Genomic DNA, 113,023 nt, shown 5'->3' with positions numbered 1-113,023 from the left:
CCAGCAATCCTGCCTGCGCGTCTACACGGCAGGCGAGCAGCCGCAAGCTACCATGGTAATCAACGGCACCTCGGAATGCCCCGCGCGCGACGTCCTCACACCTTCACCGCCAGCGGGCCGTTAAAGGCCTGCATGATGAGCGAAGCGGGCTGGCCGTGGGCGATGAGCTTGCCCATGGCGTTCATGTATTGCGTGATGTGCCTGAAGTATTTTTTGTAGCTGGGGCACAAGTAGTTCAGGCCGGGCTGGCCATCCTGCGTGTGCATGAAGCGGTTCTTGGGACATTCGCCATGACAGGCGAATTTGTACAGGCATTGCTGGCAGTCGTCCGGCAACGCCGCCTTGGCGCGGCCGAACGCCTGCTGCTGCGGCGACGCCGCCAGCGTGGCGACATCGGTGTCGCGCAGATTGCCCAGCAGGTGCTCTGGATACATGAAGTGGTCGCACGAGAACACGTCGCCGTTGTGTTCGACGATGAGCGCGCGGCCGCAGTTTTCGGCAAACAGGCAGACCGTCGACGGCAAGCCCAGGAATGACGTCAGCGCCCACTCGAAGTTCATGACGTAGATGCTGCCGACGTCGTTACGCACCCACTGGTTGAAAATCGCGATCAGGAAGTCGCCGTACTGCTCCGCGCCGACACTGTGCGGCGTTACCGCTTGCACCGGCCGTGAACGGCTCACCTGCCCTGGCCGCGCAAAGGTCAGGCCGATGGCGTGCTCGTTCTGGTCGGGCGCCCGCTCCACCACGGGATTGAACTGCACATGCGTGATGCCTTCGCGCCGGATGAAGCGGTAGACTTCATCGGGATGGCTGGCAACCGCGTTGGTCACCGTCACCAGCACGTTGAACGTGATGCGGTATTTGCGCAGCAGCGCCAGCCCGCGCATCACGGCGTCAAAGGTCGGGCGGCCCTGCTTGTCGACGCGTGCGCTGTCGTGCAACTCGCGCGGGCCGTCGATGCTGAGGCCAACCATGAAGCCGGCGTCCGCCAGAAAAGCACACCATTCGTCATCCAGCAGCGTGCCATTGGTTTGCAGCGCGTTGCGGATCGCCTTGCCACCCGCCAGCTCCTGCTGGATGGCCACCGCGCGCTGGTAGAACGCCAGTCCGCGCAGCATCGGTTCGCCGCCCTGCCAGGTGAACAGCACTTCCGGTCCCGCTTCGCGCTGGATGTTCTGCGCGATATACGCCCGCAGCACCTCGTCGCTCATCGAGAACCGCGTGCGGTCCGGGTACAGGTTTTCCTTCTCCAGATAGAAGCAGTAGCTGCAATCCAGATTGCACAGCGGGCCGATGGGTTTGGCCATCAGGTGGATGCCGGCCTCGCTCATTTTTTGAACGTGACCAGGGTTTTCAGCACGCGCTGGTTGACGTTGGCCACCACGCGGTCCACCAGCGGCGCCTTGTAGTCAATCGTGACTTTGTCCAACTTGCCGGTGAATGCGTACGGCGTCTTGTACTTGTCGCTGACCGGCGTGCGCAGGTCGCGGCCGATGTCGAAGCCTTCGTCGTAGGACAGGTAAGCCACGCCATATTTCACGGGCGCCTTGCCCTTGCCGATCAGTTTGTCGCCCTGGAACAGCTGCACCTCGGCGCCCGACCACAGGCCCGGCGCGAACTGCACCGTCACCTGCGACTTGCCGGGCTTGAGCGGCTGCTCGGACGAGACCAGCGCCGCTTCATAGCCGTTGGTCTGCGCATAATGCAGCTTGCCATTCTGGATGAAGATGCTGGAGCCGCCAAAGCGTCCGCCATTGGCGACCAGTACGCCTTCCGCGCCGCTGGCGGGAATTTCCACGTCGACCGTCAGGCGGTAGTACGGACCGTTCAATGCGGGTGCGGTCAGCGAGAACAGGTGGCCGATGTCCGGCGTCAGCTCGATGTGGTCCTGGTCGCGGTAGATGCTGCGGTTGCGGGCGAAGTCCTGGAACAGCGTGTCCTTGAGCGGGAACACGTTGTACTTCTTGCCTTCGCTGTCGAACAGCGCTTGCAGCGTTTTCAGCTTGTCCGGTTTTTTGGCGGCCAGGTCATTGATCTCGGTGGGATCGTCCTTGAGGTTGTACAGCTCCCACACGTCTTTTTCAAACGCGGTGCCGGGCTTGTGCAGCGTGGCCGCCTTCCAGCCATCGTGATAGATCGAGCGGGTGCCGTTGATCTCGTAGTACTGCGTGAGGTGGCGCGACGGCGCCTGCGCATCGCTGACCGAGTAGGCCAGGCTGGTACCCTCGATATTGTCCTGTTTGACGCCACCCACCTGCGCCGGCGGCGTGATGTGCGACAGTTCCAGCGTGGTCGGCAGCAGGTCGATCACATGGCCGTACTGCGCGCGGATGCCGCCCTTGTCCTGAATGCCGCGCGGGTAGGACAGGATCAGCGGATTACGCGTGCCGCCTTCCGAATTCGCATCCTGCTTCCACTGGCGGAACGGCACGTTAGTGGCTTGCGCCCAGCCCAGCGGGTAGTTGGGCGACGAGTACTCGGTGCCGATCTTGTCGATATTGGCCAGCTGCTTGTCGATATCGTTTTCCGGATACAGCACGGCAGCCAGGCCGTTGGTGGTGCCGCTGTCCGTGCCCTCCTTGCTGGCGCCGTTGTCGCCGATGACCACGGCGATGATGGTGTTGTCGAACTGGCCGGTCTGCTTGAGGTGATTGACCAGGCGGCCAATCTCCGCATCGGTATAGCTCAGGAAGCCGGCATAGGTTTCAAAATAGCGCGCGTACAGGCGCTTCTCTTTCGCGCTGAGTGCGGCCCATGCCTTCACATTGGGATGACGCGCCGGCAGCACCGTCTGTTGCGGGATCAGGCCCAGCTTCTTCTGGTTGGCGAAGACCTGTGCGCGGTAGCTGTCCCAGCCCGCATCGAACTTGCCCTTGTATTTCTCGATCCACTGCTTGCTGACCTGGTGCGGTGCATGCGTGGCGCCGGGCGCGAAATAGAGGAAGAACGGTTTTTTCTGCTGGTCGATGTAGCTGATGGCTTTGTCGGTGAGCAGCTCGTTCAGGTGACGGCCTTGCGGATCGTCGTCCAGTGCCCGTGTGCCTTCCACCAGTTGCGGATGCCACTGGTCGGTCTCGCCGTACAGGAAGCCGTAGTACTGCTCGAAGCCCTTGCCGGTCGGCCAGCGGTTGAACGGTCCTTTCGGTCCCGCCTCCTCGACCGGCGCGAGATGCCATTTGCCCACCGCATACGTGCTGTAGCCGCTTTCTTTCAGGATCTCCGCCACGGTAGCCTTGCTGGCCGGGATGCGCGCGCTGTAGCCGGGCTGGTCGTTGGCAGTTTCCGGGAACAGGCCCAAGCCCACGCTGTGGTGGTTGCGGCCGGTGAGCAGGGCTGCGCGCGTGGGCGAGCTGATCGCCGTCGTGTGGAAATTGGTATAGCGCAGCCCCTGTTTCGCCAGCGCGTCCAGATTGGGCGTTTCCACCAGTCCACCGAAGACCGAACTGGCGCCGAAGCCCACGTCGTCCAGCAAAATCCAGATCACATTCGGGGCGCCCTGCTCGGTTTTGGCGCGGGCCGGCTGGGTAGCGGCGGCCTGGGCGGCAAGGGCGTCGGCGCTGGGCGCCAGAGCGGCAGCAAGCGCGCCAGCCGTCAAAACGCCATGTTGCGGTATTCTCTGCATGCTAACTCTCCAATAATGTAACGACAGCGTGACATTAACTGGATGCCATATCTCCGCAAACGAATGAATTCGGTTTTACTTATGACGTTTACGCAAGACCCTCCCCCTGTTGCGCCAGCCGGCCGGCCCACCCGCGATGCGTCGGAACAGCTGCTCAACCGCATCATGGATGCCGCCCGCGCCGAGTTCCTGGCCAAGGGCGGCATTCAAGGGGCCAGCATGGAAGGCATCGCTGCAGCTGCCGGCTGCTCCAAGCTGACCCTGTACCGCCGCTTCGGCAGCAAGGAAGAATTGTTCATGGCGCTCGTGAAAGCGCGTGCGCCCGACTACGCCAGCCAATTCCACCTCGACCTCCACCAGCCGCCCGCGCAGGTGCTATATGAGCTGGGCTTGATCATTGCAGCGTTCTTTTTCAAGCCAGAGCATTTAAAATTCATCCGCCTGGTGGTGGCCGAGATGCCGCGCGTGCCCGGATTAGCCGAACTGATCCAGGCCGAAGGCGACCGTTTCCGCGAGCCCGTCAGGAAATGCCTGGAAGCGCTAAAATCGTCGGGTCAGGGAACATTTGACGATTCCACGCTGGCCGCCATCCAGTTCATTAATTTGTGCGTGCTGGGCCACTTCTACCTGCTGGCGGGCTACAGCTCGGAGCAGGTATCGCCCGAGCGCCAGGAGGTTTTGGTCCGGTCCGCCGTGACGCTGTTTGTGTCCACCCATTTCCGAGCTTGAAAAGAAACGCCATGAACACATTGTTTGATACCGCTCCCGATTTCAGCCAGCCCATCGCCGTGCTGAAACATTGCCACGACCGCATCCGCAAGCAGCTGCAGACGCTGCAAAACCTGCTGAGCCATCTGCCCAAGCACGGCGCCGACGACGACGCGCAAAAGGCCGCGCAAGCGGTGCTGAAATACTTCGACAAGGCGGCCCATCTGCACCACGAAGATGAGGAAAATAATCTGATCCCGATGCTGCACGCCACCGCGCGCGACGCCGATGCCGCGCTGCTGGCCGAGCTGGTGCCGGGCATTCTGGCGGGTCACCAGCAAATGGATAGAGACTGGTCTATAATCAAATCGCAACTTGAGCAAATAGCCAACGGCAGCAGTTCTGCCCTGTCCGCCAGCGATGTCGCGCGCTTCTGCGACACCTACGCGGCGCACATGGTGGTGGAAGAAGGCAATATCGCGCCGATGGCCAAGCGCCTGTTCAGCGCCGAGCAAATGGCGCAACTGGGCAGCGCCATGCAGGTACGCCGCGGCATCACGCCCGACCTGCCCGTGAGCCAGGTGCCCGAACAACAGGCGCAGCCGGTCAACAACACTGTGGCCGACGGCGTGGTACTCGCAGACCTGCGGCTCGACTATGGCCGCGCCAGTCTGACCGAACACGATGTGCTGGACGATCCGATCGCCCAGTTTGGCAAGTGGTTTGAGGAAGCCATGCATGCGAAGGTCAATGAACCGAACGCGATGAGCGTGGCCACGGTGGACGCGGACGGCAAGCCGAGTTCGCGCATCGTGCTCATCAAGCAATACGATCACCGGGGCTTCACCTGGTACACCAATTACGAGAGCCAGAAAGGCCAGCAGCTGCGCGCCAACCCGCACGCGGCCTTGCTGTTCTTCTGGAGTGAACTTGAACGGCAAGTCCGCATCGAAGGGAAGGTGGTGCAAACCGCCGCCGAGGAAAGCGACAAGTATTTTTACAGCCGGCCGGTGAAGAGCCAGATCGCAGCGATTGCGTCACAGCAGAGCGCGCCGATCGCCGGCCGGGAACAGATGGAAGCCAATTACGATGCGGCCGCAGCAGTGAGCGGCGAGCATCCGGTGCGGCCGGCGCACTGGGGCGGTTATCGCCTCGATCCGGTGCGCATCGAGTTCTGGCAGGGACGCCGTTCGCGCTTCCATGACCGGATCGTGTACGTGAAACAGGCTGATGGCAGCTGGGTGAAGGAGCGCCTGCAACCGTAAGCGTTGCGCCTCCCATCCGGAATCGGACCATCGCTTGCGGTGGTCTTTTTTTATTCTGAACTGCGGGAGGTTATCTTGTTCGTACAGAATCAGCTCAGCAACTGGGTTTCCGGTATCCGCCAGCAATTGACGATACCGTTGCGTATCGAATTGTGGAACGGCCAGCAGGTCGATTTTTCCAGCGAGGCGCCGCGCGTCACCATTCGCTTGCCCAATGTGTCGGCCGCGCGCTACCTGCTGACGCCGTCGCTGTCCAATCTCGGCACCGCGTATGTGGAAGGCGCCATCGAGGTCAAGGGCAAGGCCAAGGACATGATCGCCGTGGTCAATGCGCTGGCGCGCAGCACGCTCAAAGCCGAGGGCAAGTTCTCGCGGCTGGTCCGCACCATCAGCCACAGCAAGCAGAAGGACGCCGAGGCCATCCAGTACCACTACGATGTGTCCAACGAGTTCTACCAGCAGTTCCTCGATCCGAATATGGTCTACTCGTGCGCCTACTTTGAAAACGGCGACGAAGACCTGGCCACGGCGCAGATCAAAAAGATCGACCACATTCTGCGCAAGATCGATTTGCGGCCTGGCCAGACCCTGCTGGATATCGGCTGCGGCTGGGGCGCGCTGGTGATGCGCGCGGCCCGGCAGTTCAATGCGCGCTGCGTCGGCATCACGCTGTCGGAAAACCAGTTTGCGCTGGCCACGGAGCGCGTGCGCGCGGCCGGACTGGACCATCTGGTGGAAATCCGGCTGCAGGATTACCGCGATGTGCAGGGCCAGTTCGACCGCATCACCAGCGTCGGCATGTTCGAGCATGTGGGCACCCGGCATCTGCCGGAATACTTCGGCATCATCCACCGCCTGCTGGCGCCCGAGGGCGTGGTGATGAACCACGGCATTACCACCACGGATACCGACAACGGTGAAACACCGTATGGCGGTGGCGAGTTCATCGAAAAATATGTGTTCCCCCACGGCGAACTGGCGCACATCGGCAATGTGCTCAAGGCCATGCAGCAAGGCGCGCTGGAGGTATTCGATGTGGAAAACCTGCGCAAGCACTACGCGCGCACGTGCTCGATCTGGACCGACAACTTTGAGGCGCAGGCCGAACGCGTACGCACGCTGGCGGGCGACAAGCGCTACCGCATCTGGCATGTGTACCTGGCCGGTTGCAGCTATGGTTTCGAGCAGGACTGGATCAGTCTGTACCAGATCGTCGCGCGCAAGGCGGGCCAGCGTACGGCCGGGCTGCCGTGGTCACGCCAGCATATGTACCCGCTACGAACGCAGCCGGTTTGAGTAGGTCTTCCTGAATTTTTCCACCTTGGGCGCCACCACAAACGCACAGTAGCCCTGCAAGGGATGCTGGCGGAAATAGTCCTGGTGGTAGTCCTCGGCCTTGTAGAAAGTCTGGAACGGCGACAGTTCGGTGACGATGGGCGCATCCCAGACATGCGCCATTTCGGCAATCACCTGGCGCGCCATGGCTTCCTGCTGGGGCGACTGGTAATAGATCGCCGAACGGTACTGGGTGCCGACGTCATTGCCCTGGCGGTTCAGCGTGGTGGGATCGTGGATGGTGAAGAAGATTTCCAGCAGGTCGCGGTAACTGATGACGGCCGGATCGAATTGCAGTTTCACCACTTCCGCATGGCCGGTGTCCCCGGCGCACACCTGCTCGTAGCTCGGGTGTTCGGTCTGGCCGCCCGTGTAGCCGGACTCGACCGATGAGACGCCTTTGACCTCCAGGTACACCGCCTCGGTGCACCAGAAGCAGCCGCCGCCCAGTATCGCCGTTTCCGTATTGCCAGCCATGACTCCCCCTTGCGTAGAAGACTCACCCATAATGCCCACTGTAACGCAATCCAGGGCGATCTGGTAGGACGTTACAAATCTTTGGCATAATGGCTTACCATGAATACCAACTCACCCCGCGCCGAGGAGCGCAGCTTCGATACCGCCCACTTCCGCCAGGCCCTGGGCCAGTTTGCGACCGGCGTGACCATCATCACGACACGGCTGGCGGACGGCACTTTTCGCGGTTTGACGGCCAGCTCCTTCAATTCGGTCTCGCTCGACCCGCCGCTGGTATTGTGGAGCCTGTCCAACGGCGCCAACAGCATGCCGATTTTCACCGGCAACTCGCATTACGTCATCAATGTGCTCAATGCCGAGCAAGCCCATCTGGCCAAGCGCTTTGCCACGCGCGGCATCGACCCGTGGGAAGGCGTGGAATACGAGCTGTCGCGCACCGGCCAGCCCATCCTGAAAGGGGCGTCGGCGTGGTTTGAATGCCATAACCGTAGCCGCTATCCTGAGGGCGACCATGTGATTTTCGTGGGCGAAGTGGAATTCTGTGAATTTTCACCGTGCCCGCCGCTGATCTTCCATAGCGGCCAGTTCGGCAGCCTCGGGTAAAAAACGGAAATTGGTGTCGCCATTTGAAAAGCCGGCACCCGGGCGTCGGCATAGAATGCTGGCAGCATTCATCACCATAATGAGAGACTATCTATGAGCCAAGCCCGCGCCCAATTCCACTGGGATGACCCTCTGCTGCTGGACCAGCAACTGACCGAAGAAGAGCGCATGGTGCGTGACGCCGCTGCCGCTTACTGCCAGGACAAGCTGCAACCGCGTATTCTTGAAGCCTTCCGCCATGAGCAGATGGATACCTCCATCTTCCGCGAAATGGGCGAAGTGGGCCTGCTGGGTCCGACCATTCCTGAGCAGTACGGTGGTCCTGGCATGAACTATGTGGCCTATGGCCTGATCGCGCGTGAAGTGGAGCGTGTCGATTCCGGCTACCGCTCGATGATGAGCGTGCAGTCCTCGCTGGTGATGGTGCCTATCTATGAATTCGGCACCGAAGCGCAGAAACAGAAATACCTGCCGAAACTGGCGACCGGCGAGTGGATCGGCTGCTTCGGCCTGACCGAACCGAACCACGGCTCCGACCCGGGCTCGATGATTACCCGCGCCAAGAAAGTCCCAGGCGGCTACGCGCTGACCGGCGCCAAAATGTGGATCACCAATTCGCCGGTGGCGGATGTGTTCGTGGTCTGGGCCAAGGACGATGAAGGCGCGATCCGCGGCTTCGTGCTGGAACAAGGCATGGCTGGCCTGAGTGCCCCGGCGATCCACGGCAAGTTCGGCCTGCGCGCTTCGATCACCGGCGAAATCGTCATGGACAATGTGTTCTGCCCTGAAGAAAACGCCTTCCCGGATGTGCGCGGCCTCAAAGGCCCGTTCACCTGCCTGAACTCGGCCCGCTACGGTATCGCCTGGGGCGCGCTGGGCGCAGCGGAATCGTGCTGGCACACCGCGCGTCAATACGTGATGGACCGTACCCAGTTTGGCCGTCCGCTGGCCGCCAACCAGCTGATCCAGAAGAAGCTGGCCGACATGCAGACCGAAATCACGCTGGGCCTGCAGGGCTGTTTGCAGCTGGGCCGCATGAAGGATGCGGGCACGGCAGCAGTGGAAATTACCTCGATGATGAAGCGTAACTCGTGCGGCAAGTCGCTGGACGTGGCACGCGTGGCGCGCGATATGCTGGGCGGGAATGGTATTTCGGATGAGTTCGGCATCATCCGCCACATGGTGAATCTGGAAGTGGTGAATACCTACGAAGGTACGCACGATATCCATGCGCTGATCCTGGGCCGCGCCCAGACTGGCATCCAGGCGTTCCAGTAAGCGTCCACCGCACGGCGGACGTCAAAACCGTCAGCACTGAGCGCGCTCAGGCTGACGGTTTTTTACTTTTTTACCAGCCCTTGAAGGCGTAGCCGATGCTGACGTTGACCGCCAGCGGGTCCAGACGCACTTCCTGGACCTGGCCGGTCGAGTAGTGCGCAGTCGTCTTCAGCTTGGTCTTGATGACCGACGCATCCACGAACCACTTGTCATTGATCTTCACCGTGCCGCCGATCTGGAAGCTGGCGGCGACCTTGTCGTCCAGCTTGAAGGTCGCGCCCGGGCCGCCGGTGTTCAGTACGGCGGTCAGCTGGCCCGAACCACGTTCCTTCTGGAACATGGCGTAGGTAATGCCCAGGCCCACGTAAGGACGGAACACCGAATTGGCCGGCAGGAAGCGGTACTGGATGAACGCGGTGGGCGGCAGCACTTCCGCCGTGGCCAGCTTGCCCGTGCCCTGAATCGCGCCGGCGCCGGACAGTTCGTGCTTGTACGGCAGGCCCAGATCCAGCTCGGCCGAGATATTGTCGGTGATCATGTAGCCGATCGCGAAGCGCGGCTTGGTGTCCGAGCCGACGTCGGTCTTGGTGCCTGGCAGCGCCGGCGCCGACACATCGCCGGAATCGACTTTTGGCGTGATCTTGTTGATCCCCAGCGTCCCCAGCCAAGTACCTTTTTCCTGTTGTGCCGATGCCGCCGAAGCGACCGTCAGGGCGGCGGCCAGCGCCAGCAGTTTTACTGTGTTCTTCATCTCGTCTCCAGAATGTATGTGTTAGTCCGGCCGCCGCGCGCCTCGGCGCGCAGCGGCCTGCGACGACTGAATTACAGCCAGCCCTTGGTCACCATGGCCTTGGCCACATAGCGGGCCAGCAGCAGGTTGTTGTATGGCGTTGGATGCACGTCGTCCGCGAACGCCCAGTGGCTGATGTCACCCGACTTCAGATTGGCGGCGGTACACACCAGCGAGCTGCCCAGCGGGTTTTTCGCCGGGCTCAGGTCGCAGGCGGTTTCGGTCACGTTGGTCAGGCCGTAGGGCGCTGGGTTGGTGGCCTGGTCGTGGCTGACGGTAAACACGTCCACCAGCAGCGCTTTGGCTTCGCCAGCCAGGCCGTTGGACAGCGCCGTGTTATACGCGGTCACCATGGCGTTGATCAGTGCCTGGGTGCCGGCATCCTTGCCGCGGCCGGCAGGCGTGGTGGCGATGTCCGGCAGGTTGTTGACCACCACATAGTTGGCGCCGTTGGCGATCAGCTGGTTTTTCACGAGTGCCACCGTTTCCACACCGGCCTGGCCCATGGCGGCAACCAGCTCCGGACCGTGGGCGGCAGCGTAGTCAGCGCCCGCTTTGGTGGCCGCAGTGGTGGCGTCGGCGGTGGCCTTGGCGATCATCGCGGTGGACGCGGCCACCACACCCGTGTTACCTGGTTGTACCGCCGCAGCACCGACGGCCGCGTTGACGATATCGCTCTGGGCGGCGCCGCTTGCGGTTGCGGTCTGCACCGCAGCAGTAATGGCAGCAGCAGCGGTTTGCGGATTGGTTGCCCCCGAAGCCAGTTGCGGGATCAGGCTGGCAAAGAAGGCCGGTCCTATGGCGGCCTTGCCGGCGGCGGTGGCGGCGGTGCTCAGCGCGCCCAGCTGGAACAGCGCATCGTTACCACCGGCCATCACCAGCACCACTTCGTCGCCCTTGAACTTGCCGCCGACTGCTTTCAGATGGTTGGCGATCTGGGTCACCACCGGATAGGTCAGTGCACCCAGCGCAACGCCGGTCAGTTTGTTGTTCGGGCCGACCGGGTTGGTCACGCGCGAGCCGCCCATGGCATAGCCGTAGCAGCCGGCGTGCGCGGTGGCCGGCACCGAGAATCCTTTGCTGGCATCGCCATCCAGACCGGTGACGGCAGCGCAAGGTGCAGGCAGGCCCAGTTGGGCAGCCAGCAGCTCGGTCCAGTTCTTGCCGGTCAGTGCAGGATTGATGGCCGTATTGTCGCCGTTGATGGTCAATTTGCCGCCCTTCAGCGCGGCAACAGTGCCCACCGCATAGGTGCCGACGTCAGACAGACTGTCGCCGAACGTTACCTGGGCGCTGTATTTGACTTTAACTGATTGATCGCCTGGAGCGGGATCGGTGCCGCCACAGCCCGCAAGGACGGCCAGAGCCATTGCAGCAAGTGCAAGTTTTGTATGACGCATGTTGTCTCCTAAGTATATTTTTTGGTCTTAATGCGAACGGCCGTGCTATTCACATCCAATTAATATGCCAGTGTTGACAACGCTTGTATAGAGTAGCGCCACTAAAAACAGGGGGTTGTGAGCAAAAAAGAACGCCTGCTCGGCATTTTTCTGCTTTCCCCCTGCCAAATCACCGTGATGGTGCAGCGTCAAAGAAGTTGCGGGTTTCGCGCAAGCAGAACGGCGCCACCAACCCTGCATGGTAAGCGTCCCTTACTGCCTGGTCGGCGGCGGTCGTGCTGCCGGTCTGGTTCTGCACCACGCTGCGCAGCAACGACTTGGCGGCGGCAAACTCCATACGGGTGGTGCGGTATGGTCCGAGCAGCGCGTTGTCGTCCACATTCAGCACCGTGAGGTTAAGGCTGGCCACCTTCTGCGCCCGGAAGTAGGCCTCGGTGTAGGTGGTATTAGCGTAAGGCACCAGCGGGTCGGCATCGCCCCCGCACAGGAACATCGGTACGTTCGGCGTGTAGGTTCGCAGATCGTTCTTGACCAGCCATTTGCGCAGCGGCTGGGTTGGTGCGCAGCTCAGCGGCGTGGTGCTGCTGGCGTTGCATGGATTGGCCTTGAGGTCGGCCAGATAGGCGTCGCGGTAGCTGGTCTTGACCAGGTGATCCGGACCGAAGGCGCTGGCATAGCCGCTGGTCTGCGGCAGCGAGGCCGTGTCGAACAGCACGTCGTTGGGCAGCTTGCCGGCTTGCACCAGGTCGCCCAGGCTTTGCGTGCCCGGCAGCAGCGTGTCGATGCCGGTGGCGTATTTGGGTTCATAGATGTCGCTGGTGCTGGTGTACAGCGCCGCACCGGCGCGCTGGCCCGCATTGATGAGCATGGGCAGGAAACCGGCCGAACCCACCGACGGCGCACCGCCAAAGATGGTGTCGCCGAACAGGGACAAGGCATACGAGCCGGACAGCGGCGCCGCCGCCGTCACCGCAAACTCCGACGCCAGCTGGGTCTGCATGGTGCGCTGGGTGGCCATGGCAACAAAGCCGCCCTGCGAGTAGCCGCTCACCATCAGGCGCGACGACGCGCTGGTGTTGATGCTGCCAAACACGCTGCGCGCGGCGCGCAGCGCATCGATCATGTCGGCCGATTGCTGCGCGGCGTCCAGGTAAGGATGGTAGCCAGCGGTGGAGCCCGCATAACCCACGTAATTCGGCGCCACCACGATGTAGCCCTGTGCCGCAAACAGGGCGGCAATCAGCAGCGGCTCGGTCGCCGCCAGGTTGCTCATATCCGTACTCTTCTGGACCGAGGTGCCGTGGGCGTACAGCATCACGGGACGCGCGCCCTGGCACACCGGATTCGCACCCGACGGCACAAAGATCGCCGTCGCCGCCTGGGTATCGGCGCCGGCGGAATCGATGGTGTGGTATTTGAGGGTGTAGGTGGTGATGCCGCAGTTAGGGTTGCCGGTGACCGCCGTGCCAAAGCCCAGGCCCAAGCTGGTACCGTTGTCGATATAGGTTTTCAGCGTCGCGGCATCTACGGTATTGGCCGACACGCCGGCACTGGCGGTGAACGGCACCACGGTGGCACTGCCGATCACCTGGCCGCGCAGCGACGTCGGCGGCGCAACCACCACGCTGCCGGTGCCAGGCTGAGCGCCGGAACCACCGCCACCGCCGCCGCAGGAGGCCAACAACATCGCCAGAGGAATCAAAGCCAAACGAGAGTTGCGCATATCGTATCCTTGCAAGAAGGCCGGGCGAATTTTTCGGCCGGCAACCATTTCATCTTAGCAGGAAAGCAACCCGCGAACGACACCGCCCACAGCAACAATATGCGCCTATTTTTGCAGCATGGCATCGATGATGCCGGCGGACCCAAACACGGAGCGGCGCAGGCGGTCATTCACCCCCATCCAGTCGCCATCCTGCGGTGGCGTTTCGACCAGGATCAGGTCCGAGCCCGTCTGGTCCATGTCGCGCAGTGCAGCGTACAGGCCGTAGGCATAGCCCACCGGTTCGGCAGGGAGTTTGCGTTGTGCCGACACCAGCGCCGGTAAGGCGTGGCTGATCACCGCGACCTTGATGCCCTTGGCTTGCAAATTGCCCAGCGCGGTACGCAGCGCATCTGCCGCCAGCATGGTGACGGGCGTACGCGGCGCGTAGTGCGACTCCAGCGTACCGGAGGCACGCGGCGCGGCCTGATCGGGCGCCGCTGGCAACATGCCGATCACATCGGCAATCTGCTGCGCCGTGATATGGCCGGGACGCAGCAGCACCGGGCCGTGCGTGGCCAGGCGCGACATGTCGACAATGGTGGATTCGATGCCGACCTGGCTCGGGCCGCCTTCCAGCACCACGCTGAGCATGGATGCCGAGCAGGCGTCATCGCCGTTGAGCGCGCCGTCGTCATGCGCGTCGAGCCCGAACTCGTCACGCACGTGCTGGGCGGTGGTCGGGCTGACGTTGCCAAACTTGTTGGCCGATGGCGCCGCCACACCGCCCTTGCCGCCTTTGAAGGCGCTCAGCAGTGCGATGGCGACCGGGTGCGACGGGCAGCGAATGCCAACCGAATCCTGGCCGGCGGAAACCGCATCCGGAATCTGCGGGTGGCGTTTGAGAATCAGCGTCAGCGGGCCAGGCCAGAAAGCCTGCACCAGCTTGCGCGCTTCTTCCGGCACATCGGTGACCCAGTAATCCAGATCGGCGCCGGGCGCGACGTGCACGATCACCGGGTGGTCGTGCGGACGGCCCTTGGCTTCGTAGATGCGGGCCACGGCGGCCGGGTTTTCCGCATCCGCGCCGAGGCCGTAGACGGTCTCGGTCGGGAAAGCGACCAGACCGCCCTCTTCCAGCACGGCGGCCGCGTCAGCGATGGCGGCCTGATCGGCGACGGTGGCGGATGGCTGCTTCACGCTGCAATCCCCAGCACGGCACACGCGGCGTTGAGCTGCTGCTGCGCTTGTTCCAGGGTCGGCGCGATAAACGTCAGGTGGCCCATCTTGCGAGCGCGACGCGGATCATCCTTGCCGTACAGGTGCAGATTGGCGCCTGGCAGCGCGAGGATTTCATGCCACGCCGGTTCGCGCGCATCGTCACGATCGCCCTCGAACCAGACGTCGCCCAGAATGTTCAGCATGACGGCCGCCGAATGCTGGCGCACATCGCCCAGCGGCAGGCGCGCCATGGCGCGCACTTGCTGCTCGAACTGGCTGGTGACGCAGGCGTCGATGGTGTAGTGGCCGCTGTTATGCGGACGCGGCGCCATCTCGTTGACCACCAGCGAACCGTCGGTCAGTACGAAGAATTCAATGCACAGCACGCCGACATAACCCAGCTCGGCCACGATGGCTTGCGCCGCCTTCTGCGCCTTGAGAGCGCTCTCTTCCGAGACATTCGGGCCGGGCACGGTGGTGGTGAACAGGATGCCGTCACGATGGACGTTTTCCGCGATCGGGTAGACCACGGATTCGCCATCATGGCCGCGCGCGGTCAGCACCGAGACTTCATACGCCAGCGGCAGCATCTTCTCCAGCAGGCAGGTGACCTTGCCCATGGATTCAAACGCCGCTTGCACATCTGCACGCGATTTGACACGGACCTGGCCTTTGCCGTCGTAACCCATGCGCACCGTTTTCAGGATGCCGGGCAGCAGATCGTCGCTGATGGCGTCGATATCTTCCTGCGCAGCGATCACCTTGTGCGGCGCCGGCAGTACGCCCGACTTGGGCGCGCAGCTGACGAAGAAACGTTTCTCGGCCACGCGGTCCTGCGCAACCGACACGCCATGGCCATCCGGCGCCACAAACACGGTTTGCGCCAGACGCGACAGGCTGTCGGCCGGGACATTTTCAAACTCGGTGGTCACGGCAGCGCATTGCGCGGCCAGTGCGTCGAGGCCGGCAGCGTCGCTGTAGTCGGCATTGACCAGACGCTGCGCGACCTGGCCGGCCGGGCAGTCTTGCGACGGCTCCAGCACGGCAACCTGATACCCCATGGCTTGTGCAGCCTGGGCAAACATGCGGCCCAGCTGGCCGCCGCCCATCACGCCCAGCCAGGCTGGCGGATTAGCAGCGGGCAGGATGGGCTTTAACTTCGATTCACTCATTACGCATTACTCGTCATTCCAGGGGCAGTTTCATGGCCTTGGCGGCCTCGGTTTGCGCAACGCGGAAAGCTTCCAGCTTGTCAGCCAGGGCGGCGTCGGTCGATGCGATCATCGCCACCGCCGTCAGCGCCGCATTGGCAGCGCCCGCTTCGCCGATGGCAAAGGTGGACACTGGCACGCCTTTCGGCATCTGCAGGATCGACAGCATGGAGTCTTCGCCGCGCAGGTATTTGGACGGCACAGGCACGCCCAGCACCGGCACGATGGTCATGGCTGCCACCATGCCCGGCAGGTGCGCGGCACCGCCGGCGCCGGCAATGATGGCGCGCAGGCCGCGCGCACGGGCGCTCTTGGCATAGGCATACATCTCGTCCGGCATGCGGTGGGCCGAGATCACTTGCGCTTCAAACGGCACGCCGAACTGCTTGAGGATGCTGACCGCGTTTTGCATCACGTCCCAGTCCGAGGACGAGCCCATGATGACGCCGACCAATGGCTTGTTCTGATCGCTCATGGTTCAGACCTTCAGCTTTTCGCCGGTCAGGCGTTCGATGGCTTCGAAGTACTTGGCCTGGGTTTTTTCGATGACGTCCGCAGGCAGTGCTGGCGCTGGTGCGGTCTTGCCCCAGTCGGTCAGGGTTTCCAGGTAGTCGCGCACGAACTGCTTGTCGAACGACGGCGGCGAGATGCCAACGGCGTAGGAGTCGGCAGGCCAGAAGCGCGACGAGTCGGCGGTCAGCACTTCATCCATCAGGTGCATGACACCGTTGTCGTCCAGGCCGAATTCAAACTTGGTATCGGCAATGATGATGCCGCGCGAAGCAGCGTATTCCGACGCTTCGGTGTACAGCTTGATGGCGACATCGCGCATTTTGGCAGCCAGTTCGGCGCCGATACGGCTTTCCATGTCGGCAAAGCTGATGTTCTCGTCATGCTCGCCCAGGTCGGCCTTGGCGGCTGGCGTGAAGATCGGCTGTGGCAGTTTTTCCGCTTGCTGCAGGCCTTCTGGCAGCTGGATGCCGCAGATCGAGCCGGTAGCCTGGTAGTCTTTCCAGCCCGAGCCGATGATGTAGCCACGCACCACGGCTTCCACCATGATCGGTTTCAGACGCTTGGCCACGACAGCGCGGCCTTTGACCTGATCCACTTCGTCCGCTGCCACCACGGACTCCGGCGCCACGCCGGTCAGGTGGTTAGGCACGATGTGGCCCAGCTTCTCGAACCAGAAGTCGGTCATCTGGTTCAGTACCTTGCCCTTGCCGGGAATCGGTTCATTCATGACAACATCAAAAGCCGACAGGCGGTCGGAGGTGACAATGAGGATTTTGTCATCGCCGACAGCGTAGTTGTCGCGGACTTTGCCGTGGCCGAGGAGTGGCAGGGACTTGATGGAAGACTGGTAGAGGCTGTTCATAGCAGGGGAATGTAATGAAAAAGCGAAAACCGGCGATGGAGGAAGCCTCGATCACCGGTCGAAAGAGTCGGATTGGTCCAGAAGAACCAATCCGTTCCAAAACAGAATTTTACTTCACAATCTGGGACAACTCGCCAGCTTTGTAGCGTTCCGCCATTTTTTCCAGCGGAATTTGCTTGATTTTCGACGCCTGGCCTTCGCAGCCGAACGCCTGGAAGCGCGCGCGTACCACTTGCTCGGCAGCCAGACGGGCTGGCTTCAGGAAGTCGCGCGGGTCGAATTTCGACGGGTTCTGGAACATATACTGACGCACGGCGGCGGTCATGGCCAGACGGATGTCGGTGTCGATATTGATCTTGCGAACGCCGTGACGGATGCCTTCCTGGATTTCTTCGACTGGCACGCCATAGGTTTCTTTCATGTCACCGCCGAATTCGCGGATGATGGCCAGCAGTTCCTGCGGCACCGACGACGAACCGTGCATCACCAGGTGGGTGTTCGGGATGCGCGCGTGGATTTCCTTGATGCGGTCGATTGCCAGGATGTCGCCGGTCGGCTTGCGGGTGAACTTGTAGGCGCCGTGCGAGGTGCCGATAGCGATGGCCAGCGCGTCGCACTGGGTTTTCTGCACGAAGTCGGCAGCCTGGGCAACGTCGGTCAGCAGCTGTTCGCGGGTCATGGTGCCGTCGGCGCCGTGGCCGTCTTCCTTGTCGCCCTTCATGGTTTCCAGCGAACCGAGCACGCCCAGTTCCGCTTCCACGGTGACGCCGATCGCGTGCGAGAATTTCACCACTTCGCGCGATACTTCGACGTTGTATTCGTAGGAAGCCACCGATTTGCCGTCGGCTTCCAGCGAACCGTCCATCATCACCGAGCTGAAGCCCGAGCGGATTGCCGCCATGCAGACTGCTGGCGACTGGCCGTGGTCCTGGTGCATGACGACCGGGATGTGCGGGTAAGCTTCGATGGCGGCGTCGATCAGGTGGCGCAGGAACGCTTCGCCAGCGTACTTGCGGGCGCCAGCGGACGCTTGCATGATGACCGGCGCATTCAGCGCATCGGCGGCAGCCATGATGGCCTGCACTTGTTCCAGATTGTTGACGTTGAAAGCAGGAATGCCATAGCCGTTTTCAGCGGCGTGGTCCAGCAGTTGACGCATGGATACGAGGGACATGGTAATACTCCAAACAATAAAAAAACCTGGTTGCCGGGAGCACAGCCACGCCCTCCTCAGGGCGCGACGCTCGACCGGTCTTACTTAACTAAACTCGCCGACGCGGACGATCTTGAGGGCGTTGGTACCGCCCACCTGGCCCATCGGGGAACCCCAGGTGACGACGATCATGTCGCCCTTCTTGACCACACCATGCTCTACCAGCAGCTCTTCCGCCTTCTTCAGCACCACGGCGCTACCGCCTTCCTGCTGCAGATTGTAGGCCTTGACGTTGCGGTACAGCGCCACTTTACGCAGAGTAGTGGTTGACGGCGTCAGCGCATAAATCGGTGTATCGATGTTGTGGCGGCTCATCCAGAGTGCGGTCGAACCGGACTCGGTCAACGCCACAATCGCCTTTACCGCCAGGTGGTGCGCGGTGAACAGCGCGCCGTAGGCGATGGACTGGTCGATACGGGTGAAGGTCGCGTTCAGGAAGTCGGCGTCGAGCTTGTTGTACTCGGACTGCTCGGCTTCCACGCAGATCGCGGCCATCATTTCTACAGTTTCAATCGGGTAGCGGCCCGAGGCGGTTTCAGCCGACGTCATCACGGCATCGGTACCGTCCAGCACGGCATTGGCCACGTCCGAGACTTCCGCGCGGGTCGGCACCGCATTGAAGATCATCGACTCCATCATTTGGGTCGCGGTGATCGCCAGCTTGTTCGACTCGCGCGCCATGCGGATCATGCGCTTTTGCAGCGCCGGTACTGCAGCGTTACCTACTTCCACCGCCAGGTCGCCACGCGCGACCATGATGCCGTCCGAGGCGTCGAGGATCTCCTGCAGCACAGGGATCGCTTCGGCACGCTCGATCTTGGCAATCATCAGCGGCTTGTGGCCGAATGGCTCGCCGGCGATATTGGCCAGCTGGCGCGCCATTTCCATATCGGTTGCGCTTTTCGGGAACGAGATCGCCAGGTAATCAGCCTGGAAACTCATTGCCGTCTTGATGTCTTCCATGTCCTTGGCGGTCAGCGCCGGTGCGGTCAGGCCGCCACCCAGACGGTTGATGCCCTTGTTATTGGACAGTTCGCCGCCGATCTTGACGACGGTGTAAATCTCGCTGCCCACCACTTTTTCCACCACCAGCACGATCAGACCATCGTTCAGCAGCAACTGGTCGTCCGGGCGCACGTCTTGCGGCAGTGCCTTGTAGTCCAGGCCCACGCGGTCCTGGGTGCCCAGTTCGCCGTTTTCGCCCCACTTGGCGTCCAGGATGAACTTGTCGCCCTTGGCCAGTTCGATCTTACCACTCTCAAATTTGCCAACGCGGATTTTCGGGCCCTGCATGTCCGCCATGATCGCCACTTCGCGGCCGCACTCGGCAGCTGCCTCGCGCACCAGACGCGCGCGGTCGATATGATCCTGCGCTTTGCCGTGCGAGAAGTTCAGGCGCACGACATCCACACCCCCACGTATCATTTTGACCAGTACGTTGAAGTCGGTAGAAGCTGGGCCGATCGTGGCGACAATTTTGGTGCTACGAGACATAGTATTCCTTAGCGGTAGGTCATGCGAACAGTCTCCGCGGGTAGCGAAGACCAGGAAAGCTGCACTTTATTACAGAGAAGACATCAAATCTGTAGATTTGCTACAAATTTGATGCCCTTCTCAGGCATTACCTGGATTCTACTGTTAATTTGCTACAAAGCACGACCGTGCTATTCACTACCCCTTATTTTGCTGCGCGCTGGGTCAGGATCTCGACGGCTGGCAGGGTTTTGCCTTCCAGGAATTCCAGGAAAGCGCCGCCGCCGGTGGAGATGTAGCCTACCTGATCGGTAATGTCGTACTTGGCGATTGCCGCCAGGGTGTCGCCACCGCCAGCGATCGAGAACGCTTTCGACTGGGCGATTGCCAGCGCCAGCGTTTTGGTGCCTTCGCCGAACTGGTCGAATTCGAACACGCCGACCGGGCCGTTCCATACGATGGTGCCGGCGGCGCCGATCTGCTCAGCCAGCTGGGCGGCGGTTTTAGGACCGATGTCCAGGATCATGTCGTCATCGGCCACGTCTTTCACGTCCTTGATGGTGGCCACGGCGGTCGGCGAGAATTCCTTGGCGCACACCACATCGACCGGAATCGGCACTTGCGCGCCGCGCTTGGCCATGATGTCGATGATGGCTTTGGCTTCGTCAACCAGATCATTTTCCACCAGCGACTTGCCGATGTTCAGGCCCACGGCCTTCATGAAGGTGTTGGCAATGCCGCCACCAACGATCAGGTTGTCCACCTTGTCAGCCAGCGCTTTCAGGATCGACAATTTGGAGGAAACTTTCGAACCGGCGACGATGGCCAGCAGCGGACGGGCTGGGGCGCCCAGCGCCTTGCCCAGCGCGTCCAGCTCGGCGGCCAGCAGCGGGCCAGCAGCGGCCACTGGGGCAAACTTGGCGATACCGTGGGTCGAGGCTTCGGCGCGGTGTGCGGTACCGAAGGCGTCATTGATGTAGATGTCGCACAGTTTGGCCATTTTCTGTGCCAGTTCGTCGGCGTTCTTCTTTTCGCCTTTGTTGACGCGGACATTTTCCAGTAATACCACTTGGCCCGATTGCAGGTCTTCCAGACCGGCGCCATCGACCCAGTTCTGCTTCAGTTCAACCGTTTGGCCCAGCAGCTCGGACAGGCGTTGGGCGACGGGCGCCAGGCTGTCTTCCGGCTTGAATTCGCCTTCAGTCGGACGGCCCAGGTGGGACGTGACCATGACCTTGGCGCCAGCGGCCACCGCTGCCTTAATGGCAGGCACCGAAGCGCGGATGCGCGTATCTTCGGTGATATTGCCGGCATCATCCTGCGGAACGTTCAGGTCGGCGCGGATGAAAACGCGCTTGCCTTGCAGGGCATTTTGATCGATGAGGTCTTGCAGACGGATGAAGTTCAGAACAGCGGACATGGCTACCCAAGGTCGAGTTGTTGGAAGAGCGCTATTTTACCGCAAGCCGAAGGTGATTTTTCTGTTATTAAGTTACAGGAAACAGACGTAATACTGTAAAGAAAGCCATGCCAAAGACGATAGTTTCCAGCATATTGCGACGCAGCAAATAATAAATCGTGGCAACAATACCAGAGACGAGTTTGAGGTTGCCCGCATCCAGCACGGCATGGCCGTCGGCTGCCAGGATCAGATCAGGCGCCACGATGGCGGCCAGGGCGCAGGCCGGCGCGAAACGCAGCATTTCCTGCACGCGTTTGGGAATCGTGATGTGATGGCCGATCAGCCAGAAAGAGCTGCGGGTGCAGGCCGTGGCCAGCGCCAGCACAAAAATCACCAGCCAGATTTCCCAGTCAGCCACGTTTGCTTCTCCATTTGTCAGCGGTTTCTTCAATGACCATGGCGGTCAGCATGCCGACCAGGACGGCAACCAGCAGCCCCAGCTTGTACGGCAGGTCATGTGCCAGCACCGAGACGGCGCCCGCCACCAGCACGCCACACAGCGCGGGGCGGCCCACCATCAGCGGGATCATCACGCAAATGATCGCCAGCGTGCCGGCAAAACTCAGGCCCCACTCGGCCGGCACGGTACTGCCAAGGAAGATGCCGGCAATTGAGCCAACCTGCCACGAAATCCAGTTTGGATATAGCAGGCCTTTCAAATACGACAACTTGCCGACCTGTGGCGCTTCGGACGGGTATTTTTGCAGGAACAGCGCGACCGTCATGTCGCCGGCGACGTAGCCCAGCATCAGGCGCTGCCGCCATGGCAGGTGGGAAAAGTGCGGCGCCAGCAGCGCCGAGAAAATCACAAAACGTAAGTTGACGACCAAAGCGGTCAGGAAGATGACCCAAACGGGAGCATTGGAGGCAATCAGGGGCAAGGCGGCCAGCTGGGCGGAACCGGCAAACACCATCAGCGTCATGCCCAGCGCCTGCGGGATCGCCAGCCCGGACTTGACCATCGCAATCCCCACCACCAGGCCCCAGGCGCCAATGCCAAACAGTGACGGCATGCCGGTTTTCACGCCTTCGCGCCAGGAGGGTTCGTGAGGTGCCGAGACGCAGGCCAGGGTGGCAGTGCTGCTTGATTCAGTCATGGATCGCTTGTGGCATTCCTGCCACACGGGCGGCAGGGGCAGGGTTGTAGAGGCGCTATTTTACCGACGATTTTTGCTCAGTGCGCGAATCCGTTAAAATCGTGGTTTTCTCTCAGCCATCCGGAGCCACAAGAAATGACCAATCCACACACCGCCGCTGTTGAACTCGATGGCAAAGACCTGCCGGCGCACTGCCCCAACCCAGCCATGCCGCTGTGGTCGTCGCACCCGCGCGTGTTCCTGGAATTCATCCACGGCGAAGCCAAGTGCCCATACTGCGGCACCGCTTACCGCCTGAAGCCAGGCACGGTTGTCGGCCACCACTAACCCCAACCAGCGCCCACCATGCCAGCCAAGAAAGAGCACAACGGTAGCGCCGCTGAAACCGAAGCGGCTTTCTACGACGCCCTGAACCGCGCTGACCTGGAAGCGCTGATGGCCCTGTGGGCCGATGACGATGAGATCGTCTGCGTGCATCCGGGCGGCCAACGCCTGATCGGCCACGCGGCGATCCGCGCCTCCTGGGCCGCCATCCTTGAACACGGCGGCCTGCACATCCTGCCGTCGCAGCTGCACGAAACCCATACCCTGATGAGCTCGGTCCACACCGTGGTGGAAGGCTCGACTGCCGGAACCAGCGATCCGGCGCATCTGCTGGCGACCAATGTGTACGCGAAAACGCCAAAAGGCTGGCGCATCGTGCTGCACCATGTGTCCGTTGCGCCGGGGGCGGCGCCGGTCGATACGCGCGCACAAATCCTGCATTAGTTGTCGCCGTGAAGTACACCGCACCGTTCTGGCTGCCTAGCGGCCACCTGCAAACCATTTATCCGGCCATTGCGATCCGCAAGCCGCCGGTGGCGTTCCGGCGCGAACGCTGGGATACGCCCGACGGTGACTTCATCGATGTGGATTTTGTCGACGGCCAGCCAGGCCAGCCATTCGTGGTGCTGTTCCATGGCCTGGAAGGCTCGTCGGACAGCCATTACGCGCGCGCGCTGATGGCGGACATCCAGGCACGCGGCTGGTCCGGCGCCGTGCCGCATTTCCGCGGCTGCTCGGGCGAAGCCAACCGCGCGCCACGTTTCTACCATTCCGGCGACGCCGCAGAAATCAACTGGATCATCCGCCGCCTGCACCAACGCCGCGCGGGAGACAGCGGCAAGTTCTACGCCACCGGCGTCTCGCTGGGCGGCAACGCGCTGCTGCGCTGGCTCGGTGAATCCCAGCACCAGGCCGATTTTGTGGATGCGGCATGCGCTGTCTCGGCGCCACTGGATCTGGCGCAAGGCGGCGCCTCGCTGTCGAGCGGTTTCAACATGCTGTACACGCGCATGTTCCTGCAAACCCTGAAACCAAAGTGCGTAGCCAAACTACAACAGTTTCCCGGCCTGTTCGATGTGGATGCCTTGCACGCGGCACGCGACCTGTATGCATTTGACAACGTGGTCACCGCGCCGTTGCACGGTTACCGCGACACGGACGATTATTGGCACCGCGCCAGCGCCAAACACGTGCTCGACGATATTACCGTTCCTACGCTGGTGCTGAACGCAAAGAATGATCCTTTCCTGCCCGGCCGTCACCTGCCGCAGCGTGCGTCATCGCGCGTGGTATTGGACTATCCTGAACACGGCGGCCATGTCGGCTTTGCCGTCGGTGGACTGCCGGGCCGCATCAACTGGCTGCCGACCAAGCTGCTTCACTTCCTCGAACAACATGGATGACATCGTCAAACAGGCGTTGGCCAAGTGGCCCAACGTGCCCCACTGCTATGGCTGGCTGGCGCTCGACGCGCGCGGCAACTGGCGCATGCGCGATGAGCGCGCCCAGCACTTCAATCTGCCTGGCGACAAGCTGAGCAACGCCGCGCTGGTCGGCTTCATCACGCGCAACTATGCGGTCGATGAGCGCGGCTGCTGGTATTTCCAGAACGGGCCGCAGCGCGTGTACGTACAGCTGGAAGCAACGCCGTACATCGTCCGCACCGATCCGGCTGCGGGCTGGATGCTGCACACCGGCGCCGCGCTGGACGCCATTGATGCCGCGTTCCTCACCGACACCGGCGCGCTGATCCTGCGCAGCGGCGCGGTAGTCGCGCAACTCGATGACCGCGACTTCGCGCAAGTGCTGCCGCAGTTGCACATGAACGGCGCCGCAGTGGCGGATGAAGTGCTGCTGGACTGGATGGAAGGCCGCAGCGCAGGCGAGCTGACGCTGCAAAGCGTGCCGGTAGAGCGCATCGCCGCCGATGGGCTGGCGGCGCGCTTCGGTTTCGTCAGCGAGCCATCAGCCTCGGCGATGTGAGGTCGTTATCGTTCTGCTTGCGCAGACGATCAAACGGATTGGTGGACTGGTTGAACATATTGTTATAGCGGTCAAACGGGCTGGCGTCCTTGTCCGGCCCTGACTTGAATTCGGCCTTAAAGGCTGGACGCGTTTCCGCCATATCCTTCTTGCCCTTGTCGCCCATCTCTTCGCGGCGACGCGCTTGCCACTCGCGTTCACGCGCATCGATCAGCGACTGATCGTAGAACGACGCATCGGGCGCCTTGCGCGCCAAGTTCAGCTGGTCCAGCGCCGACAGCACACCGCCCTGCAACGCGTAGGACTCCGCCAGCGCGATGTGCTGCAAGGCCAGCTTGCCCTGCTTGGCATACACCTGCGCCAGCAGATCGTAGGCTTCAATGTCTTCACGATACAGCTGCGCCTGGTCACGCAGGTAGACAGCGGCTTCCTCCAGCTGACCTGCCGCCAGCATCGCCTCGCCGTACTGGTGTGCGATACCGCGCGACAGCGGGAATTTCAGATGCGCCGCCTCGGCTTCCTTGACGGCCTTGGCCAACACTTCCTTGTTGTCCGGCTGCGCCAGCTTGATCTCGATCGAGGTGGCGGCAAAGATAGTCTCCGCCCGGCCACGCGGTGCGGAAGACAGGCCGATCTTGGGTGCCGGCGCATTCACGGTCGCGTAGGCTTGGTCCAGCCAGCTCTGCGCGGCGGCCGTGTCGCCCTGCTTCATGCTCAGGAAGGCCAGACCATATTGGCCGGCCGCCTTCTGCTGCCAGCTCTCCTGCAGAATCTGCGACTGGAAGAACATCCTGGCCTCGTTATAGCCACTGGCACTCTGGTCTTGCAGCACGCGGGCGCGCGAGCGCACCAGATAAAAGTCCAGGCTGTCGACCCGCTGCTTGTACGGCTGCTCGCGGATGCGCGCCTGGATGTCGGCGATACGTTCGGAAGTCAGCGGGTGGGTCAGCAACCACGAAGGCACCAGGTCGCTATAGGCCTTGGTCGCATTCTGCATCTGCTGGAAGAAGGCCACCATGCCCGAGGTATCAAACCCCGCTTCGCCCATGATCTGGAACCCGATGCGGTCTGCCTCGCGCTCCGCATCGCGGCCAAAATTGAGTTGTCGCTGAATCGCAATCCCCTGGCCGCCGAGGAACACGCCCATCGCCGCATCGCCGCCCTGGCGCGAAGCCAGCGCCGCCAGAATCATGGCCGCCAGTGGGATCAGCGCATCCTGCTTCTGCTGGCCGATAGACCGGGCGATGTGCCGCTGCACCACGTGGCCGATCTCGTGGCCCAGCACCGAAGCCAGTTCGGACTCGTTCTGCGCCGCCAGCAGCAGCGCCGAGTGCACCGCGATAAAGCCACCCGGCAGCGCAAACGCATTCAGCTGCGGGTCACGCACCACAAAGAAAAAGTAATCGTACTTGGCCTCGCCGCGCGCCCCGGGACGGGCGTCCACCAGCGTATTGCCGAAGTTGTTCATGTATTCGAGGATGGGGCCATCATCAAGATAATCGCGGTCGCGGCGGATATCGCGCATAATCTCCTCACCCAGCTTGCGTTCCATGAGTGGGGAAAGATCCTGGTTTTCGGTACCGCCCAGCGAAGGCAGATTCGGAATCTTGGCCGGCGCGAGCGCGGTCTGCGCCATGGCCATCGGCATGGCGACCAGCAGGGCGGCGGCAACCGCGCGCAGGCGGCCAGAGTAAGAGGAGCGTTTTACATTCACGATGATATGATACCCGCAACTTGGGTGCGAAAGCTTAGCACCAGATTATGACTCATTTTACGTTGCCATCATGACCACCGAACACCTGACCCACTTTGACGCCACCGGACAAGCCCACATGGTCGACGTCGGCGCCAAGGCGGAGACCCACCGCATCGCCCTGGCCACCGGCTCGATCCGCATGAAACCGGAGACGCTGGCCATCATCATGAGCGGCACGGCCAAGAAAGGTGACGTGCTCGGCATCGCCCGCATCGCTGCCATCATGGCCTCCAAGCGCACCAGCGACCTGATCCCCCTGTGCCATCCCCTGGCCCTGACGCGCGTCGCGGTGGAGTTCGAAACCGACGAGGCCAACGCCAGCGTCCACTGCAAGGCCCAGGTCGAGACCTACGGCAAGACCGGCGTCGAAATGGAAGCACTCACTGCGGTGCAAGTCGGCCTGCTGACGGTGTATGACATGTGCAAGGCCGTCGACCGCGGCATGGTCATGTCCAACATCCGCGTCACCGAAAAGCACGGCGGCAAGTCGGGCGACTGGAGTGCAACCAGCTAGCAAGGTGTTGTATTGTCTGATTGTTACCCAAACTTGGCGGGTATATAATTAGTGTCGCTGGAACAATTTTTTGACGGTGTTGTCACCGTAGCCGTTTTGCGCACATAAGAAAGAGTTTGCATGAGCAGCAACCCTCCGCCAAGCGAAGCCAAGACTCAGGAGTACGAGTTCGAGCAAATGAACCTGCAAGTAGGCGGCAGGATACAGTTCATCACTCACCGGACGATCAAACCTATCCAGCACTTCTCGACCCTGATCGGCTGGGTCAAGGATGAGTACATGATCGTCAAAGTGCCGTTTGAAAATGGCGCGCCGATTTCCCTCAATGAAGGCGACAAGCTCACGATCCGCGTGTTCTCGGGCGTGAACGTGTGCTCGTTCTCGTGCGTGGTGCAACGCGTGTTCCCGCGTCCGCTGTTTTATGTGCACCTGAGCTTCCCGGTGTCGATCCAGGGCACCAGCCTGCGGGCGGCAATGCGGGTCAAGGTGGATATTCCGGCGCAGATTACGACCCCGGCCGGCGCGACCTCGGTGTTCCTGGTCAACCTGAGCGTGTCCGGCGCGCTTATCGAATCGCCCAAGCAGCTGCCGGATGGCGACGGCCAGGTTGGCCTGTCGTTTTATCTGATCGCCCAGCCCGGCAACCGCCAGGTACGCATCAATCCCAATGCGACGGTGCGCAATATCAACGTGGTCAAGCCCGCGTCGGGCGACAAGCCGGAAGTGTTCACCTACGGCCTGCAGTTCGTTGACCTCGACCCGGTGCATTACACCATGCTGCAAAACCTGACTTACGAAGCCCTCATAGCGGACCGCCAGAAGATCGTTTAACGTAAAAAAGCCCGGCAGTTGCCGGGCTTTTGCATTCAGGCCAGCCTGCTATCAAGGCACGCTGTTTTTGGTGATGGCCGCCGCCGCCGCTGTATTGGTGACCGTGGTCGTGATGGTCCAGGTAATGGCCGAAGCGCCAGCGGCCACTTTCGGCGCGAAGGTGATGGTTTTGCCGTCCATGCCGGAACCAACACCGGAGGCCAGGGTGGCGGTGATCACGCCGTTGGCGGCGGTGGTGGCGCTGGCGACTTCCTTGGTTGCCGTAAAGGTATTGTCAGCAGGGACGCCGTTTTGACCCGACGAGCAGCCGCTGGCATCGCCGCCCGCTTCCTGGGCGCACAGCGCCACGGCGGTTTTGAGCGAATCCACGGCCGACATCGCGTTGGCGGCCTTGGCCTTGGCCGTGTAATCACTGTAGGCAGGAATCGCGACCGCAGCCAGGATACCGATAATCGCCACAACGATCATCAGCTCGATCAGGGTAAAGCCGGCCTGCGCCTGCTTTTTCATCATTTTCATGGATTTCATTTTGCGACTCCTCACGGTTAAACACATTGTTGGGTGCTACACCCTGCTTAGTGCAATTGGTGTGCCACCCGGTTTTTGCTCAAAATTTCAGCAAAATATGCCGTGAAGTGCCGTTTTTTGTCAGTCTGGAGCGCCGCATTTTGTCAGCACAGGCTGGGCTGACAATTTTTGTCAGGCGATGCGGAAGGCCATTTCGGTGCCGCTGAGGTCGATGACATCGCCATCGCTGAGCCGCTCCGGTGTGTGCAGATCCAAGGCCGTGCCATTGAGCAGCGGCGCCAGCGCGCCTTCGGTGTGGGTCATGGTATAAAACGCGGGATGGCGCTGGATCACCACCACCTGCACGCCGGCGCGGCCCAATGTGGTCTGCGGTTTGGTCAACGCCACATGCTTGCCCGCGTTGTTGCCGTTTAAGACAGAAATCTCCGCCAGCACGGGTTGTGCGGCGGCCAGCGGCCGGATGCCATCGGCCACAAACTGCAATTCCAGCTTGGCCATCTTGATCACATCCTGGTGTTGCAGGAAATGCTTGCCGATGCGGTGGCCGTTCACAAACGTACCGTTGGTGCTGTGCAGGTCTTCCAGGAAGGAATCGTCTAGGATGGTGGTGATGGCTGCATGCGCGGCGCTGATGGCGGGATGGGCCAGGACGATGTCATTGCGCGGGTGACGGCCCAGCGTCATCCGTTCCTTGCTCAGTTGTATTTGCTGCTCGACTTGCCCGTTGCGCGAGATGATGAGCTTCGCCAATCTGATCTCCGGAAAATAAAAGGGGAGCCCGCAGGCTCCCCTTTATTATTCCACAATCAAGCGGCTGTTAATTACAGCATGGCTTTCAGCAGACGTGCCATTTCCGATGGATTCTTGGTGGCTTTGATGCCGCACTCTTCCATGATGTCCAGCTTGGCTTGCGCGGTGTCAGCGCCGCCCGAGATCAGCGCGCCGGCGTGGCCCATGCGCTTGCCTGGAGGAGCGGTAACGCCGGCGATGAAGCCAACCACCGGTTTCTTCATGTTGTCTTTGACCCAACGTGCAGCATTGGCTTCGTCCGGACCGCCGATTTCGCCGATCATGATGACCGCGTCGGTATCAGGATCTTCGTTGAACATGCGCATCACGTCGATGTGCTTCAGACCGTTGATTGGGTCGCCGCCGATACCAACTGCCGACGATTGGCCCAGGCCCAGTGCGGTCAGCTGACCCACTGCTTCATAGGTCAGGGTGCCCGAACGCGATACCACGCCGATACGACCCTTACGGTGGATGTGACCTGGCATGATGCCGATCTTGATTTCGTCAGGGGTGATCAGGCCTGGGCAGTTAGGGCCCAGCAGCAGGGTTTTCGAACCGGCTTTGGCCATGCGATCCTTCAGTGCCATCATGTCGCGGACTGGGATGCCTTCGGTAATGCAAATGGCCAGTTCCAGTTCAGCTTCAACGGCTTCCCAGATGGCGGCAGCGGCGCCTGCTGGCGGCACGTAGATCACCGACACGGTGGCGCCGGTGTTCGACGCGGCTTCTTTGACCGAACCGAAAATTGGAATGCCTTCGAAGTCTTCGCCGGCTTTCTTCGGATTCACGCCTGCTACGAAGGCGTTTTTGCCGTTCGCGTATTCGCGGCACATACGGGTGTGGAACTGACCGGTTTTGCCGGTGATACCCTGGGTGATGACTTTGGTGTCTTTGTTGATCAGAATAGACATATCGGTTCCTTAATTATTTACCAGCAGCGGCTGCAACAACGCTCTTAGCTGCATCTTCCATGGTGTCAGCGGCGATGATCGGCAGGCCGGAGTCAGCCAGCATTTTCTTGCCCAGATCTTCGTTGGTGCCCTTCATGCGGACCACCAGCGGTACTTGCAGCGAAACCGCTTTCGATGCGGTGATCACGCCTTCGGCGATCACGTCGCAGCGCATGATGCCGCCGAAGATGTTGACCAGGATGGCTTTCAGGCCTGGGTTTTTCAACATGATCTTGAACGCTTCGGTGACTTTCTCAGCCGTTGCGCCGCCGCCCACGTCCAGGAAGTTGGCTGGCTCGCCGCCGAACAGTTTGATGGTGTCCATGGTGGCCATGGCCAGGCCGGCGCCGTTCACCAGGCAGCCGATGTTGCCGTCCAGGGAGATGTAGGCCAGGTCGAATTTCGAGGCTTCGACTTCAGCTGGATCTTCTTCGTCCAGATCGCGGTAAGCGACGATTTCTGGTTGACGGAACAGTGCGTTGGCGTCGAAGTTGAACTTGGCGTCCAGTGCAATGATCTTGCCCGAACCGGTCACGATCAGCGGGTTGATTTCGGCCAGCGACGAATCGGTTTCCCAGTAGGCTTTGTACAGGCCTTGCAGGTTGGTCACGGCGTCAGCGATCGAACCTTCTGGTACGCCGATTTTTGCGGCGATGCCAGCAGCTTCAGCGTCGGTCAGGCCAACGGCTGGATCGATAGCGATCGAGTGGATTTTTTCTGGGTGGGACTCAGCAACCTCTTCGATGTCCATGCCGCCTTCCGACGAGGCCATCAGCACAACGCGCTGGGTCACGCGGTCGGTAACCAGCGATACGTACAGTTCTTGTTTGATGTCCGCGCCTTCTTCGATCAGCAGGCGGCGTACTTTTTGACCTTCAGGACCAGTCTGATGGGTGATCAGCTGCATGCCCATGATTTGGTCAGCGTATTCTTTGACTTGTTCCAGCGACTTGGCAACTTTAACGCCGCCGCCTTTACCACGGCCACCGGCGTGGATCTGTGCTTTCACAACCCAGACCGGGCCGCCCAAGGTTTCAGCAGCTTTAACTGCTTCTTCAACGGTCAGGCACGGAATGCCGCGCGGTACCGTCACTCCGTATTTTCGGAGGATTTCTTTGCCTTGATACTCATGGATTTTCATGCTGGCTTCCCTTCTGATGCTGATGTGTAAAAATCGGTTGATTGATTGTTAAGCAGATGATTGCTACGCGCTACCCGGTGCTGCTTTGTCCACCCAGCGCGGGTAAAACAGTGCCACTGCGCCGGCAATGCGGTGCAGGACATGGAATCTGGTGATGCGAAACGGTGTTTGCTGCAGAGGGGTGCCGCCAATATCCCGCACGCCATCCTTGCTCAGGAAAGCACGCGCGCGCGTACTCAGCGCAGGTTGGGTAATTGGAGTTAACAAGGACATAAGATTGATACCGCTCTCGCGGCATAAATTAGTTAGCAGCCTGGCGCATTTCTCTTATTAAAAACGCACGTTGCCGCAGCTTCTACGGACAACCACCGCACCCGCGGTGCTGCAAAAACCCGCAAAGTGTAGCACACCACGGACCGAAGGGAAATTACTCGTCGAGGTCAGCGCCTTTGATGACCTTTTGCACCACACGCTGCGAAAAGCCGCGCTGCAGCAGGAAGCGGATGTGTTTATTGCGGACCAGGGGATCGGTGGCGACCACGCCAAACTTGCGCTGCCAGATCTCCTGCGCGCGTGCCAGTTCGGTGTCAGCCAGAGTGGATTTGAGTTCTTGCAGGGCCTCACCGTTGACGCCATGGCTTTGCAGCTCGGCGACGATGCGGCTGTTGCCGTAGCGGGAAGCACGGCGATGGATCAGCGATTCGGAAAAGCGTTCCTGCGACAGCCAGTTATTCTTTTCCAGAAAATCGAGAAGGGCTTCGACATCGTCGCCCTCCTCGGCATGGCGGGCCAGCTTGCGGGCCAGCTCCAGCCGGCTGTGCTCACGCAGGGAAAGAAAGCGCAGAGCACGCGCTTTCAAGCTCAGTTGTGGCGCAGCCATGATGCGATATTAAGCAGCGTCGGCTTCAGGCTTGGCCGGCTTCAGCTTGACCACGGTGTTGTCGGTGGCCAGGGGTGGCAGCGCGCGTACGCCCAGCGATTCACGCACCTTGTTTTCAATTTCCCATGCCAGTTCCGGACGCTCTTGCAGGAAGGCGCGGGCATTGTCCTTGCCCTGGCCGACGCGCTCGCCGTTATAGCTGTACCACGAGCCCGACTTCTCAACGATCTTGGCTTCCACGCCCAGGTCCAGGATCTCGCCTTCACGCGAGGTGCCGGCGCCGTACAGGATGTCGAAGTGCGCTTCCTTGAACGGTGGCGCAATCTTGTTCTTGACGACCTTGACCTTGGTTTCGTTACCGATCACTTCGTCGCCCGATTTGATCGAGCCGGTGCGGCGGATGTCCAGACGCACGGAGGCGTAGAACTTCAGCGCGTTACCACCGGTGGTGGTTTCTGGCGAGCCGAACATCACACCGATCTTCATACGGATCTGGTTGATGAAGATGACCAGCGTGTTGGTGCGGTTGATCGAGCCGGTCAGCTTGCGCAGCGCTTGCGACATCAGACGCGCTTGCAGGCCTGGCAGCGAATCACCCATGTCGCCTTCAATCTCGGCGCGTGGGGTCAGTGCCGCCACCGAGTCGACCACCACCAGGTCAACCGAGCCCGAACGTACCAGGGCATCGCAGATTTCCAGCGCCTGTTCGCCGGTGTCCGGCTGCGAGATCAGCAGCTCGTGCAGGTTCACGCCCAGCTTCTGTGCATAACCCACGTCCAGCGCGTGTTCAGCGTCGATGAAGGCGCAGGTGCCGCCCAGTTTCTGCATCTCGGCGATGGTTTGCAGGGTCAGCGTGGTTTTACCCGACGATTCCGGGCCGTAGATTTCCACCACACGGCCGCGCGGCAGGCCGCCGACGCCCAGCGCCACGTCCAGGCCCAGCGAGCCGGTCGAGACCACTTGTACTTCTTCGATAGGAGCACTGGCGTCCATACGCATGACGGAGCCTTTGCCGAACTGCTTCTCGATCTGGGCCAGCGCCGCTGCCAGCGCCTTGGCTTTTTCAGATGCAGGTACTACGCCTTTTTTCTCGTCCATAATGTGCTTTCAGCCAGTGGGGTTGTTCAATACAGGTAGCACTGTATAAAAAAACAGTGCTTAATGCAAGCGGGATTTTGGGTATTTCTTTGAGATTGCACAAAAACTCGCCAAAATAGGGTCTTGTGCAGCTGGAGTGTTTTTCAATGCGTATTTTACTTGCCGAAGACGATAGTGTGCTGGCCGACGGGCTGACCAGATCCCTGCGCCAGTCCGGTTACGCCATCGACTGCGTCAGAAACGGCCAGGAGGCCGACACCGCGCTGTCGACCCAGGAATTCGATTTGCTGATCCTGGACCTGGGCCTGCCCAAGCTGTCCGGCCTGGAAGTGCTGCGCCGCCTGCGCTCGCGCGGCTCGCTGCTGCCGGTGCTGATCCTGACCGCCGCCGATTCCATCGAACAGCGCGTCAACGGCCTCGACCTCGGCGCCGATGATTATATGGCCAAACCGTTTGCGCTGTCGGAACTGGAGGCACGCGTGCGCGCCCTGACCCGCCGTGGCGCCGGCGGCGGCGCCACCGTCATCAAGCACGGCCCGCTGAATTATGACCAGGTCGGCCGCAGCGCTTACATCAATGAGCAGATGCTGGACCTGTCGGCGCGCGAACTGGGCCTGCTGGAAATCCTGCTGGCGCGCACCGGCCGGCTGGTGTCGAAGGAACAGCTGGTCGACCACCTGTGCGAATGGGGCGAGGAAGTCAGCAACAACGCCATCGAAGTGTATGTGCACCGCCTGCGCAAGAAGATCGAAGTGGGCGGCATCCGCATCGCCACGGTGCGCGGCCTCGGCTACTGCCTGGAGAAATTCAACGAAGCCGCACGCGCCAGCGCGGAAGCCGGGGACAGCCACAAGTGAACCCGTCGCAGGAAGCCGCCGAACCGGAGTACCAGCCGCCGCCCCCTGAGGCGGACGAAGACATACAACACTCCCTGTTCGGCGAAATCCTCGACTGGATGCTGGCGCCGCTGCTGCTGCTGTGGCCCATGAGTATCGCCATCACCTACCTGGTGGCCAAGTCCATCGCCAACCAGCCGTTCGACCATGCGCTGGAAGACAGCGTCACCGTGCTGACGCAGCAGGTGCGTTCGGTAGACGGCAAGGTCATCAAGAGCCTGTCCGGTTCCGCGCGCGACATCCTGCGCGCCGACGACATCGACAACGTCTACTTCCAGATTCAGGGGCCGCGCGGCGACCATATCGACGGCGACCGCGACCTGCCGCAACCCGTGCTGGATGACGAGGACAAGACCAGCTCCGGCGGCGTGCGCTTCCGCAACGACAGCATGCACGGCACGCCGGTCCGCATCGCGTTTGCCTACGTCCAGCTGGAGCGCAGCGATGGCGGTACGCCACCATTGGCGCTGGTGCAGGTGGCGGAAACGCTGGAGAAGCGCGCGCAACTGGCCAACGCCATCATCAAAGGCGTGATCCTGCCGCAGTTCATCGTGTTGCCGGTAGTGCTGGCCCTGGTGTGGTTTGCGCTGGCGCGCGGCCTGTCGCCGCTGGCCCAGCTGCAGGAGCGCATCCGCGCGCGCAGTCCGGAAGACCTGAGCCCCATCGCGCCGCGCCAGGTGCCGGAGGAAATCACGCCGCTGGTGCGCTCGCTCAACGAGATGCTGTCGCGGCTGTCGCTGACCATCGACATGCAGAAACGCTTCATTGCCGACGCCGCCCACCAGATGCGTACCCCGCTGGCCGGCATGCGGATGCAGTCCGAGCTGGCGCTGCGCCAGACCGACAAGCAGGAAATCCACCGTTCGCTGGAACAGCTGGCCAAGAGTTCGGAAGCGGCCACGCGCCTGGTCAACCAGCTGCTGGCCCTGGCGCGCGCCGAAAACCAGCAGCCGGCCGGTAGCGCCATGGTAGCGCTGGACCTGGGCGATCTGGCGCGCACGGTGGTGCAGGACTGGGTGCAGGCCTCGTTCGCGCACCAGATCGACCTGGGCTTTGAGGCGCCGCCGCAGCCGTTGACCATCACCGGCAACCCGACCATGCTGCGCGAGCTGCTGTCCAACCTCATCGACAACGCGCTGCGCTACACGCCGTCCGGCGGCAGCGTCACCGTGCGCGTGCGCAGCGACGAGCGGGAACACGGCTATCTGGAAGTCGAGGATACCGGCCCCGGCATCGCGCCGGCCGAGCGCGGGCGCGTGTTCGAACGTTTCTACCGCATCCTCGGCAATACTGCGGAAGGCAGCGGCCTGGGCCTGGCCATCGTGCGCGAGATCGCCCAGCAGCACGGCGCCGAAGTCGATATTTTCAGCAATCCGCGCGCCACCCAGCCCCGGCTGCCGGGCGCCCTGTTCCGCTTGACGTTCCCGCTGCCGCCCGCCGCCACGCAAGAAGACGAAGAATCGCCGTACTATGGATAAACCCACCCCGCCCGCGCGGCTGACACGCGCACAACACTGGCAACGCACCCGCCGCCTGACCGGCCTGCTGCTGCTGCTGTGGATGCTTACCGGTTTTTGCGCGGCGTTCTTCGCGCGCGAACTGGCCGGGCTCAGCGTATTCGGCTGGCCGTTGTCCTTTTACCTGGCGGCGCAAGGCGCCTCACTGGTGTCTCTCGGCATCCTGGGTTTCTACGCCTGGCGCATGCGCAAGCTGGACCAGGCCGCCCGTGCCCAGGAGACGCGCGCTTGAAGCAGCAACGCACTTTCTTCCAGCGCCTGCGCTACTACTACAGCCTGTTTGCCGCCGGCTTTGGCTGCTTCCTGATCGCGCTGGCGGCGCTGGAACAGGAAGGCATGCCGCGCGTGTGGATCGGCTATCTGTTCATGTTTGCCACCATCGTGCTGTATGCGCTGATCGGCGTCATCAGCCGCACCTCGAATGTGCTGGAATACTATGTGGCGGGACGGCGCGTGCCGGCCATGTTCAACGGCATGGCCACGGCGGCCGACTGGATCTCGGCCGCCAGTTTCATCAGCCTGGCCGGCGGCCTGTACCTGCACGGCTTCGACGGCCTGGCCTACGTCATGGGCTGGACCGGCGGCTACTGCCTGGTGCAGCTACTCATCGCGCCCTACCTGCGCAAGTTCGCCCAGTACACGATTCCCGACTTCCTGGCCGAGCGCTACGGTGGCGCCGACCAGGCCGAGCATGGCGGCCGCGGCGTGCGCATCCTTGCCGTGATCGCCACCATCATCGTCTCCTTTACCTATGTGGTGGCGCAGATTTATGCGGTGGGCCTGATCGCCTCGCGCTTCACCGGCGTCGATTTTTCGGTCGGCATCTTCCTCGGCCTGGCCAGTATCCTCGTGTGTTCCTTCCTGGGCGGCATGCGCGCCATCACCTGGACCCAGGTGGCGCAGTACATCATCATCCTGGTGGCCTTCCTGATCCCCGCCATCTGGCTGTCGGCCAAGCACAGCGACAATCCGATTCCGCAGGTCGCCTATGGCAAGCTGCTGCCCAAGCTCAGCGCGCGCGAGCACGTGCTGCAGCAAGACCCCAAGGAAGCCGAAGTGCGTGCCATCTACCGCCAGCGCGCGGCGGATTACGCTGCATGGCTGCGCAGCTTGCCGACGTCATGGGAGACCGGCCGCATCGCGGCGCAGCGCAAGCTCGACCAGATCAAGGCCCGCAATGCCTCGCTGCTGGAGATCCGCAATGCCGAGCGCGAGCTGGTGGCCTATCCCAAAAACGCCGATGAGGCGGAACGCCTGTGGACCGAAGCGCGCGAACAGAATCTGCAGCACGCCGAACCGATCACACCGCACGCTACGCCCTACCCGGGCGACAAGGAAACCTCGGACATCAAGCGCAACAACTTTCTGGCGCTGGTGTTTTGCCTGATGCTGGGCACGGCCGCGCTGCCGCACATCCTGATGCGCTCCTACACCACGCCGTCCGTGCACGAGACGCGCGTGTCGGTGTTCTGGACGCTGTTCTTCATCCTCCTGATTTACCTGACCATCCCGGCGCTGGCGGTACTGGTCAAATACGATATCTACAGCTCGCTGGTGGGCACCGACTACGCCCACCTGCCCAACTGGGTGTCGTACTGGGCCAACGTCGACAAGCTCAATCCGCTGTTCAGCATCAGCGACGTCAACCACGACGGCGTGGTGCAACTGGCGGAAATCACCATTGACGCCGACGTGCTGGTGCTGGCCACGCCGGAAATCGCCGGCCTGCCGTATGTGATCTCCGGGCTGGTGGCCGCCGGCGGCCTGGCGGCGGCGCTGTCAACGGCGGACGGCCTGCTGCTGGCGATCTCCAACGCGCTGTCGCACGACGTCTACTACAAGCTGGTGGACCGCAGCGCCTCGACCCAGAAGCGCGTGACCATCTCCAAGCTGCTGTTGCTGGCCGTGGCCTTCATTGCGGCCTATGCCGCCTCGACCAAGCCGGGCGACATCCTGTCGCTGGTGGGCGCCGCATTCTCGCTGGCCGGCTCGACGCTGTTCCCGGCGCTGGTGCTGGGCGTGTTCTGGAAGCGCGCCAACCACCAGGGCGCGATCGCCGGCATGACCGTGGGGTTTTTAGTATGTATCTACTACATGCTGCATACCAATCCGATCCTGGGCGGCAGCATGGCCAGCCTGTGGTTCCACATCGCCCCTATCTCGGCCGGCATTTTTGGCGTACCGGCAGGCTTGCTGACCATCGTGGCGGTCAGTCTGCTGACGCCGGCGCCGGGGCGGCAGAGCGCCGCGCTGGTCGACTACATCCGCGCGCCGGAACAATAATATACATTTACGCTGTGGCGGATTTGATAACTTGCTGCTATTGTGCACCAATTACCAATTTCGCAACCAGGCATATGCGCTTCTCTTCCCTCCTGCGCGCCATGGCATTGGCCGGCGCCTTCATTGGCGCCCCGGTGCTGGCCGCAGACAGCAGCAAACCACTGCCAGCCATCGGCGACTTTTTCAACAATCCTGAGTTCAGCGATGCCGTGCTGTCCCCGAGCGGCAAATACCTGGCTGTGCGGCTGGGCAACAAGAGCAAGCGCGACATGCTGGGCGTGGTGGAGCTGGGCACCAACGCTGTCAAGGTGGTCGGCAATTTCTCCGATGCCGATATCGGCCGCTATGCCTGGGTCAACGACCAGCGCCTGGTGTTTACCGCTACCGACAAGGACCTGGCGCCAGGCGATATGCGCTACGCGCCGGGCCTGTATGCGATCAACCGCGACGGCACCGGCTTCCGCCAGCTGGCCATGCGCAATGGCAAAGCCTTCGTCACCAATGGTTCGACGCTGGGCACGCGCGAGCTGCTGCCATGGCACACCTATCTGCTGGGACAGGACGGCGCCCAGGATTCGGATTTCATCTATGTGCAGGACCGCGACATCAGCGGTCCCGGCGAACTGAACCACGTTGACCTGCTGCGCCTGAACACCGTGACCGGGCGGACCTCGGTCTCGGTCAAACGTCCCGGCGCCAGCCACTACTGGCTGCTCGATCACAAAGGCGAGCCACGCCTGACCATCACCGCGGACAAAGGCAGCAGCAGCGTCTACTACCGCGATCCCGCCACCAATGAATGGCGCAAGCTGACCGACTTCGAACGCTTCACCGGCAGCGGCGGCACCTTCCGTCCCCTGGCGTTCGGCCCGGACGGCACGTTGTACGTACTCAGCCGCGAACCCAAGGGCGATACGACAGCCGTGTTCACGTATGACCTCAATACCGCCAAGCTGTCGAGCAAGCCGCTGGTCAAGCTGGACGGCTACGACTTCCACGGCCAGCTCATCATGGGCAAGGACAAGCTGCTGGGCGTGCAGCACCTGACCGACGCCATGGGCACCACCTGGCTGGACCCGGACATGAAGGCCATGCAGGCCAAGATCGACGCCATGCTGCCCAACACCATCAACCTGCTGACGTTGCCGACCCATCCGGAATCGCCGTGGATCATGGTGACCGCGTTTGCCGACATCTGGCCCAAGCGCATCATGCTGTACAACAGCGAGACGCAGAAGCTGACCATGGTCGGCGAATCCTATCCCGGCATCAACCCGAACCAGATGGCGCACAAGGAACTGGTGCGCTACAAATCGCGCGATGGCCTGACCATTCCCGCCTGGCTGACCTTGCCGCAAGGCCCGGGCAAGCAACTGCCGATGGTGGTGCTGGTGCATGGCGGCCCGTGGGTGCGCGGCGGCAGCTGGAACTGGGACCCGGACGCGCAATTCCTGGCCTCGCGCGGTTACGCCGTGCTGGAGCCGGAATTCCGCGGCAGCACCGGCTACGGCAGCCGCCTGTTCCGTGCCGGCTGGAAGCAATGGGGCCTCAAGATGCAGGACGACGTGGCCGACGCCACGCGCTGGGCGATCGACAAAGGCTATGCCGACAGCAAGCGCATCTGCATTGCCGGCGCCAGCTACGGCGGCTACGCCACGCTGATGGGCCTGATCAACGACCCCGACCTGTACAAATGCGGTGTCGAATGGGCCGGCGTCACCGACATCAACCTGATGTATGACGGCAGCTGGTTCTACACCTCCGACATGTCGGAAGACTGGAAACAGTACGGCATGCCGCAAATGATCGGCGACCAGGTCAAGGACGCCGCCCAGCTCAAAGCCACCTCGCCGCTGGAGCAGGCATCGCGCATCAAACAGCCGCTGCTGATGGCCTACGGCACCGCCGACATGCGCGTGCCGCTGCCGCACGGCACCAAGTTCTACAAGGCCGTCAAACAGACCAACCCCAACGTCGAATGGATCGAATACGACGAGGAAGGCCATGGCTGGAAACTGCCGAAAAACCGTATCGACTTCTGGGGCCGGGTCGAGAAATTCCTGGATAAAAATATCGGAGCAAGCGCGCAGTGAAATTGCATCGTATCTTGAGCGCCAGCGTCCTGCTGGCTGCCAGCGCCTGGCCGCTGCGTGTCGTCACCGCAGCCGAACTGCCGCCCGCCAGCGCTTTCTTTGAAAACAGCCGCTTCAGCAGCCCCAAACTGTCGCCGAACGGCCGCTACCTGGCGGCGCGCGTCTCCACGCCCGGCGAGCGGGACCGCCTGTCAGTAATTAAGCTGGACGATATGAGCGTCAAAGTGGCAGCCATGTTTGGCGACGCCGACATTGCTTACTTCCAGTGGGTGAATGACAACCGCCTGGTCTTCAATGGCGCCGACCGCCGCATGACCTATAGCGATGACCTGCATGCCGCCGGCCTGTTTGCCGTCAACCGCGACGGCAGCAACTACCGCCAGCTGAGCAAGACCGACTACCGCCAGGGCGATGAGGCAGCCACCGGCAGCAAGATGAAGGAAAAGCTGCTGGACTGGAACCATTACCTGCTGGGCCAGCCTGGTCGCCAAGACAGCGATGAGGTCTATATCTACAAGGCGCAATTCAGCAACAACTACAGCGAAGTCAAAAACCATACGCTGCTGCGCCTGAACACCGTCACCGGCCACGCCGTACCCGTGAACAGCCCGGGCCAGGCCAGCAACTGGCTGCTCGACCAGCAAGGCGAGCCGCGCCTGGCCATCAACGATCTGGGCAAGCAGCACGTGGTGTATCTGCGCGAGGGCGACAGCTGGACCAAACTCATGGAGTCCGAGCCCTATATCGGCCACGCATTCGAGCCGGTGGGCTTTGGCCCGGATGGCGCGCTGTATGTGGCGGCCCGCAAGGACAGCGATAAAACCGCGCTGTACCGCTACGACGTGGCCAAGCGGCAGCTAGCCGCCGAACCGCTTGTCGGCCTCGACAACTACGACTATATGTCCGATCTGGAAGATGCGAACGGCGACGACCTGATCGTCCGCGACAACCAACTGGTGGGCATCGGCTACAGCGCCGACGTGCGTGGCGTCGCCTGGCTGGATGCCAAGGGCAAGGCGCTGCAGGAGCAGATTGATCGTCTGCTGCCGGGCCTGGTCAACGTCATCACGCTGCCACGCCGTGCAGAAACGCCGTGGGTGCTGGTCAGCAGCTATTCCGACGTGCAGCCGCTGGTCTACCTGATGTACAACAGCGAGACCGGCAAGCTGGTCAAGGTAGGTGGGCAACACAACGCCATCCGTGCCGATCAGATGGGCCGCCAGGAGCTGGTGAACTACAAGGCGCGCGATGGCCTCAGTATTCCGGCGCTCATCACCTGGCCGCGTGGCACGGACAAGAAGAAGCTGCCGCTGGTGATGCTGGTGCATGGCGGCCCGTATGTACATGGCAGCGACTGGGGCTGGAATGCCGATGCCCAGTTCCTCGCATCGCGCGGCTACATGGTGATCGAGCCGGCCTACCGCGGCACCGTGGGCTATGGCTGGAAGCACTTCAAGGCCGGTTGGAAGCAATGGGGCCTGAAGATGCAGGACGACATTGCCGACGGCGCGCGCTGGGCGGCCGCGCAAGGCTATGCCGACAGCAAGCGCATCTGCATTGCCGGCGCCAGCTATGGCGGCTATGCCACCCTGATGGGCCTGGTGAATGACGGCGACTTGTACAAATGCGGCGTCAACTGGGCCGGCGTCACCGACATCAAACTCATGTACACCGGCAGCTGGAGCGGCATTTCCGACATGAGCGACCGCTGGCTGAGCTACGGCGCGCCAATGCTGATCGGCGACCCGGAACGCGATGCGGCGCAACTGAACGCCACCTCACCGCTGCTGCAAGCCGCGCGCATCAAACAGCCTCTGCTGCTGGCCTACGGCGGCGACGACCACCGTGTACCGCTGTACCATGGCGAAAAGTTTTTAAGTGCGATCAAGCCCAGCAATCCTGGCGTGGAGTGGATCGTGTACGAAAAAGAAGGTCACGGCTGGCGCTTGCCGCAGAATCGCATCGATTTCTGGAACCGCGTCGAACAATTCCTCAACAAGCACATCGGAGCCGCACAGTGACCGCCGGCCGCCAATTGCTGGCAGCGCTGCTGTTGGCGGTGGGCGCGCATGCCCATGCCGCGCCGCCGCCGATTGCCGCCTTCTTCGATAACTCGCCGTTCAACGGCGCCATGCTGTCGCCAAACGGCCGCTACCTGGCCGCTTTCATCGGCGCCAACGACAAGCGCGATGGCCTGGCCGTGGTCGACCTGAACGACCTCAGCGCCAAAATGGTGGCGCAGTTCAGCGATACCGACATCGGCCGCGCGCAGTGGGTCAACAACGAGCGCCTGCTGTTCAGCACGGTCGACAAGAGCGCTGGCCGGCGCGATGTGCGTTACGCGCCGGGCCTGTTTGCAGTGGACCGCGACGGCAAGCATTTCCGCCAGCTGGCGCTGCGCCGCAACCCGTTCCTGCGCAGCGGCGACGACACCCGCGAGCTGCTGCCATGGCACACCTTCATGCTGCAGCAAGCCGGTGCGCAGTCAAGCGACTTCATGTACGTGGCCGACCTGGGCATCGTTGGCGCCGGCATTGTGCAGTCGGAAGATCTGCTGCGCCTGAACACCCGCACCGGCGTTGCCACGCCGGTGGCGCATCCTGGCGTCAGCAAGGGGTGGCTGCTGGACCAGCATGGCGAGCCGCGCATCATGAAAACGCTGGACAAGAATATCGAGCAAGTGCTGTACCTCGATCCTGCGACAAAACAGTGGCGCACGCTGGCCAGCTTTGACGCCTACACCGGTGAAGGCAACGGCTTCGAACCGCTGGCATTCGGCCCCGACGGCGTGCTGTACGTGGTCAGCAACCACGGCCGCGACACGCGCGCACTGTTCCGCTATGACCTGGCCAACAACCAGTTGCCGGCGCAGCACCTGGTGGACCTGGACGGGTTTGATTTCCACGGCAATCTCATCATCAGCCAGGACAAGCTGCTTGGCGTGCGCGTGCACAGCGATGCCGAAGGCACATACTGGTTCGACGCCGGCATGAAGGCCATGCAGGAAAAAGTCGACGCCAAGCTGCCTGGCACCGTCAACCTGATTACGCCGCCGACGCGGCCGGAAACCCCGTGGGTGCTGGTGGAATCGTATTCCGACAAGCAGCCGCGCCGCTACCTGGTCTATAACGCGGAAAACGGCCGCATGAGCGAAGTCGGCCGCAGCGCGCCGCAGATCCAGGCCGCCGAGATGGGACCGCGCGAGCTGTACTACTACAAGGCGCGCGATGGCCTGAAAATCCCCGTGTGGCTGACGCTGCCGCCGGGCGGCCAGCACAAGAACCTGCCGATGGTGGTGCTGGTGCATGGCGGCCCGTGGATACGCGGCGGCAGCTGGAACTGGAATGCGGACGCCGAATTCCTGGCCTCGCGCGGCTATGCGGTGCTGGAACCGGAATTCCGCGGCAGTACCGGCTACGGCACCCAGCACTTTCTGGCCGGCTGGAAGGAATGGGGCTTGAAGATGCAGGACGATATCGCCGATGGCGCACGCTGGGCGATCCAGCAGGGCTATGCAGACGGCAACCGCATCTGCATCGCCGGCGCCAGCTACGGCGGCTATGCCACGCTGATGGGCCTGGCCAAGGACCCTGACCTGTACAAATGCGGCATCAACTGGGTCGGCGTCACCGACATCAACCTGATGTACGACAGCGGCTGGTTTTACAGTTCCGACCTGTCGGACGGGTGGAAGCAGTACGGCATGCCGCAACTGATCGGCGACCGCGTCAAGGACGCCGAACAACTCAACGCCACCTCGCCGCTATTGCAGGCATCGCGCATCAAACAGCCGCTGCTGCTGGCGTACGGCGGCGCCGATGTGCGCGTGCCGATCAACCACGGTCTCAAGTTTTACGATGCGGTCAGGCGCAGCAACCCGAACGTGGAATGGGTGGAGTACAACGAAGAAGGCCACGGCTGGGCGCTGCCGCAGAACCGTATCGATTTCTGGGGCCGTGTGGAGCGTTTTCTCGACAAGAATATCGGCGCGCACTGAAGTTCGCGTTATAGTGTTTCCCGCAACACGCCTGTTCAACGGATCACGGAGGAGCGAGCATGTCGTCGGGAAAAATTCTGGTCGCACAGGGAGGCGGGCCGACCGCTGTCATCAACCAGTCGCTGGCGGGCGTGGTGCTGGAGGCGCGCCGCTTCCGCGACGTGACGCGGGTGTACGGTGCGCTGCATGGCGTACGCGGCATCATCAACGAGGACCTGGTCGACCTCACGCGCGAGACCAGCCACAACCTTGAGCAGGTCGCGGCCACGCCCTCCTCCGCGCTGGGCTCGACGCGCGACAAGCCGGATCTGGCGTATTGCGCTGAAATCTTCAAGGTGCTCAAGGCGCACCAGATCGAACAGTTCTACTACATCGGCGGCAATGATTCGTCCGATACCGTGCGTATCGTCAGCGAGCAGGCGCAGGCTGGTGGCTATCCGCTGCGCTGCATGCATATCCCCAAAACCATCGACAACGACCTGGTCGGCAATGACCACACGCCGGGCTTCCCCTCGGCCGCGCGCTTTGTGGCGCAGGCGTTTGCCGGCGCCAATCTGGACAACGCCGCGCTGCCCGGCGTGTACGTGGGCGTGGTGATGGGCCGGCATGCCGGTTTCCTCACCGCTGCCGCCGCGCTGGGCAAGAAATTCCCGGATGATGGCCCGCACCTGATCTACCTGCCCGAACGGGTATTTTCGCTGGACCAGTTCCTGGCCGATGTGAAGGCGGTGTACGCACGCTATGGCCGCTGCGTGATCGCCGTCTCGGAAGGCATCCACGACGCCAGCGGCGAGCCGATCGCCACGCTGCTGGCCAAGGAAGTCGAACGCGATGCACACGGCAATGTGCAGCTCTCCGGCACCGGCGCGCTGGCTGATCTGCTGTGCGACGAGATCAAGGCCAAGCTCGGCATCAAGCGCGTGCGCGGCGATACGTTTGGCTATTTGCAGCGCTCGTTCATCGGCTGCGTCTCGGACGTCGATCAGCGCGAGGCGCGCGAGGTCGGCGAGAAAGCCGTGCAGTTTGCCATGTGGGGCGGCCGCGATGGCTCGGTGGCCATCAAGCGCACCGGCTTCTACTCGGTCGATTATGAACTGCTGTCACTGACCGACGTGGCCGGCAAGACGCGTGTGATGGAGGATGAATTCATCAGCGCCAGCGGTACCGACGTCACCGACGCCTTCCGCATGTATTTGCGCCCCCTGCTCGGCTCCGGCATGCCCGACGCCTTCCGCCTGCGCCCCGCCCCGGTAGAAAAAATCCTCAAGCGCTAAGCCGCATCCTCGCGCGGCGGAAACACGAAAGGTCGAACCGCACCAGGCTCGACCTTTTTTCTTGCTTGCATCAAGCTGTGCGCTAACTGGATTTGCAGCCAGGATTCAGCCGACCGGTCAAAAGCCAGCTCCAGTCTAACGGCCATTTCCGCTGTCAAATCTATCTCTTCAGCCAGCAGCCCATGAATGGTCTGCAATGGCAATCCCAAACGTTCTGACAATGCTTCAGCACTAAGTTTATAAGGTTCGACATAGGACAGGGCGAGGTATTCACCGGGGTGCATAGTAATCATATTTACTCCTGTGCCGATCAAATAATCCTGATTCATCCTAGGAGCAAATCCTTCCCTAGTCAACACTGCCAGGCAAGCCCATGAGCTTCCAAACCAGAGACATTGTGCACAAAGGCATGCAGCGCTTCTGGCAATCCAACGGTACGGATAGACGAGGCATTTCCGCATCCTGGAGCAATTCTTTGCGCGCCATTTTGCTACATCTAAACTCGGCGCATAGTCTGGATGACATTCGAGGTGGTTTAGGCGTTTCTAAAAACGTAAAGCAATTAACTGGACACGTCTGTCGTTACAGCATTGAAATCAATGCCAACTGGCGCGTCACTTTTGATTGCGTCCGGCCGTCCACCGGAGTTGTCAGCAATATCGATATTGAAGACTTGCACCGTCATGGCGGTGCGAAACGCCGGAGATAATTTACTGTGCTTTACAGCGTCTTGACTGCAGCTAACAGCCGGCCGGCCGACAATCGATGCCTCACTTACAGGAGGTTTTGATGAAGTTGATTAAACGTTGGATGTTGATGGCCATCCTGGCCGGTGGTGCGCTCGGCGCTTCGGCGCAGAATGGTCCGCCACCGGATGGGCCGCCGCCCGAAGCAGTGGCGGCTTGCAAGGGCAAGGCGGAAGGCGCCAAGGTGCAGTTCACGGGCCGTCACGGCGAAACGGTCAGCGGCACTTGCCGCAAGGCTGGTGTAGTGCTGGCGGCAATGCCGGAAGGCGGTCCGCCGCCACCGCCCGACCACCAATAAAAAAAGCGGACCATCAAGGTCCGCTTTCTGATGCAGCCGTCGCCAGTTACACGACGATGGTCTGGTGCTCGTCGCCCACGCGGGCGCGGATTTTACCGATGGTGTAGACGGTTTCGCCAGCCGCTTCCAGCTGCGCCTTGGCCGCAGCGGCGTTGTCTGCCGATACGATCACGGTCATGCCGATGCCGCAGTTGAATACGCGGTGCATTTCTGCGTCGGCCACGCCGCCGTGCTGCTGCAGCCATTGGAACAGTGGTGGCAGCGTCCACGATTTCGCGTCCAGCTCAGCCACCAGGCCAGGTTGCAGTACGCGCGGGATGTTTTCCACCAGACCGCCGCCGGTGATGTGCACCATGCCTTTGACTTCGATCGATTCCATCAGCGCCAGCAGCGGCTTGACGTAGATGCGGGTTGGCGCCATCAGCACGTCGGCCAGTGGACGGCCGTGGAAGTCGCCGTTCAGGTCCGGTTTCGATACTTCAATGATCTTGCGCACCAGCGAGTAGCCGTTCGAGTGCACGCCCGACGAGGCCAGGCCCAGCACCACGTCGCCCGGCGCGATCTTGGTGCCGTCGATGATTTTCGATTTCTCGACCGCGCCCACCGCGAAACCGGCCAGGTCGTACTCGCCGTCCGGGTACATCGATGGCATTTCAGCGGTTTCGCCGCCGATCAGCGCGCAGCCGGCCTGTTCGCAACCCTGGGCCACGCCCTTGATGACGTTGGACGCAGTGGCCACATCCAGTTTGCCGCAGGCGAAGTAGTCGAGGAAGAACAGCGGCTCGGCGCCCTGCACCAGGATGTCGTTGACGCTCATGGCGACCAGGTCGATCCCCACGGTGTCGTGACGGTTCAGTTCAAACGCCAGTTTCAGTTTGGTCCCCACGCCATCGGTGCCGGAGACCAGTACAGGCTCTTTGTACTTTTTGCTAATCTCGAACATCGCACCGAAACCGCCCAAGCCGGCCAGCACGCCTTCGCGCATGGTGCGCTTGGCATAAGGCTTGATCGCTTCGACTAAAGCATCACCCGCGTCGATATCGACGCCGGCGTCACGGTAGGACAGGGAAACATTAGAAGTTTGGCTCATGGTGTATTTCGCAGCGGAGGCGGTAAAATAGAAGGCGGAGACCTGTTTTCGTGATGTTTACTCAACTAAAACACCCGAAAAAGCGCAAAAATCGGCGCCCAAACCAAGTCGATCCGCTATTTTATCAAAATTGCCCCGTCCAACCGCCTTTTTATTAACCATCGAATTCATCCTCCATGCCATTTCCCCTCACGGTAGAGCAAAAGCAAACGGCATTCTGGTTGGCGGTCTGGGCGGCGTTTTTCTTCCTGCTGGTGACGCTGGGACCGGTATTGACGCCCTTCCTGGCGGCCGCCATCTTCGCTTATGCACTCAATCCGGGCGTGGACCGGCTGGACCGCCTGCGCTTCGGCCGCCGCATCACCATGCCGCGCGCGCTGTCGGTGCTGATCGTGGTGACGCTGTTCTTTGCCGCCATCACCATGCTGGTGCTGATCGTGGTGCCGGTGCTGCAAAAGGAAATCCCGCTGCTGCAGGCGCAGATTCCCGCCTTCCTGGCCAAGGCCAATGATGTGCTGGCGCCGAAACTGCAGGAGCTGGGCGTCAAGGTGCGCCTGGACAGCGCCGGCATCAAGCAGCTGGCCTCGGAACAGATGGCCGCCAGCGGCGACGCCATCTGGAGCGCGGTGCTGAACTCGGCCCGCGTCGGCGGCACCGCCGTGCTGGGCTGGATCGCCACCGTGGTGCTGATCCCGGTGGTGCTGTTCTACCTGCTGCTGGACTGGCACGCCATGCTGGCGCGCATCGCCGGCTGCGTGCCGCGCCGCTACATCGCCGCCACCATGGGCATGGCGCAGGAAGTCGACGTCCTGCTGGCCCAGTACCTGCGCGGCCAGCTGCTGGTGATGCTGGTGCTGGCCGTGTACTACTCGGTGGCGCTGGCGATTGCCGGGTTCGACGTCGCCCTGCCGGTCGGCATCATCACCGGCCTGCTGGTGTTCATTCCCTACCTGGGCTTTGGCCTGGGGCTGGTGCTGGCGCTGATTTCGGCCGTGCTGCAGTTTTCCGACTGGAGCGGCCTGATTGCGGTGGCCATCATCTACGGCTGCGGCCAGGTGCTGGAAGGCTTCTTCCTGACGCCGCGCCTGGTGGGCGAGCGCATCGGCCTCAATCCGCTGGCCGTGATCTTTGCCTTGCTGGCCTTTGGCCAGCTGTTCGGCTTTGTCGGCGTGCTGCTGGCTTTGCCCGCTTCGGCGGTGCTCATGGTGGCCTTCAAACACCTTAGACGCCACTATCTGAGCAGCAGCTTTTATAATGCGTAACGTGAAACAAAAAATAGTTATGCAAAAGACCACAAGGCGAACGCCATGAAACAGCTGGTGCTCGATTTAGGCGCCGAGCCAACGCACAGCCTCGCATCGTTCGAGGTGGGACAGAATGCCGAAGCGGCAGCGCTGATGATGCAATTCGCCTCGCGCACCTCGCGCGAGCATTTCGCCTACCTGTGGGGCGCGGTCGGCGTCGGCAAATCGCACCTGTTGAAAGCCTTGGCCAGTACCGGTAGCGAGGCCGATCAGCTGCGCGCGCGCTATATTTCGCCGTTCTCGATCGAATCCGAATTCGTCTATTCGCCGGAGGTGGACCTGTACCTGCTGGACGATTGCGAGAAGCTGTCGCCGCTGGCGCAGATCGACGCCTTCGCGCTGTTCAACGAAATCCGCGCCAACAACGCCTGGATGGTCTGCAGCGGCAACGTCGCGCCGGCCGTGCTGCCGGTGCGCGAGGACCTGCGCACGCGCATGGGCTGGGGCCTGATTTACCAGATCCACGGCCTCACCGACGATGAAAAGATCGCCGCCCTGGCCGCCGCCGCGACCGCCCGCGGCTTGACGCTGTCGGCGGGCGTGATACCCTACCTGCTGTCGCACTTCCAGCGTGACATGCGGTCGCTGTCCTCCATGCTCGACTCGCTGGACCAATATTCCCTTGAAACCCAACGCCCGATCACTCTGCCGCTGCTGCGCGAGTGGCTGCAGGCGGAAGCGAAAGAATGATGAATCTCGCCCTTTTTGACCTCGACCACACGCTGCTGCCGATCGACTCCGACTACGAATGGGGCCAGTTCCTGGTCCGCACCGGCGCCGTCGACGCAGTGGAATTCGACCGCCGCAACAAGGAGTTCTTCGCCCAATACCAGGCCGGCACGCTCGATCCGGTAGAATACCTGGAGTTCTCGCTCGGCACACTGGCCAGCTTCCCGCGCGCCAGGCTGGACGAAATGCAGGCCCAGTACATGGCGGAAGTGGTGACCCCGGCGATCCGCCCGGCAGCGCGCGCGCTGCTGCAAAAGCACGTGGACGCCGGCGACCTGGTGGCCATCGTCACCGCCACCAACCACTTCGTCACCGCGCCGATCGCCAAGGCGCTGGGCGTGGAACACCTGATCGCCGCCATGCCGGAAGTCGACGCCGACGGCAACCTGACCGGCAAGCTGGTTGGCACGCCAACGCAAGGACCGGGCAAAATCGTCCACACCAAGGCCTGGCTGGAAAAAATGGGAAAGACGCTGGAAGACTTTGGCACCGTCCACTTCTACAGCGATTCGCATAACGACCTGCCGCTGATGTCGATTGTCAGCCATCCGGTGGCGACCAACCCCAATGAAAAACTGAAAACGCACGCCGCCGCGCAAGGCTGGCCTTTAATTGACCTATTCAATGATTAAGAAACTGATCCGCAAAATCCTGGGTACCAAGGATAAGAGCAGCAAGGGCGGACGCAATACCCTCGTCGTGCTCGGCCCCGAGGCCCACGGCATCGACCCGCGCCTGCTGTCGAACAATGCCGTCCGCGTCACCAGCACCCTGCAGGAAGCCGGCTATGAAGCCTTCGTGGTGGGCGGCGCCGTGCGCGACCTGCTGCTGGGCGTGAAGCCGAAAGACTTCGACATCGCCACCAACGCCACGCCGGAGCAGGTGAAACGCCTGTTCCGCCGCGCCTTCATCATCGGCAAGCGCTTCCAGATCGTGCACGTGATGTTCGGCCAGGACCTGCTGGAAGTGACCACCTTCCGTGGCACCACCTCGGCCAACGCGCCGAAAGATGAACATGGCCGCGTTTTGCGCGACAACACCTTCGGCTCGCAGGCGGAAGACGCGGAGCGCCGCGACTTCACCATCAACGCCATGTACTACAACCCGGCCAACCAGCAGGTGCTGGACTACCACGGCGGTATCGAAGACATCCGCGCCAGGACGCTGCGCATCATCGGCCAGCCGGAAGCGCGCTACCGCGAAGACCCGGTACGCATGCTGCGCGTGGTGCGCTTTGCCGCCAAGCTGAAATTCTCGATCGAGCCGGAAACCGGTGCACCGATCAAGGTCATGGCGCCGCTCATCAACAACGTGCCCGCCGCGCGCGTGTTCGACGAAATGCTCAAGCTGCTCATGAGCGGCCACGCGCTGGCCTGCCTGCAGCAGCTGCGCAAGGAAGGCCTGCACCACGGCCTGCTGCCGCTGCTGGACGTGGTGCTGGAACAGCCATTGGGCGTCAAGTTCGTGACCTTGGCGCTGGACTCGACCGACGCCCGCATCCACGCCGGCAAGACCGTGTCGCCAGGCTTCCTGTTTGCGTCGCTGCTGTGGCACCAGGTGCTGGAGAAGTGGACCGCCTACCGCGCAGCGGGCGAGCAGACCATCCCGGCCCTGCATCTGGCGGCTGACGACGTGCTGGATTCGCAGACCGAGAAGCTGGCCTTGCAGCGCAAGATCGGCTCCGACATGCGCGACATCTGGGCCATGCAGCCGCGCTTCGAACGCCGCACCGGCAAGGCGCCGCACAAGCTGCTGGAACACCTGCGCTTCCGCGCCGGCTACGACTTCCTGCTGCTGCGCTGCGCGTCCGGCGAGATCGACGCCGAAGTGGGCGAATGGTGGACAGCCTTCTACGAGGGCGACGAAATCACCCGCGAAGAGCTGCTCAACTCGGCCAGCCAGCCGAACCGCGAAGGTGCTGCCGGCGGTGGCGCCAAGCGCAAGCGCGGCCCGCGCCGTGGCGGCCGTAACCGCAACCGTGGTGAAGAAGGCGGCGCCGACAACGCGGGCGCCGACGCCGGCCGTGACAGCGCCGACTGAGCTGCACCACCATCATGAACTCCGTGATTAGCGCCGGTCTGGGACCGGCCACACTGAAGGACGATCAGGCGCCATTTGGCTTCACCATCGCCTACATCGGCATCGGCGCCAACCTGGGCGATGCACGCGCCAACGTGCTGGACGCACTGGCGCGCCTGCAACGCCAGCCCGGCTGCACGCTGATGGCGTCTTCCAGCCTGTATCGCACCGCGCCGATTGACTCCTCCGGCGACGACTACATCAACGCCGTCGCCCGCATCGCCACCACGCTGGATGCAGAAGCGCTGCTGCAGGCGCTGCAAGGCATCGAGCAGGCGCATGGCCGCGAACGGCCTTACCGCAACGCCCCGCGCACGCTGGACCTGGACCTGCTGCTGTATGGCGACGCCGAGATCCACAGCCCCACGCTGACCGTACCGCATCCACGCATGACCGAACGCGCGTTTGTGCTGGTGCCGCTGCTGGAGCTGGCGCCCGCCATCCACATCCCCGGCAAGGGCGCCGCTGCGCAATACGCCGCCGGCGTGGCCGATCAAGGCATAGAGTCTCTCGTCTAACTTTCTGCAAGCGATAGCAATCAGGACTACACTATCGCGGTCTGAGCTCATCATCTAAAGGATTTACCATGTCTGGTTATTTGCAAGGAAACGAACTGGCCGCGGGCCAACAGCCTGCTTCCGCCACCGCACCTGCACCGGCCAAAGCGGTCGTGAACAAAGCCGTCACCGTGAACACCCTGGCCACGCTGCGCGGCGCCGGTGAAAAAATCACCATGCTGACCTGCTACGACGCCAGCTTCGCCTCACTGATGGACCGCTGCGGCGTCGAGATCCTGCTGATCGGCGATTCGCTGGGCATGGTCTGCGCTGGTCATCAATCGACGCTGCCGGTCACCGTCAACGACATCGCCTACCACACCGCTTCCGTCGCGCGCGGCACCAAGTCGGCGATGATCGTTGCCGACCTGCCGTTCGGCGCCTACGGCACGCCGGAAACCGCCTATGCCAACGCCGTGCAGGTCATGCAGGCGGGCGCGCACATGATCAAGATCGAAGGCGGCGCATGGCTGGCCGACACCGTCAAATTCCTGACCGACCGCGCCGTGCCGGTCTGCGCCCACCTGGGCCTGACGCCGCAATCCGTGCACCAGCTGGGCGGTTACAAGGTACAAGGCAAAACCACCGAAAGCGCCGACCTGCTGAAAGAAGACGCGCTGAAACTGCAAGCCGCCGGCGCATCGCTGGTGGTGCTGGAGGCGATTCCTTCGGCGCTGGGCAAAGAAGTGACCGACCTGCTGGCGATTCCAACCATCGGCATCGGCGCCGGCCCGGACTGCTCCGGCCAGGTGCTGGTGATGCACGACCTGCTGGGCGTCTTCCCGGGCCGCAAAGCACGCTTCGTGAAAAACTTCATGGAAGGCCAGACCAGCATCGACGCCGCGTTCAGCGCCTACGTCACCGCCGTCAAAGACGGCAGCTTCCCATCGCTGGAACACTGCTTCTAAACCAAGTTCGGGGTCAGTGCCGACATTCGGACATTTCTTTTATGGAATGTCCGAATGTCGGCACTGACCCCGAATTTCTATAGGGCTGTCAGGCAGTCGTTGAATGCGTCCAGAAGTTGAGTTATGTCGGCGTTGGTCGTCTCTGGACAAACCAGTAGCATGTTGTGGAAGGGTGTGATCAGCAGGCCGCGGTTGAGCAGGTAGAGGTGGATCACTTGTTCCAGTTCGCCGTCCATGGCGGCGTGGGCTTCGGTGCCGCTGCGTGGCGCTGTGGCGCTGAACTGGAATTCGGTGCGGGCGCCGATTTGCGTGACGCACCATGGTAGCTGGTGGCTTGCGACTACTGCACGCAAACCGTCTGCCAGTTGGCCCGCCAGCGCGAACATGTGCTGGTAGGCTTGCTCGGTCATCACCTCTTCCAGGTTCGCGCGCATTGCCGCCATGGCGAACATGTTGGCGCTCAGTGTGGTGCCAACGCCGGAGTGGCCCGGCGGGGCGCTGCGTTTGGCGTGTTCTACACGACGCGCCAGTTCTTCCGTGAATCCATACACTGCGCAAGGGACGCCGCCGCCGATTGGCTTGCCGACGACCAGCACATCTGGCTGCATGTTGTGCGCGCGGGCGTAACCGCCTGTGCCGCTGCTGATGGTGTGCGTTTCGTCGATCACCAGCAACGTGCCATGGCGCTTGATGAGCTGCTGCGCAGCTTCCCAGTAGCCCAGCTGCGGCAACACCATGCCGATGTTGGTCATCACCGGTTCGGCCAATACGCAAGCGATGTCGCCCTGCGCCAGTGCTGCCTCCAGCGCTGGTAGATCGTTGAACTCCACGACTACCGTGTGGTCGGTCAACTTGTGTACCTGGCCAAGCAGGCTATCGCGCTGCGTCGGCACACCGTCGACCAAGTCGACAAACACGTCATCCACAGTGCCGTGATAGCAGCCGTTGAAAACCAGGACTTTGCTGCGCCCCGTTGCGGCACGCAGCCAGCGTAGTACGAATCGGTTGGCGTCGGACGCGGATAAGGCGAACTGCCAATATGGCAGGCCAAAACGCCGCGACAATTCGGCCGCGACTGGCCCGGCATCTTCTGACGGCAGCATCGCCGTGTAGCCGCGCGCTGACTGGCGGGCGATGGCGCGCGCCACCGGCTGCGGCGCGTGGCCGAACATGGCGCCCGTGTCACCCAGGCAGAAGTCGACATACTCATGGCCATCCGCATCGCGGAAGCGGGCGCCCGAAGCGTCGCGGACGGTGAGCGGGAATGGCGTCGACCAATCGTTCATCCAGTGCATAGGCACGCCAAACAGCAGGTTCCGCGCGGCCTCTTCGGCCAACCGTGCCGATTCGGGATTGCGGGCGACATAGCTGGCCCGCTCCGCCGCAGCAAGCGCCTGCACGCGTTGCCAGTTCAGGCCTGTGCGCGTGCTCATACCAGCAGCATCAAGTGCTCGCGCTCCCACGAGCTGATTACGCGGCTGTAGGTGGCGAATTCCAGTTCCTTCACCTCGCAGAACGCCTGCACAAACAGCTCGCCCAGCATTTCGCTCAATGGCTTGCATTCGCGCAGACGCTGGATGGCATCTTCCAGATTGCGTGGCAGCTGGTCGTGCACGTGCTCCGCACTGCCTGAAGTCGGCGCAGATGGTTTGAGACCCTGTGTCATGCCGAGGTAGCCGCAGGCCAGCGTGGCGGCCATCGCCAGATAGGGGTTCACGTCCACGCTTGGTACGCGGTTTTCTACGCGCCGATTAATCGGCGCGGAATTCGGCACGCGTATGCCGCACGTGCGATTGTCATAGCCCCAATGCACATTGGTCGGCGCCGACATGAAGCGCGACAGGCGACGGTAGGAATTCACATGCGGCGCAAACAGCAGCGTGGCAGGTGCAATATACTTTTCCAGCCCGGCGATATAGTTGAAGAACAAATCGCTGGCGTCGCCGTCCTTGCGCGAGAAGATGTTATCGCCGCTGGTCGTATCGAGCACGCTCTGATGGATGTGCATTGCGCTGCCCGGCTCCGTCTCCATTGGCTTGGCCATGAAAGTGGCAAAGATCCCGTGCCGCAGCGCCGTCTCGCGCACGGCGCGCTTGAACAGGAACACGCGGTCGGCAAGTTCCAGCGCCTCGCCGTGCGTGAAGTTAATCTCCATTTGCCCCGCACCCGCTTCATGGATCAGCGTCTCCACGCCGAGGTCATGCTGCTTGCAGAACGTCGATAGCTCGAGGAAGAAGGGGTCGAAGTCATTCACCGCATCAATCGAATAGGACTGCCGTCCCGATTCTGTTTTGCCGCTGCGGCCCATGGGTGGCGCCAGCGGCTCGTGCGGATTGCTGCTGCGGGCGACCAGATAAAACTCCATCTCCGGCGCCACATCCGGTTGCCAGCCTCGATCCTCGTACATCTTGAGCACTCTGCGCAGTACGGCGCGCGGCGACAGGCCTACCGGTGAGCCATCGAAATTCTGGCAATCGTGGATCACCAGTGCGACGTTCTCCGCTGCCCATGGCACCTGCCGCAGCGTTGCCAGATCAGGAACGCAGATCATATCGGGGTCCGTCGCGCCAACGTAGGGCAGGTTGTTCGGCTGTTCGCCGTTGACGGTGTTCAGCAACACACTTTTTGGCAAGCGCATTTCGCCTTCGCGGAGGAACAGATCCTTGGGCAGGATCTTTCCGCGCGCGATGCCAGTCATGTCCGCGATAACGCACTCCACTTCGTGGATGTTGCGCTCGCGTAGAAAGTCCTTCATGGCCTGGCTCATCGCATCCCCCTCAGAAGCGGTTTAGATAGCGCCCGGTTTCCCAGGCGCTGACGTGCTGACTGTACTCTATCCATTCAGCGCTTTTCAGCGCGGTGAATTCATTGACAATATTCGCGCCAAGCGCCTCGGTCAACACGCTGTCCGCCTTTAGCGCCGCAGCTGCCGCGCCCAGGTTTTGCGGCAGCAGTTGCAAACCCAACCCGGCACGCTGCGCATCGTTCATCTCGTAGACGTCATGATTAACCGGATCACCAGGATCAAGTTGACGGTCTATGCCATCCAGTCCGGCCGCAATCACACCTGCAAGCGCGAGGTAAGGATTGGCGGAACTGTCAGGCAGGCGCCACTCGATGCGCTGATGCACGGTGCGCGCCACTACCGTGCGATTATTGTCGCCATAGCCGATGAACGCCGGCGCCCAGCTTGTGCCGGACAACGACTGCCCGCACATCAGGCGCTTGTATGAATTGACGGTGGGTGCACACAGCGCCGTCAGCGCGGGCGCATGATGCAGCAGACCTGCGAGGAACTGATAGCCCAGCGGCGAGAATCCCAGATCACGGCCCTGCAGCTCCGCACCATCCGCCGCACCGTGAGCGAATATCTGCCTGCCATTCGCGTCAGCGAGCGACAAATGGAAATGCAGCCCGCTGCCGGGGCGCTCGGCAAATGGCTTGGGCATCATGGAAAACAGCATGCCCTCTTCTTCCGCAATGTGATGCGCGGCCATCTTGAACAGCATGAAGTTGTCCGCCGCGCGTAGTGCATCGGCGTAGTGATAATTGACTTCAAACTGGCCCGTCGCGTCTTCATGGTCAATCTGATAGACGCCAAGGCCACACTCATTCAGGGAGGTCGTGAGCTTGTCGAGGAAGGTGCGTTGACGCAGCAAGCTCCTGGTATCGTAGGATGGCTTCTCCAGCGCGTCACCAGCTTCGGCGTCGTAGCCACCTGCACTTTTTTGCAGCAGGAAGAACTCTGGTTCCAGGCCAGCATTCAGCGTCCAGCCACGGGCTGCCAATCGCGCTACCTGTTTGCGCAGGACTTGACGCGGGCAAGCATCAAACTGTTCGCCCGCCACATGACCATCCAGCACCACACGTGCATAACCGGGTAGCCACGGCATGGACTGCAAGGTGGTCAGGTCCGCGCGTCCATAGTATTCCGAGCGCGGACCATTGCGCGGCAAGCCGGTTCCCCAGATCGATGGCCCCGAAAATCCAGCCCCCGGCATGGCGATATCGCCCAGCTGCACCAGTGGCACCAGCTTGCCTTTCGCCGCGCCGTGAATATCCGTAAATTGCGCAAAGACGTAACGCACGCCTTGCGCCGCCAGCTCCGCTTGCAGTTCCGCTATCCTATTTGTATCCATGTAGTCTTCAATTCTGTGTACTTGTCAAAGGCGTGCAGCGACTTGTCGCGGCCATTGCCAGATTGCTTGTAGCCGCCAAAAGGCACGGTAATATCGTCACTGTCATACTGGTTGACGTGCACCGTCCCTGCACGCAGCGCACGCGCTGTCTGTATCGCCTTGCTCATATCCGACGTCCACACGGCAGCATGCAGACCGTAGCTGGTGGCATTCGCCTGCCGTACCGCCTCACGCACATCGCTGAAACTCAACACCGACAGCACCGGTCCGAAGATTTCTTCACGCGCGATAGTCATGCTGCTGTCCACCTGATCGAACAACGTCGGTTCGATGTAGAAGCCGCCCGTCCCGGTACGCGCCTGCTTGCCGCCTGCGAGCAGCTTGGCGCCATCCGCATGGCCGGATTCAATATAGCCCAACACCGTCTTGAGCTGCGTGGCATCTACGATCGCACCCATGATCGTGTTCTCGTCTAGCGGATCACCCGGTTCAAAGGCTGGCACCATGGCAAGCGCCTTCTCCATGAAGCGCTCTTTGATGGAAGCCTCCACAAACAGGCGTGAAGGCGCATTGCAGCTCTCGCCCTGATTAAAGAAGATCGAACCGATGGCCGATTCCACCGCAGCGTCGAGATCCGGACAATCCGCGCAAACGATGTTGGCCGATTTGCCGCCCAGCTCCGTCCAGGCCCGCTTGAGATTCGACTGCCCCGCCATCTGCATGATCTGCTTGCCCACACGCGTGGAACCGGTAAAGCCGATACAGTCCACATCCATATGCAGCGCCAGCGCCGATCCAGCCTCCGCACCGTAACCCGGCAGCACATTGAACACACCGGGCGGAATGCCTGCCTCCAGTGCAATCTCCGCCAGGCGCAATGCCGTCAACGGAGATTTCTCCGAAGGCTTGAGTATCACGCTATTGCCCGCTGCAAGCGCAGGTGCGATCTTCCACGACGCCATCAGCATGGGGTAGTTCCACGGTACGATGGCTGCCACCACGCCGACTGGTTCGCGCGTAATCAGCGCCAGACTGTTGGCGGGCGTCGGTGCGATCTCGTCGTAGATCTTGTCAATCGCCTCGCCATACCAGCGGATGCAGTTGGCAGCGCCGCCAACATCCACCGTCTGGCTGTACTTGATGGGTTTCCCCATGTCCAGCGTCTCGAGCAGCGCCAGCTCCTGGCCGTACTTCTGCATCAGGTCCGCAAACTTGATCAGCACACGTTTGCGCTGCGCAGGCGACTTGCCCGCCCAGCGGCGGTCTTCAAACGCCGCGCGCGCCGCTGCGACAGCCGCATCCACGTCAGTGCCATCGCAGCGTGCCACCATGCCCAGCTTGCGGCCATCGATAGGCGACAGATTCTCGAACTGCTGTCCGGACTTTGCCCACACACGTTCGCCGTTGATGAAAGCGCGGCCATCTGCCTGGACTGCGGCAGCCTTGTCATGCCAGTTAATCGTCATCGTATTCTCCTTATACCCAGCCGCGCTCTTTCAGATCCGCGTAAGTCAGATCAAGGCAATGGCGTATCAGCGCCAGCATTTCGTCGATCTGCGCCGTGGTCAGCACCAGTGGTGGCGCGATAATCATGCGGTCGCCGACGGCGCGCATGATCATGCCATTGCCGAACATGTAGCCACGGCAGATCATGCCGACCGCCTGCGATTCATCGAAGGCCACGTTGTCGTGTACCGTCGCGCCTTTGCTACGCACCAGGTTCAAGCCGGCCACAAAGCCGCAGCTGTTCGCGTAACCTACCAGCGGATGGTCTGCCAGCTCCACAAAGCGCTTCTTCAGATAGGGTCCGGTGTCGTTGGCTACGCGGTCGATCAGTTTTTCATCTTCAATGATGCGGATATTTTCCAGCGCCGCAGCGCAAGCCACCGGGTGGCCGGAATACGTGAAGCCGTGATTGAACTCGCCGCCCTGCTCGATGAGCACCTTGGCCACGCGGTCGCCAACCAGCACGCCGCCCAGCGGCACATAACCGGAGGTGACGCCCTTGGCGAACGTAATCAGGTCCGGCTTGATGCCAAACAGCTCGGACGCGAACCAGCGGCCCACACGGCCAAAGCCGCAAATCACTTCGTCCGCAATCAGCAGGATGCCGTACTTGTCGCAGATACGCTGTATCTCAGGCCAGTAAGTCGACGGTGGAATAATCACGCCGCCCGCGCCTTGAATCGGCTCGCCGATAAACGCCGCCACCTTCTCCGGCCCTACCTCCAGTATCTTCTTCTCCAGCCAGGAAGCAGCCTCGATGCCGAAAGCTTCCTCCGTCATGCCTTTGCCCGACTCCAGATAGTTAGGCTGTTCAATATGCACGATACCCGGTATCGGCAAGCCGCCCTGTTCATGCATGCCTGACATGCCACCCAGCGAAGCACCGGCCATGGTACTGCCGTGATAAGCGTTGTGGCGGCTGATGATGGTGTGGCGCTCCTTGTGGCCCAGCACATCCCAATAACGGCGCACCATGCGCACGTTGGTGTCGTTGGCTTCCGAGCCGGAACCGGTAAAATACACATGATTGAACTGCGGTGGCGAAATCTGCGCCAGCTTGGCTGCCAGTTCCACCGCCGGCAGGTTGGTGGTGTTGAAGAAGCTGTTATAAAACGGCAGTGTCTCCATCTGCTTGTACACCGCCTGCGAAATGCTGGTGCGGCCATAGCCCACATTCACACACCACAGCCCCGACATGCCGTCGATGATTTTCTTGCCGTTCGAATCCCACAGATAAATGCCTTCGCCGCGCACCATCACGCGCGCGCCCTTCTCGCCCAAGGCCTTGTGATCGGTGAAGGGATGGATGTAGTGCGCCGTATCGAGCTTCTGGATAGCGCTGGTATCGTAGTTAGTCATAGACTGGCTCCTTAAACGTGCAGCAGCAGGTGCTCGCGCTCCCACGGACTGATGACGGTCATGAATTCCTGATGTTCCAGATCCTTGATGGCGGCGTAGACGTCAATAAACCGCTCGCCCAACACCGTGCGCAGGCGGTCTTCTGCGCGCAGCGACTGCAGCGCTTCCGGCAAGCCTTGCGGCAGCTCGATCTTCAGGTCATAGGCGCTATCAGTGGTCATCGGCGTAGGATCAATCTGATCGATCATGCCAAGGTAGCCACAGGCCAGCGTGACCGCGAGTGCCAGATACGGATTGGCATCCGCGCCGATAATACGGTTCTCCACGCGGCGATCCTGCACGCCGGACTCCGGCACACGGAAGCCCACCGTACGGTTATCCATGCCCCACTGAATATTGATCGGCGCCGCCGTGTGGCGCACGATGCGGCGATAGGAATTTACATATGGCGCCACAATCGCCATCGCCGACGGCATGTAGCGCTGCAAACCGCCGATGTAGTGCTTGAACAGCGGCGAGGCCGAGCCATCATCTGCGCTGAAGATGTTCTTGCCGGTCTTGCTGTCCACCACACTCTGGTGGACGTGCATCGCCGATCCCGGCTCGCCAGCCATCGGCTTGGCCATGAAGGTCGCGTACATATCGTGCTTGAGCGCTGCTTCGCGCAAGGTGCGCTTGAAGAAGAACACCTTGTCCGCAAGGCCCAGCGGCTCGCCGTGCAGGAAGTTAATCTCCATCTGGCCTGCGCCAATTTCGTGAATCAGCGTATCGACGTCCAGATTCATCAGGTCGCAATAGTCGTAGATGTCTTCAAACAGCGGATCGAATTCATTCACCGCGTCGATGCTGTAGACCTGGCGGCTGGTTTCAGCACGGCCGCTACGGCCAATAGGCGGTTTCAGAGGCAGGTCAGGATCGCTGTTCTTGGCGGTCAGGTAGAACTCCAGTTCCGGCGCCACGACTGGCTTCCAGCCTTTGTCCGCATACAGTTTGAGCACGCGGCGCAGCACGGAGCGCGGCGCAAAGTCGACCAGGCGACCGTCTGCAAAGTAGCAGTCATGGATCACCTGTGCGGTCGGATCGGTGGCCCATGGCACCATCGTGATGGTGGTCGGATCGGCCTTCAGAATCATGTCGCGGTCGGTACTGGAGATGGCGCGGTCGTAGCCCGCATCTTCCGTTGGATAGTTACCGGTCACGGTCATGCCCAGCACCGCCTCAGGAATACGCATGCCGCGCTCCTGTGTAAATTTACCGCGAGGGAGGATCTTCCCGCGTGCCACGCCAGTCAGGTCGGGCACCAGGCATTCAATTTCCGTGACGTGCTTCTCGTTCAGCCACAGGTCCATATCGGTGTAAGTAAAATTTTCTCGAATTGCCATTTGCTTCTCTCATTAGTTTTTATCGGGTGGCCTTGTAGGCGCGGCAGGCGTCGCCAAAGGCTCTGAATAATTTGACGGAGTCCGGGTTCTCGGAAAAGCGCCACTCTGGATGCCACTGTACCGCGAGCGAAAATCCTTTGGCGTCCGCCACACGGTAGGCTTCGACCAGGCCATCATCAGCATGTGCTTCGGCCACGAGGCCAGGCGCCAGCCGGTGGATGCCTTGCCCGTGCAGCGAATTGACCATGATCTCGGCGGCTCCGCCCAGTAACTGCGTCATGCGCCCGCCAGGATCCAGCAGCACGCGGTGCGATGGTGCGTATTGCTGGTCCAGTGTATGCTCCTTGTGCTCACGGTGATCGGCCATGCCAGGCACTGCATGCACCGCCTGGTGCAGCGAACCGCCCAGGGCCACATTCACTTCCTGAAAGCCGCGGCAAATCGCCAGCATCGGAATACCGCGCTTGATGGCAGCGCGTATCAGCGGCAGTGTTGTGGCATCGCGGGCCGCATCTTGCGGCAGCGAAGGATCAAGTACGTCCTCGCCATATAAGCTGGCATGGACATTGGATGGAGAGCCGGTCAGCATGATGCCATCGGCCAGCGCCAGTAGCGCTTCAAAGTCAGTGTTTGCGCCCAATGCGGGCACGATCAGCGGCGTGCAGTGCGCGCCGTCTGCCACCGCCGCCACATATTTAAGCTGCGCGGTGTGATACGGATGTGCGCCAATCCGATTGACGCACGCAGGAACCAAAACGATAGGGCTACGCATAGGAGCTTTCATCTATTTGATTTGACTCAATAATATGCTTTTTTTGGTATTATTGTTAGCACCACTTTTTGATCTTTGATAGAACCACTTTCCAGATGTCCCCAACTTCCGACCTGCTTGCGCACGCACTGGCGCAAACCAGTTTCCATCCTCGCCTATCGCAGCAACGCCGTCTTTATGAGGCAGCAAAGGATGCGATCCATCAGCAGCAGCTGGGGGCGGGCAGCAAGCTGCCGTCCAGCCGCGATCTCGCGCGTGATCTGGGCATCGCACGCAATACCGTCATCGCCGCGTTTGAACAACTGGCAGCTGAAGGCTATGTCACCAGCGCACAAGGCAGTGGCACCTATGTGGCGGATTTGCAAGCACATAGCGCGTCCATGCGCGGCACTGGGGTGCAACCCAAAGGCCGGACGTCGGCACGCGCAGCGCCACGTGCTGCGCTGCTGTCAAAGCGCGGACAGGAATTGACCAGCTACGCGGCCGGCCCGCAATTCGAGATACAGCCTTTTGCAGCGGGCGATCCTGACTTTTCCACGTTCCCGTTCAAGCTGTGGCAACGGCTGCAAAACCGCGTCTGGCGCGAAGCCCGCAACGACCTGCTGGACTATGGCCAGTCCGGCGGTCATCTGCCACTGCGTCAGGCAATTACTGAATACCTGCGCATCTCACGCTCGGTCAAGGTGGAAGTCGAACAGGTGATGATTACGGGCGGCACGCAGCAATCGCTGGACCTGTGCGCGCAACTGCTGGCCGATGCGGGCGACACCGCCTGGGTCGAGAATCCATGCTACTGGGGTGCGCGCCGCGTGTTTCAGGCGCGCGAACTGAAACTGCGGCCGATCACGGTGGATGGCGACGGCATGGCGCTGAATGCATCCGACCTCGCCACCAAGCCGCGCCTGATCTACGTCACGCCATCGCACCAGTATCCAACGGGAGCGGTGATGAGCCTCGCACGCCGCCGCGAGCTGCTGGATGTCGCCTTGCGCAAGGACGCGTGGATACTGGAGGACGATTACGACAGCGAATTCCGCTACACCGGCCGGCCGCTGGCCGCGCTGCAAGGCCTGGATAACGATGACCGCGTGCTTTACATGGGCACCTTCTCCAAGGTGCTCTACCCCGGCATCAAGGTCGGTTATCTCGTGGTGCCGCCGGCCTTGATTCCGGCCTTCCGCAGCGCGCTGTATGACTTGCAGCGTCCCGGTCAACTGACCGTGCAGGCCACGCTTACGGACTTCATCACGCTGGGCCACTTCACCGCCCATGTGCGCAAGATCCGCCAGACCTACGGCGCGCGCCGTGAACTGCTGCGCCGTTTACTGGCGCAGCGGCTGCCACAAGGCGTCACCATCTCCAAAGAAGAATCGGGCCTGCATCTTGTGATTGAACTGCCGGACCAGGTTGACGACGTCGCCCTGGCTCAGCGTGCGGCCGCAGAGGAGATTTCCGTCAAGGCGCTGTCCACGTATTACATGAAGCCTCCGGTGCGGCGCGGCCTGCTGGTCGGCTACGCCTACTGTACGCCGGAACAGATCACCGACTACGGCCGCCAGCTGGGCACCATCATCGCAGCGGAGGTGCAAGCATGAAGAATATGCCATGGCGTGATTTCAGCGCACTCGTTGCCAGCATTGGCGTCGTCGGCCTCGGCTTGGGCGCGACCATTCCGCTCACCGCACTGACGCTGGACCAGCGCGGTATCGGCTCCGGCATCATCGGCATCATGACGGCGATCAGCGCGTTCGGCATTCTGGCCGCCGCGCCTTTCGTCTCGCGCTGGGTGGCAGTACATGGGCCGCGCGGCTGCATGATAGGCGCAATCATCATGGCTGCGCAGTCCACCGCGCTGATGGAAGCCACCGACAGCCTGCTGGCATGGGGCGTATTGCGTTTTATATTTGGCGCCTGCATGGGCGTGCTGTTCACCATCGGCGAGGCCTGGGTCAACAACCTGGCGCCAGTGGAGTCGCGCGGTCGCGTGGTGGCGATGTACACCACAGCCTTCACGCTGTTCCAGCTGATCGGCCCCGCCATGGTGGCGGGCCTGAGCGGCAGCGTACCGCTGCCATTTGCATCGTGTGGCGTGCTGTTCCTGCTTGCCCTGCCAGGCATGCTGCTGATTAGCGGCGGCGCGCAAGGCCACGAAGACGAACCACAGGTTGCCTGGCATCGCATCCTGCCGCGCATGTGGATGATCGCCATTGGCGCCGCCTTCTTCGCCATGTTCGACACGGTGGCACTCAGCCTGTTGCCGCTGTACGCCATGCGCCACGGCATAGCGACCGAACTGGCGGTGCTGTCGGCCACCGTGGTGCTGGTCGGCGACACGGCCCTGCAATTCGCCTTCGGCTGGCTGGCCGACCATGTGGGCCGCCGCAAGGTGCACATCGGCTGCGGTATCGCCGTCTGCGTACTGCTGCCCATACTGCCTTTCGCTGCGGGTACGCCATGGCTGTGGTGGACGCTGCTGCTGGTGCTGGGCGCCGTGGCTGGCGCGATCTATATGCTGTCGCTGGTGGCCTGCGGCGAGCGCTTCGACGGCCAATCGCTGGTCGCGGCCAGCGCGGTGGTCAACGCCAGCTGGGGCATTACCAGCGCCGGCGGACCTTTGGTGACGGGAGTGCTCATGCAAACGGCGGGGATCAATGCGCTGCCCGCCGTTCTGTGGTGTGGCGCCGCAATCTTCATTGCCAGCGCCTTCTGGGAATATCGCCAGGGTTACAAGGATTAACCCTTGGCGGCGTTGGCGATCTGCTTCTGGCGCAGACGCTCGGCGCGGGCGATGTACAGGCTGGAAGCGATCACGCCAATCGACACGACCAGAATGGTCAGCGCCGCCACCGCGTTCACACGTGGATCGAGGCCCAGGCGCGCGCGCGAGAAAATCACGATCGGCATGGTCGACGAGCCAGGGCCGGACAGGAAAGCCGACAGCACCACGTCATCCAGCGACAGCGTGAACGTCAGCAGCCAGGCGGAGCCCAGCGCCTGTTTGATATTCGGCAGCGTCACCAGGAAGAACACCTGGAACGGACGGCAGCCCAGATCCATCGCCGCTTCTTCCAGAGACTTGTTCATCTCCTGCAAACGCGATTGCACCACCACAGTTGCATAGGCCATGCCGAGCAGTGTGTGGCCCAGCCAGATCGTGACCAGGCCGCGCTCCGGGAAGCCGAACATCTTCTGCACCGACACCAGCATCAGCAACAGCGACAGGCCGATAATCACCTCGGGCATCACCAGCGGCGCGCTCACCATGCCGGTGAACAGCGTGCGGCCGGCGAAGCGCTGGTAGCGGTCCAGCACAAAGGCGGCAAAGGTACCGAGGATCACCGAGCCGCAAGCCGTCAGCAGCGCAATGCGCAGCGACAGGCCAAAACCGCTGATGATTTCCTGGTCGCTCAGCAGCGCCGTGTACCACTGCGTCGAGAAACCGCTCCACACCATGTCCTGGCGCGAGCTATTAAACGAGAACACCACCAGCACCACAATCGGTATGTACAGGAACAGATAGCCCAGCGACAGCCAGCCGCGCCCAAACCAGCGTTGCAGGAAGTTGGTCATTTACGGCCTCCCTGCTCTGCCTGATATTTGTTGAAGATCGCCATTGGTACAAGAATCAGCAGGATCACCACCACCGTCACCGAAGACGCCAGCGGCCAATCGTTATTGGTAAAGAATTCGTCCCACAGCTGGCGGCCGATCATCAGCGTCTCAGGGCCGCCCAGCAGTTCCGGAATCACGTACTCGCCCACGGCGGGAATGAACACCAGCATGGTGCCGGCGATGATGCCCGACTTCGACAGTGGCACGGTGATGCGCCAGAAAGTCTGCCACGGCGTCGCGCCCAGGTCGGCCGCCGCCTCCAGGAAGCGTAGATCCATCTTCACCAGGTTGGCGTACAGCGGCAGGATCATGAACGGCAGGTACGCATACACCATGCCGATAACCAGCGAGAACTGCGTGTTCATCAGGTGCAGCGGTTCGGTGATGACGCCAATATCGATCAGGAAGCTGTTGAGGATACCGTTGTTGGCCAGGATGCCCTTCCACGCGTAGATACGTAGCAGGAAGGAAGTCCAGAACGGCATCATCACCATCATCAGCAGCACCGGACGTAGCGTCGGCTTGGCGCGCGCCATGAAGTAGGCGAACGGATAGCCGATGATCAGGCACAGCGCCGCAGTAATGGCCGCGAACTTGATGGAGTTCAGATACGTCAGCGCATACAGCTCATCTTCTGCGATGAACAGGTAATTGGCGATTTTGACTTTCAGCGTCAGCACGCCATCGGCCACGGTCATCAGCGTGCCGAAAGGATTGCCACCATTGCTATCCAGATCGGTGAAGCTGATACGTAGCACAATCAGGAACGGGACCAGGAAGGCAAACGACAGCCACACGAAAGGCACGCCGATCACCAGGCTGCGGCCCGGATTCTTGAACAGGTTCTTGAGGAAGTTCATCACGGCCTGCCTTAGCGGGTCAGCACGACGACATCGGCGCCGTCCCACCATGCATACACGCGCTGATCGCGCTTGAGTGCCGATTCATCGTGGCGCGCCGCATTGGTGCGCGAAACCTTGAGCACCATGCCGCTGTCCAGCGTGATGTGATAGCTGGTCTCGTTGCCGAAGTAAGCGATGCCACTGACCAGACCCTGCACGCAGTTATAGCCGTGTTCCACCGCTTTGGCGCGCTGCTCCTGCGTTGGCGCTTCGGTTTGCAGCGCGATCTTCTCGGGACGCACCGCCACCGATACCGGCATACCCATGGTGCCGGTAATGCCGTGGGTGACGTAATGCCGGCCTTCCGGCGTATCGATGATGACGTGGTCCGCTTCATCGACGGCGACGCTGCCGTTGAACAGATTGACGCTGCCGATAAAGTCGGCAACGAAGCGGCAATTCGGCGTTTCGTAGATCTCGTCCGGCGCACCAACCTGCAAAATGCGGCCAGCGCTCATCACAGCGATGCGGGTGGCCATGCTCATGGCCTCGTCCTGGTCGTGGGTCACCATCACGCAGGTCACGCCCACTTCTTCGATGATGCTGACCAGTTCCATCTGCGTGCGCTCGCGCAGCTTCTTATCCAGAGCGCCCAGCGGCTCGTCCAGCAGCAGCAACTGCGGACGCTTGGCCAGCGAACGCGCCAGCGCCACGCGCTGCTGCTGGCCGCCCGACAGCTGGTGCGGTTTGCGCTTGGCGTAGTCGGTCAGCTGCACCAGCGACAGCATCTTTTCCACGCGCGAGGCGATTTCGTCCTTCGGCAGGCCGTCACGGCGCAGGCCAAAGGCGATGTTGTCCCAGACCGACAGGTGCGGGAACAGCGCATACGACTGGAACATCATGTTAATAGGGCGCTGGTATGGCGGTACGCTGACGATGTCCTGGCCGGCCAGCGTAATGCTGCCAGAGGTAGGCGTCTCAAAGCCCGCCAGCATGCGTAACAGCGTCGACTTGCCGCAGCCCGAGCTGCCCAGCAGTGCGAAGATTTCGCCCTTGTTGATCGCGACCGAGACGTCATTGACGGCACGGACGCCGTCGAATTCCTTAACCAGGTTGCGGATCAGGAGGAAAGGTTCAGCAGCTCGCTCTATGGTCATGTTATTAAAAAAGTAAAATAATATTTGCCGAACCGGTGATTATAAAGGCAGCGCTCAAACATGCAGCAATAAGTGTTCCCGCTCCCACGGGCTGATGACGGTCATGAACTCCTGGTGTTCCAGTTCCTTGATCGCGGTGTAGACGTCGATAAAGCGCTCGCCCAGCACATTACGCAGCCGGTCCTCCTGCCGCAACAGCGTGAGCGCCTGCGGCAGGCCTTGCGGCAGTTCGTATAAATGGTCGTAGGCGCTGCCGTTGTACATGGGCGTCGGCTCCAGCTGGTCGACCAGGCCCAGATAGCCGCATGCCAGCGTCACCGCCATCGCCAGATAGGGATTGGCGTCGGCGCCGATGATGCGGTTTTCCACGCGCCGCTGCTCCACACCGGAGATTGGAATGCGGAAGCCCACGGTGCGGTTATCCATGCCCCACTGGATGTTGATTGGCGCCGCCGTATGGCGCACGATGCGGCGATACGAGTTCACATACGGCGCCAGTATCGCCATCGCGGCTGGCGTATAGCGCTGCAGACCGCCGATGTAGTGGCGGAAGTGTGGCGACGGTGAGCCATCCGGCAAGTTGAAGATGTTACGGCCCGTGGTGGCATCGCTCACGCTTTGATGCACGTGCATGGCCGATCCGGGTTCTCCCGCCATCGGCTTGGCCATGAAGGTGGCGTACATATGATGCTTGAGTGCCGCCTCGCGCAAGGTGCGCTTGAAGTAGAACACATTGTCGGCCAGCGCCATTGCATCGCCGTGCTGGAAGTTAAGGCCCATCTGGCCCGCGCCGGTTTCGTGGATCAGCGTGTCCACGTCGAGATTCATGAGCGCGCAGTAGTCGTAGATATCTTCAAACAGCGGATCGAATTCATTGACGGCGTCAATGCTGTAGACCTGGCGCGTGGTTTCGGAGCGGCCGCTGCGGCCTATCGGTGCTTTCAGCGGCAGATCGGGGTCGATGTTTTTTTCGGTGAGATAGAACTCCAGCTCCGGCCCCACCACCGGCGTCCAGCCTTTGTCCGCATACAGTTTCAGCACACGGCGCAGCACGGAGCGCGGCGCGAAGTCCACCAGCGTGCCGTCGGCGAAATAGCAATCGTGGATGACCTGCGCGGTGGGGTCGATGGCCCACGGCACGGTGGTAATGCTGCCGGGGTCCGCGCGCAGGATCATGTCGCGGTCCGTGTTGGAGATGGCGCGGTCGTAGGCCGGATCTTCAGTTGGGTAGTTGCCGGTGACGGTCATGCCCAGCACCGCTTCCGGTATGCGCATGCCGCGGTCCTGCGTAAATTTGGCGCGCGGCAGAATCTTACCGCGTGCAACGCCTGTCAAATCAGGCACCAGGCATTCGATTTCAGTGACTCGATTATCGTTGAGCCACTGGTCCATATCAGCATCGGAGAAGTTTTCACGGATAGACATGCGCGCGCTCTTTTTCTGTGATCCAGCGATCGACAGGCCTAGCTTACCATAATCACAACCTTATTTCTGCTGCCTCCGTGCGGGTTTGTACCAGTATCTTCTTGATCTCCGGGACGCACGAACCGCAATTTCCGCCTGCTTTCAGGCAGGCTGTCACCTCCGGCACCGTCTTTAGATCCTTTTCGCGGATGGCGTTGCAGATGGTGTTGCGGCCGACGCCAAAGCAGGAGCACACGGTAGGCCCGGTATCCGCGCCCTTCTCAACCGGCATGCCGACCAGCAGGCCAACGCGATCGATCTCACTCAGTTGTTCTTTGACGAACAGGCTGGCCAGCCAGGCACGCGATGGCATGTCCTGGCGCGGCGACATGAAAATACATTGTTCGATGCGGTCGTTCACCATGTGCACGGCACGGTACACGCCAGCGGTCTTGTCCTCGTACTCCAGCCAGTCGGCATCAGGATCACCGACGCCCAACAGGCCGCGCGCCCAACCGCTGTAGTCCTTGACGCTGTTGCGGCCCGCGAGTTCGTAGCGCGCGAACTCGCGGCCCTGAATGCGCGTCCAGTGGGCGATGCTGTCTAGATTGATCGCGTCGCGACTCAGGATGAAGCCATGCCAGTTGACGCGGAACTGCTCCACGCGCACCGGCGTGTGTTTGAATTCCGGCTCGCCAGAAACGGGATCGACGACGGGATTCACCAGCGCACCCACGCGGGCGTCAGACGCGTTCTGCCCGTTCCAGTGGATCGGAATGAATACACTGCCGCGCGGGATGCCACCGCCATGCTGCACGCGCGCCACCATGGCGCCCCATTCAGAGGTGATGCGCGCCAGTTCGCCTTCGCGCACGCCGCTCAGGAGCGCGTCTTGCGGATGCATGTCGACAAAGGATTCAGCGATATGGTCGGCCAGCGTGGCGGACTTTCCAGTGCGGGTCATGGTGTGCCATTGGTCGCGCACACGGCCCGTGTTCAGCGACAGCGGGTAGTCCTCGCTGACGGCATGTTTCGGCAGGCGCGGCACGGTGGCGATGAAGCGTGCCTTGCCATCCGCATGGGCGAACACATGATCTTCGAACAGGCGCACATCCACTTGCAGCTCGCCGTTGGCGGTGCGGCGCACCGGCCACTGCGTCGGCTCCAGTTCATCGTACTGCCGTTGATTCAGGCCGCCAAGGCCTGACATATCGAAAGCGCGCGGTACATCGCTAACCGTGTTGCGGAAACCGCTCAGGCGCGCATGTTCGTCAAACACGCCGTGCTGGCCGCAGAAATCAAAGCCGCTGTAGCCCATGCGCTGCGCGAACAGCGACAGGATTTTCCAGTCCGGCAGTGCTTCGCCCGGCGCGGGCAGAAAGGCGCGCTGGCGCGAGATGCGGCGTTCGGAATTGGTCACCGTGCCATCCTTCTCGCCCCAGCCCAGCGCCGGCAGCAGGACGTCGACATAGGCCGTGGTATCAGTGTCCTGCATGATATCGCTGAAAATCACCAGCTCGCACCTGTCGAGCGCGCGGCGCACCTGGTCAGCGTCGGGCAGGCTGACGACGGGATTGGTGGCGATGACCCAGACCGATTTGACCTTGCCGTCCTCAATCGCCTTGAACAGATCAACCGCTTTCAGGCCGCCCTTGTCTGCCATCGCTGGTGACTCCCAGAAGGTCTGCACGACGTCGCGATGATCGGCGCGCTCCAGATCCATGTGCGCCGCCAGCATGTTGGCCAGCCCGCCGACTTCACGGCCGCCCATGGCGTTCGGCTGGCCAGTGATGGAGAACGGTCCCATGCCAGGCCTGCCGATACGGCCACCAATCAGGTGACAGTTGATGATGGCGTTGGCTTTATCCGTGCCTGCCGACGACTGGTTCACACCCATCGAATACGCGGTGATGGTTTTGCGCGTGGCGGCAAACAGTTCGTAGAACTCCATCAGTACCGGCAGCTCGATGCGGCAGATCTTTGCCACCACGGCCGGATCGGCGCAGTCTGCGTAGGCGACGTCGAGCGCTGTTTCGAAGCCGTTGGTATGCTGCTCGACGAAGCGCGGATCGACAGCACCGATGCGCGACAGATAACTCAGCAAGCCATTGAACAGCCACACGTCGGTACCGGCATTGACGGGCAGGTGAAGATCCGCCAGCTCGCAGGTCGCGGTGCGGCGTGGATCGACAACCACCAGCTTCATTTCCGGCCGTGCTTCCCTGGCTTTCATGATGCGCTGGAACAGGATCGGGTGGCACCATGCAGTGTTGGAGCCGACCAGCACGACCAGATCGGCCAGCTCCAGATCATCGTAGCAGACCGGCACCAGGTCTTCGCCAAACGCGCGCTTGTAGCCCGCCACGGCGGACGACATGCACAGGCGCGAGTTGGTGTCGATATTGGCGCTGCCGACGTAGCCCTTCATGAGCTTATTGGCGACGTAATAGTCCTCGGTGAGCAGCTGGCCGGAAACGTACAGAGCGACCGCATCGGGGCCATGTTCGGCGATGATGCGCCGCCATTCGCCAGCGACTTTGTCCAGCGCTTCATCCCACGAGACGCGGCGCAGGCCATCGGCCTCGCGCAGCTGTGGGTACAGCAGACGGCCTTCCAGGCCGACCGTCTCGCCCAGTGCCGAGCCTTTGACGCACAGGCGTCCCTTGTTCGCCGGATGCAGCTTGTCGCCTGCCATGGCGAAGCTGCCATCGTCCTTGGGCGTGGCTTGCACGCCGCAGCCCACGCCGCAGTAGGCACAGGTGGTACGGACAGCCAGGTGGTCGGTAGACAGGGTCAAGATGCTTCTCACTTTGATTCTAGGCAGCCCGGGTGGACAGGGCTTCGCCAAATAACAGGGTCTGCCGGATTGGCGTGATGTCGCTGCGGTTCTGGATCAGGTTGAAGTACCAGGGTCCGTCCTTGACATCGCCATACAGCACGGCCCCAGTGACGCGGTTATCTTTCAGTACCAGTCGCTTGTAGACACCGCGGCGGGCGTCGCGCAGCACCAGGTCTTCGCTGCCCTCGCCACCGATAAAGTCGCCGACCGAGTACAGCTCCACGCCCGTTACCTTCAAGCGGGTCGGCGAGGTCGATTGCACATAGCGGCGAACGCCGACACCGGCGAGGTGCGCGCCGCATACGCGGGCCTGGTCCCAGATTGGCGCCACAAGGCCAAAGGTGGCGCTGCGGTGCTGCACGCATTCGCCGACCGCGTAGACGCGCGGATCGTAGGTTTGCAGCGTGTCGTCAACCACAATCGCGCGCTCGCAGTGCAGACCAGCGGATTTGGCCAGTTCAATGTTCGGGCGTACGCCCGCAGTCATGACGACCAGGTCCGCAGGAATCTCCGTGCCATCCTTGAAGCGCACACCGGTTACGCGGTCCGTGCCAAGGATTTCTTCCGTCTGCGCGCCCATCATGAACCTGAGCCCCTTGGCTTCCAGCGTTTTTTGCAGCAGCAGCGCGGCAGGTTTGTCGAGCTGCTGGTTCATCAGCGTATCGGTCACATGGATCACGGTGACGCTCATGCCCTGACGCTGCAAGCCATTTGCCGCCTCCAGTCCCAGCAGGCCACCGCCGATAACGACCGCATTGCGGTGATTGCGCGCCATCGCCAGCATCTTCTCGACATCCTGAATGTAGCGGAAGGACAGCACACCGTTCAACTGGTGGCCGGGCACAGGAATGATGAAAGGCTTGGAGCCGGTGGCGATCAGCAAACGGTCGTAGCGCACCTCCAGCCCGGAACGGGCGCGCACGATGCGCTGGCGGCGGTCAATATGCGTCACCGGGTCGCCGGCGTGCAGCGTGATGTTGTGCTGTTCATACCACTCACGCGTGTTGAGCATGATGTCGTCAATGCTCTTCTCGCCCGCCAGTACTGGCGACAGCAGGATGCGGTTGTAATTACCGTGCGGCTCGGCGCCAAACACCGTGATGTCGTACATATCCGGCGCTAGCTTATGCAGCTCCTCGACCGTACGCATGCCGGCCATGCCGTTGCCGATCACGACCAGCGCGGGCTTCATAGACCGACCCAGACTTTGCCGCCGTCGATGCGGACAGGATAAGTACCAACGGAATACTCGGGCGCTTCCAGGCACTCGCCTGTTTGAAGGTCGAAGTGCTGCTTGTAGATTGGCGACGCCACGACGATACGTTCCCCAAGCGAGCCGACCAGGCCACGCGACAGCACCGAGGCCTGGGAATTCGGATCGTAGTTATCGATGGCGAACACGCGCGGACCGCCATCGTCAACATGGAACACGGCCACCTGTGCTTCGTTCAGCAAGGCACACACGCCGGTGTTAGGCAAGATATCGTCCAGGTCACACACGGCGATCCAGTGACCGGTTTGAATATCACGATGCATGGTCTACTCCTTAAGCTGCCTTGACTGCGATAGGGATAACGCGTTTGCGTTCTTCAATGGTGGCTGGACGAATCTGGCCACGCTCCTCCATGAACAGCACGTTCTCATCGCCTTTGTCACTGTTGACGAAGTGACGGAAGCGCTTGCGGGTTTCCGGATTCTCGACCGCTTCTTTCCACTCGCAGGCGTAGGTATTGACCACGTGCTGCATATCGGCTTCCAGCTCGGCGCCGATGCCCAGCTTGTCCTGCACCACCACCTGCTTGAGGTAATCCAGCCCGCCCTCCAGATTTTCGCGCCAGGTGCTGGTGCGTTGCAGGCGGTCGCCGGTGCGGCTGTAGAACATCAGGAAGCGGTCGATGTACCTGACCAGCGTGGCCTTATCCAGCTCGGTCGCCAGCAGCTCCGCGTGGCGTGGCTTCATGCCGCCATTGCCGCAGACGTAGAGGTTCCAGCCCTTTTCGGTGGCGATGACGCCGACGTCCTTGCCTTGTGCTTCCGCGCACTCGCGGGTGCAGCCGGAGACGCCGAACTTGATCTTGTGCGGTGTCCGCAGGCCCTTGTAGCGGTTTTCCAGTTCAATCGCCAGGCCGATGGAGTCATCAACGCCGTAACGGCACCAGGTCGAACCGACGCAGGATTTCACCGTCCGCAGCGATTTTCCGTAAGCGTGGCCGGACTCGAAGCCCGCTGCAATCAGCTCTTCCCAAATCAGCGGCAGCTGCTCAACGCGGGCGCCGAACAGGTCCACGCGGGCGCCACCGGTGATCTTGGTGTACAGACCGTACTTCTTGGCGACCTGGCCGACAGCGATCAGGCCATCCGCCGTTACCTCGCCAGCGGGCATGCGTGGCACGACCGAATAGGTGCCGTCCTTCTGGATATTGCCAAGGAAGTAGTCGTTGGTGTCTTGCAGGCTGGCGTGTTCCTTCTTCAGCACGAAGTCGTTGTACACGGTGGCCAGAATGCTGGCGGCCAGCGGCTTGCAAACGTCGCAGCCCAGGCCTTTACCGTGTTTGTGCAGCAAATCGCTGAACGACTTGATCTGGCCGACTTTAATCAGATGGAACAGCTCCTGACGCGAGTAGGCGAAGTGTTCGCAGACATGGTTGTTCACTTCCATGCCCTGCTTCTTCATCTCGGCTTTCATCACTTGCGTGACCAGTGGGACGCAGCCGCCGCAAGCGGTACCGGCGCTGGTGCAGCTTTTCAGTTCGCCGATGGTGCAGGCGCCGTTCGCCACCGCAGCGCACAACGCGCCTTTGGAGATGTTATTGCAGGAGCAGATCTGTGCAGCATCCGGCAATGCATCCACGCCCAGCGCTGGCCTGGCCGCGCCATCGGACTGCGGCAGGATCAGGAACTCCGGCGATTCCGGCAGCTCGATCCTGTTCAGCATCATTTGCAGCAGCGTGCCATATTCGCTGGCGTCGCCAACCATCACGCCACCCAGCAGGTATTTGCCACAGCTGGATACCACGATCTTCTTGTAGATCTGTTTGCGCTCGTCGATGAACTGATAGGCATGGCTACCCTCTTCCTTGCCGTGCGGGTCGCCGATGGACGCAACGTCCACGCCCATCAGTTTCAGCTTGGTGCTCATGTCGGCGCCGGCAAATTCTGCCGCTTCGCCCAGCAGGTGTCTGGCGGCGACGCGCGCCATTTCATAGCCCGGCGCGACCAGGCCGAAAATCATGCCGCCCCATAGCGCGCACTCGCCAATCGCGTAGACGTCCGGGGCGGAGGTGACGCAGTTGTTGTTAATCTCAATGCCGCCGCGCGGACCAGTGGCCAGGCCCGCTTCTTTCGCCAGCATGTCACGCGGGCGAATACCGGCCGAGAACACGATCATGTCGGCTTCCAGATGGCCGCCGTCGGCAAACTCCATGCGGTGCGTGGCCTCGGCGCCATCGACGATGGCAGTGGTGTTTTTCCCGGTATGAACGGTGACGCCCAGCTCTTCGATTTTACGGCGCAGCACGCGGCCGCCGTGGTCGTCCACCTGCACAGCCATCAGGCGTGGCGAGAACTCGACGACGTGCGTCGCCAGCTTCATGTCGCGTAGCGCTTTGGCGCACTCAAGCCCCAGCAGGCCGCCGCCGATCACCACGCCGGTCCTGGCGCGCTTGCCGCATTCCAGCATCGCTTCCAGATCCTCGATGGTGCGGTAGACAAAGCAGTCCTGGCGATCCTTGCCCGGCAGCGATGGCACGAATGGGAAGGAACCGGTAGCGATGACCAGTTTGTCGTAGCCCAGTACATTGCCATCGGCGATGGTGACTGTCTTTGCCTTGGTATCGATGGCGGTGGCACGGGTATTCAGGCGCAGCACCATATCGGCGCGGTCGAAGAAGCCTGGCTTTACCAGCGACAGGTCTTCGGCGCTTTTACCCGAAAAGAATTCGGACAGGTGTACGCGGTCGTAAGCAGGACGTGGCTCTTCGCACAATATCGTCACTTGCAGATTGCCGGCACCGCTGTTCGCCAGGCTTTCCAGGAATTTGTGGCCAACCATGCCATGACCGATAACGATAATTTTCATGATGCGGCTCCTTCAGGCGGTGGCGATGGCGGTTTCTTGTACGGTGACGCTGCTGAAGCGCGCAGCCAGCGCACACAGTGCGGAGATGGCGACCAGCACACCAAGGATGCTCAGCGTCTGCTGGGTATCGCCCAGGCCTTTCATCAGGAAGCCGGCAGCGACGGCGCCGACATTGCCGCCCGCGCCGATGATGCCGGCTACGCCGCCGAGGGCGCGCTTGTCAATGAAAGGCACCACGGCGTAAGTCGCGCCGCAGGCCATGTGGGTGAAGAGGCCGAAGAACAGCATGGCGGCGATGGCCAGTACAGCATTGCCTGCGTGCGCGAACATCAGCAGGCCAGCCCCCTCGCCCAGCATCAGTACGAACAGCAGGATGACGCGGTTATTCAGGTTGCCGCCAGCGGCGAATCTGTCGGACGCCCAGCCGCCCAATGCGCGCGCGAACAACGCCAGCAGACCGAAGGAGCCCGCGGCCATGCCGGCTTGCGCCAGCGTCAGTTTGAAATGATCGACATAGTAAATCGCGGCGATGTTGTGAATGAAGATCTCGATACCGAAGCAGGCGCCGTAAGTGATGAACAGTAGCCATACGCGGTAGTTGGCGGCAGCCAGTTTGAACGAAGACCAGCCGCCTTTCTTGCCACCTTCGATGACCACGCCCGCAGCGCGCAGCTCTTTGTAGTTACCTTGCGGGCAGTCCTGCGTGAAGTTGTAGTAGACGAAGGCCATGACGATCATCAGCACGCCCGGCACGACCAGGGCTGCGCGCCAGCCCAGCGTTTCGGTCACGCCCAGCATTACCGTGGCGGACATCAGCAACGGCATGGCGGCTTGGGCGACACCGCCGCCGGCATTGCCCCAGCCGGCGGCAGCGGCATTGGCAGTGCCCACCACCTTCGGCGCGAACATCACCGAGGTGTGATACTGCGTGATGACGAAGCTGGCGCCAGCAGCACCGATCGCGAGACGGAAGAACAGGAAGCTCTCATAACTCTGAGCGAAGGCGACCCCGATCACCGGAATGGAGCCCAGCAGCAGCAAGCCTGTATACGCTTTGCGCGGACCGAAGTGGTCGCACAGCGGGCCGACAATCAGGCGCACCAGGATGGTGACCGCAACGGCGGCGATATTGATGTTGGCGATCTGCGCTGGCGTCAGGCCGAATTCTCCTTTAATCACCGGCATCAGCGGCGCGCAGGCGAACCACGCGAAGAAGCAGACGAAGAACGCCATCCAGGTCAAGTGGAACGCCCGCATCTGAGGCGTTGAAATCGATAAGAGCTTGATGCTGGTAGCTTTGCTGGCCATTTTTTTATCCCGTTCAGAAAACAAAAAGGCGTCCGCGCAACCGGGCCTCAAAGACCGGGTTGGGCGGACGCCGTTGTCCTGCCAGTCCGTCCTTGGACCAGCGATGAATTCGTGTACTGCGGGAGATCGCCGTTGACCTCTTGCTCAACTACGTTGCAAGAGCCGTGCCAGAGGCTGGATATGCTGCGACAGAGGGAGGGCCAGGATAAAGAGCACGCAGCGGCATGGCGCCGTGCGATGTTGCGGTGCGTGCCTGCACGCTATCGGTGCGACGCGTGCTATGTGGGACGATTCGGCGTTCGGGTAATCGAGATCGCTACCGGGTCGCTGGCCGGAAAGCTTTCATCCAGCGCCTCGTCCAGCGCGCGTTCAACGCCGGTGGGCGTGGGCAGCGCCTGATTTTCGGGTTTCACAGCAAGTTCTTCGCGCCGAAGGCGATATTGTTCGGTCATCAGCAAACGCACCAGTGCAGTCATAAGTCCCCCGATATTCTGAAACATTCGATCCGCGCAAAGGCGGCGCTGGTCTTGTCATGGGCTGCAACCAATCGCGTGAATACGTCCCGGGCGACCAGATTGTAGGCATCGATCTTGGCGCATTGCGCCAGCTCGTGGGCTGCGGCATGCTCTTCCGCCAGCGCGCTGGCAAATTCGGCAAACGCCCGTTGGCCTTCTCGGCGGTAGACTGACATATCACCTCCCCGGTGAAAGGACCATCGTAGCAGGCATTCCAATCCGGGGCTGTTCTGTACAATGCAACAACAACCTGGGAGAACTTATGAAACGTCTTTTAGTAGGCATGGCCCTGGCGTTCGGCCTGCTGCCAGCCCGTGCAGATACGCTGACCACACCGTCCTTTGTCATTGACATCAAAGTCAACTGCGAGGAAGGCAACGTCAGCTGCGATGACGTCAGCTATACCGGCACCAGCAAGAAGACCGGCAAGAGCATCAAGCTGCGTGGAAAAACCATGCACACCCTGTGCGCGGACGGCGTGACGCCATGCCGCTTCCTGGGCTATGAATTCCGCAACGGGAAAACCAGCTACAAGGTGTTTGAAGGCGGCGAGCTATCCGTTACACAAGGCAAGAAGGTCATCCTTGAAGAAAAGGGTGAGTGGCAGTAAGGTCAAATGCCTTGTACGGGGTTGGTTCCCGCTGCCAGCACATAGGCCTTGCCATCGAAGTGGTAGCGCGCGGTGGACCTGGTGTCGCTTTGCACCTGCTCGACAAAGGAACCATCCTTCCCTTCTGTGACGGTGTAGCGCTTGTCTTTGAAGTCGACCACGATATCGCTGTAGCCGCTCTGCTGCGGCTCCTGGGCGAAGCGGATGCTGCCCTGCGTATCCCAGCATTCGGAGGTATTCGGTCCGCAGGCGCCCTCGTTGCCCGAGCCTTCCTCAAAACTTCCGAGGCTGCGCACACCGGCGCTGAGTTCATAGATCGCGGCATGCTGTATCCAGTAGCCCTGCCAGATGCCGCCATTGGAGACGATGAAGCCGGGCTTGCCGGCGCCCAGCGTGACCCATTTGACGGCACCGATCTGCCCTTCGGAACCCAGCGTATCAACACCTTCCCGGCGCTCGAGTACTTTCCAGCTTGATCCTTCGCGGCGTAGCACGTACACATTCAGCACGCCGGACGAGACATGAGCCGTTATGTCCTTGCCGTCGTCATCAGACATGGCGCCGTTGACCACCATGACGGTGCGGCCATCGGCAAGGTCAGTGCTGCCGTTTAGCGTCATCAGATGGGTCGCCTCCGCACCGTCGACTTCTATCTCGGCCAGGGCCTGATGCTTTTGAGCGTCATAGCGGTCGCCGAATACAGCCTTCATCAACGCTACTTCACGGGCTTTGGCGGCGTCGGGCACTTTCACTGCCGATGCAGCAGCAGGCGCGCTGGCGACAGGTGCCGGTGGCGCCGCTGGCGGCTCATGCGGCGAGCAGGCGGCCATGGTAGCGGAAAGGGCGAGGACATAGAGCGGCAGGTGTTTCATCAGGCAGACCAGATGGCATTATCTAAAGGTACATATCATGCCTTGATTCTGTCAGACACCACCACACTGTTCCCTCAGCCGACGCTCGTGATTTATGCGGCCCTGGCGGGATGCGCCTGTTTACGGTACAAGAATTCCAGCACCGCCGTACGGTATTCCATGTACCTGGCATCCGCCGCCAGCGCCACACGGTCGCGTGGTCGCTCCAGCTGGACATCGACGATTTCGCCTATGGTCGCAGCCGGGCCGTTGGTCATCATGACGATACGGTCCGACAGCAGCACCGCTTCGTCGACATCGTGCGTCACCATCACGACGGTGGACTTGGTGGCGGCGACGATCTTCAACAGTTCGTCCTGGAGATGGGCGCGCGTCAGTGCATCGAGTGCGCCGAATGGTTCATCCATCAGCAGAACTTTCGGCTCCATCGCCAGCGCGCGGGCGATGCCGACACGCTGTTTCATGCCGCCCGAGATTTCATTGGGCCGCTTGCTTTCCGCTTGCGACAAACCGACCAGCGCCAGTGCCTGCAAGGTGCGTTCGCGCAGCTGCTTGCGCGATTCGGTCTTGCCGAATACGCGTTCCACGCCGAGGTGGATGTTTTCGTAGCAGGTCAGCCAGGGTAGCAGCGAATGGTTCTGGAATACCACCGACCGTTCCGGCGATGGTCCGGCGATCTCGCGGTTGGCGCACAGCAGCACGCCATCGCTGGGTTCCAGCAGACCGGCGATCAGGTTCAGCAAGGTCGATTTGCCGCAGCCCGAGTGGCCAATCAACGTAATGAATTCTCCCTTGGCCACTTTCAGATCAATCTCGCGCAGTGCGTGGAACACGCCTTTCTTCGTATGGAAAATCATCTCCACGCCTTCGATATCGATGAATCTGGATTCGTCCATGATCGTACTCCCTAGTTGGATACCTGTTCGTAGGTGAAGGCCCGGGCCAGTGCCATCAGCGCCTGCTCCAGCAGCAAGCCCACCACGCCAATGGCGGCGATGGCAATGATGATGTGCGGGACATTCAGGTTGTTCCACTCATCCCATACCCAGAAACCGATGCCGACACCGCCGGTCAGCATTTCGGCGGCGACGATCACCAGCCATGCGGTGCCGATCGACAGACGTACGCCGGTCAGGATGTAGGGCAGCGCCGAAGGCAGCAGGATCCTGGTCAGCACCTTCCACTCGGACAGATTGAGTACCCGGGCCACGTTCATGTAGTCCTGCGGCACACGCTGCACGCCCACCGCCGTGTTGATAATCATGGGCCAGATCGAGCAAATGAAAATGGACCAGATGGCAGCAGGGTTGGCGGACTTGAACACCAGCAGCCCTATCGGCAGCCAGGCCAGCGGCGACACCGGTTTCAACAGGCTGATAATGGGACCGAACATGGCGCCGACTAACTGCACGCGGCCGATCAGGAAGCCCAGCGGAATGCCCACCAGCGCAGCGAGCCCAAAGCCCACGCCCACGCGCTGCAAGGACGCCAGCAAGTTCCAGCCTATGCCCTGGTCATTCGGGCCTTTGCGGTAGAAGGGATCGGAGAACAGCTTCACGGCTTCGTCCAGTGTGACAGCTGGCGTCGGGAACTGTGCGTTATTTACCGTGATGAGCTGCCAGACCAGCACCATCAACGCCGCGCCCACCAGCGGCGCGACAATTTTCATAACGGTGGCAGAGACCTGTTTGCGCACACGCGCCGCACCGTTTGCCGCAAGCGGCCGGCGTGGGCGGCGGGATCGCGGGGATGCCGCAGGCACTGCGTCGGTGACCAGCGGTTCAACGCTGTCAGGTTTCAGCATGGCGTTCATGGCACTCTCCTGTTATCAGGCTTTGATCTTGAACGAGGCGGCAAATGCTTTAGGATTCTTGCCGTCCCATACGGAACCATCCATCAGTTTCGAGCTACGCAGAGGGCTCTTAGGTACAGGCGTTTTGGTCATGGCGGCGGCATCCTTGTACAGATCGATCTGATTGACCGACGTGGCAACCGCCAGATAATCTGGATCGTCTTTCAGCAGCCCCCAACGGCGATGCTGGGTCATGAACCACATGCCATCCGACAGATACGGGAAGTTGACCGCGCCGTCGTTGTAGAACTTCATATGGTTAGGATCGTCCCAGGTCTTGCCCAGGCCATTCTGGTAGCGGCCCATGATGCGCTGGTCGATTGCATCCTTGCTGGTGTTGACGTAGGACTTGTCGGCGATGACCTCGGCCATCTTGTTCTTGTTGGCCAGCGAGGCATCGATCCACTTGCCTGCTTCAAGTATCGCCGCCATCATCGCGCGGCAGGTGTTGGGATATTTTTTGGCGAATTCCAGCGTGGAGCCCAGCACCTTCTCCGGGTGGTCCTTCCAGATGTCCTGCGTGGTGGCGGCAGTAATCCCCACACCATCCATGATGGCGCGATGGCCCCACGGCTCCCCCACGCAGAAGCCATCCATATTCCCGACGCGCATATTGGCCACCATCTGCGGTGGCGGTACGGTGATGACCTTGGCATCCTTGAGTGGATTGACGCCGTTCGCCGCCAGCCAGTAGTACAGCCACATGGCGTGGGTGCCAGTCGGGAAAGTCTGCGCGAAAGTGTATTCACGCTTATCGGTCTGCATCAGCTTTGCCAGCGACGGGCCGTCAACCCCGCCTTTGTCCGCGACCTTCTTCGACAGTGTGATGGCCTGGCCGTTGTTATTCAGGCCCATGAGCACTGCCATGTCCTTCTTCTGGCCGCCGATGCCCATTTGGACGCCATAAAGCAGGCCATATAGCACATGGGCTGCATCCAGATCGCCATTGGCCAGCTTGTCGCGCACACCGGCCCATGACGCTTCTTTGCTCAATACGAATTTCACGCCATACTTCTTGTCAAAGCCCAGCACCGACGCCATGACCACGGAAGCGCAGTCGGTCAGCGGGATGAAGCCGATCTTGATTTCTTCTTTCTCCGGCTTGTCCGAACCTGCCGCCCATACGCCCCCCGTTGCCAAACCCAACATGCTCGCTCCCGCTACCAGACCTGCACCATGAATAATTTTTCTGCGCGTGACATTCACCGCTTCCGTCCCGGGTGGTAACGCGCGTAGCGTATCGAGCTTTTTGTATTCCATGGCTATCCCTCGTTGTAGTCGTCAATAACTATCACTATCGGCCAAAAAAAACGCCTACCCTCACGAACGCATTCATGATTGGTAGACGTCATTGTCTGGTGGGCCTTACCGCCGTTGGTAAGGCGCAGCGGCGCATCATTGCGCCTGCATGCGGTTATGCAATGTCCGTGCCAACGGGCTTACAGGGGGAAAATGGTGCTGAGTGGCAGGCTGTGGGCGAAAAAATGCACCGCAATTGCGCGGTGCATCATTTTGGGGTGCGCCGGTCAGCCTAGCAGGTCTTCCACATCGAGGATGCGCTGGGCGACCTCGGACAGCTTGAGGTTTTTGCTCATGGCCATGGTGCGCAGCTTTTGATAGGCCTGGTCTTCGGTGAAGCCCTGGCGCTGCATCAGCAAGCCTTTGGCTTTCTCGATCACCTTGCGCTCGGCCAGCTTGCTCCTGGTATCGGACAGCTCGTCCAGCAGCTTCTGCTCGCGTTTAAAGCGCGCCAGCGCCACCTGCAGCACCGGCTTGATACGCTCGCTCTGCAAGCCGGCCACGATGTAGGCGGAGACGCCCGCTGCCACCGCCGCCTCCATGCTCTCCGCGTCTTCGCTCTCGGTGAACATGACGATGGGGCGGCGTTCATCGCGGGTGGCGATGACGATATGCTCCAGCACATCGCGTGCATCGGATTCCGCGTCCACGATAATCATATCGGGCTGCAGCTGGGCGATGCGGTCTGGCAGGTACATATCCGGCGGCAGCGAGGCGATGATGTCATAGCCCGCCTCCAGCAGCCCGATGCGCAACACCCGCGCGCGCTCCGCCTGCGCGTGCAGCGACTCGTCATCCTCATCGTGAATGACGGTGTTGACGACAACAATCCGCAAATTGGGCATGGCCGGCTTAAGCATGGGAGTGGCAAATACTCCTGCTGCATGCAAGAATCAAACCAGTAGTTTTGGTGTCCATGGCCAGATTCTAAGGCAGAACAACGGCGGTCTGCCAGCCCATCGCCTAGCGTTGCATGCCCCAGCGCCGGACGGTCAGCATTTCCAGTGGACGAAATGCCACATCTTCCACCAGCAGGCCGATCAGGATGACGGCGGCCAGACCAGCGAAGACTTTATCGGTGTACAGCTCATTGCGGTTCTGAAAAATGTACCAGCCAAGTCCCCCTTGTCCCGCTGTGGTGCCGAATACCAGTTCGGCGGCGATCAGCGTCCGCCACGCGAAGGCCCAGCCGATCTTGAGGCCGGACAGGATGGGTGGCAGTGCGGCCGGCACCAAGATGTGCAACACAAACCGCAGGCCGCTCAAGCCGTAGTTACGGCCAGCCATGCGCAAGGTGTCCGGCACGGACTGAAATCCCGCATAGGCCCCCAGCGCCAGCGGCCATAGCACGGCATGCACGATCACGAACAGCAGGCTGCCTTTGCCGAGCCCAAACCACAACAGCGCCAGCGGCAGCAGGGCGATGGCCGGCAGCGGATTGAACATGGCGGTCAGCGTCTCCAGCAAATCGCGGCCGATGCGGGTGGTCGCGGCCAGTGCCGTCAGCGCAAAGGCGGCGGCGATGCCGGCCACATAACCTTGCAGCAGGACGCTCAGCGAGACACGCACACGGTCCAGCAGTTCACCGCTGATGATGCCATCGACGAAAGCTTGCCCGGTTTGCAGGAAGCTTGGCAGCAGCAGGTCATTCGCCTGCCAGCGGGCGAGCAGCTCCCACAACGCAGCCAGCAGGATCAGGATAAAGGTCTTGCGCAGCCAGCCTTGCTGCCATGCACGGCGCGCCAGCGGCAGGACAGGATCGGCAGCGCGCAACGACGGCGCGGCGACCGTGTATTCGTATTCCTGGCGGATCGGTGCATCAAGGACAAGGCTCACGGTGCAGCACTCCGGCCATGCGGCGCCTGCGACGCACCGCGATCAGGCGCTGTGTCGCTACGCCGCTCACCAAACAGCAATCTGTGGATGCGCTGTGTGGCCGCCTGAAATTCAGCGCTGCCCGCGCTGGCCAGATCGAACTGATGGCTGTTCAGTTCCGCCCTCACCTGCCCCGGATGCGGCGACAGCAGCAGGATGCGGTTGCCCACCACCAGCGCCTCTTCGATCGAATGCGTGACGAACAGCAGCGTAAAGCGCAGCTCTTCCCACAAGCGTCCCAGCTCTTCCTGCATCTTGCGGCGCGTGAGTGCATCGAGCGCGGCGAACGGCTCATCCATCAGCAGCACTTCCGGTTGCATCGCCAGCGCACGGGCAATCGCCACGCGCTGCTTCATGCCACCGGACAGCGTGTGCGGATGCGCGTGTTCAAAGCCGCTCAAGCCCACCTTGGCGATCCAGTGCGCGGCACGCTCGCCGGCTTCATGGCGGCTCACGCGCCGGGTCATCAGCAGCGGGAACATGACGTTCTCCAGCACCGTCTTCCACGGCGGCAGCTGGTCGAATTCCTGAAACACGACCATGCGGTCCGGTCCCGGCCCAAGCACCTGCGCGCCATTGACGGTAATGCTGCCAGCGGCAGGCTTGACGAAGCCCGCCGCCGCCTTCAATAGCGAGGACTTGCCGCAACCTGAAGGGCCAAGCAGCACAAAGCGGTCGCCGCGATACACATCGAAGCTGACGTCATGCGTGGCGCGCGTGTGGCCATACTCCAGGCTCACGCCATCGGCACGCAGCAACGGGGCGATGCCGCCAGTAGGGCTGACAATTTGCAGGCTCATGATCCCTGCACAATCACCGGGTCTTCAAAGAAGTATTCACGCCAGCTGGCCGGCTGCTTCTTGATTGCCCCAACGCGGTACAGGAACTGCGCGAGGCTGTAGGTATTCTGCGGCGCGACGCTGAACTGCACTTGCGGGTTCCTGATAATCTTCAGCAGCAGCTCGCGGTCTACCTTGCTCTTGCTGATGCGCAGATAGGTGTCGGCCGCGCCCTCAGGATTTTTGGTCGCATACTGCGCGGCTTCCGCCAGCGCGGCGGTGAAGGCGCGATAGGTCTTCGGATTCTCGTTGCGGAACTTCTCGGTTGCATACAGCACGGTGGCGGAACTCGGACCACCCAGTACATCGTAGGAATTCAGCACGATGTGCGCATTCGGATTGCCGGCCAGCTCCTGCTCCTGATACGGTGGGTTGCCAAAATGGCCGTTGATCTCCGTACCGCCTGCAATGACGGCCGCCGTGGCATCCGGGTGCGGCAAGGTCTGCGTAAATTTATCCAGGCGCGCAAACTCCTTTTCGCCCCACTTCTTGGCCGCTGCGTACTGCAGGATGCGCGACTGCACGGATACCGTCACCGCCGGCAGCGCAATGCGATCCTTCTCGCTGAGGTCTGCAATGGATTTCACTTTCGGATTGGTGCTGACCAGGTAGTATGGGAAGCTGCCCAGCGAGGCTACGCCTTTCACATTCTGCTTGCCGTTGGTGCGGTCCCAGATGGTCAGCAACGGACCAACGCCAGCACCGGCGATATCGATGGCGCCCGACAGCAGCGCATCGTTCACCGCCGAGCCGCCAGACAACTGCGTGCGCTCCACCGTGATATCGACCCCCAGCTTCTTGCCCTGCTTCTCGATCAGCTGCTGGTCTTGCGCGATGTTCAGCAGCAGGTAGACGATGCCGAACTGTTCGACGATACGGATGCGGCCCTCCGCCTGCGCAGGCGTGGCAAAGGCAAGGCTCAAGGAAAGTACGGCGGCGGTGCGTCTGAACATGAAGATCCTCGGTGAGTTAGAAAGGTACGTCGCCTTCGATAGTGGTGCGATAGAGCTTGCGGCGCAGATGGTCCGGCGTGCCGCCTGCCAGATGCATCAGCGAGCGGTTATCCCAGAACACCAGGTCATGCGGGGCCCAGCGATGGCGGTACACATGCTCCGGCTTGACGCTATGGACGAACAGCTCATCGAGCAGCGTACGGCTTTCATCTTCGGGCAGGCCGATCACGCGCGTGGTGAAGTGCTCGCTGACAAACAGGGCTCTGCGGCCCGTCTCCGGATGCGTGCGCACGACAGGATGGACGACCGGCTTCACCTCATCGATCTGCGCCTGCGTCAGCGCCGGGCGGAACGGGCTACGGCGGCGCAGCGCTTCGTACTGCGCCAGATAGCTGTGCTCGGCGCGCGCGTTCTGCACGGCGTGACGCAAGGCGACAGGCAGCGTGTCATACGCCAGGTGCATATTGGCGAACAGCGTATCGCCGCCTTCCAGCGGCAGCTCCTGCGCATGCAGCATCGAGCCGAGGCTGGGCCTTTCCTTGTACGACAGATCGGAATGCCAGAAATGGCCGGCGTCACCCAGACCGAGCGGCTTGCCGTTCTCGATGATGTTGGAAATGATGAGGACTTCCGGCTGGGAGGCCAACTGGAAATTGCGCAGCACATGGATCTGCAGCGGCCCGAAACGGCGGCTGAAATCAACTTGCTGCTGTGGCGTGATGCGCTGGTCGCGGAACACCAGCAAGTGGTGATCCAGATGCGCCTCATGGATACGCTGGAACTCCCGCGGCGGCAGCGGGCGGTTCAGGTCCAGCCCGATAATCTCCGCACCGAGCGGCGCGTCGAACAACTCAATCTGAAACGAATCCTGCAGAACGGCAGCCATGGCACACACCTTGAGAAATATGTGCAATACAGTCTATGCCGCCATCCTTATTTAGAAAACGAAGCTTATCTGATATCGATATACGGTCAGCGTGCGGGCATCGTTCCAACCCGCACTGCGGCGACCAAGGGTCTGACCCCGTACGGGGTCAGACCCTAACCTTTTGGGGTGGCTGTGCGGCTTAATCAGGCAGTGGCTGTGTCGTACTTTGCCAGGCGTTGCTGGACTGCCGGGGACAGCTGGTCGAGGGCGCTGACGGCGATGCCCATGTCTTGCAGCTTGCCGTCGTTGATGCCATAGACCCAGCCGTGCACGGTCAGGTCCTGGCCGCGGTCCCAGGCGTCCTGCACGATGGTGGTGGCGCAGACGTTGGTCACCTGCTCGACCACGTTCAGCTCTACCAGGCGCTCAGAGCGCTTCTGTTCGTTGACGACGCTGCCCAGGTAGCGCTCGTGCTTCTGGTTGACGTCGTGGACGTGGCGCAGCCAGTTGTCGACCAGGCCGACGCGGGTGCCGGTCATGGCGGCATGCACGCCCTTGCAGCCGTAGTGGCCGACGATGATGACGTGTTTGACCTTCAGCACCTCAATCGCGAACTGCAGTACGGACAGGCAGTTCAGGTCCGAATGCACCACGACGTTGGCGATGTTGCGGTGAACGAAGACATCGCCCGGCGCCAGGCCCAGCAGTTCGTTGGCCGGTACGCGGCTGTCAGAGCAGCCGATCCACAGGTATTCCGGTGCGGCCTGGTTGGCCAGGCGTTTGAAGAACTCGGGGTCGCGTTCGACTTCCGATTCCGCCCAGCGGCGGTTGTTCTCCAGCAGGTTGCGCAGGGGGGACGTGCTGTTTTTCAGACTTTCCATGATGCTCCTCTCGTACATAAAGAGACCGCCGGTCTGCCCGAAAAGGCAGCGCGGCGGTCTTGATATTACCAATCACACGTGACAGCGAAGTGACTCATTGCTTACTCAAAAAAGTCCTTCACCTTGTCGCGCCAGGTTTTGGTCTGCGGGCTATGCTTGGCGCCGCCTTCCGTGGTCGATTTTTCAAAGTCGCGCAGCAGGTCTTTCTGCTTGTCGGTCAGCTTGACCGGCGTCTCGACTGCCACGTGGCAGAACAGGTCGCCCGCAAAGCCGGAACGCACGCCTTTGATGCCCTTGCCCTTGAGGCGGAAGGTCTTGCCCGACTGGGTGCCTTCAGGGATCGTAAACGCTACTTTACCAGACAAGGTCGGCACTTCGATTTCGCCGCCCAGCGCTGCCTTGGCAAACGAGATCGGCATTTCGCAGTGCAGGTCATCGCCCTCGCGCTGGAACACCTGGTGCGGCTTGATGTGGATTTCCACGTACAAGTCGCCTGACGGCCCGCCATTCGTGCCCGGTTCGCCGTTGCCGGACGAGCGGATACGCATGCCGTTGTCGATACCGACCGGGATCTTCACTTCCAGCGTTTTGTTGCGCTTGATGCGGCCCTGGCCCGAGCATGCGGCGCATGGCTCAGGAATGATCTTGCCGGTGCCGTGGCATTTCGGGCAGGTCTGCTGGATGCTGAAGAAGCCCTGCTGCATGCGGACCTGGCCATGGCCGGCGCAGGTCGAGCAGGTCACCGGCGAGGTGCCTGGCTTGGCGCCGGTACCGTGGCAGGTGTCGCACTTGTCCCACGACGGCACGCGGATGGTGGTGTCGAAACCATGCGCTGCCTGTTCCAGCGTAATCTCCAGGTTGTAGCGCAGGTCGGCGCCGCGGTACACCTGCGGGCCCTGGCTGCGGCCGCGGCCACCGCCAAAGATGTCGCCGAAGATGTCGCCAAAGGCGTCGCCGAAACCGCCTGCGCCACCACCGAAGCCTCCTCCGCCGCCCATGTTGGGATCCACGCCGGCGTGACCATAGCGGTCATACGCCTCGCGCTTCTCCGGATTGGTCAGCATTTCGTAGGCTTCTTTGACTTCCTTGAATTTCTCTTCCGCGTCCTTGCTGTCCGGATTGCGGTCCGGATGGTACTTCATAGCCAGTTTGCGATAGGCCTTCTTGATCTCGTCTTCCGATGCGTTTTTTGCCACACCGAGTACTTCGTAGAAATCACGCTTTGCCATAGTGTCGGAATCCTGCTTATATTCTGTACTGATTTATGCGAAAAAGCCGAGCCGGTACCGCTTACACGGCAACACGGCTCGGCTTGCCGTCCCCGCCGCAGCGGGAATGACGATTACTTGCTGTCTTTGACTTCTTTGAAGTCCGCGTCGACCACGTCGTCCTGTGGCTTGGCTTGCTCGGCGCCTGCGCCTGACTGGGCGCCACCTTCAGCGCCGCCCGCGGCCTGCTGTGCCTGCATGTCAGCGTACATCTTCTCGCCCAGCTTCTGCGAAGCGGTCGACAGTGCTGCCACTTTGGCGTCGATCTCGGCCTTGTCGCCCGATTTGATCGAGGCTTCCAGGTCGGTGATCGCAGCTTCGATCTTCTCTTTCTCGCCAGCTTCCAGCTTGTCGCCGTATTCGGTCAGCGATTTGCGGGTCGAGTGCACCAGCGCGTCAGCCTGATTGCGCGACTCAGCCAGTTCTTTCACTTTCTTGTCTTCTTCGGCGTTGACTTCAGCGTCTTTCACCATTTTCTGGATTTCCGCTTCGGTCAGGCCGGAGTTTGCCTTGATCGTGATCTTGTTTTCCTTGCCGGTGGCCTTGTCTTTCGCGCCCACGTGCAGAATGCCGTTGGCGTCGATGTCGAAGGTCACTTCGATCTGTGGCGTACCGCGTGCTGCTGGCGGGATGCCTTCCAGATTGAACTCGCCCAGGCCTTTGTTACCGGCAGCGATTTCGCGCTCACCCTGGTAGACCTTGATGGTCACCGCAGGCTGGTTGTCGTCAGCGGTCGAGAACACTTGCGAGAACTTGGTCGGAATCGTGGTGTTCTTGTGGATCATCTTGGTCATCACGCCGCCCAGGGTTTCGATACCCAGCGACAGCGGGGTCACGTCCAGCAGCAGCAAGTCCTTGCGCTCGCCCGACAGCACCGAACCTTGAATCGCAGCACCGACCGCCACGGCTTCGTCCGGATTCACGTCTTTACGTGGATCTTTGCCAAAGAACTCTTTGACCTTTTCCTGCACCTTCGGCATACGGGTCATACCGCCGACCAGGATGATGTCGTCGATGTCGGATACTTTTACGCCGGCATCCTTGATTGCCGTTTTGCATGGCTCGATGGTGGCGTTAATCAGCTCTTCCACCAGCGATTCCAGCTTGGCGCGGGTCATTTTCAGGGTCAGGTGGACCGGCGCGCCGTTCGCCATGGCGATGTACGGCTCGTTGATTTCGGTCTGCTGCGACGACGACAGTTCGATCTTCGCGCGCTCGGCCGAAGCCTTGATGCGCTGCAGGGCGATCGGATCTTTTTTCAGATCCAGGCCGTTGACCTTTTTGAACTCTTCGATGATGTAGTCGATGACGCGCTGGTCGAAGTCTTCGCCGCCCAGGAAGGTGTCGCCGTTGGTCGACAGCACTTCAAACTGCTTCTCGCCATCCACGTCAGCGATTTCAATGATCGAGACGTCGAAGGTACCGCCGCCCAAGTCGTACACGGCGATCTTGCGGTCGCCCTTTTCGGTCTTGTCCAGGCCGAAGGCCAGTGCGGCTGCGGTTGGTTCGTTGATGATGCGTTTGACGTCCAGGCCAGCGATACGGCCGGCGTCTTTGGTGGCCTGACGCTGCGAGTCGTTGAAGTACGCCGGTACGGTGATGACGGCCTCGGTGACTTCTTCACCCAGGTAGTCTTCCGCGGTTTTCTTCATCTTGCGCAGCACTTCCGCCGAGATTTGCGGTGGCGCCAGTTTCTTGTCGCGTACGCCGATCCATGCATCGCCGTTGTCGGCCTTGGTGATCGAGTAAGGCATCAGACCGATGTCTTTCTGCACTTCTTTTTCGTCGAACTTACGACCGATCAGACGCTTGACCGCGAACAGCGTGTTTTTTGGGTTGGTCACTGCCTGGCGTTTTGCCGGGGCGCCAACCAGGATTTCACCATCTTCTTGGTAAGCAATGATAGATGGCGTCGTACGTGCGCCTTCGGCATTTTCGATAACCTTAGGCTGGCCGTTTTCCATGACGGAAACGCAGGAGTTGGTGGTTCCCAAATCGATACCGATAATTCTACCCATGATTTTCTTCCTTATTTGCTAGAGTTCAGATGGTACTAATATGTGGAAAAGCTCTGTCTTTTCAAGAGCTTGAAATTATTTTGCTTGCGCTGCGGTGACGATGGCCGGACGCAGCAGGCGGTCGGCGATCATATAGCCTTTTTGCAGCACGGAAACAACGGTATTGGCTTCCTGGTCGGCAGGCACCACGGCAACGGCCTGATGCTTGTTCGGGTCCAGTTTCTCGCCCTGTGCCGGTTCAATCGCGATCAGGCGATTGCGCTCGAAGGCTGCCGACAGCTGCTTCAGCGTCATTTCGACGCCTTCTTTCAACGATTCCAGCGTTGGCGCTTCAACTTTCAGCGCCATTTCCAGGCTGTCTTTCACTGGCACCAGCGCTTCAGCGAAGCTCTCTACCGCGAATTTGTGGGCCTTGGAAACATCTTCCTGGGCACGGCGGCGGATGTTTTCACCATCGGCCTTGGCGCGCATGAAGGCATCGTGCATGTCGGCCAGCTTGGCTTCGGTTGCGGCCAGCTGTTCTTCCAGCGATGGCAGGCCCGCTTCCGGGGTCGATGGTGGGGCCGACGCAGCGGCTGCGGCCGCCTCTGGATTAGGTGGTACGGCTTGGTTTTCCTGATCTTGCATCTAGAGACTCCTACAATCGTATTTGTTTGACATTACTTTGTTACCGGTGTGGCAGTAAATTGGGCATTAACCTATGTTTTCAAGGGTCTTTTTTTGCCTATCAATTTGACAACAATTGACACGCCGGTAGCACATCAGGCGGCTATTTTAACAGGCTGGCACTCGTCACCCGCAAGTGCTGATTAACGGGTGACGGTATGGTGAGGGGAGTAATGTTGCTTTTCAGTCCTGGGCGCCAAGCTGCAAGGCGGCGGCGCGGCCCGCTTCCGCTTCCTGTTTCAGCTGTTCGCGCTGGGACGGCGGCATCTGGGTCGGCCAGCCAATGATGTGCTGCTCGGCGATTTCGGCCAGCGCAGCAATCCAGGATGGCGATTCGTTCAGGCAAGGGATGTAATGGAATTCCTTGCCGCCGTTTTGCTCGAAGTCATGCCGCACTTCCATGGAGATTTCTTCCAGCGTTTCCAGGCAGTCGGCAATGAAGCCGGGACAGATCACATCAATGCGCCTGACGCCGTCGCGCGCCAGCTGGGCGACGGTGGGCGCCGTGTAGGGTTGCAGCCACTCAGCCTTGCCGAAGCGCGACTGGAACGTGACCACGTACTGGTCCGGCGTCAGCTTGAGGGCGGTGGCCAGCAGGCGCGCGGTTTTCAGGCATTCGCAGTGATATGGGTCGCCCAGCAGCAGCGTGCGTTTCGGCACACCGTGAAAGGACATCACCAGCTTTTCCGGGCGGCCGTGCTGCTCCCAGTGGTTGAGTACGGAATGCTGGAGCGCGCGGATATAGCCGTCGTGGTCGTGATAGTTGCGCACGAAGCGCAGCTCCGGGATGTTGCGCACGCTGCCGTAGTGCTGGAACACGGCGTCGTAGATGGAGCCGGTGGTGGTGCCGGAATATTGCGGGTAGGCAGGCAGCAGCAGGATGCGCTCGGCGCCGTCGGCCTTCAGCTTGGACAACACGTCCGGCAGCGATGGCGAACCGTAGCGCATGGCCATGGCCACCGTCAGGTCCTGATGGCCGCGCTCGCCCAGTGCACCGCGCAGATATTGCGCCTGGGCAGCCGTGTGGGTGCGCAGCGGCGAACCTTCACGGGTCCAGATCGAAGCGTATTTTTTGGCGGACTGGCCGGAGCGGAACGGCAGAATGATGAGATTCAGGATGAACCACCACACGGCCCGGGGAATCTCGACCACGCGCGGATCGGACAGGAATTCTTTCAGATAGCGGCGCACCGAGGAGCGGGTCGGCGCATCAGGCGTGCCCAGATTAACCAGGACGATGGCGCTGCGGCCGACGCTGCCGTGCTTGTGAGGAGGTTCTTTTTGAAAGGTCATGAATGGCTTAAGGTTGAGTACCGTCAGCCAGCATCTTAATGGATAAACTTTGTTATTGCGAAAACGATGGTGCTGACAGTAGCGCTCAACGCGATTGCCGTGCCAACAAACCACTTCAGCATTCTGGTTTCCATCAGCAGCAAGTCGCCGCGGAGGTTGGCGACATCCTCTTTGGTCGCCATATATTTCAACTGCTCTTCAATGCGAACCAGCCGCTGCTTTGTGTCGCCGACAGAATCTTCTAGCCTATCAATCCGTTGCTCAGTTTCCATGATCGCCTCCCTTGTAAAGGGCATTGATCAATCTTAGTCCTTTTTGCCTCTGCGGGTCTGCGTGAAATCAAGAAGCCAGCAGCTCGCGGGCGTGTTTGCGGGTGGTGGCGGTGATTTCCAGGCCGCCCAGCATGCGGGCGATTTCTTCCACGCGCGACTTCGAATCCAGCACGTCGATGCGCGACGCGGTCTTGCCATTGTCCAGCATGCCCTTGGCCACCTGGAAGTGCTGGCCCGCCTGGCTGGCAACCTGCGGCAAGTGGGTTACGCACAGCACCTGGCGCTCCTGGCCCAGGCGGCGCAGCAGACGGCCCACCACTTCGGCCACACCGCCGCCGATGCCGCTATCGACTTCGTCGAAGATCAAGGTCGGCACCGTGGTGGCGTTGGAAGTGATAACGGAAATCGCCAGCGAGATGCGCGCCAGCTCGCCGCCCGACGCCACCTTGGCCAGCGGCCGCGCCGCCACGCCGGCGTGGCCAGCGACCAGGAATTCCACCTGCTCCAGGCCATACGCCGCCGGTTCACCCGCATGCAGCGCAACCTCAAAACGGCCGCCCGTCATGTTCAGCTCCTGCATCGCCCTCGTGACCGCCTCACCCAGCTGCTGCGCGGCGCGCGTGCGCGTGGCCGTGAGTTTCTGCGCCTCGGCCAGGTAGCCGGCCTTCAGCTTTTCCTCCTGCTTGCGCAAGCCTTCGATATCGCTGGCATCGGCGATCTGCGACAGACGCTCGGCCAGCTTGGCGTGTTCCGCCGGCAGCTCATCTTCCGGCACACGGAATTTGCGCGCTGCCGAGTGGATCGCATCCATGCGCGCCTCCACCTTGCGCAGGCGCTCGGGGTCCAGGTCCACGCGGTCCAGATAGTCGTTGAGCGCATACACCGCCTCCTGCAGCTGGATGCGCGCCGGCTCGATCAGATCCACGATTGCCTGCAGGCCGCTGTCGATATCCGCCAGCTTGCCCAGCTTCTGGTTCAGCGACGACAGCTGCGACAGGATGGGATGGTCTTCCGACTCCGAAATCGCCGCCAGCGCTTCCTGCGCGCCCGCCATCAGGCTGGCCGCATGCGACAGGCGGCTTTGCTCATTGCTGACCTCCGTCCACTCGCCCGGCTTGACGGCCAGCTTTTCCAGTTCGTTGACCTGCCACTCCAGCCGCTCGCGCTCATACAGCACGTTGGCGGCATTGGTTTCAAACTCGTCCAGCTGGCGCGCCAGCGCGCGCCATGCCTTGTAGGCCAGCGCCACCGCACGCGCCTCGCCTGCCGCGCCCGCCTGGCCGTCCAGCAGGTCGCGCTGGGCCTCGGTCTTCATCAGCGACTGGTGGGCGTGCTGGCCGTGGATGTCCACCAGCAGATCGCCCAGCTCGCGCAGCTGGGCCGCAGTCGCCGCCACACCGTTGATGTAGGCCTTGCTGCGGCCCGCATTGTCGATCACGCGGCGCAGCAGCGCGCCGTCCTCTTCCACCGCGAATGCATGCGCCACCAGCCAGGCGCGCGCCTGCTCGCTGACGGCGAAGTCCGCCGTGATGTCGGCCTTGGCCGTCCCTTCGCGCACCACGCTGGCGTCGCCACGGCCACCCAGCGCCAGTGTCAGCGCATCAATCAGGATCGATTTGCCGGCCCCGGTCTCGCCAGTAAAAACCGTAAAGCCTGCGGAGAATTCCAGTTCGATCGAGTCGACGATTACAAAATCACGGATGGACAGGGTGCGCAGCATGGAGGCCTGTAGAGTGGTTAAATGAGTTTGCCCTCACTGGACGGATATTCGTTCCAGTGGAGTTTTTCACGCAGGGTGTGGTAGTAGCTCCAGCCGTCCGGATGCAGGAAGGTCATCGCATGCGGCGAGCGCTGAATCACGATCCGGTCCTGCGCTTGCAGGCTGGCGAAGGTTTGCATGTCGAAGTTGACGCTGATGTCGCGGCCACGCACGATTTCCACCACGATCTCGCTCGACTCCGGCAGCACGATGGGCCGGTTGGACAGCGCATGCGGCGCAATCGGCACCAGCACGATGCCGCCCAGCGACGGATGCAGCAGCGGGCCGCCCGCCGACAGCGCGTAGGCGGTGGAGCCGGTCGGGGTCGAGATAATCAGGCCGTCGGAGCGCTGGTTGTACATGAACTGGCCGTCCACATCCACGCGCAGCTCGGCCATGCCGGCGCCGGTACCGCGCGAGACCACGACGTCGTTGACCGCCATGCCGACATGGATGGTGGCGCCGCCGCGCACCACGCGGCCTTCCAGCAAGGTGCGGCGTTCGGCCTTGTAGCTGCCGCTCAGGATGCGCGCCAGCGCGTCCTGCATGCCGTCCAGCGGGATATCAGTCATGAAGCCGAGGCGCCCCTGGTTAATGCCGATCAGCGGCACGTTGAATGGCGCCAGCTGGCGCGCGATGCCCAGCATGGTGCCATCGCCGCCCATGACGACGGCGGCGTCGCAGCTGGCGCCGATCTCCGCCGCGTTCATCACGCGCAGCTCGCTGAAGGCGGGGTTCAGGTGGGCGGCCGTCTGCTCTTCAAACACCACCTCGTAGCCGCCCTGCCGCAGAAAATCGACCACGGTGCCCACCGACTCGGCGATGCCGTCAGTATTCGGGCGCACGACCAGTGCGATAGTTTGAAAAACAGCGTGGGTGGCGGTCATAAAAATCTCGGCTTTGGGCTAGGGGCGGGACACGCAGCAGGGTAACTCATATCGCCTGCTTCGGCTATCACCGCCTAGCGCCGCAACTGTACATTTAAACAGTATTTTGTGCAAGTTTAATGGCCGACCGTGAGTATCCCCATGAACAGCGACGAGAACATCAGCGCCAGTCCCATCGCCAGCATATACAGCAGCATCAGCACGCTCCAGCGCAGGAAGGTGCCGAGACGGCTGCTATGGTAGACGCGCCGCATGGCCCACGGCAGGTAGCCGATCAGCCAGCACCACAGGACAAATTGCACCAAGCCAAAGTTGACCACCAGGATCAGGCTGAAGATCAGGAAGGCAAACGCGTTGGTGTGCAATGCGAACAGCATGTGCTCGCCAAAGCGGCGGCCGGAGCCCAGGTACAGCACTTTGAGGAACAGCGCGAATACCGGCATCAGCATGAAAATCGCATACGGCGCATAGTGGTGCATGGCGTTCTTGAAGGTCTTCAGCTGCTCATCCGCCGGCAGGGTATTGAATATCTGCCACTGGTGCTGCAGCAGCGGCCAGCCCATCAGCTTGCGCTCGATGTATTCCTCGCTGAGGTTGTCGCTGTCCTTGCTATCTTTCTTCGCTTCCGCAGCCGGGTGCACCACTTTGGCGGCCGGATGTTTTTCCACTTCGGCCAGACGCGCAGCGGACTTGGCGTCTTCTTCGCGCATTTCCTTGACCATGTCCGCCAGTGCCGCTTCGGCGGCGGCCTGGCTTTGCGCGGCGGCCGGATCCAGCTTGTCCAGACGGCCCTGCTGCTTGCCGACGTTCTGCGCCAGCTCGCTGACCGGGGCCATCACCTTGGCCGTCGTGCCTTCGATATCCACTTTGCCGTCCGATTCGCCACCCGTGAACTTGAGCAGCGCGAAGAACAGCACGCTGAAGGTCAGGTACAGGCGCAGCGGCTGCACATAGCGCACGCGGCGGCCACGGATGTATTCATTGGTCAGTTCGCCCGGATTGAGGATCAGCCGTTTCAGCGAGCCCCACAGCTTGCCTTCCAGCGCCACATAGTGGCCGATGAACTCATGCAGGAACTCGCGCGTACTGGCGTGGTGCAATACCGCCTCCTGTCCGCAGTGGGAGCAGTAATGGCCATTCAGTGGCGTTTCGCAGTTGGCGCAGTGATCCGGGGCGGCAGCAGTGCTCATGCAAGAAATCCTGGGAGTGCAAAGTGGTCGAAAAGATAAACGATGATAAACGACTTCTCACCAATATTGTCAAAATTCAATGTGGCGACTGACACAAAACCAACTCGCTAACATGGCCCCATATCCAAGGAGGCCCATCATGAAAGACCAACACATCAATACGGATGCCAAGGTGAAAAACGACGGCGTCAAGCGCATGCCGCACGAGCGCGACGAATCGCCCGAGGGGCAAGGCAATAAACAGCACAGCATCATGCGCCAGGCTGCGGCCGATGTGGATAGCGGCATGGTCGATACCGACCTGCACAACCAGCGCGGCGTGCAAAAGCCGCGCGCCGATGCCAAGGCCCAGCCACAACCCAACGTCAAACGCGACTGAACCATACCGGAGTAAGCCCATGCGCCCTGCCCTTGCCATCCTGACCCTGACACCGCTGTGGGCCCTCGCCCAAAGCTACCCGGTGGGCTATGGCCCCAATCCCGCCCTGCCTGAACCGGAACGCAAGCTGGTGCCGACCGTGAACATCGCCCCGGCGGCGCCATGGTCGGCCCAGCAGCAGCCGGTGGCGCCGGCTGGGTTCAGCGTGACGGCGTATGCGCGCGATCTCGACCATCCGCGCTGGGTGTACCCGCTGCCCAACGGCGATGTGCTGGTGGCGGAAACCAATGCGCCGCCCAAGCCGGACGACGCCAAGGGCGTCAAAGGCATGGTCATGAAACAGGTGCAAAAGAAAGCCGGTGCGGTCAGCAAGTCCGCCAACCGCATCACGCTGCTGCGCGGGCTGGACGCCAGGGGCGTGGCGCAAAGCAAGTCCGTCTTTATCCAGGGACTCAACTCGCCCTTCGGCATGGTCCTGGTCGGCAAGGATTTATATGTGGCCGATACCGACGCAGTGCTGCGCTTCCCATACCAGGAAGGCGCCAACAGCATCAGCGGGCCCGGTACCAAGGTCATGGACCTGCCGGCCGGCACCATCAACCACCACTGGACCAAGAACATCACCGCTAGCCCGGACGGCAAGTACCTGTACGTGACGGTCGGCTCCAACAGCAATGTGGGCGAGAACGGCATCGATGCGGAGACCGGCCGCGCCGCCATCTGGCAGCTGGAGATCGCCACCAGCAAGTCTCGCCTGTACGCCACCGGCCTGCGCAACGCCAATGGCATGGGCTGGGAGCCGCAGACCAAAACGCTGTGGACCACGGTCAACGAGCGCGACGAACTGGGCAACGATCTCGTGCCCGACTACATGACCTCGGTGAAGGAAGGCGGCTTCTACGGCTGGCCCTACAGCTACTACGGCCAGCATGTGGACACGCGCGTCTCGCCGCAAAAGCCGGAGCTGGTGGCCCAGGCCATCGTGCCGGACTACGCGCTGGGCGGTCACACGGCCTCGCTGGGCCTGACCTTCTATGACGCCAAGGCCTTCCCGCAGCCCTACCAGGGCGGCGTGTTCATCGGCCAGCACGGTTCCTGGAACCGCAAGCCGCATAGCGGCTACAAGGTGGTGTTTATTCCGTTCAGCGGCGGCAAGCCGTCCGGTGCGCCGCAGGATTTCCTGACCGGTTTCCTCGACAGCGACGGCAAGGCGCGTGGCCGGCCGGTCGGCGTGGCGGTCGACAAGCAGGGTGCGCTGCTGGTGGCGGATGATGTGGGCAACGTGATCTGGCGCGTGGCGCCGGCGGCGAAAACCGCCAGCCGCTGATAAAATTCTTGTTTCGCTTCATCATAGACAAGGATTTACCATGCGTATACTGCACACCATGCTGCGGGTTGGCGACCTGCAGCGCTCCATCGATTTCTACACCAAGGTACTCGGCATGAAACTGCTGCGCACCAGCGATAATCCCGAGTACCAGTACACGCTGGCCTTCCTGGGCTACGGCGCCAACCCGGACCACGCCGAACTGGAGCTGACCTACAACTACGGCGTCACCAGCTACGACATGGGCAACGCCTACGGCCATATCGCGATTTCGGCAACCGACATCTACAGCGCTGCCGCTGCCGTGAAAGCCAATGGCGGCACGGTCACGCGTGAACCGGGGCCAGTCAAGGGCGGCTCCACGGTGATCGCGTTTGTGACCGACCCGGACGGCTACAAGATCGAACTCATCGAACGCAGCTTCGACGGCCAGGGCGCCGGCCTGTAAAAACAGCGTTGGCATGCGCGGGGCGGCAATGCAGGGGCGTGCTCCTTACACCATGCCGCCGTTGGCGCGCAGCGTCTGGCCATTAATCCAGCCGCCGTCCGCGCCCGCCAGGAAGGACACCGCATTGGCAATGTCTTCCGGCTGCCCCAGGCGTTCCAGCGGCGGCATCTTGGCCAGGCGCTCGATGAGTTCGGGCGTTTTCCCATCCAGGAACAGCGCCGTCGCAGTCGGGCCGGGCGCCACGGCATTGACCGTGATGTTCTTGCCGCGCAGTTCCTTGGACAGGATGGAGGTCATGGCTTCCACGCCAGCCTTGGTGGCCACGTACGCCGCGTAACCTGGCAGCAGCGTGCCGACCAGGCTGGACGAGAAGTTGATGATGCGGCCGCCGTTTTCCAGCTTCTGCGCCGCCTCGCGCATGGTGTTGAAGCTGCCTTTGAGGTTGACAGCGACCAGGCGGTCAAAAGTGTCGTCGTCGGTGGCCGACAGGTGCGGCAGCTGTGACGGCATGATGCCGGCATTGTTGACCAGCACATCCACACGGCCCAGCTGAGCGACGGTCTGGTCAAACAGCTTGCGGACATCGGTGGCGCTGGCGACGTCGGCCTGCACCGCGATGGCCGTGCCGCCACTGGCGAGGATGGCGCCAACCACCTTGTCCGCCTCCACCGCATTGCCCGCATAGTTGATCACCACCGCCAAGCCATCCCTGGCCAGGCGCTGGGCGATGGCGGCGCCAATGCCACGCGATGCGCCGGTCACAATAGCAACTTGCTTCATGGTCCTGCTCCTTCAATCTGGTTGGAATGGATGCAGTATCCTCTTATAGCCAGAATGAATAAATCCATGAAAATTGCTATGACTATGCAGTTTTCACCAATAATCTTCGCATAAAAAAACGCCGGCGTCGGCCGGCGTTGCGGGTGGCGCGGAACCGCGCTTAGCGGGCAAGCAGCGCGTTGACCGGGCCCAGGTCCTCTTCCCTCAGCGAACCGGCGGCCGACTTCAGGCGCAGGCCGTTCATGATGGTATCGTAACGGGCTTTCGACAGGTCTTTCTGGGTCGAGTACAGCAGCTTTTGCGCATTCAGCACGTCAATGTTGATACGCACGCCCACCTGGTAACCCAGCTTGTTCGAATCCAGCGACGATTTGCTCGACACTTCAGCCGCTTCCAGCGCCTTGACCTGGGCCAGGCCACTGGTCATGCCCAGGAAGGCCTGGCGCGCGGTCTGCGACGCGGCGCGTTTGGTGGCTTCCAGGTCGTTGCGGGCTTTCTCTTCCAGCGCGATGGTTTCGCGCACCTTGCTGGTCACGGCAAAGCCGTTGAAGATAGGGATGCTCCAGCTGACGCCGATCGCATTGTTATTGACCGTGCCGCCAGTCACGCCGGTCTGGTTCTGGTGCGAGTTGCTGGCAATCAGGTTCGCGGTCGGCAAATGGTTGGCACGGTTGCGCGAAATTTCACGCTTGGCGATTTCCACATTCAGGCCAGCCGCCACCACGGCATAGTTCTGGCTCTCGGCCGAGCTGACCCATGGGTCCACCGAGGCCGGCGACGGCGGCGCAATCGTTACGCCGGTGCGCAGCGGCGCCAGTTCGCCTGGCGTCTGGCCGACGATCACCTGCAGTGCGGTGCGCTTGTTGTCCAGATCGTTGATGGCGGCAAATTCCTGCGCCACCACCAGGTCGTAGGCCGCTTGCGCCTCGTGGGTATCGGTGATGGTCTGGGTGCCGACTTCAAAGTTACGCTTGGCCGATGCCAGCTGCTCGGTGGTGGCCACTTTCTGCGCCTGGGTCGCGGTCAGGTTGTCCTGCGCGGTCAGCACGTCAAAGTAGGCCTGCGCCACCCGCACGATCAGATCCTGCTGGGCTTGCGAGAAGGTCGCCTCGGCCGATGCTTGCGACAGCTTGCTCTGCTGGTAGGTCTGCCAGGCGCCCCAGTTGATCAGCGGCTGGGTCAGTGCGACCGTATAGCTGTTGGTATGGTACTTGGTGTCGCCCTGGAAGCGAATCCCGGTGATCTCCTGCACTTGCGTGCTGTCGCCGGAGTTGCGGGTGTTGCTGCCGCTGGCCGAAATCACTGGCAACAAGCCAGAACGCCCCTGGGTAATGCGTTCCTGACCAGCTGCAAGCGAAGAGCGGGCGCCAGCATACGTGGCGTCGTTGGCCAGTGCTTGCTGGTACACCTGGAGCAGGTCGGCCGCCTGTGCGTTGAGCGTCAAGAAGGCGCTGGTGATCAGCACGGCGATAAGGGGTTTCTGCATTGCATTCTCCGTTGGAGTCATCAAAAAGTTAAACAAATCCATCACACTGCCACCTGATCGCCGCGCCGGCCGACAGCACAGGCGCGGCCAGATCAGTACTTGGCCATCGTGCTATCGACTTGCACCGCCCAGGCGTGGATACCGCCGGTCAGGTTGACCATCTTGCCGAAGCCGTTACGCTCCAGGAAGGCTGCCACCTGCATACTGCGCGCGCCGTGATGGCAGATGCAGACAATTGCTGCATCTTCATCGAGGTCATCGATGCGCGCCGGTATGGTGTTCATGGGAATCTGCACCGAGCCCTCAATGCGGCAGGTTTCAAATTCCCAGTTTTCACGCACGTCCAGCAACATCGGGCTGGGGCGTGCGTCGTCTGCCAGCCAGTCGGCCAGCTCCAGTGCAGTAATCTGCTGCATGGTCTACTCCGTCAGGCTCAGAACTGGAACTTCGATGGCGCCACTGCCGATGCCAGCGCCTTGACGTTGGTCTCGAACAGGGTGCGGGTGTCGTAGCCCGCTTCGCCGGTGCGGGTGATCAGCTGCGCCTTCATCGCCGGCGCCTGGCCGATGATGACCGCCAGACGGCCGCCCACTTTCAGTTGTTGCAACAGTGCTTCCGGCAGCACCGGCAGCGAACCGGAGACCACGATGACATCGAACGGCGCGCCATTGGTCCAACCCTGGGCGCCATCGCCGAGCTCAACCGACACATTGCTGACATCGTTGGCGGCCAGGTTCTTCTGCGCCAGCGCTTTCAGCTCAGGCGACACTTCCACGGTCGTCACGTGGCGCGCCTTGTGCGCCAGCAGTGCCGCCATGTAGCCGGAGCCGCTGCCGATTTCCAGCACGGACTCATGCTTTTTCAGCCCCAGGTCTTGCAGCAGGCGGGCCTCGATCTTGGGCGCCAGCATGGATTCGCCGCCAGGCAGCGGGATTTCAATGTCGGCAAACGCCAGAGCCTTGTGCTCGGCAGCGACGAAATTCTCGCGTTTGACGACGTGCAGCAATTCCAGAACCTCCGGGTCCAGAACGTCCCAAGGACGGATTTGCTGTTCGATCATGTTGAAGCGGGCTTGTTCGATATTCATCTTATGACTCATGTCGGGATTAAATAATCCGTCATTTTATCGTTGAACTGGCAACGAGGCACATATTAACGATTAGACGGCCAGATCGCGGGAAATTGCGACAGTCTGCAGTTTAAGGGGGGTGAACCTACCCAAATGGCAAGCTGGACGGAAAAGCCTGGGGCACGCATCACGGTGCATCCAGCTTCAAACCGCGCAGCGTGGTGCTGATAAACGTCTCCATGAACGCCTGCGGCGAGATCGGCGGCATATCGCAGGTCGGCATATACGAATGGGTCCACATCATGAGCATGAGCACGGGCGCTATCAGCACCTGGGTCATGACCACCGGATCGACCGGGCGGAACTCGCCGCGCGCGATGCCGCGCTCGAGCACGCGCGTAAACAGGCCGCTGCCGCGCGCCACCACTTCCTCGTTATAAAACTGCGCCAGTTCAGGGAAATTATTGCCTTCTGCCAGCATCAGCTTGGTGATGCCGCCCAGCGGGGTGGCGCAGATTTCTGCCCACCATTTCATCAGCAGCGTGGCCAGCAGATCGCCGCTGGGGCCGTCGTAAGCGGCGGCATCCTGCTCCGCTTCGCCGATGGTGGCAACGATGTTGGCACGCACCACTTCTTTAAACAGCTCTTCTTTATTGGCGAAATACAAATACAGCGTCCCCTTGGAGACGCCGGCATGTTTGGCGACGTCCTCCAGGCGGGTAGCGGCAAAGCCGCGTTCAACGAACTGATTCAGCGCGGCCGCAAGCAACTCCTGCGGGCGCGCGTCCTTGCGCCGCTCCCAACGTGGCTTGGTATCTTGAGGGGCTTGCATGGGTGGGTTTTAATATAATAACTAACTTATAAGTCATTAATATAAGCCCAAGCCTGGAGAAGTGCAAGGTCAATCCCGCAGACGGTACTGCGACTTTTCTTAACGTGCAGGCGCTGCTGGCGCGCGCTCGGCAATCGCCAGCGCGTCTACCACGCTGATTGCATTGGTGCAGTTAGTCCAGAAATCGGACATACGCCAATATTGATAACCCCAGATATCCGATTCGCGCAGCCGATGCTGGTCTATTTGCCGGCATTGGATTGCCAGTGAACGCGCTTCCAGTGTGTGATCGAGGTAATACGTTACCGAATGCACCTCGACCTTTTTCCGATAAGTTTCTTCGGATTGATTCGATGCGTAAATCGGAATAATCGCAAGCAACAGTATAAGCAACGTTATTCGCAACATGGAAAAGCGGACTTCAGGCGGTCCGTACAGGATGATTTGTAACGTATTGTATACGTCACCCAACATTGCGTCCTTACCGATTTGCAATAGATTTCCCTATGAAATCGACACGCCCATCGCCACACCGCGATTTTAATTGCTCACTAGCGATAAATATACGTCCCGGCCAATTCCCATTAAAACCGCACCACCACTTTGCCCATCTGCTCATTGCTTTCTAGGTAGCAGTGGGCATCGGCGATCTGCTCGAAGGCGAAGGTTCGGGCGATGACCGGTGACAGTGCTCCACTGGCCAGGCCGTCGAGGATGAAACGCTGCGCGGCCTGCAAACGCCCGGGGTCGCGCAACACTTCATGTACCAGATAGCCGCGTAGCGTCAGGCTTTTACCCAGCACACTCCCCAACGGGAACGGCGTAGGCTGCGCACTCAGGCCGCCGTATTCGATCAGAATGCCACCACGCGACATGGCGGCGGTCAACGGCGCAAACAGCGGACCGGCCACCGGGTCGAACACCATGCGCACGCCACGCCCTTCCGACAACGCATGCAGCCTGGCGCCGAGATCCTCCTGTTCCGATGCAATCACATGCCGCGCGCCGGCCTGCCGCAACGCATCGGCCTTGCCGCAGCGGCGCGTCACCGCCACCGGCACCGCCCCCAGCAGATTGGCAATCTGGATCGCCGCCAGCCCGACGCTGCTGGATGCCGCGGTAATCACCACCAGCTCTCCAGCCTTCAAGCCGGCGATATCGACCAGCGCACCATAAGCAGTCAGATACTGCATCCATGCGGCGGCGGCCATTTCAAAACTCAGCGACGATGGATGGCATACGACCTGCGATGCCGGGTAGTTGATGGCTTCCGCATACGTCGGCCACTCCGCCATCGATATCGGCGGCATCACGCTGACCGCATCACCTTCACGCAGCGCCGTCACCCCAGCGCCAACCCGCGTGATGACGCCGGCGGCCTCCAGCCCCAGACCGGACGGCAGTGACGGCGTTTCAATGTAAGTCCCGGAGCGCATCAGCACTTCGGCGCGGTTCAGGCCCAACGCCTTCACCTTGATCTGCACCTCGCCAGCGGCAGGCGCGGGCAAGTCCACATGCTCGATACGCAGCACATCGGCAGCGCCAAATTCATGGAATCGTACGATACGGGTCATGGCATTCATTCCTATATAATTTTGATGGAATCAATGATGACAGCGGCTATTCCCACGATAAATCGCCATTCCGGCGCGACAGTAAAAACCAGGAGTTTTTAATTGGACCGTTTGACCAGCATGTCTGTATTCGTCCGCGCGGTGGACCTGGGCTCGTTTGCCGCGGCAGCGGACGCGCTGGATATTTCCGCCCCAATGGTCGGCAAACATATCCTGTTCCTCGAACAACGCCTTGGCGTACGCCTGCTGAACCGCACCACACGCCGGCAAAGCCTGACCGATTTCGGCAAAGCCTACTATGACCGCTGCCGCAGCATCCTGGCGGAGGTGGACGCCGCCGACGGCATGGCCGCCGATCAGCTGGCGCAACCATCCGGCAGGCTGCGCGTCAGCATGCCGCAGCTGTTTGGCCGCGTATGTGCATTGCCGGTGCTGATGGCGCTAACTAAAAAATATCCGGGGTTGGAACTGGACCTGGCCTTTGGTGACGGCTTTGCCGACCTGGCAGGCAATGGCGTCGATCTGGCGATCCGCAGCCTGGCGCGGGATGGCGGCGGCATGGGCAACCAGGCCGGCGTTGTTGCGCGCCTTCTGCGCAGCGATGACATGCTGGTGTGCGCAGCGCCGTCTTATCTGAAGAAGCACGGCACGCCGGCCAGACCCGATGCACTGCCGTCGCATCAGGCCATCATGTTCGCCCGTCACGGCCACGCACAGCCGTGGCGTTTTCCGCAGACAGACGGCAGCTACACTGAATACATGCCACACCACCGTTTGCGCCTTGACGACCTGTCGGCCATCGTCGATGCCGCCTGCACTGGAGCCGGTTTGGCATGGCTGCCACGCTGGCTGGTCAGCGAACAACTGCAGGCTGGCAAACTGAAACAGGTGCTGGTCCGGCAGCCGCCCCTCGTCTACGACCATTACGCCATGTGGCTGCAATCGCCGCAGATGCCGCTAAAAACCCGCGCGGCGATTGATGCGCTGGTGGCGAGCTTTAACGACGGCCCTTGATTTCCTGCGCGCGCCAGCCTTCATCACGCGCCAGCAAAAACCGGCGCATGGACTCCACCGTCACCGCATTGATGCGATCTGAAAAACGCAAGGCGCCTGGATGGTCGTCAAAGGCGATATTGGCCTTGAACATGCGCCCGCCCAGTCGCGTCAGCGGCCCGATCACCATTTCAGTGGGCTGATAACCAACCATCTTCAACCACGACTGCGCCTGCTCGCGCGTATGTACGCGCACATCGCTGGCCTCCGCTGACGCCAGCACTTCCAGTATCCACTGGTTGGAATTCTGGTACTTGGTCGAAAATGGATAGGCCACCATGTTGTACTTCTTCTGGTGCAGATTGCGCAGCGCAGCTGGATCATTGAGCGCGGCCTTGAGCCGTGCAGCGACTTGCGGTGGCGGCACCAGCAGCAAGGCATCCAGCGTGTAGGGTTCATCCAGGAAGAAGTTGGCCAGACCATCTACCCACAACGCGGAATCGGCGGTGCCGCAATCGTTCAACAGTTCGTAAATGCGCCAGGGTTGGCCGGGCGCCGTACGAAATGCCAGGCCGGCATGCGAGTACTTCAAGCCGAACTTGGACAGGTCCTGCCCCTGTCGCGCCACGACGGCGACATCAACGCCCGTGGCATCCAGTGCAGTCTGCACACCCTGCCCCGTGAAAATGGCGTCGCTAAAGGACTGCTGCGTAACGAGATGCTCTTCGCACGACTGCCCCGCATATGCAGGCGCGGCACACACCGCAGCAGCCATCGCAACGGCGGCAAACGCGCGCTTCAAACGCGCACTCATTGCGCGGACAGGCGTTTTTGCGAGAACAGCGCTTCACCCAGCGCGTTAGGAATGAAGGCAATCACCTTGCCCGACGCCACCAGCAGCGTGCCCGTGGTTTCGGAAATCACCTGCACCGTGGCACCAGCCGACAAGCCGATTGCATTTGCCGTTTTGCCGCTGATCTTGACAGAGAGCTTGGCGCCATTCGCTACCGATGACAGCAGGATCTCCACCACATTGGACGCGCCCTCCACGATGCCGCTGACGACATAAGCACCACCTGCCACCACGGCAACCGAACCTTCCACCGGCCCCGAATCGCCTTTCGCGGAACCTGCAACGCTGATCGCCGGCGCCGCCACGATGGACATGGTGCCGATGGAGACCTTCTCGGAAGCCGTCATATGAGTGGAACCATCGCCTGCCATCGCAGCAGTCGTCATGGTCAACATGGCAGCCGTGATGGCCGTGCGGATTGCGGCGTTTGCCGTCATATGCTCTCTCCCGTTCATTATATTCCGCATCATATTCTCAATTTACCAACAACTGCAAGCGTTCAGTAAGATTCAGCGACTGCATAAACATCTCGTCATGCGAGACCACCATCAGCGCCCCTTGATACTGTCGCAGCATGTGTTCAAGCGCTTCCAGCGAAGCGATATCCAGATGGTTACTGGGTTCATCCAGCAGCAACAGCTGCGCCGGCGGATGGGCATACAGCGCACAGGCCAGCGCAACCTTCAGCCGCTCGCCGCCGCTCAGTGCTGCCACTGGCGCTGATGCACGTTGCGCATCCAGTCCCATTTGTGCGAGATGGGTGCGCAAGGCCGATTCGCCGGCCTCGCTATTCACATCCAGCAGGTGCGATATCGCGGAGCGCTCCGGCGCCAGCGTCGCCAGTTGCTGATCGAGGTAAGCAGTCCTGCCCCACACCTGGCAACTGCCAGTGCGCGGCGCCAGTTGGCCAGCCAGCATTTTCAGCAGCGTCGATTTGCCGCAGCCATTGGATCCCGCTACACCAATGCGCTGCTGACCTGTGATGGTCAGATTGATGGGCTGCGTGCGCGCGCCATACGGCAGCACCACATCCGTCAATTCCGCGATGCGCAGGCGCGCCGCTTGCGCGGACGCCACGGCATGCATCGCGATTTCAACCTGCGGCTCGAGCTGGCGTGCGGCATCCTGTACGCGTTGCGACAACAGCGCGCGCTGCGCGGCATGCTGCTGCCGCAGTTTGCCCGCCGCGCCTTCCGCCCGGCTCTTCATGCCTCCCAGTAGAATCGCCGCCTGATTGGCGCTGCCTGCATCGCTGGCGCCTTTGGCAAGACGGCGCGCCTGCCGCTCCTGTTGTTCATGCATGGCCTGCGTCTCGCGCTTGCGTTCCAGCTTGCGCTGCTCGAGCTGTCGCTGCGCGTTTTCATGTTCGGCGCGTTTGCAGGCGGCGTAAAAAGAGTAAGGCCCGCCATAACTGCGCAATCCCATTGGCGACAACTCAACGACACGCTCCATCTGCTCCAGCAATTCACGATCGTGGCTGATCGTCAGCAGGCCACGCGGCCAGCGTTGCAACTGCGCCAGCAACGCCAGGCGATTGGCGCGATCCAGATGGTTGCTGGGCTCATCGAGTATCAGGAAATCAGCATCGGCAAGATCAGCACCAATCAGGGCCACACGCATCGCTTCGCCGCCGCTCAGCGTTGACGCCAGCGTGTCCGGCCGTAGATGCGGCAAGCCACAGCGGTCAAGCTCGGACTGCAGGCGCTCGCGCACATCCCAGCGTTCGCCAACAGCATCAAAGTCCGCCGCATCAATGCTGCCTTCCTGAATGCGTGCCAGTGCCGCCAAAACAGGCTGCACACCCGCCAGAGTAGCGACCGAGCCTTGCCGCTCAAGCTGCTGCGACAGGTAATGCACCGTGCCGCCGCGCGCGCACCGGCCGGCGGATGGCGCCAGCTCGCCAGCCATCACGCGTGCCAGTACGCTCTTGCCGACGCCATTGCGGCCCACCAGGCCTGTACGGCGCTGGTCAAATACTTCGTTGAGGTTTTGGAAAAGCATGCGGCCATCGGCCAGCATGTATGAAACGCCTTCCAGCGTCAGACAGGTATTCGTCATCGCGATCTCAATTGATGTGTCAAAACAGCCCCGGAAAGGAGCAGCAGTGTTTAAGACAACAGCATCAATTGCGCATCGGACCAATACCTCGTGTGTGATAAATCAGGCGCTCACTATACCATGGCCGGTGACCACACACCGACCTGGTTCAACATGCCGAACCAGTCCTCCAGATGCCAGGTCTGCGCAATGCGGTCCCCGGTCAGTAGATGAAACTCGTGAATGGCAATTGCAATCGGCTTGCCGGTCGGCGGAATGCCAAAGAACGCGCCGCGGTGCGTCCCCGTGATCTGCGCGCGCACCGCCGCCTTGCCGTCGCGGCCAAATAGATCGAAGATGGTGATTTTCACGTCGGGAAAGGCGGCAATGAACATGCCGATGATGGGCTTCATGCCCGCCAGGCCAGGCTGCTGCCCGGGGCCAAGCGGAATATCCTGCCAGTCCGGCATCAGCGCCAGATCCAGCAAATCGGGATTCTGCTCGTTAAAGGCGCGGTACAGATGCTCAATGGCTTGCTGCTGGCCCGTGGTCAGGCCGTTTTCCTGCATGGTCATGATGTGCCTCCTGCTCAAGTGGATGATGTGCTCACTGTAGCAATCGGCCACAACGCAAGTCCAATCGATAATGGATATGCAGTATTATCAATGGCATGGATTTGCATGGAATCGACCTCAATCTGCTTGTCGCCTTCGACGCCCTGATGTGCGAGCGTAATGTCACGCGCGCTGGCGTACGCATAGGCCGCACACAACCCGCCATGAGCGCGGCGCTTTCCCGTCTGCGCCTGCTGTTGAAAGATGATTTGTTCATCCGCAGCGCCAGTGGCTTGCAGCCGACGCCACGCGCACTTGAACTGTCCGTACCGCTGGGCGACGCGCTGGCCAGCATTCAGCGCACACTGGACTTCACGCAGGCGTTTGAGCCATCCCGTTCAACGGTGCGCTTCACGCTGGGGCTATCGGACCACCCGGCATTCACCTTGTTGCCAGCCTTGCTGCAACGTCTGGCGCAACAAGGGCCGGGAATGACGGTAAAGATAAAGTCATTCACTGCCCGCGAGGATGCACTGGTATTGCTGGATGCGGGAGAAGCTGACGTGGCGATTGGTGTCCCCGGCGGTAACACGCCGCGCATTCCCACCATGCCGCTGTTCGAAGAACGCTTTGTCTGCGTCGCCCGAAAGAAACATCCGCTGACCAAAAAGAAAATGACGCTGGACGCATTCCTCGCGCATCCGCATTTGCTGGTGTCGCCGGAGGGCGATGGCGTCGGCCACGTTGACACGCGGCTGGCGCAGCTGGGCCGCAAGCGCCATATTGTCGTCACACTGCCGCAAATGTATGCGGCGCCGTCCATCATCGCCCACAGCGACCTGCTGGCCACGATGATGGAAGGCGCGGTGCAGGCCAGCGGCTTGCGGGATGCGCTATCGCTGCTGTCGCTGCCAAAGGAGATCGACCTGGCGCCGGTGCCCTTCGTATTGCATTGGCACCGGCGCAACGATGCCCACCCCGCCCAGCGCTGGCTGCGTGAACAGATCGCGCTGGTGTGCCGCCGGAAGGCTTAGTCCCAAGCTGGCGCCAGGCCGTCAGGGCTGGTCAGGCGCTCGTTGCGATCCAGTGCCGCAATCTGCGCCATATCGCTGTCGCTCAGTTTTACGTTCAGCGCTTTCAGATTGCTGTCCAGGTTAGCGCGTTGGGTCGATGACGGAATCACTGCATAGCCCAGCTTCATCGCCCATGCCAGCACCACCTGCGCCGGTGTTGCACCATGACGCTCGGCGATTTTCGCAATCACCGGATCGCCCAGCACCTTGCCGTAGGCGAGCGTCATGTAGGACGTGATGTGGATGCCCTGGCTGCGCGCAAACTCCACTACCTTGCGGTTTTGCAGATACGGGTGCAGCTCGATCTGGTTGGTGGCGATAGCATCCGCGCCGACAGCGTCAATCGCCTGCCGCATCAGCTCCACCGTAAAGTTCGAGACGCCGATCTGGCGCGTCAACCCTTGCGCCTTGGCTTCCGCCAGCGCGGCCATGAACTCCTGCACAGGCACCTCGCCGCCCCGCGATGGCCAGTGGATCAGGGTCAGGTCCACGTAGTCCGTACGCAGCTTGGCCAGGCTCTCCTTCAGGCTGGGGATCAGCTTGTCGCGTGACAGATTCTCGATCCAGATTTTAGTGGTGATGAACAGCTCTTCACGCGGCACGCCGCTGGCGGCGATCGCCGCGCCGACTTCCGCTTCATTGCCGTAAATCTGCGCGGTATCGATCACGCGGTACCCGGCTTCCAGACCGTTGCGGACCGAATCCATCACCACATCGCCCTGCAGGCGGAACGTCCCCATACCCAATGCTGGAATACCCATCATCTTCTCCTTGAGTGCACGCAGACCGTCGGTGTAAATACCGTGGAAGTGCTGCATAATTTCTTGTTCGGTCACGCCGACCGGCGTAAAGCTGCCCGACCATTCGACCACCGAGGCCGAATCGCCCGCCGGTTTTACCCGCAGCGTCGCCAGATAGTCCCTGGCCGGAAACGGCGCCTGCAAAATCGAATAGCTGTAGAAGCGCTCCTGATCGTTAAAGGCTTCCAGCCGTTCGACAATCGCTTCACCGGCCGGATTGGCCAGCGTGCGTACACGGCCGCCTTCACTGAGTTCGCTGTGCGGGATATACGGCAGCCAGTCCGGCAGTGCGTTAAATCCGCCGATCAGCTGCCACACGCGCGCTGGCGCAACCGGAATCGTGATGCTTGCAATCGTGCTGGCCATGGCCTTACTCCTTATCGCCTGGGAGCGGTGCGTCCGCAGCCACAAGGTTTTGTTCACGCATCGCATTCCAGAATACCGCTGGAATCTGCTCACGCAACGCAGCTTGGTCTTCGGCGATGCGTTCCGGGCGGCTGGCGCCAGGAATCACCGATGCCACGGCAGGATGAGCCAATGCAAATTGCAAGGCGGCGGCTTTCACGCTGATGCCGTGCTGCTGCGCGATAGCTTTGATGTGCTCCACCTTGGCGATGATTTCCGGTGACGCCTTCTGATATTCAAAGTGCGTGCCGCCGGCCAGAATGCCGGAGCTATAAGGACCGCCAACTACGACATCCACACCACGTTTGGCGGCGGCTGGCATCAGGCGCTGCAACGCGCGCTCATGATCCAGCAGTGTGTAGCGGCCAGCCAGCAGGAAAGCGTCAGGCTGCGGCTCGTTCAGGTCCAGCAGCAGTTCCAGCGGCTCGACGCGGTTGACGCCCAGGCCCCAGGCCTTGATCACGCCTTCATTGCGCAGACGGTCCAGCACACGGAAGGCGCCGGTACGGGCGATATCGAATTGCGCCAGCCATCCATCACCGTAGAAATCCTGCGCCACGTCGTGGACGTAGACGATGTCCAGATGGTCGGTCTTCAGGCGTTTCAAACTGTCTTCGATCGAACGCAGGGTAGCGTCGGCACCGTAGTCGTTAACAATCTTGTTAGGACGGCCGTGCTCAAACACGCCGCCTTTCTCGCCCAGCTGGCGCGCGGCGGGATCTTCGAATTCGTCGAGGATCACACGGCCTACCTTGCTGCTCAATACATAGTGTTCACGCTTGCGTTTGGCCAGCGCCTCGCCCAGGCGCAGCTCGGCCAGGCCGGCGCCGTACAGCGGCGCCGTGTCGAAGTGGCGGATGCCCTGTTCCCAGGCCGCGTCCACGGTGGCCAGCGCTTCGGCCTGCGGAATATTGCGGAACATATTACCCAGTGGGGCGGTGCCGAAACCCAGCTGGCCTTGCAGTTTTTGACGGATACTCATCTCGATTCCTTATGAAGATAAATGAAGAAAGTGAGGCCAGTTTAAGTTGACGAGATCAGACTGTCCAAGACATAATTTACACAACTTAAGTCATTATAGGTCTGATATGTTAGATATCCGCCAACTTCAATATTTCGTCACCGTGGCCGAGGAAGAGCATGTGGGACGCGCCGCCGAGCGCCTGCACATCTCGCAGTCGCCACTGAGCCGCCAGATCGCGCAGCTGGAAGAAAAGCTGGGACTCACCCTATTTGAGCGCAGCCAGCAGCGCATCCGCCTGACGCGTGACGGCCGCACCTTCCTGGCCGAGACC

111 protein-coding genes and 1 pseudogene (2 of these 112 running past the window's edge) are annotated in these 113,023 nt (G+C 61.4%); 37 read left to right on the top strand and 75 right to left on the bottom strand.

What is annotated here, in order from left to right:
- Positions 1-124 carry the end of a hypothetical protein gene (locus BUA36_RS15270; protein WP_072785987.1) on the top strand. It extends 671 nt beyond the left edge of the window, so only the last 124 of its 795 coding nucleotides appear in the window; its start codon lies beyond the left edge, outside the window; it ends in the stop codon at positions 122-124.
- Here BUA36_RS15270 and BUA36_RS15265 read toward each other — a convergent pair.
- Entirely contained in the window at positions 96-1,334 is a 1,239-nt protein-coding gene (locus BUA36_RS15265; RefSeq protein WP_072785985.1) for an anaerobic sulfatase maturase, read from the bottom strand. The genes BUA36_RS15270 and BUA36_RS15265 overlap by 29 nt on opposite strands.
- Complete coding sequence (locus tag BUA36_RS15260; RefSeq protein WP_072785983.1) at positions 1,331-3,625, bottom strand: arylsulfatase; 2,295 nt, start codon at positions 3,623-3,625, stop codon at positions 1,331-1,333. Before BUA36_RS15260 ends, BUA36_RS15265 begins: the two co-directional genes overlap by 4 nt.
- A gap of 81 nt (positions 3,626-3,706) precedes the next feature.
- Here BUA36_RS15260 and BUA36_RS15255 point away from each other — a divergent pair, with 81 nt between their 5' ends.
- From BUA36_RS15255 to BUA36_RS15245, 3 genes are all read left to right on the top strand, one after another.
- Entirely contained in the window at positions 3,707-4,354 is a 648-nt protein-coding gene (locus BUA36_RS15255) for a TetR/AcrR family transcriptional regulator (RefSeq protein WP_072785980.1), read from the top strand.
- A gap of 11 nt (positions 4,355-4,365) precedes the next feature.
- The gene (gene pdxH, locus BUA36_RS15250; protein WP_072785978.1) at positions 4,366-5,598 is read left to right on the top strand and encodes a pyridoxamine 5'-phosphate oxidase; all 1,233 of its coding nucleotides are present in this window, start codon (positions 4,366-4,368) and stop codon (positions 5,596-5,598) included.
- A gap of 75 nt (positions 5,599-5,673) precedes the next feature.
- The gene (locus BUA36_RS15245; RefSeq protein WP_072785976.1) at positions 5,674-6,894 is read left to right on the top strand and encodes a class I SAM-dependent methyltransferase; all 1,221 of its coding nucleotides are present in this window, start codon (positions 5,674-5,676) and stop codon (positions 6,892-6,894) included.
- On the opposite strand, the gene msrA is transcribed toward BUA36_RS15245, so the two are convergent.
- The gene (msrA, locus tag BUA36_RS15240) at positions 6,874-7,410 is read right to left on the bottom strand and encodes a peptide-methionine (S)-S-oxide reductase MsrA (protein WP_072785974.1); all 537 of its coding nucleotides are present in this window, start codon (positions 7,408-7,410) and stop codon (positions 6,874-6,876) included. The two genes, BUA36_RS15245 and msrA, sit on opposite strands and share 21 nt — an antisense overlap.
- Positions 7,411-7,509: 99 nt before the next feature.
- Between msrA and BUA36_RS15235 the strand changes: the two genes are divergently transcribed.
- Both BUA36_RS15235 and BUA36_RS15230 read left to right on the top strand, forming a co-directional pair.
- Complete coding sequence (locus BUA36_RS15235) at positions 7,510-8,013, top strand: flavin reductase family protein (protein WP_072785972.1); 504 nt, start codon at positions 7,510-7,512, stop codon at positions 8,011-8,013.
- 93 nt (positions 8,014-8,106) lie between these two features.
- A complete protein-coding gene (locus BUA36_RS15230; RefSeq protein WP_072785969.1) occupies positions 8,107-9,291 on the top strand; it encodes an acyl-CoA dehydrogenase in 1,185 nt (394 codons plus the stop codon).
- 70 nt (positions 9,292-9,361) lie between these two features.
- On the opposite strand, the gene BUA36_RS15225 is transcribed toward BUA36_RS15230, so the two are convergent.
- The 12 genes from BUA36_RS15225 to BUA36_RS15170 all read right to left on the bottom strand — a co-directional run bounded on the left by BUA36_RS15225 (position 9,362) and on the right by BUA36_RS15170 (position 22,235).
- Positions 9,362-10,042, bottom strand: coding sequence for an OmpW/AlkL family protein (locus BUA36_RS15225; protein WP_072785967.1), 681 nt, complete (start codon positions 10,040-10,042; stop codon positions 9,362-9,364).
- Between the two features lie 71 nt (positions 10,043-10,113).
- Positions 10,114-11,481, bottom strand: a complete 1,368-nt coding sequence (locus BUA36_RS15220) for an SGNH/GDSL hydrolase family protein (protein WP_072785965.1) — start codon at positions 11,479-11,481, stop codon at positions 10,114-10,116.
- A gap of 169 nt (positions 11,482-11,650) precedes the next feature.
- On the bottom strand, positions 11,651-13,204 hold the full coding sequence (locus tag BUA36_RS15215) for an alpha/beta hydrolase family protein (protein WP_072785962.1): 1,554 nt from the start codon (positions 13,202-13,204) through the stop codon (positions 11,651-11,653).
- Positions 13,205-13,309: 105 nt separating this feature from the next.
- Positions 13,310-14,383 carry an L-threonylcarbamoyladenylate synthase gene (locus tag BUA36_RS15210; RefSeq protein ID WP_072785960.1) on the bottom strand — a complete coding sequence of 358 codons (1,074 nt, stop codon included), beginning with the start codon at positions 14,381-14,383 and terminating at the stop codon, positions 13,310-13,312.
- Positions 14,380-15,576 carry a 5-(carboxyamino)imidazole ribonucleotide synthase gene (locus BUA36_RS15205; RefSeq protein WP_072785958.1) on the bottom strand — a complete coding sequence of 399 codons (1,197 nt, stop codon included), beginning with the start codon at positions 15,574-15,576 and terminating at the stop codon, positions 14,380-14,382. The genes BUA36_RS15210 and BUA36_RS15205 overlap by 4 nt, the downstream gene beginning before the upstream one ends.
- A gap of 13 nt (positions 15,577-15,589) precedes the next feature.
- The gene (gene purE, locus BUA36_RS15200) at positions 15,590-16,090 is read right to left on the bottom strand and encodes a 5-(carboxyamino)imidazole ribonucleotide mutase (RefSeq protein WP_072785956.1); all 501 of its coding nucleotides are present in this window, start codon (positions 16,088-16,090) and stop codon (positions 15,590-15,592) included.
- Positions 16,091-16,093: 3 nt separating this feature from the next.
- Positions 16,094-16,990, bottom strand: coding sequence for a phosphoribosylaminoimidazolesuccinocarboxamide synthase (locus tag BUA36_RS15195; protein WP_072785953.1), 897 nt, complete (start codon positions 16,988-16,990; stop codon positions 16,094-16,096).
- Positions 16,991-17,099: 109 nt separating this feature from the next.
- On the bottom strand, positions 17,100-18,164 hold the full coding sequence (gene fba / locus BUA36_RS15190; protein WP_072785951.1) for a class II fructose-bisphosphate aldolase: 1,065 nt from the start codon (positions 18,162-18,164) through the stop codon (positions 17,100-17,102).
- An 84-nt stretch (positions 18,165-18,248) separates the two neighbouring features.
- A complete protein-coding gene (pyk, locus tag BUA36_RS15185; protein ID WP_072785948.1) occupies positions 18,249-19,697 on the bottom strand; it encodes a pyruvate kinase in 1,449 nt (482 codons plus the stop codon).
- Positions 19,698-19,881: 184 nt separating this feature from the next.
- A complete protein-coding gene (locus tag BUA36_RS15180; protein ID WP_072785946.1) occupies positions 19,882-21,096 on the bottom strand; it encodes a phosphoglycerate kinase in 1,215 nt (404 codons plus the stop codon).
- A 67-nt stretch (positions 21,097-21,163) separates the two neighbouring features.
- Entirely contained in the window at positions 21,164-21,496 is a 333-nt protein-coding gene (locus BUA36_RS15175) for an AzlD domain-containing protein (RefSeq protein ID WP_072785944.1), read from the bottom strand.
- Positions 21,489-22,235, bottom strand: a complete 747-nt coding sequence (locus BUA36_RS15170; RefSeq protein WP_072785942.1) for an AzlC family ABC transporter permease — start codon at positions 22,233-22,235, stop codon at positions 21,489-21,491. Before BUA36_RS15170 ends, BUA36_RS15175 begins: the two co-directional genes overlap by 8 nt.
- Before the next feature lie 135 nt (positions 22,236-22,370).
- Here BUA36_RS15170 and BUA36_RS15165 point away from each other — a divergent pair, with 135 nt between their 5' ends.
- The 4 genes from BUA36_RS15165 to BUA36_RS15150 are packed head-to-tail and all read left to right on the top strand — an operon-like array spanning position 22,371 to position 24,542.
- Positions 22,371-22,562 carry a zinc-finger domain-containing protein gene (locus BUA36_RS15165; RefSeq protein WP_072785940.1) on the top strand — a complete coding sequence of 64 codons (192 nt, stop codon included), beginning with the start codon at positions 22,371-22,373 and terminating at the stop codon, positions 22,560-22,562.
- Positions 22,563-22,580: 18 nt separating this feature from the next.
- On the top strand, positions 22,581-23,003 hold the full coding sequence (locus BUA36_RS15160) for a YybH family protein (protein WP_072785939.1): 423 nt from the start codon (positions 22,581-22,583) through the stop codon (positions 23,001-23,003).
- 8 nt (positions 23,004-23,011) lie between these two features.
- On the top strand, positions 23,012-23,962 hold the full coding sequence (locus BUA36_RS15155; RefSeq protein ID WP_072785938.1) for a YheT family hydrolase: 951 nt from the start codon (positions 23,012-23,014) through the stop codon (positions 23,960-23,962).
- Positions 23,955-24,542, top strand: coding sequence for a DUF2946 family protein (locus BUA36_RS15150; protein ID WP_072785937.1), 588 nt, complete (start codon positions 23,955-23,957; stop codon positions 24,540-24,542). Before BUA36_RS15155 ends, BUA36_RS15150 begins: the two co-directional genes overlap by 8 nt.
- Here BUA36_RS15150 and BUA36_RS15145 read toward each other — a convergent pair.
- Positions 24,514-26,190, bottom strand: coding sequence for a beta-barrel assembly-enhancing protease (locus BUA36_RS15145; RefSeq protein ID WP_503826097.1), 1,677 nt, complete (start codon positions 26,188-26,190; stop codon positions 24,514-24,516). The genes BUA36_RS15150 and BUA36_RS15145 overlap by 29 nt on opposite strands.
- A gap of 136 nt (positions 26,191-26,326) precedes the next feature.
- Between BUA36_RS15145 and moaC the strand changes: the two genes are divergently transcribed.
- Positions 26,327-26,812 (top strand): cyclic pyranopterin monophosphate synthase MoaC, encoded by a 486-nt coding sequence (gene moaC, locus BUA36_RS15140; RefSeq protein WP_072785936.1) that lies wholly within the window; start codon positions 26,327-26,329, stop codon positions 26,810-26,812.
- Positions 26,813-26,932: 120 nt separating this feature from the next.
- Positions 26,933-27,643: a flagellar brake protein gene (locus BUA36_RS15135; RefSeq protein ID WP_072785935.1), complete on the top strand. Its 711-nt coding sequence runs from the start codon at positions 26,933-26,935 to the stop codon at positions 27,641-27,643.
- Positions 27,644-27,694: 51 nt separating this feature from the next.
- On the opposite strand, the gene BUA36_RS15130 is transcribed toward BUA36_RS15135, so the two are convergent.
- The 7 genes from BUA36_RS15130 to recA all read right to left on the bottom strand — a co-directional run bounded on the left by BUA36_RS15130 (position 27,695) and on the right by recA (position 33,032).
- The gene (locus tag BUA36_RS15130) at positions 27,695-28,171 is read right to left on the bottom strand and encodes a pilin (RefSeq protein ID WP_072785934.1); all 477 of its coding nucleotides are present in this window, start codon (positions 28,169-28,171) and stop codon (positions 27,695-27,697) included.
- Between the two features lie 171 nt (positions 28,172-28,342).
- Positions 28,343-28,921, bottom strand: a complete 579-nt coding sequence (locus BUA36_RS15125) for an FHA domain-containing protein (RefSeq protein WP_072785933.1) — start codon at positions 28,919-28,921, stop codon at positions 28,343-28,345.
- A gap of 71 nt (positions 28,922-28,992) precedes the next feature.
- On the bottom strand, positions 28,993-29,874 hold the full coding sequence (gene sucD / locus BUA36_RS15120) for a succinate--CoA ligase subunit alpha (protein ID WP_072785932.1): 882 nt from the start codon (positions 29,872-29,874) through the stop codon (positions 28,993-28,995).
- A gap of 13 nt (positions 29,875-29,887) precedes the next feature.
- Positions 29,888-31,054 (bottom strand): ADP-forming succinate--CoA ligase subunit beta, encoded by a 1,167-nt coding sequence (sucC, locus tag BUA36_RS15115; RefSeq protein ID WP_072785929.1) that lies wholly within the window; start codon positions 31,052-31,054, stop codon positions 29,888-29,890.
- 63 nt (positions 31,055-31,117) lie between these two features.
- Positions 31,118-31,327: a hypothetical protein gene (locus tag BUA36_RS30325; RefSeq protein WP_139260579.1), complete on the bottom strand. Its 210-nt coding sequence runs from the start codon at positions 31,325-31,327 to the stop codon at positions 31,118-31,120.
- 154 nt (positions 31,328-31,481) lie between these two features.
- On the bottom strand, positions 31,482-31,934 hold the full coding sequence (gene recX / locus BUA36_RS15110; protein WP_072785927.1) for a recombination regulator RecX: 453 nt from the start codon (positions 31,932-31,934) through the stop codon (positions 31,482-31,484).
- A gap of 9 nt (positions 31,935-31,943) precedes the next feature.
- Entirely contained in the window at positions 31,944-33,032 is a 1,089-nt protein-coding gene (recA, locus tag BUA36_RS15105; RefSeq protein ID WP_072785925.1) for a recombinase RecA, read from the bottom strand.
- A gap of 146 nt (positions 33,033-33,178) precedes the next feature.
- On the opposite strand from recA, the gene BUA36_RS15100 reads away from it, so the two are divergent.
- From BUA36_RS15100 to BUA36_RS15065, 8 genes are all read left to right on the top strand, one after another.
- On the top strand, positions 33,179-33,889 hold the full coding sequence (locus BUA36_RS15100) for a response regulator (RefSeq protein ID WP_072785923.1): 711 nt from the start codon (positions 33,179-33,181) through the stop codon (positions 33,887-33,889).
- Complete coding sequence (locus BUA36_RS15095) at positions 33,886-35,406, top strand: sensor histidine kinase (protein ID WP_072785920.1); 1,521 nt, start codon at positions 33,886-33,888, stop codon at positions 35,404-35,406. Before BUA36_RS15100 ends, BUA36_RS15095 begins: the two co-directional genes overlap by 4 nt.
- Positions 35,399-35,677 (top strand): DUF4212 domain-containing protein, encoded by a 279-nt coding sequence (locus tag BUA36_RS15090; protein WP_072785918.1) that lies wholly within the window; start codon positions 35,399-35,401, stop codon positions 35,675-35,677. The genes BUA36_RS15095 and BUA36_RS15090 overlap by 8 nt, the downstream gene beginning before the upstream one ends.
- On the top strand, positions 35,674-37,728 hold the full coding sequence (locus BUA36_RS15085) for a sodium:solute symporter family protein (protein ID WP_072785916.1): 2,055 nt from the start codon (positions 35,674-35,676) through the stop codon (positions 37,726-37,728). Before BUA36_RS15090 ends, BUA36_RS15085 begins: the two co-directional genes overlap by 4 nt.
- Before the next feature lie 74 nt (positions 37,729-37,802).
- The gene (locus BUA36_RS15080) at positions 37,803-39,821 is read left to right on the top strand and encodes an alpha/beta hydrolase family protein (protein ID WP_072785913.1); all 2,019 of its coding nucleotides are present in this window, start codon (positions 37,803-37,805) and stop codon (positions 39,819-39,821) included.
- Positions 39,822-39,835: 14 nt separating this feature from the next.
- Positions 39,836-41,842 carry an alpha/beta hydrolase family protein gene (locus BUA36_RS15075; RefSeq protein ID WP_084560173.1) on the top strand — a complete coding sequence of 669 codons (2,007 nt, stop codon included), beginning with the start codon at positions 39,836-39,838 and terminating at the stop codon, positions 41,840-41,842.
- Positions 41,839-43,818, top strand: a complete 1,980-nt coding sequence (locus tag BUA36_RS15070; protein WP_072785912.1) for a S9 family peptidase — start codon at positions 41,839-41,841, stop codon at positions 43,816-43,818. The genes BUA36_RS15075 and BUA36_RS15070 overlap by 4 nt, the downstream gene beginning before the upstream one ends.
- Positions 43,819-43,877: 59 nt before the next feature.
- Complete coding sequence (locus BUA36_RS15065; protein ID WP_072785909.1) at positions 43,878-45,092, top strand: 6-phosphofructokinase; 1,215 nt, start codon at positions 43,878-43,880, stop codon at positions 45,090-45,092.
- Here the strand turns inward: BUA36_RS15065 and BUA36_RS30750 are convergent.
- On the bottom strand, positions 45,089-45,385 hold the full coding sequence (locus tag BUA36_RS30750) for a HigA family addiction module antitoxin (protein WP_072785907.1): 297 nt from the start codon (positions 45,383-45,385) through the stop codon (positions 45,089-45,091). The two genes, BUA36_RS15065 and BUA36_RS30750, sit on opposite strands and share 4 nt — an antisense overlap.
- Positions 45,386-45,465: 80 nt before the next feature.
- Between BUA36_RS30750 and BUA36_RS30320 the strand changes: the two genes are divergently transcribed.
- Together BUA36_RS30320 and BUA36_RS15055 are read left to right on the top strand one after the other, a co-directional pair.
- Complete coding sequence (locus BUA36_RS30320; protein ID WP_139260577.1) at positions 45,466-45,801, top strand: type II toxin-antitoxin system RelE/ParE family toxin; 336 nt, start codon at positions 45,466-45,468, stop codon at positions 45,799-45,801.
- Between the two features lie 80 nt (positions 45,802-45,881).
- A complete protein-coding gene (locus BUA36_RS15055) occupies positions 45,882-46,136 on the top strand; it encodes a hypothetical protein (RefSeq protein WP_139260574.1) in 255 nt (84 codons plus the stop codon).
- A gap of 46 nt (positions 46,137-46,182) precedes the next feature.
- Here the strand turns inward: BUA36_RS15055 and purM are convergent, their stop codons facing one another.
- Positions 46,183-47,226, bottom strand: coding sequence for a phosphoribosylformylglycinamidine cyclo-ligase (purM, locus tag BUA36_RS15050; protein ID WP_072785902.1), 1,044 nt, complete (start codon positions 47,224-47,226; stop codon positions 46,183-46,185).
- 176 nt (positions 47,227-47,402) lie between these two features.
- Between purM and BUA36_RS15045 the strand changes: the two genes are divergently transcribed.
- The 6 genes from BUA36_RS15045 (at position 47,403) to panB (ending at position 52,803) form a co-directional block, all read left to right on the top strand.
- A complete protein-coding gene (locus tag BUA36_RS15045) occupies positions 47,403-48,488 on the top strand; it encodes an AI-2E family transporter (protein ID WP_072785900.1) in 1,086 nt (361 codons plus the stop codon).
- 45 nt (positions 48,489-48,533) lie between these two features.
- Positions 48,534-49,220, top strand: coding sequence for a DnaA regulatory inactivator Hda (gene hda, locus BUA36_RS15040; RefSeq protein WP_072785898.1), 687 nt, complete (start codon positions 48,534-48,536; stop codon positions 49,218-49,220).
- A complete protein-coding gene (locus BUA36_RS15035; protein WP_072786187.1) occupies positions 49,220-49,891 on the top strand; it encodes a histidinol-phosphatase in 672 nt (223 codons plus the stop codon). Before hda ends, BUA36_RS15035 begins: the two co-directional genes overlap by 1 nt.
- A complete protein-coding gene (gene pcnB, locus BUA36_RS15030) occupies positions 49,884-51,299 on the top strand; it encodes a polynucleotide adenylyltransferase PcnB (protein ID WP_072785896.1) in 1,416 nt (471 codons plus the stop codon). The genes BUA36_RS15035 and pcnB overlap by 8 nt, the downstream gene beginning before the upstream one ends.
- A gap of 14 nt (positions 51,300-51,313) precedes the next feature.
- The gene (folK, locus tag BUA36_RS15025; RefSeq protein WP_084560170.1) at positions 51,314-51,856 is read left to right on the top strand and encodes a 2-amino-4-hydroxy-6-hydroxymethyldihydropteridine diphosphokinase; all 543 of its coding nucleotides are present in this window, start codon (positions 51,314-51,316) and stop codon (positions 51,854-51,856) included.
- Between the two features lie 68 nt (positions 51,857-51,924).
- Positions 51,925-52,803, top strand: coding sequence for a 3-methyl-2-oxobutanoate hydroxymethyltransferase (panB, locus tag BUA36_RS15020; RefSeq protein ID WP_208861895.1), 879 nt, complete (start codon positions 51,925-51,927; stop codon positions 52,801-52,803).
- 77 nt (positions 52,804-52,880) lie between these two features.
- On the opposite strand, the gene BUA36_RS15015 is transcribed toward panB, so the two are convergent.
- Genes BUA36_RS15015 through BUA36_RS14985 form a run of 7 tightly spaced genes read right to left on the bottom strand, consistent with a single transcriptional unit; the run spans position 52,881 to position 61,961 of the window.
- Complete coding sequence (locus BUA36_RS15015) at positions 52,881-54,236, bottom strand: aspartate aminotransferase family protein (protein ID WP_072785894.1); 1,356 nt, start codon at positions 54,234-54,236, stop codon at positions 52,881-52,883.
- The gene (locus tag BUA36_RS15010) at positions 54,233-55,570 is read right to left on the bottom strand and encodes a glutamine synthetase family protein (RefSeq protein WP_072785892.1); all 1,338 of its coding nucleotides are present in this window, start codon (positions 55,568-55,570) and stop codon (positions 54,233-54,235) included. Before BUA36_RS15010 ends, BUA36_RS15015 begins: the two co-directional genes overlap by 4 nt.
- Positions 55,571-55,580: 10 nt before the next feature.
- Positions 55,581-56,942 carry a type III glutamate--ammonia ligase gene (gene glnT, locus BUA36_RS15005; protein ID WP_072785890.1) on the bottom strand — a complete coding sequence of 454 codons (1,362 nt, stop codon included), beginning with the start codon at positions 56,940-56,942 and terminating at the stop codon, positions 55,581-55,583.
- Positions 56,924-58,408, bottom strand: coding sequence for an aldehyde dehydrogenase (locus BUA36_RS15000; RefSeq protein WP_072785888.1), 1,485 nt, complete (start codon positions 58,406-58,408; stop codon positions 56,924-56,926). The genes glnT and BUA36_RS15000 overlap by 19 nt, the downstream gene beginning before the upstream one ends.
- Before the next feature lie 10 nt (positions 58,409-58,418).
- Entirely contained in the window at positions 58,419-59,807 is a 1,389-nt protein-coding gene (locus tag BUA36_RS14995) for an aspartate aminotransferase family protein (protein ID WP_084560169.1), read from the bottom strand.
- An 11-nt stretch (positions 59,808-59,818) separates the two neighbouring features.
- The gene (locus BUA36_RS14990) at positions 59,819-61,189 is read right to left on the bottom strand and encodes a glutamine synthetase family protein (protein ID WP_072785884.1); all 1,371 of its coding nucleotides are present in this window, start codon (positions 61,187-61,189) and stop codon (positions 59,819-59,821) included.
- Between the two features lie 19 nt (positions 61,190-61,208).
- Positions 61,209-61,961: a gamma-glutamyl-gamma-aminobutyrate hydrolase family protein gene (locus BUA36_RS14985; protein WP_072785882.1), complete on the bottom strand. Its 753-nt coding sequence runs from the start codon at positions 61,959-61,961 to the stop codon at positions 61,209-61,211.
- A gap of 95 nt (positions 61,962-62,056) precedes the next feature.
- Here BUA36_RS14985 and pdxR point away from each other — a divergent pair, with 95 nt between their 5' ends.
- Both pdxR and BUA36_RS14975 read left to right on the top strand, forming a co-directional pair.
- Positions 62,057-63,556: a MocR-like pyridoxine biosynthesis transcription factor PdxR gene (gene pdxR, locus BUA36_RS14980; protein ID WP_072785880.1), complete on the top strand. Its 1,500-nt coding sequence runs from the start codon at positions 62,057-62,059 to the stop codon at positions 63,554-63,556.
- Positions 63,553-64,698 (top strand): MFS transporter, encoded by a 1,146-nt coding sequence (locus BUA36_RS14975; RefSeq protein WP_072785878.1) that lies wholly within the window; start codon positions 63,553-63,555, stop codon positions 64,696-64,698. Before pdxR ends, BUA36_RS14975 begins: the two co-directional genes overlap by 4 nt.
- On the opposite strand, the gene BUA36_RS14970 is transcribed toward BUA36_RS14975, so the two are convergent.
- The 11 genes from BUA36_RS14970 to BUA36_RS30315 all read right to left on the bottom strand — a co-directional run bounded on the left by BUA36_RS14970 (position 64,695) and on the right by BUA36_RS30315 (position 77,892).
- Positions 64,695-65,531 (bottom strand): ABC transporter permease, encoded by an 837-nt coding sequence (locus BUA36_RS14970; protein WP_072785876.1) that lies wholly within the window; start codon positions 65,529-65,531, stop codon positions 64,695-64,697. The genes BUA36_RS14975 and BUA36_RS14970 overlap by 4 nt on opposite strands.
- A complete protein-coding gene (locus BUA36_RS14965) occupies positions 65,528-66,433 on the bottom strand; it encodes an ABC transporter permease subunit (protein ID WP_072785875.1) in 906 nt (301 codons plus the stop codon). The genes BUA36_RS14970 and BUA36_RS14965 overlap by 4 nt, the downstream gene beginning before the upstream one ends.
- Before the next feature lie 11 nt (positions 66,434-66,444).
- Positions 66,445-67,572: an ABC transporter ATP-binding protein gene (locus tag BUA36_RS14960; protein ID WP_072785872.1), complete on the bottom strand. Its 1,128-nt coding sequence runs from the start codon at positions 67,570-67,572 to the stop codon at positions 66,445-66,447.
- Between the two features lie 54 nt (positions 67,573-67,626).
- Positions 67,627-68,997 carry a glutamine synthetase family protein gene (locus tag BUA36_RS14955; RefSeq protein ID WP_072785870.1) on the bottom strand — a complete coding sequence of 457 codons (1,371 nt, stop codon included), beginning with the start codon at positions 68,995-68,997 and terminating at the stop codon, positions 67,627-67,629.
- Positions 68,998-69,049: 52 nt separating this feature from the next.
- The gene (locus BUA36_RS14950) at positions 69,050-71,773 is read right to left on the bottom strand and encodes a nitrate reductase (RefSeq protein ID WP_072785867.1); all 2,724 of its coding nucleotides are present in this window, start codon (positions 71,771-71,773) and stop codon (positions 69,050-69,052) included.
- 19 nt (positions 71,774-71,792) lie between these two features.
- A complete protein-coding gene (locus BUA36_RS14945) occupies positions 71,793-73,007 on the bottom strand; it encodes an NAD(P)/FAD-dependent oxidoreductase (protein ID WP_072785866.1) in 1,215 nt (404 codons plus the stop codon).
- The gene (gene nirD / locus BUA36_RS14940; RefSeq protein ID WP_072785865.1) at positions 73,004-73,351 is read right to left on the bottom strand and encodes a nitrite reductase small subunit NirD; all 348 of its coding nucleotides are present in this window, start codon (positions 73,349-73,351) and stop codon (positions 73,004-73,006) included. Before nirD ends, BUA36_RS14945 begins: the two co-directional genes overlap by 4 nt.
- A 10-nt stretch (positions 73,352-73,361) precedes the next feature.
- Positions 73,362-75,893: a nitrite reductase large subunit NirB gene (gene nirB / locus BUA36_RS14935; protein WP_072785864.1), complete on the bottom strand. Its 2,532-nt coding sequence runs from the start codon at positions 75,891-75,893 to the stop codon at positions 73,362-73,364.
- A gap of 12 nt (positions 75,894-75,905) precedes the next feature.
- Positions 75,906-77,201: an MFS transporter gene (locus tag BUA36_RS14930; protein ID WP_072785863.1), complete on the bottom strand. Its 1,296-nt coding sequence runs from the start codon at positions 77,199-77,201 to the stop codon at positions 75,906-75,908.
- Between the two features lie 278 nt (positions 77,202-77,479).
- Positions 77,480-77,677 (bottom strand): hypothetical protein, encoded by a 198-nt coding sequence (locus tag BUA36_RS14925; RefSeq protein WP_072785862.1) that lies wholly within the window; start codon positions 77,675-77,677, stop codon positions 77,480-77,482.
- Positions 77,674-77,892, bottom strand: a complete 219-nt coding sequence (locus BUA36_RS30315; RefSeq protein ID WP_139260571.1) for a hypothetical protein — start codon at positions 77,890-77,892, stop codon at positions 77,674-77,676. Before BUA36_RS30315 ends, BUA36_RS14925 begins: the two co-directional genes overlap by 4 nt.
- An 86-nt stretch (positions 77,893-77,978) precedes the next feature.
- Between BUA36_RS30315 and BUA36_RS14920 the strand changes: the two genes are divergently transcribed.
- The gene (locus BUA36_RS14920) at positions 77,979-78,326 is read left to right on the top strand and encodes a hypothetical protein (protein ID WP_072785861.1); all 348 of its coding nucleotides are present in this window, start codon (positions 77,979-77,981) and stop codon (positions 78,324-78,326) included.
- 2 nt (positions 78,327-78,328) lie between these two features.
- Here the strand turns inward: BUA36_RS14920 and BUA36_RS14915 are convergent, their stop codons facing one another.
- The 18 genes from BUA36_RS14915 to BUA36_RS14830 all read right to left on the bottom strand — a co-directional run bounded on the left by BUA36_RS14915 (position 78,329) and on the right by BUA36_RS14830 (position 97,118).
- Entirely contained in the window at positions 78,329-79,198 is an 870-nt protein-coding gene (locus BUA36_RS14915) for a hypothetical protein (protein WP_072785860.1), read from the bottom strand.
- 92 nt (positions 79,199-79,290) lie between these two features.
- The gene (locus BUA36_RS14910) at positions 79,291-80,094 is read right to left on the bottom strand and encodes an ABC transporter ATP-binding protein (protein ID WP_072785859.1); all 804 of its coding nucleotides are present in this window, start codon (positions 80,092-80,094) and stop codon (positions 79,291-79,293) included.
- Between the two features lie 11 nt (positions 80,095-80,105).
- Positions 80,106-81,011, bottom strand: a complete 906-nt coding sequence (gene ntrB, locus BUA36_RS14905; RefSeq protein WP_072785858.1) for a nitrate ABC transporter permease — start codon at positions 81,009-81,011, stop codon at positions 80,106-80,108.
- 15 nt (positions 81,012-81,026) lie between these two features.
- Positions 81,027-82,199, bottom strand: a complete 1,173-nt coding sequence (locus tag BUA36_RS14900; RefSeq protein WP_072785857.1) for a CmpA/NrtA family ABC transporter substrate-binding protein — start codon at positions 82,197-82,199, stop codon at positions 81,027-81,029.
- Positions 82,200-82,576: 377 nt separating this feature from the next.
- On the bottom strand, positions 82,577-83,194 hold the full coding sequence (locus tag BUA36_RS14895; RefSeq protein ID WP_072786185.1) for an ANTAR domain-containing response regulator: 618 nt from the start codon (positions 83,192-83,194) through the stop codon (positions 82,577-82,579).
- 118 nt (positions 83,195-83,312) lie between these two features.
- Entirely contained in the window at positions 83,313-84,185 is an 873-nt protein-coding gene (locus BUA36_RS14890; RefSeq protein WP_072785855.1) for an ABC transporter permease, read from the bottom strand.
- Positions 84,182-85,024, bottom strand: coding sequence for an ABC transporter ATP-binding protein (locus BUA36_RS14885; protein ID WP_072785853.1), 843 nt, complete (start codon positions 85,022-85,024; stop codon positions 84,182-84,184). Before BUA36_RS14885 ends, BUA36_RS14890 begins: the two co-directional genes overlap by 4 nt.
- The gene (locus BUA36_RS14880; protein ID WP_072785851.1) at positions 85,021-86,016 is read right to left on the bottom strand and encodes an ABC transporter substrate-binding protein; all 996 of its coding nucleotides are present in this window, start codon (positions 86,014-86,016) and stop codon (positions 85,021-85,023) included. The genes BUA36_RS14885 and BUA36_RS14880 overlap by 4 nt, the downstream gene beginning before the upstream one ends.
- 16 nt (positions 86,017-86,032) lie before the next feature.
- Positions 86,033-86,902, bottom strand: a complete 870-nt coding sequence (locus tag BUA36_RS14875; protein WP_072785849.1) for a TauD/TfdA dioxygenase family protein — start codon at positions 86,900-86,902, stop codon at positions 86,033-86,035.
- 185 nt (positions 86,903-87,087) lie between these two features.
- A complete protein-coding gene (gene can / locus BUA36_RS14870) occupies positions 87,088-87,765 on the bottom strand; it encodes a carbonate dehydratase (protein WP_072785847.1) in 678 nt (225 codons plus the stop codon).
- Positions 87,766-87,866: 101 nt separating this feature from the next.
- Positions 87,867-88,994 (bottom strand): molecular chaperone DnaJ, encoded by a 1,128-nt coding sequence (dnaJ, locus tag BUA36_RS14865; protein WP_072785845.1) that lies wholly within the window; start codon positions 88,992-88,994, stop codon positions 87,867-87,869.
- Positions 88,995-89,107: 113 nt separating this feature from the next.
- Entirely contained in the window at positions 89,108-91,051 is a 1,944-nt protein-coding gene (gene dnaK / locus BUA36_RS14860) for a molecular chaperone DnaK (protein ID WP_072785842.1), read from the bottom strand.
- Positions 91,052-91,126: 75 nt separating this feature from the next.
- A complete protein-coding gene (gene grpE, locus BUA36_RS14855; protein ID WP_072785840.1) occupies positions 91,127-91,678 on the bottom strand; it encodes a nucleotide exchange factor GrpE in 552 nt (183 codons plus the stop codon).
- A gap of 222 nt (positions 91,679-91,900) precedes the next feature.
- Positions 91,901-93,010 carry a ferrochelatase gene (gene hemH, locus BUA36_RS14850; protein WP_072785837.1) on the bottom strand — a complete coding sequence of 370 codons (1,110 nt, stop codon included), beginning with the start codon at positions 93,008-93,010 and terminating at the stop codon, positions 91,901-91,903.
- A 35-nt stretch (positions 93,011-93,045) separates the two neighbouring features.
- Positions 93,046-93,282, bottom strand: a complete 237-nt coding sequence (locus BUA36_RS14845; RefSeq protein ID WP_072786184.1) for a hypothetical protein — start codon at positions 93,280-93,282, stop codon at positions 93,046-93,048.
- A gap of 67 nt (positions 93,283-93,349) precedes the next feature.
- A complete protein-coding gene (gene recN / locus BUA36_RS14840; RefSeq protein WP_072785835.1) occupies positions 93,350-95,002 on the bottom strand; it encodes a DNA repair protein RecN in 1,653 nt (550 codons plus the stop codon).
- Positions 95,003-95,019: 17 nt separating this feature from the next.
- Positions 95,020-95,928, bottom strand: coding sequence for an NAD kinase (locus tag BUA36_RS14835; protein WP_072785833.1), 909 nt, complete (start codon positions 95,926-95,928; stop codon positions 95,020-95,022).
- A gap of 116 nt (positions 95,929-96,044) precedes the next feature.
- Entirely contained in the window at positions 96,045-97,118 is a 1,074-nt protein-coding gene (locus BUA36_RS14830) for a DUF3667 domain-containing protein (protein ID WP_072785831.1), read from the bottom strand.
- Positions 97,119-97,257: 139 nt separating this feature from the next.
- Between BUA36_RS14830 and BUA36_RS14825 the strand changes: the two genes are divergently transcribed.
- From BUA36_RS14825 to gloA, 3 genes are read left to right on the top strand one after another with little or no spacing between them, the layout of a single operon-like run.
- Positions 97,258-97,497 carry a hypothetical protein gene (locus BUA36_RS14825; protein WP_072785829.1) on the top strand — a complete coding sequence of 80 codons (240 nt, stop codon included), beginning with the start codon at positions 97,258-97,260 and terminating at the stop codon, positions 97,495-97,497.
- Positions 97,498-97,516: 19 nt separating this feature from the next.
- Positions 97,517-98,824, top strand: a complete 1,308-nt coding sequence (locus BUA36_RS14820; protein WP_072785826.1) for a PQQ-dependent sugar dehydrogenase — start codon at positions 97,517-97,519, stop codon at positions 98,822-98,824.
- Positions 98,825-98,864: 40 nt separating this feature from the next.
- Positions 98,865-99,272 carry a lactoylglutathione lyase gene (gloA, locus tag BUA36_RS14815; RefSeq protein WP_072785824.1) on the top strand — a complete coding sequence of 136 codons (408 nt, stop codon included), beginning with the start codon at positions 98,865-98,867 and terminating at the stop codon, positions 99,270-99,272.
- A gap of 45 nt (positions 99,273-99,317) precedes the next feature.
- Here the strand turns inward: gloA and BUA36_RS14810 are convergent, their stop codons facing one another.
- The 7 genes from BUA36_RS14810 to BUA36_RS14780 all read right to left on the bottom strand — a co-directional run bounded on the left by BUA36_RS14810 (position 99,318) and on the right by BUA36_RS14780 (position 105,013).
- On the bottom strand, positions 99,318-100,052 hold the full coding sequence (locus BUA36_RS14810; RefSeq protein ID WP_072785821.1) for an SDR family oxidoreductase: 735 nt from the start codon (positions 100,050-100,052) through the stop codon (positions 99,318-99,320).
- Between the two features lie 160 nt (positions 100,053-100,212).
- Positions 100,213-101,538 (bottom strand): TolC family outer membrane protein, encoded by a 1,326-nt coding sequence (locus tag BUA36_RS14805; RefSeq protein ID WP_072785818.1) that lies wholly within the window; start codon positions 101,536-101,538, stop codon positions 100,213-100,215.
- Between the two features lie 92 nt (positions 101,539-101,630).
- Positions 101,631-101,954: a rhodanese-like domain-containing protein gene (locus tag BUA36_RS14800; protein WP_072785816.1), complete on the bottom strand. Its 324-nt coding sequence runs from the start codon at positions 101,952-101,954 to the stop codon at positions 101,631-101,633.
- 17 nt (positions 101,955-101,971) lie between these two features.
- On the bottom strand, positions 101,972-102,625 hold the full coding sequence (locus BUA36_RS14795) for a protein-L-isoaspartate O-methyltransferase family protein (RefSeq protein WP_072785813.1): 654 nt from the start codon (positions 102,623-102,625) through the stop codon (positions 101,972-101,974).
- Positions 102,626-102,794: 169 nt separating this feature from the next.
- The gene (locus BUA36_RS14790; RefSeq protein ID WP_072785810.1) at positions 102,795-103,439 is read right to left on the bottom strand and encodes a TetR/AcrR family transcriptional regulator; all 645 of its coding nucleotides are present in this window, start codon (positions 103,437-103,439) and stop codon (positions 102,795-102,797) included.
- A 99-nt stretch (positions 103,440-103,538) separates the two neighbouring features.
- Complete coding sequence (locus BUA36_RS14785; RefSeq protein WP_139260569.1) at positions 103,539-103,913, bottom strand: hypothetical protein; 375 nt, start codon at positions 103,911-103,913, stop codon at positions 103,539-103,541.
- Positions 103,914-104,023: 110 nt separating this feature from the next.
- Positions 104,024-105,013 (bottom strand): zinc-dependent alcohol dehydrogenase family protein, encoded by a 990-nt coding sequence (locus BUA36_RS14780; RefSeq protein WP_072786183.1) that lies wholly within the window; start codon positions 105,011-105,013, stop codon positions 104,024-104,026.
- 120 nt (positions 105,014-105,133) lie between these two features.
- Between BUA36_RS14780 and BUA36_RS14775 the strand changes: the two genes are divergently transcribed.
- On the top strand, positions 105,134-106,027 hold the full coding sequence (locus BUA36_RS14775) for a LysR family transcriptional regulator (protein WP_229255717.1): 894 nt from the start codon (positions 105,134-105,136) through the stop codon (positions 106,025-106,027).
- Here BUA36_RS14775 and BUA36_RS14770 read toward each other — a convergent pair.
- The 4 genes from BUA36_RS14770 to BUA36_RS14755 all read right to left on the bottom strand — a co-directional run bounded on the left by BUA36_RS14770 (position 106,011) and on the right by BUA36_RS14755 (position 109,471).
- Positions 106,011-106,820 carry a DUF2145 domain-containing protein gene (locus BUA36_RS14770; RefSeq protein ID WP_072785804.1) on the bottom strand — a complete coding sequence of 270 codons (810 nt, stop codon included), beginning with the start codon at positions 106,818-106,820 and terminating at the stop codon, positions 106,011-106,013. The genes BUA36_RS14775 and BUA36_RS14770 overlap by 17 nt on opposite strands.
- Complete coding sequence (locus BUA36_RS14765) at positions 106,817-107,296, bottom strand: hypothetical protein (RefSeq protein ID WP_072785802.1); 480 nt, start codon at positions 107,294-107,296, stop codon at positions 106,817-106,819. Before BUA36_RS14765 ends, BUA36_RS14770 begins: the two co-directional genes overlap by 4 nt.
- A 37-nt stretch (positions 107,297-107,333) precedes the next feature.
- Positions 107,334-108,917, bottom strand: coding sequence for an ABC-F family ATP-binding cassette domain-containing protein (locus BUA36_RS14760; protein WP_072785799.1), 1,584 nt, complete (start codon positions 108,915-108,917; stop codon positions 107,334-107,336).
- Positions 108,918-109,030: 113 nt separating this feature from the next.
- Positions 109,031-109,471 (bottom strand): ester cyclase, encoded by a 441-nt coding sequence (locus tag BUA36_RS14755; protein ID WP_072785797.1) that lies wholly within the window; start codon positions 109,469-109,471, stop codon positions 109,031-109,033.
- 95 nt (positions 109,472-109,566) lie between these two features.
- Here BUA36_RS14755 and BUA36_RS14750 point away from each other — a divergent pair, with 95 nt between their 5' ends.
- Entirely contained in the window at positions 109,567-110,484 is a 918-nt protein-coding gene (locus BUA36_RS14750) for a LysR substrate-binding domain-containing protein (RefSeq protein WP_072785795.1), read from the top strand.
- On the opposite strand, the gene dkgB is transcribed toward BUA36_RS14750, so the two are convergent.
- The 3 genes and pseudogenes from dkgB to BUA36_RS14735 form a co-directional block, all read right to left on the bottom strand.
- Entirely contained in the window at positions 110,481-111,287 is an 807-nt protein-coding gene (gene dkgB, locus BUA36_RS30010) for a 2,5-didehydrogluconate reductase DkgB (RefSeq protein ID WP_229255728.1), read from the bottom strand. The genes BUA36_RS14750 and dkgB overlap by 4 nt on opposite strands.
- 9 nt (positions 111,288-111,296) lie before the next feature.
- Positions 111,297-111,689 (bottom strand): annotated as a pseudogene (locus BUA36_RS31215) (SRPBCC family protein); the annotation flags it as partial.
- A 4-nt stretch (positions 111,690-111,693) separates the two neighbouring features.
- Positions 111,694-112,710, bottom strand: coding sequence for an aldo/keto reductase (locus BUA36_RS14735; protein WP_072785793.1), 1,017 nt, complete (start codon positions 112,708-112,710; stop codon positions 111,694-111,696).
- Positions 112,711-112,816: 106 nt separating this feature from the next.
- Here BUA36_RS14735 and BUA36_RS14730 point away from each other — a divergent pair, with 106 nt between their 5' ends.
- Positions 112,817-113,023, top strand: partial view of a LysR substrate-binding domain-containing protein gene (locus BUA36_RS14730; protein WP_072785791.1) — the start only. 696 nt of this gene lie beyond the right edge of the window; the window shows 207 of its 903 coding nt (coding positions 1-207); its start codon is at positions 112,817-112,819; its stop codon lies off the right edge, out of view.

Origin of the sequence: Duganella sacchari (genome assembly GCF_900143065.1) — a bacterium.
GTDB lineage: Bacteria > Pseudomonadota > Gammaproteobacteria > Burkholderiales > Burkholderiaceae_D > Rugamonas > Rugamonas sacchari.
This window is presented reverse-complemented; position numbering and strand designations above follow the sequence as displayed.

What these genes read in the sequence shown, in the direction of transcription:
- fba (WP_072785951.1), bottom strand. Translation starts at nt 18,164, where the DNA reads ATGTCCCTCGTATCCATGCGTCAACTGCTGGACCACGCCGCTGAAAAC.
- BUA36_RS14920 (WP_072785861.1), top strand. Translation starts at nt 77,979, where the DNA reads ATGAAACGTCTTTTAGTAGGCATGGCCCTGGCGTTCGGCCTGCTGCCA.
- can (WP_072785847.1), bottom strand. Translation starts at nt 87,765, where the DNA reads ATGGAAAGTCTGAAAAACAGCACGTCCCCCCTGCGCAACCTGCTGGAG.
- BUA36_RS14990 (WP_072785884.1), bottom strand. Translation starts at nt 61,189, where the DNA reads ATGGCAATTCGAGAAAATTTTACTTACACCGATATGGACCTGTGGCTG.
- moaC (WP_072785936.1), top strand. Translation starts at nt 26,327, where the DNA reads ATGACCACCGAACACCTGACCCACTTTGACGCCACCGGACAAGCCCAC.
- BUA36_RS15170 (WP_072785942.1), bottom strand. Translation starts at nt 22,235, where the DNA reads ATGACTGAATCAAGCAGCACTGCCACCCTGGCCTGCGTCTCGGCACCT.
- folK (WP_084560170.1), top strand. Translation starts at nt 51,314, where the DNA reads ATGAACTCCGTGATTAGCGCCGGTCTGGGACCGGCCACACTGAAGGAC.
- BUA36_RS14770 (WP_072785804.1), bottom strand. Translation starts at nt 106,820, where the DNA reads ATGAGTGCGCGTTTGAAGCGCGCGTTTGCCGCCGTTGCGATGGCTGCT.
- BUA36_RS14970 (WP_072785876.1), bottom strand. Translation starts at nt 65,531, where the DNA reads ATGACCAACTTCCTGCAACGCTGGTTTGGGCGCGGCTGGCTGTCGCTG.
- hda (WP_072785898.1), top strand. Translation starts at nt 48,534, where the DNA reads ATGAAACAGCTGGTGCTCGATTTAGGCGCCGAGCCAACGCACAGCCTC.
- BUA36_RS15065 (WP_072785909.1), top strand. Translation starts at nt 43,878, where the DNA reads ATGTCGTCGGGAAAAATTCTGGTCGCACAGGGAGGCGGGCCGACCGCT.
- BUA36_RS14985 (WP_072785882.1), bottom strand. Translation starts at nt 61,961, where the DNA reads ATGCGTAGCCCTATCGTTTTGGTTCCTGCGTGCGTCAATCGGATTGGC.
- panB (WP_208861895.1), top strand. Translation starts at nt 51,925, where the DNA reads ATGTCTGGTTATTTGCAAGGAAACGAACTGGCCGCGGGCCAACAGCCT.
- BUA36_RS15100 (WP_072785923.1), top strand. Translation starts at nt 33,179, where the DNA reads ATGCGTATTTTACTTGCCGAAGACGATAGTGTGCTGGCCGACGGGCTG.
- dkgB (WP_229255728.1), bottom strand. Translation starts at nt 111,287, where the DNA reads ATGATGGGTATTCCAGCATTGGGTATGGGGACGTTCCGCCTGCAGGGC.
- BUA36_RS30315 (WP_139260571.1), bottom strand. Translation starts at nt 77,892, where the DNA reads ATGTCAGTCTACCGCCGAGAAGGCCAACGGGCGTTTGCCGAATTTGCC.
- BUA36_RS15235 (WP_072785972.1), top strand. Translation starts at nt 7,510, where the DNA reads ATGAATACCAACTCACCCCGCGCCGAGGAGCGCAGCTTCGATACCGCC.
- grpE (WP_072785840.1), bottom strand. Translation starts at nt 91,678, where the DNA reads ATGCAAGATCAGGAAAACCAAGCCGTACCACCTAATCCAGAGGCGGCC.
- BUA36_RS15225 (WP_072785967.1), bottom strand. Translation starts at nt 10,042, where the DNA reads ATGAAGAACACAGTAAAACTGCTGGCGCTGGCCGCCGCCCTGACGGTC.
- BUA36_RS15255 (WP_072785980.1), top strand. Translation starts at nt 3,707, where the DNA reads ATGACGTTTACGCAAGACCCTCCCCCTGTTGCGCCAGCCGGCCGGCCC.
- BUA36_RS15165 (WP_072785940.1), top strand. Translation starts at nt 22,371, where the DNA reads ATGACCAATCCACACACCGCCGCTGTTGAACTCGATGGCAAAGACCTG.
- dnaK (WP_072785842.1), bottom strand. Translation starts at nt 91,051, where the DNA reads ATGGGTAGAATTATCGGTATCGATTTGGGAACCACCAACTCCTGCGTT.
- BUA36_RS15195 (WP_072785953.1), bottom strand. Translation starts at nt 16,990, where the DNA reads ATGAACAGCCTCTACCAGTCTTCCATCAAGTCCCTGCCACTCCTCGGC.
- BUA36_RS15010 (WP_072785892.1), bottom strand. Translation starts at nt 55,570, where the DNA reads ATGAGCCAGGCCATGAAGGACTTTCTACGCGAGCGCAACATCCACGAA.
- dnaJ (WP_072785845.1), bottom strand. Translation starts at nt 88,994, where the DNA reads ATGGCAAAGCGTGATTTCTACGAAGTACTCGGTGTGGCAAAAAACGCA.
- BUA36_RS15260 (WP_072785983.1), bottom strand. Translation starts at nt 3,625, where the DNA reads ATGCAGAGAATACCGCAACATGGCGTTTTGACGGCTGGCGCGCTTGCT.
- recA (WP_072785925.1), bottom strand. Translation starts at nt 33,032, where the DNA reads ATGGACGAGAAAAAAGGCGTAGTACCTGCATCTGAAAAAGCCAAGGCG.
- BUA36_RS14735 (WP_072785793.1), bottom strand. Translation starts at nt 112,710, where the DNA reads ATGAGTATCCGTCAAAAACTGCAAGGCCAGCTGGGTTTCGGCACCGCC.
- BUA36_RS14930 (WP_072785863.1), bottom strand. Translation starts at nt 77,201, where the DNA reads ATGGCCAGCAAAGCTACCAGCATCAAGCTCTTATCGATTTCAACGCCT.
- BUA36_RS30750 (WP_072785907.1), bottom strand. Translation starts at nt 45,385, where the DNA reads ATGATTACTATGCACCCCGGTGAATACCTCGCCCTGTCCTATGTCGAA.
- nirD (WP_072785865.1), bottom strand. Translation starts at nt 73,351, where the DNA reads ATGCATCGTGATATTCAAACCGGTCACTGGATCGCCGTGTGTGACCTG.
- BUA36_RS15230 (WP_072785969.1), top strand. Translation starts at nt 8,107, where the DNA reads ATGAGCCAAGCCCGCGCCCAATTCCACTGGGATGACCCTCTGCTGCTG.
- BUA36_RS15035 (WP_072786187.1), top strand. Translation starts at nt 49,220, where the DNA reads ATGAATCTCGCCCTTTTTGACCTCGACCACACGCTGCTGCCGATCGAC.
- BUA36_RS14895 (WP_072786185.1), bottom strand. Translation starts at nt 83,194, where the DNA reads ATGCCCAATTTGCGGATTGTTGTCGTCAACACCGTCATTCACGATGAG.
- BUA36_RS14790 (WP_072785810.1), bottom strand. Translation starts at nt 103,439, where the DNA reads ATGCAAGCCCCTCAAGATACCAAGCCACGTTGGGAGCGGCGCAAGGAC.
- BUA36_RS15055 (WP_139260574.1), top strand. Translation starts at nt 45,882, where the DNA reads ATGAAGTTGATTAAACGTTGGATGTTGATGGCCATCCTGGCCGGTGGT.
- BUA36_RS15135 (WP_072785935.1), top strand. Translation starts at nt 26,933, where the DNA reads ATGAGCAGCAACCCTCCGCCAAGCGAAGCCAAGACTCAGGAGTACGAG.
- hemH (WP_072785837.1), bottom strand. Translation starts at nt 93,010, where the DNA reads ATGACCTTTCAAAAAGAACCTCCTCACAAGCACGGCAGCGTCGGCCGC.
- BUA36_RS15145 (WP_503826097.1), bottom strand. Translation starts at nt 26,190, where the DNA reads ATGCCGATGGCCATGGCGCAGACCGCGCTCGCGCCGGCCAAGATTCCG.
- BUA36_RS14760 (WP_072785799.1), bottom strand. Translation starts at nt 108,917, where the DNA reads ATGACGAATACCTGTCTGACGCTGGAAGGCGTTTCATACATGCTGGCC.
- BUA36_RS14755 (WP_072785797.1), bottom strand. Translation starts at nt 109,471, where the DNA reads ATGACCATGCAGGAAAACGGCCTGACCACGGGCCAGCAGCAAGCCATT.
- purE (WP_072785956.1), bottom strand. Translation starts at nt 16,090, where the DNA reads ATGAGCGATCAGAACAAGCCATTGGTCGGCGTCATCATGGGCTCGTCC.
- BUA36_RS15015 (WP_072785894.1), bottom strand. Translation starts at nt 54,236, where the DNA reads ATGAGCACGCGCACAGGCCTGAACTGGCAACGCGTGCAGGCGCTTGCT.
- msrA (WP_072785974.1), bottom strand. Translation starts at nt 7,410, where the DNA reads ATGGCTGGCAATACGGAAACGGCGATACTGGGCGGCGGCTGCTTCTGG.
- nirB (WP_072785864.1), bottom strand. Translation starts at nt 75,893, where the DNA reads ATGAAAATTATCGTTATCGGTCATGGCATGGTTGGCCACAAATTCCTG.
- pdxR (WP_072785880.1), top strand. Translation starts at nt 62,057, where the DNA reads ATGTCCCCAACTTCCGACCTGCTTGCGCACGCACTGGCGCAAACCAGT.
- BUA36_RS14915 (WP_072785860.1), bottom strand. Translation starts at nt 79,198, where the DNA reads ATGAAACACCTGCCGCTCTATGTCCTCGCCCTTTCCGCTACCATGGCC.
- BUA36_RS14800 (WP_072785816.1), bottom strand. Translation starts at nt 101,954, where the DNA reads ATGCAGCAGATTACTGCACTGGAGCTGGCCGACTGGCTGGCAGACGAC.
- BUA36_RS14750 (WP_072785795.1), top strand. Translation starts at nt 109,567, where the DNA reads ATGGATTTGCATGGAATCGACCTCAATCTGCTTGTCGCCTTCGACGCC.
- glnT (WP_072785890.1), bottom strand. Translation starts at nt 56,942, where the DNA reads ATGGATACAAATAGGATAGCGGAACTGCAAGCGGAGCTGGCGGCGCAA.
- recN (WP_072785835.1), bottom strand. Translation starts at nt 95,002, where the DNA reads ATGCTGCGCACCCTGTCCATCCGTGATTTTGTAATCGTCGACTCGATC.
- BUA36_RS15215 (WP_072785962.1), bottom strand. Translation starts at nt 13,204, where the DNA reads ATGCGCAACTCTCGTTTGGCTTTGATTCCTCTGGCGATGTTGTTGGCC.
- BUA36_RS14830 (WP_072785831.1), bottom strand. Translation starts at nt 97,118, where the DNA reads ATGAGCACTGCTGCCGCCCCGGATCACTGCGCCAACTGCGAAACGCCA.
- BUA36_RS14975 (WP_072785878.1), top strand. Translation starts at nt 63,553, where the DNA reads ATGAAGAATATGCCATGGCGTGATTTCAGCGCACTCGTTGCCAGCATT.
- ntrB (WP_072785858.1), bottom strand. Translation starts at nt 81,011, where the DNA reads ATGAACGCCATGCTGAAACCTGACAGCGTTGAACCGCTGGTCACCGAC.
- BUA36_RS15205 (WP_072785958.1), bottom strand. Translation starts at nt 15,576, where the DNA reads ATGAGTGAATCGAAGTTAAAGCCCATCCTGCCCGCTGCTAATCCGCCA.
- BUA36_RS14805 (WP_072785818.1), bottom strand. Translation starts at nt 101,538, where the DNA reads ATGCAGAAACCCCTTATCGCCGTGCTGATCACCAGCGCCTTCTTGACG.
- purM (WP_072785902.1), bottom strand. Translation starts at nt 47,226, where the DNA reads ATGAGCCAAACTTCTAATGTTTCCCTGTCCTACCGTGACGCCGGCGTC.
- BUA36_RS14945 (WP_072785866.1), bottom strand. Translation starts at nt 73,007, where the DNA reads ATGAAGCCCGCGCTGGTCGTGATCGGCAACGGCATGGCCGGCATGCGT.
- BUA36_RS14825 (WP_072785829.1), top strand. Translation starts at nt 97,258, where the DNA reads ATGAAAGACCAACACATCAATACGGATGCCAAGGTGAAAAACGACGGC.
- BUA36_RS14810 (WP_072785821.1), bottom strand. Translation starts at nt 100,052, where the DNA reads ATGAAGCAAGTTGCTATTGTGACCGGCGCATCGCGTGGCATTGGCGCC.
- BUA36_RS15000 (WP_072785888.1), bottom strand. Translation starts at nt 58,408, where the DNA reads ATGACGATTAACTGGCATGACAAGGCTGCCGCAGTCCAGGCAGATGGC.
- pdxH (WP_072785978.1), top strand. Translation starts at nt 4,366, where the DNA reads ATGAACACATTGTTTGATACCGCTCCCGATTTCAGCCAGCCCATCGCC.
- sucC (WP_072785929.1), bottom strand. Translation starts at nt 31,054, where the DNA reads ATGAAAATCCATGAGTATCAAGGCAAAGAAATCCTCCGAAAATACGGA.
- BUA36_RS14845 (WP_072786184.1), bottom strand. Translation starts at nt 93,282, where the DNA reads ATGGAAACTGAGCAACGGATTGATAGGCTAGAAGATTCTGTCGGCGAC.
- BUA36_RS14955 (WP_072785870.1), bottom strand. Translation starts at nt 68,997, where the DNA reads ATGTCTATCCGTGAAAACTTCTCCGATGCTGATATGGACCAGTGGCTC.
- BUA36_RS15090 (WP_072785918.1), top strand. Translation starts at nt 35,399, where the DNA reads ATGGATAAACCCACCCCGCCCGCGCGGCTGACACGCGCACAACACTGG.
- BUA36_RS30320 (WP_139260577.1), top strand. Translation starts at nt 45,466, where the DNA reads ATGAGCTTCCAAACCAGAGACATTGTGCACAAAGGCATGCAGCGCTTC.
- BUA36_RS14900 (WP_072785857.1), bottom strand. Translation starts at nt 82,199, where the DNA reads ATGTTGGGTTTGGCAACGGGGGGCGTATGGGCGGCAGGTTCGGACAAG.
- BUA36_RS14960 (WP_072785872.1), bottom strand. Translation starts at nt 67,572, where the DNA reads ATGACCATAGAGCGAGCTGCTGAACCTTTCCTCCTGATCCGCAACCTG.
- BUA36_RS14820 (WP_072785826.1), top strand. Translation starts at nt 97,517, where the DNA reads ATGCGCCCTGCCCTTGCCATCCTGACCCTGACACCGCTGTGGGCCCTC.
- BUA36_RS15080 (WP_072785913.1), top strand. Translation starts at nt 37,803, where the DNA reads ATGCGCTTCTCTTCCCTCCTGCGCGCCATGGCATTGGCCGGCGCCTTC.
- BUA36_RS14795 (WP_072785813.1), bottom strand. Translation starts at nt 102,625, where the DNA reads ATGAATATCGAACAAGCCCGCTTCAACATGATCGAACAGCAAATCCGT.
- BUA36_RS14775 (WP_229255717.1), top strand. Translation starts at nt 105,134, where the DNA reads ATGTCTGTATTCGTCCGCGCGGTGGACCTGGGCTCGTTTGCCGCGGCA.
- BUA36_RS30325 (WP_139260579.1), bottom strand. Translation starts at nt 31,327, where the DNA reads ATGTCCTTGTTAACTCCAATTACCCAACCTGCGCTGAGTACGCGCGCG.
- recX (WP_072785927.1), bottom strand. Translation starts at nt 31,934, where the DNA reads ATGGCTGCGCCACAACTGAGCTTGAAAGCGCGTGCTCTGCGCTTTCTT.
- BUA36_RS14965 (WP_072785875.1), bottom strand. Translation starts at nt 66,433, where the DNA reads ATGAACTTCCTCAAGAACCTGTTCAAGAATCCGGGCCGCAGCCTGGTG.
- BUA36_RS14910 (WP_072785859.1), bottom strand. Translation starts at nt 80,094, where the DNA reads ATGGACGAATCCAGATTCATCGATATCGAAGGCGTGGAGATGATTTTC.
- BUA36_RS15045 (WP_072785900.1), top strand. Translation starts at nt 47,403, where the DNA reads ATGCCATTTCCCCTCACGGTAGAGCAAAAGCAAACGGCATTCTGGTTG.
- BUA36_RS15180 (WP_072785946.1), bottom strand. Translation starts at nt 21,096, where the DNA reads ATGTCCGCTGTTCTGAACTTCATCCGTCTGCAAGACCTCATCGATCAA.
- pcnB (WP_072785896.1), top strand. Translation starts at nt 49,884, where the DNA reads ATGATTAAGAAACTGATCCGCAAAATCCTGGGTACCAAGGATAAGAGC.
- BUA36_RS15130 (WP_072785934.1), bottom strand. Translation starts at nt 28,171, where the DNA reads ATGAAATCCATGAAAATGATGAAAAAGCAGGCGCAGGCCGGCTTTACC.
- BUA36_RS14995 (WP_084560169.1), bottom strand. Translation starts at nt 59,807, where the DNA reads ATGACTAACTACGATACCAGCGCTATCCAGAAGCTCGATACGGCGCAC.
- BUA36_RS15150 (WP_072785937.1), top strand. Translation starts at nt 23,955, where the DNA reads ATGGATGACATCGTCAAACAGGCGTTGGCCAAGTGGCCCAACGTGCCC.
- BUA36_RS14875 (WP_072785849.1), bottom strand. Translation starts at nt 86,902, where the DNA reads ATGGCTGCCGTTCTGCAGGATTCGTTTCAGATTGAGTTGTTCGACGCG.
- BUA36_RS14880 (WP_072785851.1), bottom strand. Translation starts at nt 86,016, where the DNA reads ATGTTCAGACGCACCGCCGCCGTACTTTCCTTGAGCCTTGCCTTTGCC.
- BUA36_RS15160 (WP_072785939.1), top strand. Translation starts at nt 22,581, where the DNA reads ATGCCAGCCAAGAAAGAGCACAACGGTAGCGCCGCTGAAACCGAAGCG.
- BUA36_RS15265 (WP_072785985.1), bottom strand. Translation starts at nt 1,334, where the DNA reads ATGAGCGAGGCCGGCATCCACCTGATGGCCAAACCCATCGGCCCGCTG.
- BUA36_RS14885 (WP_072785853.1), bottom strand. Translation starts at nt 85,024, where the DNA reads ATGAGCCTGCAAATTGTCAGCCCTACTGGCGGCATCGCCCCGTTGCTG.
- BUA36_RS14780 (WP_072786183.1), bottom strand. Translation starts at nt 105,013, where the DNA reads ATGACCCGTATCGTACGATTCCATGAATTTGGCGCTGCCGATGTGCTG.
- BUA36_RS14835 (WP_072785833.1), bottom strand. Translation starts at nt 95,928, where the DNA reads ATGACCGCCACCCACGCTGTTTTTCAAACTATCGCACTGGTCGTGCGC.
- BUA36_RS14765 (WP_072785802.1), bottom strand. Translation starts at nt 107,296, where the DNA reads ATGACGGCAAACGCCGCAATCCGCACGGCCATCACGGCTGCCATGTTG.
- sucD (WP_072785932.1), bottom strand. Translation starts at nt 29,874, where the DNA reads ATGTCTATTCTGATCAACAAAGACACCAAAGTCATCACCCAGGGTATC.
- BUA36_RS14925 (WP_072785862.1), bottom strand. Translation starts at nt 77,677, where the DNA reads ATGACTGCACTGGTGCGTTTGCTGATGACCGAACAATATCGCCTTCGG.
- pyk (WP_072785948.1), bottom strand. Translation starts at nt 19,697, where the DNA reads ATGTCTCGTAGCACCAAAATTGTCGCCACGATCGGCCCAGCTTCTACC.
- BUA36_RS14785 (WP_139260569.1), bottom strand. Translation starts at nt 103,913, where the DNA reads ATGTTGGGTGACGTATACAATACGTTACAAATCATCCTGTACGGACCG.
- gloA (WP_072785824.1), top strand. Translation starts at nt 98,865, where the DNA reads ATGCGTATACTGCACACCATGCTGCGGGTTGGCGACCTGCAGCGCTCC.
- BUA36_RS15220 (WP_072785965.1), bottom strand. Translation starts at nt 11,481, where the DNA reads ATGCGTCATACAAAACTTGCACTTGCTGCAATGGCTCTGGCCGTCCTT.